We start from the raw sequence: 114,762 nt of genomic DNA, 5'->3' as shown, positions 1-114,762 counted from the left end.
TGGCGGCGCATCCTCGGCGGTTGGGAGCGAGGGTTCAGCGCGCAGCCCGCTGGAGACCTGCGTCGGTTCGAGCAGAATGCGTACCGAAGGGTCGTTTACTGGTGAGGGCGTGCGACTCGCCGACGTCGATAGCGGATGGGGAACGGCCTTCTGCCCACCCATCTGACCACTCAGGGCGGCTGAACCGTATTGGGCGGGCGAAACCCTGCGATGGGCCGTGTGGGATTCTGCGGCATGCGTGTCTTTCGCATCTTCGAGCAAGGCGTCGAGTGCGTTGAAAACAGTCCGGCACTGGCCGCAGCGCACCCTACCGGCGCGCGCTTTCAATTGTTCCGGAGTGATGCGAAAAATCGTCTGACAATTGGGACAACAGGTTTTCATGCACAATCCTTGATGCCGCTCAGACAGACCCAGCCCTCGCATTCGGCGGCAACCGTCAGGGGCAGCCAGGGCGCGTAAGCGGCGATCAGTTCATCGGTTTGTTCGGCGAGAATGCCCGAAAGCGCCAGTCTGCCGCCCGGGCGGACGTGGGCGCACAGCGCCGGGGCGAGCGCTTTGAGCGGGTTGGAAAGAATATTGGCGACGACGATGTCGAATTGTCCTTGGAGTGTGTTGGCCGAATCGGCAAAATGTGCGCGAACGCCATTGCGTTCGGCGTTGCTGCGGGCAACGGCAACTGCCTGCGCGTCGATGTCGACGCCCAGCACCTCGGCGGCGCCGAAGCGTGCCGCCGCGATGGCGAGAATGCCTGAACCGCAGCCGTAATCTAGCACGGAAACACCGGGAGAGACGGCGCGCTCCAGCCATTCCAGGCACAACCGGGTCGTCGGGTGCGAGCCGGTGCCGAAGGCCATTCCCGGATCGAGGACGAGTGCGATGGCTTCCGGGTCAGGCGGTTCGTGCCAGGAGGGGACGATCCACAGACGTTCGGAAATGCGGATCGGTTCAAATTGTGCCTGTGTGATCTGCACCCAATTTTGTTCGGCGACGGTTTCGCAGCAGTAAGGCGGCGTGCGCTCAAGCCCGGCCAGCGGCGCGCAGATGGCAAGCAGGATGTCGGGATCGGCTGTCTCATCGAGCAGGACAATAACGCGCGAACGCGCCCAGCCCGGCGTTGTGGGCGAGCCGGGTTCGCCGAACTGCGGCTGTTCGGCGGGCGTGCCGGCATCGGCATCCTCGATACTGGCGGACAGGGCGCCGTGTTCGATGAATGCGTCGGCCAGCCTGTCGGCATGCTGGCAGTCCGTTTCGATACGGAGGGAAATCCAGGGCATGATCTTCGTATTGGGCAAAAAAGTGCAAAGACACGCGCGTGCAAGGCAAGCATTCTGACCGATTCTCGCCGAAAGTGCATTTTTTGGCTACCGAACGGCGGCGCCGGCACTGCGGTGGAGCGCCAAAACGGGGCTTGGGCGATCTCTGCTATAGTCGGTGAAACGGATTTTTTTATCCGAAGCAGCGCGCCGTAAACAGGGCGGTTCGCCTGCCCGGAATACGTGAGGCTAAGCGGGTGCCGTCGGGAAAGCCGGGTGAATCGGCGGGGCTGATAAAGCGTTCGCCCTGATACTTTTGAGGAGTCCATCATGAAGTCCATGCACGCGCCTGAAACGCAGGCGACCCGCTTTCTTCGCCAGCATGGCGTCGCCTTTTCTTCGCACTGCTACGCTTATGAAGAATATGGCGGCACGCGTGTTTCCGCGCGCGAGCTGAATGTCAGCGAGCACGCCGTGATCAAGACGTTGATCATGGAGGACGAAGCCGCCCGACCGCTTATCGTGCTGATGCACGGTGACCGTCAGGTGTCGACCAAAGAGCTGGCGCGTCAGATTGGCTGCAAACGCATCGAACCGTGCAAACCGGAAGTCGCCAACCGCCATAGCGGCTATCTGGTCGGCGGCACCAGTCCCTTTGGCGTGCGTAAAAAAATGCCGGTGTATCTGGAACAGAGCATCCTTGATCTGCCGCTGATTTATATCAACGGCGGCCATCGCGGATTTTTGGTCGGCATTCACCCGCACGATCTGGTCAGCCTGCTGGCGCCGGTGCCGGTCAATGTGGCGCTGCCCGGGCGCTGAATCGGAGCCGGGGAAATTGAGACCGGAAATAGACGGGTTGAAGTGCGTAAAGCAGTGGGTACGGCGGGGGAAAGGCTGACGGACGTCACAGGCGTGTCTGCTTGTTTTCCGTGAGAGTCGCCTGTTTGGCGCTCCGGTCTGCGATTTCCTGTGTCCGGAACACTGAAGTTGCCAAACACTAAAATTTTGACGGCAGGCTCAGCATCAGCGGCAATCGAGCGTACATCATCCGAATATTGGGTGATGGCCGACTATCGGTAGGCGGGGATGCGAGGAGGCAAAGGGGCGGGGAAGCCGGAATACCTGGGGCTTCGCCGCCCGCCTTCCGTTTCCGATGTTTTGTCTGGCGCGTGCGCCGGCTGCTGTTTAGGCGGGCGTGGCGGAAGCGTCCTCTTTTTCCCCGCGCTCGATCAGAATGCCGGCGCGGCGAATGCCGGGCATGACGCCGGGCTTGGCGACAGAAACGCGCACCCAGCGCGCGTGGAAGTCTTTGCGCAGGAGTTCGGCGATGTATTCGGCGAGCGCCTCGAGCAGGCTGAAATGCCGGCTGCTCAGTTCGTGGCGTAGCCGCTCGACGACAGCGGCGTAATCGATCGTGTCGCGCAGATCGTCGCTGCGTCCCGCGTTCTGCGCAGGGAGGCCGATTTGCAGGGAAATTTCAACCGTCTGCGGCACGCTTTGTTCGCGCGGATAAACGCCGATCAGGGTGGCGATGCGAAAATCGTCGATAAAGATGATGTCCATGCGTACCGGGTGTGTTCAGTATTAGGCTCGGTGTAAGATGCGCGAATGTCTTCGGGCAGCAATCCTGTCCGGCATTCTAACTCACGATGATTCATCCTTTTGGGAAGTGCTTTATGTCTTCTTCGCTGCCCATGTATTCATCCCTGCTGTTTCCCGTGGCTATGCTGACGGCGGCCTATCTCATCGGCTCGATCCCCTTTGCCGTGGTCTCCAGCCGCCTGTTTGGCCTGGCCGATCCGCGCAGCTACGGTTCCGGGAACCCCGGCGCGACCAACGTATTGCGCAGCGGCAATAAAATGGCCGCCTTGCTGACCCTGCTCGGCGATGCCGGCAAAGGCTGGCTGGCCGTGTTTCTGGCGCAGATGCTGAGCGCACGCCTGGGGTTGGGGTCGGGCGTGATTGCGCTGGCGGCCGTGGCGGCGTTTCTCGGACACGTTTTTTCAGTCTTTCTCGGCTTTAAGGGCGGCAAAGGCGTCGCCACGGCGGCGGGCGTGCTGCTGGCGCTCGATCCGGCGCTCGGCCTGATTGCCCTCGGTACGTGGCTGGGCGTGGCTTTCGTCTTTCGCTATTCTTCCCTCGCCGCGCTGGTCGCGGCCGTCGTCGCGCCGCTGACCGCATTCATGATCTGGGGCGCTAATCTGCAAGCCGTGGGCGTTGGCGTGATCGCCATGATCCTGATCGGCAAGCACTGGCCGAACCTGCAACGTCTAATGGCGGGAACGGAACCGAAGATCGGCGGCAAGAAAAAAGCGTAAGAAACCGGCGTTAGATTAATGATGACCCATCCGGGCTGACGAGTGGCCCGATATACGGGCTGGGGTATGCGGAATGCATCGAGTGGCACCTCTGTAGCCCGCGTAGATTGGGCGTTTGCGGGCATGCCTATTAATCATTGACGAAGCCGATGTGCGCTGTGCGGCGCATCGCGGAGGCGGCGGGGCGGTCAAGGAGGCGGAGCGGTCAAGGACGGTCAGGCGCGGCGCCGAAAACGGATGGCCAATTAATGGATTGGCGGATAGGGGAATTAGGAATTTGAGAAATTGGGCTCAGCGGCGAGAAGCCGGCGGCGATGCAAGTGTGCGCTGATTCCCTGAAACGGCGGCGCTCAGATCGGCAAGCGGCCAGCGCGGGCGGACGGCAAAACCGCCGGCAGCCTTGATCGACAGGCCGGCACGAAAGCGCAGCGCCCCCGCCAGCGCGATCATGGCGCCATTGTCGGTACAGAACTCCAGTTCCGGGTAATACACCGTAATGGCGCCGCGCGCCGCGCGTGCGTCGAGCTGGCGGCGCAGTTCGCGGTTGGCGCCGACGCCGCCGGCGACGACAAGCCGGTTCAGCCCGGTATTGCGGACAGCGCGCATCGCCTTTTTAACGAGCACCTCGACGATCGCATCCTGAAAACCGCGGGCGATGTCGGCGCGCTGCCCATCGTCAGGCGCGCCGAATTCGCGCACCTTGGTCAGAACGGCCGTCTTCAGGCCACTAAAGCTGAAATTGAGGTCGCCGGAATTGAGCATTGGGCGCGGAAAGTTAATGGCACCGGGATGGCCGTGCTGCGCCAGTTCCGAAAGCGCTGCGCCGCCGGGGTAGGGCAGGCCGAGCAGTTTGGCGGTTTTGTCGAACGCTTCACCGGCAGCGTCGTCAAGCGTTTCGCCGAGCAGCGTGTAGTCGCCGATGCCCGCGACGCGCATGAGCTGCGTGTGGCCGCCGGAAACGAGCAGGGCGATGAAAGGAAAGGCTGGCGGTCGCGGCGAGAGCAGCGGCGAGAGCAGGTGGCCTTCAAGATGATGGATGGGAATGACCGGCACGCCCAAGGCGGTGGCCAGCCCTTCGGCAAAAGCGGCGCCGACGAGCAGGGCGCCCGCCAGTCCCGGCCCCTGCGTATAGGCAATGGCGGCGATTTCGCCCAGTGTCCGTTCGCTTTCACGCAGCACCTGCCGCAGCAGGGGAACCGTGCGCCGGATATGGTCGCGCGAGGCCAGTTCGGGCACGACGCCGCCATAGTCCTGATGCATGCGGATCTGGCTGTGCAGGGCGTGTGCGAGCAGGCGATCATGCGCCGCATCGTAGAGGGCGAGACCGGTTTCATCGCAGGAGGATTCGATTCCAAGAATCAGCATGGCCGGCATTGTATCGGCATTTCGGGCGTGCGGCGCGGGCGCGGGTCGAGAGATTGGCGCGCTTATTGGTGGTCTGGTTTCTGCTGCGGAGCGCGTGGGCGCGGATCGAGAGGGCGTGCGGGCGATGGGTATGTGGCGCGGGCGCTAAGCATGGCGGGAGATTCGGCGGGGTGCTGACGGAACGCTGTATGGGAACTGCTAGAATGACGGCCGCGAGATTTTTATATTTCTTCAAAATTTCTCCAAGCGATCCATCTTGCCGTCGCGGCAAGCTACTGAAAGGACAATTCCGATGAGCGAGTCAATTCACGGTCACGAAGTCATGCATTTGATGATGGAACACGGCGGCAGCTTCACCAAGCAAAGTCTGCGCGAGGCCATCGTCGCGCGTTTTGGCGCGGATGCGCGTTTTCATACGTGCAGCGCGGACGATATGACGGCCGAGCAGCTGATCGATTTTCTCGAAGCCAAAGGCAAATTCGTTGCCGACGGAACAGGCTTTAACACCTGCGCCGACAAAGTGTGCAAGCACTGAGCACCGGTTGGTTCAATTAGATTACCAGGGATGCGAGGGCGTTCATGTCACTCAAATGCGGGATCGTCGGCCTGCCCAATGTGGGTAAGTCCACCCTGTTCAATGCGCTGACCAAAGCGGGCGTCGCGGCGGAGAACTATCCTTTCTGCACCATCGATCCTTCGGTCGGCGTCGTCGAGGTTCCGGACAAGCGCCTTGCCGCGTTGGCCGCCATCGTCAAACCGCAGCGCATCGTGCCGGCTGTGACTGAATTTGTCGATATTGCCGGTCTGGTCGCCGGCGCCTCGAAGGGCGAAGGGCTGGGCAACCAGTTTCTCGCCAACATCCGCGAAACCGATGCCGTGCTGCACGTTGTGCGTTGCTTTGCCGACGACAACGTCGTGCACGTGTCCGGCACGGTTGATCCGCTCCGCGACATCGAAATCATCGACACCGAGCTGGCGCTTGCCGATCTGGCGACCGTGGAAAAGGCGCTGAACCGTTACCGCAAACCGGCGGGCGCTGGCGACAAGGAAGCCAAACTGTTGGTGAGCCTGCTCGAAAAGTGCTTTGCCCAGCTCGACCAGGGCAAGCCGCTGCGCGCGCTCGCTTTGTCAAAAGAAGAAAAGGCGAGTCTTAAGCCTTTCTGCCTGATCACCGCCAAGCCCGTGCTGTATGCCGCCAACGTGGCCGAAGACGGCTTTGCGGACAATCCGCATCTGGAGGCTGTGCGCGCCCGCGCGAAGGCGGAGAACGCCGAGGTCGTCGCCGTGTGTGCCGCCATCGAAGCGGAAATCGCCGATCTGGACGATGAAGAAAAACAACTTTTTCTTGCCGATCTCGGGCTGGAGGAACCGGGGCTGGATCGCCTGATTCATGCCGGTTATCACCTGCTTGGTTTGCAGACGTACTTCACCGCTGGCGTCAAAGAAGTGCGCGCCTGGACGATTCACAAGGGCGACACCGCGCCGCAGGCTGCCGGCGTCATCCATACGGATTTCGAACGCGGATTTATCCGTGCGCAGACCATCGCGTATGAGGATTTCATCGCCTGCGGCGGCGAACACGGCGCCCGGGAAGCCGGCAAGATGCGTGCCGAAGGCAAGGATTACGTCGTCAAAGACGGAGATGTGCTGAATTTTCTGTTTAACGTCTGACGGTCTGGGCTGGGCGACTGTAGGGGGTTGCCGCGGCATTTACAGCGTTTGCATCACGCTTCGGCCTCGTTGCGGTATTTCTGGAACGGGTAGGTCATGCCGCTGCGGCGTTTGTGACGCTGCCTGCACCTTCTCATTTAAACGTGTGTCGATTGCTGCGACCGACCGTATGGATGGCGGCGGATTTGGTCGACTGGCCCGTTGCGGGGCGGGAGCGGTCTAGGGCTGGGTAGGGGTCGGAGACTCGGCGTGGGATAGACGGCGGTTTGGCCTGACGGGGAAGACGGGCTGTCTTCAGGCCAATGGCCCTATCCATCAGATGCGCCCGTGTGAGCCATCCGGACCGCATGGCCGACAAACGGGCGCTGAGGCCCGACGAAATGCTTCGGTACACGGTGTGCGTTCGTCTACCATTCAATCCACATATTGAATATCTGTGTCGACGACCATGACTACTGTTCCCAACATTGCAAACTGCCCCGGCCATTTGCGCTATCGGGGTCGCCCGTCTCAGCCTTCGCGCCGGCTTGCCGGCATGCGTGGCTTTTCGATGATTGAGGTGCTTGTTTCCATCGTGGTGCTTTCATTCGGCTTGCTCGGTGTTGCCGGTCTGCAGGCCGCTGCACTGAAAAGCAACCAGGACGCGCGCCTGCAATCGGTGGCGATCAGCCTGGCACGCGAGATGGCCGAGATGATGCGCGCCAACGTTCAGGTGGCCGGAGATCAAAGTAGCCCCTATTACGGCGACTTCAGGGCGGATGCCAATGGGCTGCTGGCGCCATCGGCCCGTTCGAACTGCCTGGATATCGCTCAGGGCGGTTGTAACACAACGAACGATGTGGCGCGGGCAGAAATGACCGAATGGCTCTCGCGCGTCGGTACAGCGCTGCCCAATGCGCGCGTGAGTATCTGCCGCGATACCGCACCCTACGATGGTAACGGATTGCCGATGTGGGCGTGCACTGCGCCGACCAAAGCCAGCGATAACGTCGCCTATATCAAGATCGGCTGGACACGCGCCAATACCCAAGGGCAGCTGGAAAGCGCCAGTGCGGCGCGTCCCTCTGTCGTACTGTCCATTGCGCCGGGAGGACAATTGTAATGAATCGCCAGTATCTTTCACTGCATCAACAGTGCGGCATGCAGCAGCGGAAGCCGCTGAGCCGCGCCCACTATCACACTCATGGCTGCTTTTCCGGCCCGGCTGCCAGTCGTGGCTTAACCTTGATTGAATTGCTGGTGGCGATGGCCATCGGGCTGTTGATCGTTCTGGTGGCAACTACGGTGATGATTTTCAGCCAGCGCGGCGCGGTCGTGGTGGACGCTGCGGCACAACTGCGCGACGACGCGCGCTTTGCTACCGAGTTGATCCAGCGTCTGGCCGTACAGACCGGTTTTGAGGATCTGGACACCGCCACTATACCGAACAAGGGTTCCCCGGCGCACTATAGTCTTGTCAACAAAAGCGTCAATATCAACACCCTGCAGCCCAACATCTTTGGTTTCAATAATGCGTTGCCCAGCCCGAAAGATCCGCTGAACAAAGCCACAACACGATCCGGGTTAGACAAAGGTAATGGCAGCGACGTACTGATCCTGCAATACCAAACGGTCAAGGCTGATCTGGATAAGGGCGCCGGTACGACCTCCGACGGTAGTATCATCAACTGCAACGGTCTCGCCCCCGACAAATCATCCATCAGACGTGATGACCGTATCGCCAGCGTCCTGTATGTGGACGAAAGCCAGGGGGACTTGGCGTTGATGTGCATAACGCAAGGTAGTAGTGGATGGTCTAATCCGGAGCCTATTCTCAAAGGGGTTGAAAACTTCCAGGTGCTTTACGGTGTAGATAACGTTGAGCCGGGCAAGGCGATCTCGCCCTTACCGTCGAAGGTGGCGGCCGGTTCCGCAACCGAAGCCAGCCCCAAACCGGCCGATAGCGTGCCCGACCGCTATCTGCGTGCTGATCAGTTAACCGTGAGCGGCAATACGGCTGCCACTTATGCTAACTGGCGGCGGGTACGCAGCCTGCGCATCGGCATGGTGCTGCGTGGGCCGGCACGTTCGGCGCATGAAAATCTCGGTGGCACCTTCTATCCCTTGGGTAACAAGGAGTATCCATACGACAGCCGTAACGACCCGGGGAGCGAGATGGAGATTTCTAGCCAGTCTGGTGCCGATCTTACCTCACGCCTGCGTCAGACCGTAACTTTCACCGTACAACTGCGTAATTGCCAGAACCAGGGCTACCAGCCGGCCAATTCGGAGCAGCCGTGCGATGTCGTCCTGCCCGAATGATTTTTTCCGTCGCCGCGTCCTGGACGCCATGCATCGGAATTTCATGCAAGGAAATGCACTCATGACCCCTATAACCAATAGCACTTATAGTAATAGGTACGCTCATATACATCTTCATGCCCGCCAAAGTGGTGTGTCATTGATCGTTGTTCTGTTGCTGCTCGTCATTGTTTCCATGCTGGGCATTGCCAGTATGCAGATTGCGATGATGGGTGAACGCGGTGCGCGTAACGACCGTGATATGCAGATTGCTTGGCAATCAGCGGAAGCGGCGTTGGTCGACGCCGAAATCGAATTGCGGGGACCGAACCACGATCCTAAAAGCCGCACAAATAAAATTCGCAGCAATCCTCAAATTCCCCTGTCCGGTTGTGATGCTTCCGCAGAATGGCGCGGTTTCTGTTCTCCGAAAACCGATGGGAAAGATAAACCGACGTGGCTGCTGGTGGATTTCACCAAAACCGGTAGAGATGCACAGTCGGTTGCGTTAGGGACATATACAGGCCGTTCTTACAAGAATGCCGGTGCTGATTTGGGTACAGGCATTCAGCCAGCCCTGGCGCCGCGTTACATCATGGAAGACGTTTCCGTCACTGACTCCGCCAATGCGGGAGGTGGCATGGTGACGGCCAGCTATAAATCCGCCCCTAAGACGGGTGAAGAAGCGGCAGGGCGCATATACCGCGTCACGGCGATTGGCTTTGGGCCGCGCAGCGATGTACAGGTCGTAATGCAGGCCCTGATCAGAAACTAATTTGGAACATTAGACTGAAAACCTATTCCGGGAGAGTGATCATGCTCAACACTTCAAACCACCCGACGCGTAATCCGGGCGTTCAAACCGCCTTCAAAAAGCGCATCAATCGTGCCGTGCTGTGGATCGGCGCACCGCTGGTAGTCGGCGGTGCCGTATTTTCACTGGTCGCCACGGGGCAAGCCACACCGCCCAATATTCCACCGATTAATATTGCGACCGAACCGCTGCATGCCGCCACGCAGGGCGACAAACCACTGCTGGCGCTAGCGCTGTCGGTGGAATTCCCGACGGTAGGCGCGCAGTATAACTTTGAGGCAAATGGAACGACTGACGATTCTTACAAATCTTCGAAAGAATATATCGGCTACTACAACGCCGAGATGTGCTACGTCTACCAGGATGCGCCGGGTGAAACGCCCAAGGCGGGTAAAAGCAAGACGGATTACAAACGCTTTGTGATCAGCGGAAAGGCGACCGGGCGCCGCTGCACTAATGCCTTTAGCGGTAATTTCCTGAACTGGGCCAGCAATTCGGCGATTGATATGTTGCGCCTGGCGCTTTCTGGTGGCGACCGCATCGTCGACGAGCCGAAATTGACTATTCTGCAGCGCGCGGTGCTGCCCAATGGCAATCCCACCTGTATGTGGAATTCCACAAACTTTCCCGCCAAAAAACTGACAACAGGGGAAGCGCCAGGAGCCGTTCCTGGCGCCATGATTAATGCCGCAAATGGCAAACCCATCTGGGTGGCCAATACGCTCAACCGTATTTACTTTCGTGCAGGTGATAACGCGCACGGGACATGCACAGACACATCGGGTTATACGCTGATGGCCGATACTTCGTTTGCCAAAGGCTCGACAGTCGGGCGCACAGGTCAAGATCTGCCTGCCGATGCGAAGTTCTGTGCGAATGAGTGGGCAAAATGTAATGCCAGCACTAGCGTACAGGAGGTTTGGTACGGCGATGCAGGCGCTAAGCGTTGGAACGTAACGCCGGTTAGAGGTGAGTTTACCTGCGATAACAACACGTTTGGGGATCCTGCTAACAATATAGTAAAGAAATGCTATGTGCGCCCATATACCGGCGATTGGATGCCGCCCAAGTCGGCTAATAGTCTGAACTCCGACGGCTTCTTTTATTCTCGGGTGGAGGTTTGCAGTGAGGATTCTGGGGGGGGGCTGCTTGACAAGCGCGATTTCAACTTTTGCAAAAAATACCCCAGCGGACATTTCAAACCTACCGGCGTCATCCAGAAATACAGCAATAAATTGCGCCTGGCAGTCTTTGGTTATGCGCTCGACCAAAGGTTGAGCTGGAACAATAGTACTGGTAAAGAAGGTCGTTTTGGCGGTGTGCTGCGGGTGCCGGCAAAATATGTGGGTCTCAACACGTATGACAAAAACGGCAGGGAGAATACGCCGGCCGGTGGCAACCCGCGCGCTGAATGGGATGCACGGACAGGCGTATTTTTTGATAACCCGGAAGGTGTACAGTCCTCGGCCGAAACCGGCATACTGACCACCAGCGGTGTCATCAATTACCTGAACCGGTTTGGGCGTACCAATCCGACGGAAATGGGTATCTACAAGAAATATGACCCGGCCAGCGAGCTGTATTACCAAACTCTGCGTTACCTGCAGGGGTTGGGGCCGTCGCCAGCTGCAGTAGAAGGCCTGACGTCCGCCATGTACGACGGTTTCCCGATCTACACTAACTGGGCGGGGCTGGATCCCTATGGCGATGGTCGCAGCAAGGAAGAAGATTACTCCTGCCTCAAGAGCAATATTGCCCTGATCGGCGACGTCAATACGCACGATTCCAGGTATTACACAAAGAGCCGTATGCCCACGGCCAATCCGGCAGGAAATATTCCTGATATGGCCTATTGGCTGAGCGTAGTCCAACATTTTGAACGTGCGCAGACTATGAACTATGTGGATGGCAGCGGTAACACGCGCACTACCCGGAACCCCAATGGCGCTACGTCTGGTTTTGTGGGGACGCTCGATATGAATATGTCGAAAAATGGTAGTCAGGCGCGTGGTCAGAACAGCGAAATTATCGGCCTGGCCTACTGGGCGCATACGCACGACATTCGCGGAAAGGGCTGGACGACCGAGCCGGATAAGCAGCGCCCCGGCCTGCGGGTGAGATCATTCTTTTTTGATGTGAACGAATTCAACCTCGAATCCGATCCTGCAAAACGTCGCAGCAACAACCAGTATTACCTGGCGGCTAAATACGGCGGTTTCTTTACCCAGCTGGGGCAAGGAAGCGATATTTATAATGTCGAGGGCAACCCCTTCTATGACCAGAATGGTACGGCTAACAACGACGTGTGGCAAGATCAGGGCAAGAAGGAGGGCGTCTATGTTCGGCCAAATGAGCCAGAGACGTACTTCATTCAAAGTAATGCGCGCGGAGTGCTGGAAGCATTTGAAAAAATCTTCAGCAACGTTGTGACGGCCGAGCGCAGTATCGCCGGTGCGGCTGCGTCGGGCAGCAGTCTGACGAACGAGGGTTTGTACAGCTATCAGGCCTTGTACGATACGGAACATTGGACGGGTGATCTGAAGGCGTACCATATTACCTCGTCCGACATGAACCCCAGCACGGCGACATGGTCTGCCGAAGAGCGACTGGCGGCAAGAATTGCGACGCCTAACGGTTTGGCGGGACGCAAGATTGTCATCGGCCGGCGCGGTGCCAATCCCAACACGGCGGGCACCTGGTTTACCCATGAGGGGATTGCCGCGGAGGGAGAACTGATCGTCGATCTGAGCCGTGCTTCACCGATATCAGCCAGCGATGGTCAATGGAAAGAACGTTTGAATTACCTGCGTGGCGACAAGAGCAAGGAAGGCTCGCCGTTCCGCGTGCGTAAAGGTGCGCTGGCCGATATCGTGAACTCCGGTGCACGGTATGTGGGCGCCCCGGGAACTTCGGGCTATATGCGGGAAGGCCGCGCCGATTTCGCCAAGGAGCATGCTGAACGCGGAGCTACGGTCTACATTGGCGCCAACGACGGTATGCTGCATGCGTTTGACGCGGAAACGGGTGATGAGCGCTTTGCCTATATCCCCAGCTGGATGGGGCCAAAGCTGAGTGCGCTGACTGACCCCGGCTACAATAGTGAACATCAGGCTTATGTGGATGCCACGCCGGTCATCGGTGACGCCAAAACAGGCAGCGGAACCGGTGCCAGCGACTGGAAGACCGTGCTGGTCGGTGGGACGGGCGGCGGCGGACGCGGCGTATTCGCCTTGGACGTGACCGATCCGACAAACTTCGACCCGTCGAAAGTGATGTGGGAGTTCACACACCTGAACGATGCGGACATGGGCTTTGTGATCGGCAAGCCGCGCATTGTGCGCCTGCGCGTCAGCGGCAGCGTAGAGAAGGGTGATGCGGTTTACCGCTGGTTCGCCATGGTGCCCTCTGGCGTAAATAACTACGTTGAGGATAAGGTGTACAAAAACCTCGCCGATTACGAAAATAACAATGCCGATCCACGTACCTATGACCGCATTTTCAGCAGCACCGGCAGGCCGGCCATTTTCCTGTTGGCGCTTGATAAGCCAGCCCGTGAGGCATGGGTTGAGGGAAATAATTACTACAAGATTTCCCTGCCTTTCGATACCGCGCTGTCGACCACCAAGGGTACGGGCATCATCAATCTGGAAGCGATGACTGACCGGAAAGGAATGGGCATCACGGAATACGTGTTTGCCGGTGACCTGCACGGTAATCTGTGGGCGCTGGATTTCACCAAGTATGGCGCAGAAAAATGGACGGCAGGTAACTTGTCGAAGTTTACCACTGGGAGTAGTGGTGCGTATCCGATGTACATTGCCAAGGACGCCTCGGGCAATATCCAGCCGATTACGGCAGCGCCCACCATCCTGCGTGTCAGCGGTGCCGACGGGGAGCATGTCGTTGGTTTCGGTACGGGCAAATATATCGAGCCGTCCGATGCCACGTCTGCACGCCAGAACACCTACTATGCGCTGTATGACCACGGTAAAGGCGGCGATCGCCCCGGTACCGTCGGCATTGACGGGCGCAACTACTTGCAAAAAGTGGTTTCTGATGAGGAGGGCAAACTCAAGCCGGAAAGTCCTTTCGTTTGGGCGCGACCTAAATCGGCGAACAGTAAGGAGCGTGCGGGCTGGTATTATGATCTGCCGAAACAGGGCGAGCGTGTCGTCTATGATTCTACCTATATCCCGCTGACTACTAAGGTGCAGTTCAGCAGTCTGCTGCCCAATGCGGCGGGTGCTTCCGGCGTTTGCGGCACCAAGGGCGGGAACGGAAATCTCTACACCATGGATCTGTTTGGTGGCATTGGTCAGCGCCGCCTCGTCACCGTGGGTATACCGGGACAGCCTATCGTGCTGTTCAATAAGGAAACCACCAAGAGAGGCAAGGCTGACAGTACTGGGCGTGGCCTGGATAAGCGTGGTGTTGTTACCTTGCAGCCAGGTTCCGAAAAATTAAGTGCCGAGGAGACATCTGATGACGATGATCTTCTCGCCGCCAGACGGTTAAGCTGGCGTCAGATCAATAACTATCGGGAGCTGAGAAACAATGAAAATTAGTGAAACCATGAGGGCGTATATATCCAGGCTGCCGGCCAGACGTAGGGTCAGTGCAGGCTTTACTCTGCTGGAGTTAATGGTCGTCATGCTAATTATCGCTATTCTGGCGGCGATCGCTTATCCCTCCTACCAGGAGTCGGTACGCAAGGGCCGGCGCGCCGAAGCGCGCGCGGCGCTCGCCGAGCTGATACAGCAGCAGGAACGCTATATGACGCAGAACAATACCTATCTGGCGTTTTCTGGGGGCGCTACGGGAGTGCCGTTCAAAACCTTTGTCGGCAACAGCTTGGGCGAGGCGACTTACACACTGAGTGTAGAAGCCTGCACAGGGCGTACCATCCGGGAGTGTGTACTGGCAACCGCCACCCCCACGTCAAGATTCAAGGATCCGCGTGTGGGCAGCCTGAGCCTGACCAGTACCGGCGTCAAGACGTGTACAGATTCTGGTGGCGCTGACATAGCCAGTGGCAGCGCGGATTTTAAGGTGTGCTGGCCATGAAAACACAACACCTTTTTACAGCTTCGCACGTGCATCTGTGTGCGGCGCGCGGGTTCACGCTGATCGAACTGATGGTGACCATTTTGATCGCCGCCATACTGATGACGATTGCAGCACCTAGTTTCAGGGAATATCAACGTAACAGCGAATTGACTTCCCTTACCAACACGCTTCTGGCTGCTGTCAATTCCGCTCGTGGCGAAGCCATGAAGTACAGTGCCTATGCGATGGTAGTACCCAGCGAGGGCACCGACTGGAATACGGGCTGGCGGGTATTCGTGGATAAGAATATGAATAAAACCTACGACGTGAATCAGGACGTGCTGTTACTGGAACAGGCAGCGCCGCCTGTCTATATCAGCATTGCTGGTACCGGCTCGGCAACCGGCAGCTCGCCCAGTATCATATTCAACGCCTCGGGCTATGCTGGCGTGGGGAGTACCTTTTCCAACGTAACTATCAATATTCAGCGCAACGATGTAACAGGCCCCCGCTACACGCGCCGTCTGAAAATCTCAAAATCGGGCCGTGCGCGCGTCTGTCGGCCTGTAGATGATTCAGACACTAACTGCTCTGCTGGTAGTGACTAAGCAATACTGATCGAACGACTAAGTGGACGAGCGCCGTGTTACACGGCGCTCGTTGCTTTTGTGAGTCTATGGTTTAGCTGCTGGACGGACTGTCGAGGAGAAAAGAGCAAAATGCTAATCAAGGATGCTGACTAAGCCATCTTGATATTACGTACGGGGTGTTGATTATTTGCTTGCTGCTGATTATTTCCTAGGCCGTTTTAGTACGGGTTTTGGCTTTCAGGTGTATTTCTTGATCTATTGCAGTAGACCAGACTGCGCCGTGCGGCGGCACTGTATGAAATTTCTTCAAATGGGCGACGTGGAAAATTAAATACTTCCGGTATATAAGGCATTTCGTTGGAACTGCAATCATTTTCTATCCCGTCAAGGACTTGAGAGCGGAGTGAATTTTGTCCACCCTATCAGCGGTCATTTTTTGAAAGAATTACTTATTTAGCCATTCCGGTGGCTTGGCAATGCCAGCAGTTCGTGTATTTTTAACCATTTCTGCACGATGAGATCGTCCCGATTCTTTACAAAGCCGCCTTTCTCCCTTTGTTGAATGTTTGAAAATGTCCGCAGCGATATTGGCTGCCCTGATGATGTCTGAAACCTCTTTATGCTGTCCCCGAGTTTATTGCGGCCGTTTTGCGCCGTCGCCGACCGGATTGCTGCACTTTGGGTCACTGGTGGCGGCCGTAGGAAGTTATCTCGATGCGTGCGTGCATGGCGGCCGGTGGTTGGTGCGTATCGAGGATGTCGATACACCGCGCGCTGTACCCGGCGCGGGGGATGCAATTTTGCGCACCCTGGAAGGGTTTGGTTTCGTGTGGGACGGCGAGGTGTGGCGGCAAAGCCGCCGCAGCGAGGCCTATCGTGATGCGCTCGCCCGTTTGCAGGCAGCAGGTCATGTTTACCCTTGTGGCTGTTCGCGTAGTGAGATCGCCGCTGTTGCCGGCCGGAAGTCTATCGATGGCGGTTTACTCTATCCGGGCACATGCCGCGCCGGTCTGGCCGCTAGGCGGACGGCGCGTGCATGGCGCTTGCGCGTTCCCGATCGGGAATGGAGGTTCAGCGATCGGGTTCAGGGCGAAGTTCGGCAAAATCTGGCACGGGATACGGGCGATTTCGTCGTGTTGCGTGCGGACGGGTTGTTCGCTTATCAGTTGGCCGTGGTCGTCGATGACGCCGCACAGGGCGTCAATGCCGTCGTGCGCGGCGCAGATCTGATTGATTCGGTGGTGCGCCAAATTTGGCTGCAGCAGTGCCTGGGCTTGCCTGCGCCGTCTTATGCGCATTTGCCAGTTGCCGTCAATGCGGCGGGAGAGAAGCTCTCGAAACAGACGCGTGCACCGGAAGTGGATGTTGCGCAGGGCAGCCGCTTGTTGTGTGAGGTATGCGCCTTTCTTGGGCATCCGCCGCCGATCAATCTGTACGGCGCGCCGTTGGCGGATTTCTGGCGTTGGGCGATTTCAGCCTGGTCGATCAATCGGGTGCCGAAGAGGTTAAAGATGCCTCATCATTCCTGCGTTGGTCGGGATGGCCTAAAATAGCGCACATTACTGGCGCGTTTTTAAAGGGACGCGCCATCATTGTTTTACGTTTTTGTTTTCGCCGCCGTGTTTGTGTCGAGGCGATCGAAGTATCCGGTCATTGTTTATTTTTGTCGCCATCGTAGTTGCAGGTGGCTGTTGAGGAGATTTTGATCATGGCAGGTCCGCAAGATGTCATTAAGATGATCGAAGAGAATGACGCCAAATTTGTCGATTTGCGTTTTACCGATACCATCGGCAAGGGGCAGCATGTGACCGTGCCTGTATCGCATTTCGATGAGGATAAATTTGAAAGCGGCCATGCGTTCGATGGTTCTTCGTTCGCCGGCTGGAAGGGCGTTCAGGCGTCCGACATGCTGCTCATGCCGGACGCTGACACTGCGTATCTCGATCCTTTCTACGACGCGACGACCGTGGTGCTGACCTGCGATGTCGTCGATCCGGCCGATGGCCGTGGCTATGACCGAGACCCGCGTTCGATCGGCAAGCGCGCCGAGGCGTATCTGAAATCCTCCGGCATCGGCGATATTGCCTACTTTGGCCCGGAACCGGAGTTCTTCGTTTTCGACGGTGTTGAATGGTCGGCCGACATGTCGGGATGTAGCCTGAAAATCCATTCATCCGAAGCCGCCTGGAATCCGGGGGAGCGCAATGGCGGCGATGGCTTTTCCGGCCATCGTCCGGGTATCAAGGGCGGATATTTTCCGGTACCGCCGGTTGACAGCCTGCATGACATCCGCTCGGCAATGGTGCTGACGCTCGAATCCTTAGGTATCCCTGTTGAAGTGCACCACCACGAAGTCGCCAATGCCGGGCAATGCGAGATCGGCAGCGTTTTCAGCACGCTGGTACGTCGTGCCGACTGGACGCAAACGCTCAAGTACGTTGTTCATAATACGGCGCATCAGTACGGCAAAACGGCAACGTTTATGCCTAAGCCCATCGTCGGCGACAACGGTTCGGGCATGCATGTGCATCAGTCGATCTGGAAGGATGGCAAAAACCTGTTTGCGGGTAACGGCTACGCGGGGCTATCGGAAGCCGCGCTGTTCTATATCGGCGGCATTATCAAGCACGCCAGGGCGCTGAATGCGATTACCAATCCTGGCACCAATTCGTACAAACGTCTCGTGCCGCACTTTGAGGCGCCCGTCAAGCTGGCTTATTCGGCGAAGAACCGCTCGGCCTCCATCCGTGTGCCTTATGCCGTGTCGGATAAGGCACGTCGTGTCGAAGCCCGTTTTCCGGATCCGATCGCCAATCCGTATTTGTGCTTTGCGGCGTTGCTGATGGCAGGGCTGGATGGCATTCAGAACAAGATTCATCCGGGCGACCCGGCGGATAAGAATCTCTACGACCTGCCGCCAGAAGAAGAAAAGCGCATTCCGACCGTGTGCGCCAGCCTGGAGGAAGCATTGGGTCATCTCGATCAGGATCGCACATTCCTGACCAGAGGCGGTGTTTTTTCCAACGACTGGATCGACGCTTATCTTGCACTGAAAATGGATGAAGTGAACAAGGTGCGGATGACGACGCATCCGGTGGAGTTTGACCTGTATTACAGTTGCTGAACGCTTGCTTCTTTGGGACGGTTGCGCAAAGAAAAACTGGGGGAGGCCCGGATACCGGTAAAGGGTTGGGGTGGCGGCCGAAATTATCAAGGCCGTTGTGCACGCACGGTGTGATGTGTGTCTATTCCTGAATAGGGATAGGGTGGGGATGTCCTGAGCAAAATCGGATAAGCGCGGACGATGTTTCTTTCTTCTGCGGGCAGTGTGCTGCCGGTTTTACGTGCCGTGTGAGAACGGGGTGTAGAAGGTTCCAGTGGTGTTGCCTGTGCCTCGCTCCAGGACGGGATGGATATTATCGGTGCGGAGTGGACAGTGTTTGGACAATCCCCCTTGTTTTTCATTGTATTTCCGGAAATCATCCAATACACTGTCAGCTATGGGTAAGAGCGTGCATTGTGCGCGCTGGCTGTATGATGGAGTAACAATGCAAACTAGAATTTTGTTGATTGCGGGTAGCTTGCTGTGGCTGGCGGCTTCCCCGGTATATGCCGATATTTATAAGTGTATTGGCGAGGGGGGACGTATCACGTATTCCAACGTGACCAAGCGTGGTTGTACGCGGCTCCACCTGGATCCGCTGCCGACGGTTTCTTCGACGCCTTCCTCATCGCCAAAAACAACGGCGAGTACCTCGACGCCTTCATCCTTCCCCAGAGTCGAGAATGATGCGCAAAAGGCGCGGGATAATGACCGACGGCGTATTCTCGAAGGCGAACTGGCCGCCGAGCAGCAAAGTCTTGATGAAGCCAAACAGGCATTGGCCGCCCAGGAAGCGATTCGTAACGGCAATGAGCGCAACTATCAGAAAGTGCTGGATCGTATCCAGCCGTTCAAGGATAAGGTTTCGCTACACGAGCGTAATATAGAATCGATCGAATCTGAGCTTAAGCGCGTGCGCTAGGGGCGTCGTACCAGTTTTGCGGTGTGCGAATCCGCCGGGCCGTTACCGACGCAGAATACGATGCTGGTGTCCGTAAAACATCACGCCGGGCGGGATGATGATCCAGCCACAGCACCAGCGTTCTGCGAATTTTCTACGCGTGCTTAGCGGGCGGCCGATGGTGGCTGCATCGTCTATCAGGTGGCATTGAATGCACCGGTCGATCTGATCGGCATCATCACTTTTTCGTTCTGATTGCGCCTGTTGCCTTTGTTGCGCCCGTCGTTTTATTGCTCCCGTTTATTGTCCATGTCATCCTCCAAATCCATCGCTGCTACTGCTTTGACGGTTTCATCTGTTGCCCAGACACAGGCCCCTTCCGTTCTGATTGACAATGCACGCCTGAATGCCTGCCTGGGCGAGGCGCGCCACCGTTTTTCCATCACTGCCCTGGCCGAATGTCCGTCGACCAGCACCCTTCTGCTTGCCTGTAGCGCCCAAGGGGCGCCGTCTGGCAGCGTCATCGTATGCGACCGGCAGACGGCGGGGCGCGGCAGCCGTGGCCGCCGCTGGTCGGCTTCACCACAGGCCAGTCTGACGTTTTCGCTACTCTGGCATTTCACGTGCGAGCAGGCGCAGCTTTCCGGTCTCTCGCTGGGCGTCGGGCTGGCTGTCGTGCGCGCACTGGATGATTGCGGTGTGCGAGGCGCGATGCTCAAGTGGCCGAATGACGTGCTTTACCATGATGCCAAGCTGGCCGGCATCCTGATCGAACTGTGTGGTGATCCGGCGCAGGCTCAGGCAGTGATCGGCATCGGACTGAACCTGCTGCCGCCGGATGCCGATAAAACGGGAAAACCGGATAGCGGCGCAGAAGCATTCATGATGCCGGCGACTTCGGTCGATGCCATGGTCTCGCCTGTGCCCGAGCGCAACCTTCTTCTGGCGGCGATACTCAAAGCGCTGGCGGCGATGCTCGACCGCTTTGCCCAAACGGGATTTGCCGGGCTGCGCGACGAATGGCTGGCGCGCCATGCTTGGCAGACACGTCCGGTGCGCGTGTTGCGTGATGGCCGTGTTGTGGCGGAAGGGCTATGTTGCGGCGTTGACGTTGATGGCACGCTGCTCGTGCAGACGCCGGCAGGCGTTATCCGCTGCTTGTCCGGCGATGTTAGCCTGCGGGCAGCGTCATGATCGTTGCGATCGACGTTGGTAACAGCCGACTCAAATGGGGGGTGCATGATGGTCGCGGATGGCGTGTGCGCGGTACGCTGCCGACGGCAGAAGCGGCCGCGCTCGCCGATGTGGCGACAGGCTGGCCGGTTCAGGCTCGGGCCGTTGCCTGCAATGTCGCCGGCCAAACGGCGGAGGATGCCGTCACAGCGGCCCTGCAAGGCCGATATGCCGTGTGCTGGCTGCGTGCGAGCAAGGCTGCGTGTGGCGTTCGCAATGCCTATGAGCGACCGGAAACGCTGGGTGCTGACCGCTGGGCCGCATTGATCGGCGCGCGTAGCCGCAACCAGAGCGACTGTCTCGTTGTCTGCGCCGGCACGGCGACGACCATCGATCATCTCGATGCCGAAGGGGTCTTTCGTGGGGGGCTGATCCTGCCTGGCCTGCACCTGATGCGCGCTTCGCTGGCGCGCAATACCGCAAATCTGCCGCTGGCTGAAGGCCGCTTTTGCGCCGAGCCGCGTTCAACTGCCGACGCAATTACCAGCGGCTGCCTGTTTGCCCAGTGTGCGGCCATCACCAGCCGTTTTATTTCTCTGCCGGCGGGGGCTGGCTGTTTGCTGACCGGCGGCGCGGCGGCGGTGATTGCGCCGTACTTGAATATTCCACATGTACTGGAGGAAAATCTCATCCTCGACGGGCTAGCGCATTTTGCCAATGCGCAAATAGCCTGACGCAGCCGTTTCACCCATCTCTCAGATGTTTATCAGATACGGAGGACCTCGATGCTGCCCAAATTGGTATCGACGCTGCCATCTTTCATCGCCTATTTTGCGGTTGCCGTTGCACTATTGGCCGCGTTTCTGCTGATCTATGTCAATGTGACGCCGTACAACGAACTGGTGCTGATCGAGCAGGGGAACACCGCGGCGGCGATCAGCCTTTCTGGGGCGTTGATCGGCTTCGCCATGCCGATCGCTAATGTCATTGCCCACAGCGATTCGCTGGCCGATCTCGCCGCCTGGGGCGCAATTGCCGGTCTCATTCAGCTGCTCACCTATCTGGTTGTACGTTTGACGCTGCCGCGCCTAGCCGTGGATATTCCTTCCGGCAAGATTTCCGAAGCGACATTGCTGGCCGCACTATCGGTCGTCATCGGCTTGATCAATGCGGCCTGTATGACCTACTGATTTCTCACTGATTTTTCTGTATCGGGAGACTCTCATGGACGGTTTTGATTTTAAACGGGGCCTGATGGGCTTTGCCAAGAAGCAGTTTATCGACGTTATTCACTGGACCGAGGAAAACGACGGCATCCTAGCCTATCGCTACCCGATGCAGGATTTTGAAATCCAGAACGGGGCGAAGCTGACTGTGCGCGACTCGCAGATCGCCGTTTTCGTCGACAAAGGGCAGCTTGCCGATGTGTTCGGACCTGGTTTGTATACCTTGAAAACGGATACTTTGCCGCTGCTGACCAACCTCAAGAATTGGGACAAGCTGTTCGAATCGCCCTTCAAGTCGGACGTTTATTTTTTCTCGACGCGCTTGCAGCTTGACCGCAAATGGGGGACGCCAAATCCGGTGACGATTCGCGACAAGGATTTTGGCATGGTGCGCATGCGTGCATTCGGCATCTACTCGTACCGGCTTGCCGACCCGAAGAAGTTCTACAAGGAAGTCATGGGGACGCGGGAAAGCTATACCGCCGACGACCTCGATGGCCAGCTACGCAATCTCGTCATTGCGGGTATCAGCGGCCTGTTCGGCGAATCCGGGGTGCCTTTCATCGATATGGCGGCGAACCAGACGGCGCTGGCCGAAAAGCTCCAGGAAAGGCTGGTGCCTGCCTTCGAGCGCTACGGGCTGTTGCTTGACTCATTTGTCGTTCAGAATGTGTCTCTGCCTGAGGAATTGCAGCAGCTGCTCGATAAGCGCATTGGCATCAACATGATCGGCGGCATGCAGGCCTATACGCAGATGCAGGCCGCGGATGCAATTCCGCTGGCGGCGCAGAACGAAGGCGGACTGGCCGGCCTGGGCGCGGGACTTGGCGTGGGGCTGGGAACCGGGCAGCTGGTCGGTCAGGCAATGGCGCAGGCCCTGCAAACCGGTGGAACTGCGCCAGCGGCTACGCCGGCAGCGCCGGCGTCCCCGGCCACTCCAGCGAATGCCGCTGCGGCGGGGGGCGCAGCGGCGGCGATTTCGGCCGACGAAGTGGCTGCGACGCTGGAAAAACTGCACGGACTGATGACCAAAGGCATCCTGACGCAGGATGAGTTCAACGCCAAAAAAGCGGAGCTGCTGGGTCGGCTTGCCTGATCCGGAACCATCGATTTACGCGCTCCCGCCGATTCAGGATTCCCCGTGAAAACCGCCCATTGCCCATCCTGCGGCGCGCCCGTCGTATTTAAATCGGCGGCGTCGGTCTATGCCGTCTGCGAGTTCTGCCGCAGCACCTTGCTGCGCGATGGCGAATCGCTCGAGAACCTCGGCCGCATGGCCGATCTGATGGACGATCCCTCACTGATCCGGATCGGTACTGAGGGGAAATACCAGGGCGTGCACTTTGGCGTCATCGGGCGCATCCAGCTTAGCTATGACGCGGGTTTGTGGAACGAATGGCACATCCTGTTCGACGACGGCCGTACCGCATGGCTATCGGAAGCTGGCGGCGAGTACGTGCTCAGTAGGCAGCTATCGTCCGAGGGGGAACTGCCGTCCTTCAAGTCGCTCAGCCCGGAAGCGCATGTAGCAATCGATGGCCAGCGCTTTACGGTCACCAATCTGACCACGGCGCGCTGCATTGCCGGGCAAGGCGAGCTGCCCTTCAAGGTTGCCAGCGGCTACGACGTCAATACCGCCGACCTGCGCGATGGCCAGAAGTTCGCCACCATCGACTACAGCGAATCGCCGCCATTGTTGTTCCTCGGTGAACCGGTGAAATTCGACGCGCTGGCGCTGAGCAATCTGAACGAATCGCCTGCCGAATCGTTTTCTACGGCCGACGCGGGTCGGCGCCTTAAGGTCGAAGCGTTCAGCTGCCCGAACTGCGCGGCGCCACTGACCATTCATTCGATAGCGATCAAAAGTATCGGCTGCCCTGGATGCGGAACTTTGCTTGGCGTCGAGAACGACAAGGTGCAGCAGCTTTCCAAGGCGGCGCAGAAGCTGCGTATCCAGCCGTGGCTGCCGCTGGGCAGCAAGGGGCGGCTGGCGGGTGTTGATTGGGAGGCGATCGGTTTCATGCAGCGCTTCTCCCGGGCGGGGGGTGAAAAATATTTCTGGCGAGAATACCTGCTATTCAATGCCAAGGAGGGTTTTGCCTGGCTGACGGAATATGACGGGCACTGGAATTTCGTCCGCACGCTGTCCAGTCCGCCGACGGTGCCGCAGCAGAGCAGACGCCTGATCCGCTACGCCCAGACGAGGTTTGAGCATTTCAGCCTGGCGCAGGCCGAGGTCGATTATGTGCTGGGTGAATTCTACTGGCGTGTCCGTGTGGGCGAAACGTGCAGTGTCGATGACTTCATTTGCCCGCCCAGAATGCTTTCGCGCGAAGTTACGAAAAATGAGGTTACCTGGTCGGAAGGCGTGTATACCGAGGCGAATCTGATTCGCCAGGCGTTCGGCGTTACTGCTGATTCGCCCAAGCAGAGTGGTGTCTATGCTAACCAGCCCAATCCGTGGAATGCGGCATTCCGGAAGAGCCTGTGGCTAAATGGTGTATTGATGCTGGTGGCGACGCTGATACAGATTGCTTTTCTTCTGTTCTCCCCCAGCGGCAGCGTTCTTAAGCAAGATTTCATCCTGTCCGCAGATAACGCGGAGCCATTGCTGACTTCGCAGGAATTCGTACTGAAGGAACCGGTGCGGGCGTTGCGTCTACAGCATCAGACGGATATTGATAACAACTGGGTGGGGCTGTCCAGTGTGCTGGTCGAAAAACAAACCGGGGCGGCGTATCGTGCGGACCAGGAGATCGGGTATTACTACGGTGTCGATGACGGCGAACGCTGGTCGGAGGGTTCACGCTCGGACGCTACCATTTTCAGGAACCTTCCCGCCGGCACTTACTATCTCAACATCGAGTACGAATTGGGGAGTGACGTCAAGAGGGCGGACTATCGCGTTGCCGACAGGGTGTCGCTGACGTTCAATCCGGTGGGCTGGTCGAGCTATTTTCTGCTCATCCTGGTCCTGGCGGCTTTCCCGCTTCAGGCGTGTTTGCGGCGTTCCAATTTCGAGACGGCGCGCTGGGCTGAAAGCGATTATGCCGAAGAAGAAGAGGAGGATGACGACGAATGATCCGGCGGATAAACCATCAATCCGGTGGTGGCCCAAGCGCTGCCGTATGTATCCGGCGGGGAAACAAAATATGCGGCAAGGCGCTGCAACGCTGTATGGAAAAATCGGGCGTCTAGTCGAAGCGGCGGGAGTCATTGCAGATGTTCAAGACCAATATCATGATCGGGCTGCTGATGCTGGCGCTTTTTTCCCATGCCCAGTACCAGGGCTGGAATTTATTTGAATCGACGGCCTCGCCTGTCCCGAGGCATGCGGGCGGCCTGGGCCGGACGTACCACAAGTAATGGCGGTGCGTGGCGGCTTGGGCGGCAACAGCAATCATGCAGCGGCGCTGATGTGGCCGGCGCGCTGCTGTTGTGGGCGCCAGTCATCGCAAAACCCCTGGCGCTGTAGCCGACGGGATGCCCGATGCCACACGGTGATCGTTGAGGGATGAGGCCGCCGTGAATCAGGCGCTGCTGTTTTCCGTCTTCATCGTCGCTTCCTGCGGACTGGCTTACGAGCTGATCGCCGGCGCGCTGTCGAGCTACCTGCTCGGCGATTCGGTCATGCAATTCTCGACGGTGATCGGCGCCTACCTGTTCGCCATGGGGATCGGTTCCTGGCTGTCCCGCTTCATTGACCGCAAGCTGCCGGCGCGCTTTGTGCAGATCGAACTCATGGTCGGCGTCCTGGGTGGGTTCTCGGCCGCCGCACTGTTCTTTATCTTTGTCTGGTTTTCCGGGCCGTTCAAGCTGGCGCTGTATCTGATGGTGCTGCTCATCGGCATCCTCGTCGGTATCGAGATCCCCCTGATCATGCGCATTCTCAAAAACGACCTCAGTTTCAAGGACGTTGTTTCACAGGTGCTGACTTTCGATTATCTCGGTGCGCTGGTTGTCTCCATTCTCTTTCCCGTGCTGCTGGTGCCGTATCTCGGACTGGTGCGTAGCGGGCTGTTGTTCGGGCTGCTCAATGTGCTGGTTGCCATATGGGCGTTCTGGCTGTTTCGTGCGCAGCTGCATGGTGCGTTCGGCCTCAAGGCGCAGGCGGGCGTGTCGCTGGTGGCATTAGCGGCCGGCTTTGTCGGCGCCGGGTGGTTTACGGATTTTGCCGAGGCGCAGCTTTATGCCGATGAGATCATTCATGCCGAAAGCTCGCCCTACCAGCGCATCGTCATCACGCGCTGGCGCGACGACCTGCGTTTGTTCCTCAACAACAATCTGCAATTTTCCTCGCGCGACGAGTACCGTTACCATGAGGCGCTGGTGCATCCTGGCCTGGCAAGCCTGCCGCAGGCGCAGCGTGTGCTGATTCTCGGCGGCGGTGACGGCATGGCGGCGCGCGAGGTGCTCAAGTATCCGCAGATCGAATCGATCACGCTGGTCGATCTCGACCCGGCCATGACCCGGCTGTTTTCAACCGCGCCGGCGCTACGCCGGCTGAACGCCGACGCGCTCAATTCGCCGAAACTGCGCCTCATCAATAGCGATGCGCTCAAATGGCTGGAGGAGAACGACGAACGCTTCGACTTCATCATCATCGATTTTCCCGACCCGTCCAATTTCGCCATCGGCAAGCTTTACAGCGCGGCGTTTTACCGTTTGCTGGCAAAACACATGCATGCTGATTCGCTGGCCGTCATCCAGTCCACCTCGCCGTTTTATGCCCGGCAATCGTTCTGGTGCATTGTGACGACGCTGGAGAGCGTCGGCCTGACGGCAACGCCTTACCACGCGCTGGTACCTTCCTTCGGCGAATGGGGTTACGTGCTGGCCGGCCGGCGCACCTACCGGCCGCCGGAGAAATACGATGTGGCGACGCGCTTTCTGACGCCGGAAACGACGCCGGCGCTGTTCGATTTTCCCAAGGACATGGCGCGCGTCGAGGCCGAGGTGAACCGCCTCAACAATCAGGCGCTGGTCCGCTACTTTGAACGCGAATGGGAGCAAGCGATCCGATGAGACGGTGCGATGCGCAACTTTATGAGGCGCCCATCATGTGCTGCGTGTATTGCTGCCTTACGCCTATACGCCGATGTGCGGCCTTGACCGGGGCGTAAGGCTATGGATCGCCGGGCTTTCCTGACCTCGCTGGCGGCAGCCGGACTGTCGCCGCTGGCAGGCTGTTCGCGCCCGGCACAACAGCATTTGCCGCCGGGGAGGCTGTCCGGCGCCTCGGCAGATTGGGGGCATGCGCTGCGCGAGCCGGATAAACTGCCGCCGCCGTCGGAAACCCTGCGTATCCCCGTAGCGATCGTTGGCGGCGGCATCGGCGGCCTCTCGGCGGCGTGGAAGCTGGCAAAGTCGGGGTGCAAGGATTTTCTGCTGTTTGAACTGGAGGCTGAGCCGGGCGGCAACGCGCGCGCCGGTCGCAATGCGGTGAGCGAATACCCGCTGTCGGCGCACTATTTGCCCCTGCCTGCGCCCGAAGCCCGTGCCGTGCGCGAACTGCTGGCCGAACTGGGCGTGCTGGCAGGCGATCCGTTTGCACGGCGGCCGCGCTATGACGAGCGCTATCTGTGCGCCGTGCCGCAGGAGCGGCTGTATCGCAATGGCTGGTGGGAAGACGGCCTGCTGCCGCATATCGGCGTTGCAGCGGCCGAGCGGGCGCAATATCGGCGTTTTTATGCACTGATGGCCGCCTTTCGGCAGCGCAGAGACGACGGCCGCCCAGCGTTCGCCCTGCCCATGGAAAATTCCAGCCGCGCCAGCGATCTGCTTGCGCTTGACCGACTGACAATGCGCGACTGGCTGTGGGCGCAGGGGTTCGATTCGCCGCATCTGCACTGGTACGTCGATTACGCCTGCCGCGACGACTATGGCACGGGCAGCGGCGAAACCTCGGCCTGGGCGGGCATTCATTACTTTGCCTGCCGCAGCGGCGAAGCGCAGGATGCGGCGGGCGATACGGTGCTCACCTCGCCCGGCGGCAATGCCTGGCTGGCGCGCGGGCTGGCCGATTCGGTTCGGACGCATGCCGGCGAGCGGGTGATGACGGGCACGCTGGCCTGGCGCGTACAGGAAGCGGGCGAGCACGTTGCGATCGACCTGTGGCAGCCGACGGCGCAGCGCAGCGTGCGCGTGCTGGCCGGACACTTGATCTGGGCGGCGCCGCTGTTCATCGTGCCCTACGTCTTTTCCGGCCGTGAACGGTTGGCGAACGCTGCCCGGCGTTTTGCCGCCGTGCCCTGGCTGATCGCCAACCTGACGCTTTCACATGCTCCGGAAGACCGGGCCGGCGTCCCGCTGGCCTGGGACAACGTGCTCTATGACAGTCCCGGTCTCGGCTATGTCGTCGCCACGCATCAGATGATCCGCCAGTGGCCGCAGCGCACCGTGTGGACGTATTACCGCGCATTGTCCGGCCTGGCGCCGTCGGCTGGCCGCGCCCAGCTCGAAGCCATGTCTTACGCGCACTGGGCGGAACAGATCTTGTCCGATCTGGAGCGCGCGCATCCGGATATCCGGCAGGCGACGGAATACATCGATATTTACCGCAACGCCCATGCGATGGTGCGTCCTGCGCCCGGCCTGATCTGGGGGCCTGAACGGCGGCTGTTTGCCGACAGCGGCAGGCGGGCGGGAGAACGTTTACACTTTGCCCATGCCGATGTCAGCGGTTTTTCGCTGTTCGAGGAAGCGCAATATCGCGGCGTGCTGGCGGCAGAGCGGGTGATGCGGCAGCTGGGCAGAAATTTTGTTTCATCCCTTGTCCCCGGCGCACGCGCAGATTCGCCGGCATCGACATAAAAAACCAGCAGCGTTATATCGGGGCAAAGAAGGTCAAAAAGACGCCAGAAACACGGGAAGAGAACGAGAAAAAACGATATGCACGGATTGCACCTCATCGCCGAACTTCATGAATGCACCTGCGCTCGCGATCTGCTCGATCGCGTCGAAACGCTGCGTGAAGTGTGCCTGGCGGTTTGCGCCAGCCCCGGGCTGACGCCGGTGGCGCAGGCTTTCCATCAGTTCATGGACGGCAGCCGTCTGGCGGGTGCGACCGGCGCGGTGGTGCTCGCCGAATCGCATCTGGCCGTGCATACCTGGCCTGAATTGCGGGCGGTGACGCTCGATCTTTACGTTTGCAACTTTAGCCGCGACAACAGTGCGGCGGCGCGCGCCGCGTTTGCGCAGCTCATCGCCCGCTTCTGCCCGCACCGCTGCGTACAGCGCGAGATCGTGCGTGGACAGATCGGCACGCCGCCCGTATAAGCGGGCGCACGCGCGATATCTCCGCCAGTAGGGATAGCCGGCAGATAGGGTCGGCGGATAGTGGCGGCCGATAAGGCAGGCAGATAGGCGGTGTGCAAGGCGGCGGACAAGGCTATACTTACGTTCTTGGCATTTTTGAATCTTATTGACTGCATTTGCACTGACTGTCTTTGGAGTTTTCATGGAATCGTTGCGCTTTGTTCTGCCCCAGTCCGAAATCCCCACTCATTGGTACAACGTTGCCGCCGACCTACCGACGCCGCCCCTCCCGCCGCTGGGCGCCGACGGGCAGCCGGCCAAGCCGGAGCAGATGGCGGCGATTTTCCCGACCGCGATCCTGGAACAGGAGATGTCGTCGGAGCGCTGGATTCCTATTCCGCAGCCGGTGCGCGAAATCTATCGTCTGTGGCGGCCCTCGCCCCTGGTGCGCGCGGCGCGGCTGGAACAGATGCTGGGCACGCCGGCGCGCATCTACTATAAGAACGAAGGCGTTTCGCCGGCCGGTTCGCACAAGCCGAACACGGCGGTGGCGCAGGCGTATTACAACCAGCAGGCCGGCATCCGGCGCATCACGACGGAAACGGGGGCCGGACAGTGGGGCAGTTCAATGGCCTTGGCCGGGCAAATGTTCGGTCTCGACGTGCGCGTCTACATGGTCAAGGTCAGCTACGAGCAAAAACCATATCGCCGTTCGATGATGCAAACCTGGGGCGCGGAAGTGTTCGCCAGCCCGTCGGAAATGACCCAGACCGGCCGCGATGCGCTGGCGCGCGATCCCAATAACCAGGGTTCCTTGGGGCTGGCGATTTCGGAAGCCGTGGAAGAAGCGGCTGCGCGCGCCGATACCAATTACGCGCTCGGCTCGGTGCTCAATCACGTGGCGCTGCATCAAACAATCATCGGTCTGGAGGCGAAAAAGCAGTTCGAACTGGCCGAAGACTGGCCCGATGTCGTTTTTGCGCCGTGCGGCGGCGGCTCATCGTTCGCGGGGATGGCCTTTCCGTTTTTTGCCGATAACGCCGCCGGCGGCCATCATGGCAAACAGGTGCGGCTGGTGGCCGTCGAACCGGCCTCGTGCCCGTCATTGACGCGCGGCAAGTATGCCTACGATTTTGGCGATGCCTCCGGCTTTACGCCGATCATGAAAATGTATACGCTCGGCCACGACTTTATGCCGCCGGGCATCCATGCCGGCGGCTTGCGTTACCACGGCGCTTCGCCGCTGGTTTCACAGCTGTATCACGAAAAGCTGATTGAAGCGGTGGCCGTGCCGCAACTGGCAACGTTTGAAGCCGGCGTCATGTTCGCCCATTCCGAAGGGATCATTCCTGCGCCGGAATCCTGCCATGCCATTCGCGCCGCCATCGACGAGGCGCTGCGCTGCAAGGAAAGCGGCGAACCGAAAACGATTCTGTTCAACCTGACCGGGCACGGGCATTTCGACATGGGGTCTTACGACCGCTATTTCTCCGGCGAGCTGGAGGACTTCTCCTATCCGGAAGCGGCCATTGAAAAATCCCTGAAATGCTTGCCGCAGGTCGGCTAAGCGGCTGACGCCGCGTCCTGAAAGACCACGTCAGACGGTCAGGGAGAGCGGGTCAAGGCGTCGGCGGAAAAGATCGGGAGGGTCGACAAATGCGTGCGCTGGTGTTTTTTCTAGGGGTGGCCAACCTGCTGTTTCTGGCTTGGACACGGGGGTATTTCGGCGATGAGGCGTCGATGAGCGCCGGGCAGATGCAGCGGCGGCAGCTTATGGCGGAACGGGTGAATATCATCGCGCGTGACGAATCCTCGGCCGCGCCGACGGCGAAAGCGCCGGAAAAACAAAACGAGCCGGTTGCGCCGGAAAAACAAAACGAAGCGGTTGCGCCGCAAATGCCGGCGGACCGCGCAAGCCCCGTGCAGGGCGATCAGCCGGCTCGGGAAACGCCGCAAAGCACGGACAGACGGGCGGAAGAAAACGCCCCCGCAAAGCCGGCACCGGAAAAAACCGAACCGGGCAAGACGGAAAAACCCGTCAGCATGGTTTGCCTGACGCTGAATGATCTGAACGCCGACGAGCTGGCGCGCGTTACGGAGATCACCGGCGGCCGTTTCCGCGATTTTCGTGTCGATCGCCGTTCCTCTGCCGGCAGCCGGAGCTATTGGGTATTCATTCCGCCGCTGGGCAGCCGGCAGGCGGCCGATCGTCAGAGCGAGGCGCTCAAGCGGGCCGGGGCGCCGGAATTCTTTATCGTGCAGGAACCGCCAGCCATGCGCTTTGCCATTTCGCTGGGCGTGTTCTCGACCCGCGAAGCGGCCGAGGAACGGCGAACCGATCTGCGCCTCAAAGGCATCGATGCTGCGCGTGTGGGCGAGCGCGAGACGCGCTCGGCAACCTACCAGCTTGAACTGCGCGGGCCGGAACCGCGGGCCGGCGCTTTGCGGCAGGCCATTGCCGGCGCGCTGCCCAAAGCGCGGCTGGCGTCCTGCAAGGCAAAATAGACGCCGGCATGGGCGGGTAAATCATGGGCTTTATCGTTGGCCTGACCGGCGGCATCGGCAGCGGCAAAAGCGCAGTCGCCGCCCGCTTTGCCGATCTGGGCATTGCCGTCGTCGATACCGATGCCATTGCCCATGAACTGACCGGCGCTGGTGGCGCAGCCATGCCCGCGATCGCCGCGGCGTTTGGCTCGGCGGTCGTGTCGGCCGCCGGCGCGCTCGACCGCGCCGCCATGCGTCGCCTGGCCTTTGCCGACGCCGGCGTCCGGCAGCGGCTGGAAGACATCCTGCATCCCATGATCCGGCACGAAGCGCTGGCGCGCTGCGAACAGGCGCTTTCGCAGCATTCCCCCTACGTCATTCTGGCGGTGCCTTTGCTCGTCGAATCCGGCGCCTACCGCGCGCACATCCGGCGCGTGCTGGTGGTCGACTGCGACGAGGCAGTGCAAGAGCAGCGCGTCATGGCGCGCAGCGGTCTGGCGGCCGATGAAGTGCGCCGCATCATGTCCACCCAGGCCGCCCGCGCCGAGCGGCGTGCGGCGGCGGACGACATCATCGACAACAACGGCGATCTGGCGGCACTCATCCCGCAGGTCGAAGCGCTGCATGATCGCTATTTAGCAGCGTCAGAAAAGCGGCCCTGAGCCCCGAAGAAACGAAGCAGAAAACATAAAATGCCCGGATGTCCCCGTAAATAAAGGGATTCAGATCATCAAAAAATATAAACCGGAAAAATAGCGGATTCCTTTGTCAAAATACTGCCTTGCTGTGTTGGCCTGGCCTTGCCGTACTATTTGTGCTGCCTGCGGCTTTACCGCCTTGTCTTTTGGCAAAGTCGAGCCGCTATATTTTGGGTGTCTCAAATATAAGTGCCCTGAAACCCGCGTGGATAGGACGTTTCCAGGCAGGAACGTCTGAAACCCTTATAAATAGGGCGTTTGCGGACAGTGTGCCCGGAGATGCCCGAAATACGGGGGCTGGCGTGCATCCTTTTGGGAAGGGTCTGGCTGGCGCGGGCGCTTCGGGTTTTGCGGCGATCCCCCTTCAGTTGAGATTTTGCGCTAAATGCCGCAGAATGATGCCCGTGATACCGAGCCAGTAAGCGCATGATTATTTACGAATATCCTTTCAGCGAACGGATTCGCACGCTGTTGCGGCTGGAGGATCTGTTCGCCAAGGCTGACTATTTCCTTGCGCAGAGTGGCGCGTATGAAGATCATGCGGCGCTGCTGGCGCTCTTTGAGATCATTGACGTTTCCGGGCGCGTCGATCTGAAGCTGGACCTGATTCAGGAGCTGGAACGCCAGCGCCAGGCTTTGCTCGGTTTTCGCAATAATCCGGCTATTTCTGAAGATGCGCTGTCCAGCGTGCTTGCTGAACTGGAGCAGGCATCGACCGCCCTGCTCGCCATGCCCGGCAAACTGGGGCAGCATCTGCGCGATAACGATTGGCTGATGGCGATCAAGAGCCGCTCGTCGATCCCCGGCGGCATGTGTGAGTTCGATCTGCCGTCCTATCATTACTGGCTGCACCTGCCGCCGGAAGTGCGGAGCGAGGAGCTGCTGGGCTGGTTCTACCCCTTCCAGCCCTTGCGGCAGGGCGTGGAGGTCGTCCTCCGTCTGCTGCGCGGCAGCAGCGGTAAGCCGGAGCATCACCTGGCGCCAGGCGGGGCGTTCCAGCGCATGATGAGCGGCATCGTCTCCCAGCAGATGGTGCGTGTCATGCTCGACCCGCAGACCCCGTTTATCCCCGAAATCAGCGCCAACCGCTACGCGCTTAATATCCGCTTCACGCAGCTGGGGCTCAGCGGGCAGCGTTCCCGCCAGTGCGGGAGCGATGTCGAGGTGCCGTTCGATCTCGTGTTCTGCATTCTATGAAACGCTCTGAAAATTCCGAAAACACCTCGCCTGCCGAACGCATCGTGCGCTGCCCGCAGTGTGGCGGCGATTCGCGCTGGAGTCCGGAAAATCCCTACCGGCCGTTTTGCAGCCAGCGCTGCAAGCTGATCGATTTGGGCGCCTGGGCCTCGGAGTCCTACCGCATCCCGGCGCAGGCGCCGGCTGACGATCCCGATGCTGGGAATGCAGGCGATGGCGGAAATGGCATCTCGCCGGCGGGCGGCTCACCAGCCGCGTAGCATGGCGATGCCGTGCGCGCCGTGGGTACAGGCCTCATCGAGCCGCGCCGGCGTCATGCCGCCGAGCGCAAAGACGGGCAGCGGCGCATTTTCGACACGGCGGGCAAACGGCCGCCAGCCCATGCCCGTCGAGCCGGGGTGGGAGGGCGTTGGCAGCACGGGGCTGAGCAGCGCAAAGTCAAGATCGAGCGCCGCGGCGCGGGTCAGTTCCTCGTCCGTATGGCATGAGGCCGCCAGCCAGGAGAAACTGGCGCGCAGGTTGTGGCAGGCATCGAGCGCCATCAGGCGCGCGGCAGAAAGATGCAGGCCCTGCGCGCCGATTTGGCGTGCCAGCGCCTCGTCATCATTGACCAGCACAATGGCGTCTGCGTAGTTCCGGGTTTTCTGCATGACGGCTTGTGCAAAGCGCAGCCGCGATGCTGGCGGCAGCCCCTTGTCGCGGATCTGAATCAGGCGCAGGCCGTTGTGCAGCGCGTCTTCCAGACGGGCAAGCTCGGCGTCGATTCCGTTTTCTTCCGCATTCGTCAGCGCGTAAACCGGCGGCAGGCCGAGCGCGCGCAGAATCGGCCCGTTGGCGGGCAGGACAGGCGAAACGGCCGGGGAATCGCCGATGCGCGTCCAGGTGATGCCGCTGTGTTCGAGCGGCACAATATCGCCGCGCCAGGCCGTGACGCGGAAGAATTTCAGGCGGACGCGCGCGTGCGGATAGACGAATTCCCGCATCAGCCACGGCCAGGCGTGCGTGACGCTGATACCCAACTCTTCGCGCAATTCGCGCGTCAGCGCGTCGTGGTAGGTTTCACCCGATTCGACCTTGCCGCCCGGAAATTCCCAGTAGCCCGCATAGACCTTGCCTGACGGGCGCTGGGCGAGCAGATATTCGCTGTTTTTGTTTTCGTCTCGATCATTTTTTCCGCTGCGCAGAATGATTCCCGCCGAAACCTGGGTAATGCCGCTGAGCGATGCGTTCATGGCGCTTTTTTCGCCGTTTTCCCCGCAGATTGGACAGCCTGTGCGCCGGCCCAGTCCTTGGCGAACTGCCAGGCAACACGGCCGCTGCGGGAACCGCGCATCAATGCCCAGTTGAGCGCATCGCGCTCGGCGCGGGCAATGGCATTCTTGTCGCAGCCAAAATGCTTGAGCCAGTGGGCGACGATATTGAGATAGGCATCCTGGTCGAAAGGATAGAACGAGAGCCAGAGGCCAAAACGTTCGGAGAGCGAGATTTTTTCTTCGATCGCTTCGCCAGGGTGGATTTCTTCGCCGACGCGGCTGGTTTCAAGGTTCTCCTCAAAATATTCCGGCATCAGGTGGCGGCGGTTCGACGTGGCGTAGATCAGGACGTTCTCCGGCGCCGAAGCCAGCGAGCCGTCGAGCGCGACTTTGAGCGCCTTGTAGGTGGCATCGCCGGCATCAAAAGAAAGGTCGTCGCAAAAGACGATGAAGCGTTCGGGGCGTTCCTCGATAAGTTCGACGATCAGCGGCAGATCGACGAGATCGTTCTTGTCAACCTCGATGACGCGCAGGCTTTTTTTCGCATATTCATTGAGCAGTGCCTTGATCAGCGAGGACTTTCCGGAACCGCGCGTGCCGGTGAGCAGGACGTTGTTGGCCGGCTGGCCGGCGACGAACTGGCGCGTATTGGCGTTGATGCGTGCTTTCTGCTCGTCGATGTCCTTCAGGTCGCTGAGGCGGATTCGGGAAAGCTTGCGCACCGGCGCCAGGAAGCCGGCCGCGCCCTGCTTGCGCCAGCGGAAGGCCACGGCATCGCGCCAGTCGGGAGCGGCGGAAGCGGGCGGCAGCAAAGGGTCGAGGCGATCAAACAGCGTTTCGGCGCGTTGCAGAAAATGCAAAAAAGGGGCGAAGGTCTGATCGGGTCTCTGGTCGGTTTTGCGGGTGGTGTCGGTCATGGCGCGAATTGCCTTTTCAAATTGTCTTTTCGGTGTAGGGTCCTGTTCGTCTTTCCGCGATGGATAGGCGGTAGGCGCGTCGGCCAGTGGTTTTTTCTGGACGCTGTGTGGCCTGATCAATCGCGGGTTCGGCGACAAGAAATAAAGCCAAACAGGCGGGTGGCAGAGGGCGCTGCAAAAAGCGGCAATGCCGTAGGAAAACAGCGTGTTTGGCTATACTTCGTGCTTTCAGAAGAATCTTTACTCTATCAAATGATGCAAGAAAGACCCAAGCAGGCGATGCGTTTTTATGCCGCCGCGCTGGCGGCGCTGTGGCTTTCGGCGTGTTCGACGGCGCCGGAATGCCCGGTTTGCCCGACGACACCGGCAACCTCTTCGCCGCCGGCAAAAACGGCTTCTGATACGGTGGCTGATCTGCCGGCAGACAGGTCGGTGAGACCGATGCAGCCGGCCAGCTGGCGCGATCTGCCCGGCTGGGAAAACGAAGATCTGTCCGCCGCCTGGCCGGCCTTCCTGCAATCTTGCCTGGCGCTGTCAAAGCGCCCGCAATGGCCGCAATGGCGGGCGGCGTGTGAGGCGGCGAAACCGCTCGTGGTGACGGATCAGGCCACGCTGCGCCGCTTTTTCGAGGCGCATTTTCGTCCCTATCGCCTAACCAACCCGGATGGCTCGACGAGCGGCCTCATCACCGGCTATTACGAGCCACTACTGCAAGGCGCCCGCCAGCGCACGGCAAAATTCGCCTATCCGGCGCTGGGTGTGCCGGACGACCTGCTGACCATCGAACTGTCCGCGGTTCTGCCTGACCTCAAGCACCAGCGTCTGCGCGGCCGTTTACAGGGCAATAAGGTGGTGCCGTACTACTCGCGCGCCGAAATCACCAGTCAGATGCAGAAATACGCCGATCATGCGCTGCTCTGGGTGGATGATGCGGTCGACCTGTTCTTTTTGCAGGTGCAAGGCTCCGGGCGTGTGCGCCTGACCGATGGCCGCATGGTGCGGCTCAGTTACGCCAACCAGAACGGGCACCCCTACCGCAGCATTGGCCGCGAACTGGTCGAGCGCGGTGAATTGACGGTCGAACAGGCGTCGATGCAAGGCATCCGCACCTGGGTGCGCGCCAATCCGGGCCGGGCGGGCGCTTTGTTCAACAGCAATCCGAGCTACGTGTTTTTCCGCGAATCCGCCGTCAATGGCGACGAAGGGCCGAACGGCGCGCTGGGCGTGCCATTGACCGCCGGGCGCAGCATTGCTGTCGATCCGCGCCATGTACCGCTGGGGGCGCCCGTTTTTCTGGCGACAACGCAGCCGGACTCGGCAGCACCGCTGCATCGTCTGATGCTGGCGCAGGATACGGGCGGCGCCATTCGCGGCGTCGTGCGCGCCGATTATTTTTGGGGCTTCGGCGCGGAAGCCGGCGACCGGGCAGGCAAAATGCGCCAGCAGGGGCAGATGTGGGTGATTCTGCCGCCGGGTGCCGCGCCGCGTACAGATTAAATTAACTTGTTGCGACTCGAATCTATTCTGTTTTGTGCCGATCTAAAATGAGCGGCGCAATGTAGCTAAACATGGCCATGATTAATGCCCCAAGGGCCAGCGCAGCCAGCATGCCGACATAGTTGAACCTGTCCAGTATAAAGCCGGCGATAGGCGGTATGGTTAGTCGCCCCAATGTAAAAAGACTGGCTTGCAGCCCATAATCGACCGCCTGGTGGCGCACTCGGGCAAATTCCATCATCAAACTGAATGCGAGTGACGCTGTGGTTCCCATGCTTGCCGCTAATAACAGACTGGTAACAATCATTACCCTATGATCTGCATGGTGCCAGATGGCTGCTGCTAGGAAAACAAGCGTAGCAAATCCGGCGAATGCACATAAGGGTACGGAGCGCCCCAAGGTGCCGTGATTTACCAGACGAGCAGTTGCAAGGCTAGCTAAAGCGGCACATCCGCCACCACCGACTCCGGCAATCCATGCGACTTCTTTTGCTGCGAATCCATAATCAAGTAAAAGCGGTTTGAGATAGACCCAGCCCGTAGCGACAAAAGGAAAATATCCCAATAACAGGAGTGTCCAGCGCCATGCACCGGGCTGGCGAAAAAAGTCTCGCCATGTAGCTAGCCATGCCGTTTCAGGAACCAATGCAAGGTGTTCTGTCTTCGCTGTTTTCCCCGTCTTCCTTAGAGTCGACAGTAACCATAGTGCGGCAAATAACAGTGAAGCCATGAAAATAAATGGCGCATGCCACCCCCAGTTTTGTTGTGCCAGTAACATTAGACCGCCGCCGAGAATGGCAGCTAGGCATAATGCAGCGGAACGGATGCCGCCGGCGCGTATGCGTTCTTCTGGGGGCAATAGATAAATCGCCAGTGCATTGACTGGAATATCTGCCCATGCCGATAGTCCGCTAGCGAGCAAACCCAGGGTGAACAATTGCCATCTATTGGCATCGATACCACTCATGGCAAGCGCCAGTAAAACAAGAAGATATGCGCTGCCAAGCAGAGTTGCCCAGCGGACATAATGTTTTGTCACTGCAATGTCATGCTGGTTTTCAACAGGCCAGGCCATAATGATTTTGAACAGTGCAGGAAATCCCATGAGCTGGAAGACGCCGATTTCAGTTCCTGACCAGCCGTGTTGGCGCGTAATGAGGGGAAGTCCTATAGCCAGATAGATGGCAGGGGTCGCTAGAGCAAGATTGAGTGTGCCGAAACTGAACTGATACCAGCACCAGCAGATATTTTGACTATCTGCGGTTTTCATCCTGCTTCCTCTTTACGAGCGATAATGACTTGCATTGGTGCAAGCGGAAAGCGCATGCAAGGGAAAGACGCCAGTATGGTGAATCCGGACTTACATAAAATTCGGGCGAATTCCCCCTGGCGCCAGACCTGGCATCCGCGCAATTGCAAAGGCAGACAATAGGCTAAGATCCGCTCAGCTTCACTGCGTGTATTGGGAAGTTCTGCATGAACGGCAACGAGCGTACCGCCGGGCGCAAGCGCTGCCAGCAGCTTGTGTGCCGACATTTCCAGATCATGAGTGAAATACAGTAGCGATGAGCACCAAATCAGATCATAGTTTGCGCCGATGTCTGCTGTAGTGAAGTCGCCACCTAGTGTCTCCAGACGTTGTTGCAGCCCAGTTAATGCGATGTTCTGACGTGCCACATGAACTGTTTCCGGAAGGTCGAAGATGACACCATTCCAGTCAGCGTACTGTTTTGCTAAGGCAATGGCGACGCAGCCAGGGCCACCGCCCAAGTCAAGGAATCGGCATGATGCTTTAGAAATTTCTGCGTACGCTACACAAGTCAAAGCCGTATCGGCGGTTACGGCACATTGCTCTTGTCCAATTTGCTTTTGTGCGGCTGCTGCCCATCCAGCATCATTTGCACTTTTTGGCAGGACGTTGCAATCTTCGCGTAGCCAGCCGGAGAGATTTTTTCCGAATTGATGCATGGCTCGTAGTCGAAAAGCCAGTGCCTCGTGGCAGCATTGAGTGCCGTTGAATAAATAATTAGTTAAGCTGGGTGGTACGTAGTAGCACCATGTGCTGTTTTCATTTTCCTGGGTTTTTTCTGCACGATCTAAGATGCCCATTCCCCAAAGTAGTTCTAGCCAGTGCTCTGTCCGGGTAATATTTAACCCCAAACGCCGGGCCAGTATCGGTGCTGATATTGGTGCATTTTCCGCAAGTTCTAAAAATAGTCCATGCTCGAAAGCAGCCAGTAACGCACCGGTATGTATTGAAGCCAATGCCTGATCCCAAAAAATCTGTAGAGGGTGAGGCGTGTCAGCACTCATGTGGTTCCTCCATTAGAAGCGATAGGATAGGCGCAGACCGTACTCACGCGGAGCGCTGTAGGCAGTTGCCATGCCGTTGAGATAGCCAATGGCGTCGTAACGCTTGCCAGTTGCATTGTTGATATAAGCAACCAATTCCGCGTTGGCTAACAAATATCCTGCTGATAGATCAAGAAGAGTATAGTTTGGACGCTGGTAATGGTTAGCGGCATCAAGGTAAATTTTTCCCATTCCATGTAGTCGGGCTTGTGCCCACCAGCCTTGTGGGGCTTCATAGCGTAGACTCAAATTTCCCTGCAAATCCGGGGCAAAAGGATTTCGATAGCCTTCGTAATTATTGACGCCATCATGATATTCATTGAAACGTGTGCGATTGAGTGCAACCCCAGCTTGTACCTGCCAGTTATTGCTGATGCGGTAGCGTAGTTCGGCTTCCGCTCCTGTCGAATGTGCGCGTGCAGCATTACTGATGAAAACCTGTCCAGGTGCCGGCATTTGCTGAACCTGCATATCATGCACGTTCATGCGATAAATTGCTGCGCTATAAAAAAGCCGATGCGCAAGGGCATAACCTTTGATGCCTATTTCCCAAGCGTCTAATTTTTCCGGTTGATAGGCACGCTGGCTGGCGAGAGAAGAAAAAGCATTAAAACCACCGGCGCGGAAGCCATTGGAATAGCCTGCATATACCTGTATCGGGCCATTCTGATATTGCAGCGCAAGCTTGGGTGAGGTGTGCCGCCAGATGTGCTGTTGTTCAGCTTCGTTTTTGCCATATAACTTGAGACGCACATTGTTTTCTTCCAGGCGGACACCAGCCAACAAATTCCAGTGTGTTGCCAAAGGGATTGTCCAGTGGGTGAAAAGCGCTGTTGTGTGTGCTTTCTGCTTGGCTTGTGTGCGAGTCAAGGCCCTTGGTGTTTTTTGTGTGAAGCGCCAGTCGTTATCGTCACGGTCAGCATAAACGCCCGCTATCCAGCGGATACCGTTCAGACGGTCGTCTGTATAGCCTTCTAGCCGAAGCTCTTGGGATATCGTGTCAAAATGATAATCACGTCCGATGAACATGCGTTCAGTCGGTAAAAAATCGGTGTCTTGCTGCATGTGGTCACGGAAAAGGTTGCGCGCGGTAATCGAACGCAACTGCAGATAAGGTGAGATTTCATGATTGATATCCAACGATACGGTTTGCCCCGAAGCGCGCAACCAGCTTTCCGTTCCTGAATGTACGGTGTAACGCGGTGCGGTGACAGCTCCCCAGGTTGCACCGCCGTCGTCGTAGCGTTGTGCTGATGCGCGTAAAACGACATCGGTTGCAGTGCTAGGCGTCCAACGTAATGCAAGGCGCCCGCTGTGCAAGGCGCGGTCGTCTGTTTTCCCTCCGGTGAAAACATTATCGATAAACCCGTCCTGACGCGTCGTTTCGCCCGCAAAACTGGCATAGAGCCGATTCTCAACCAGCATTCGGCTGATATCGGCACGTAATACCTTTTTGCCGTGGCTGCCCAGATCGGCGCTGACGAAAGTATGCGGATGCATATCAGGCAAACGTGTAACCACATTGACTACGCCGGCTTCAGCGTTGCGTCCGTAAAGCGTTGACTGAGGCCCACGTAAAACCTCCACGCGTTCGACACCAAATAGTCTGTCGCCAAATCCCCAGGCGTGCAGAGTCGGTACGCCATCGACAAGCAATACTGCTGAAGAAGAAAAAGAAATAATATTGGCGGTCATGCCACGTATGACCGGAGGTGATAATGTGCTCTGCCCCGTTTCCTGAAAACTGAAACTAGGCGTCATTGTTGCTACGTCTGCCAGACTGCGTGCCCCAATATTCTCCAGATCGTTGCCGTCAAATGCTGTGATGCTTCCTGTAACCGTTGCTAGCGTTTCACTCTGTTTGTTGGCAGTGACCGTTATAGTTGGCAGTTCGCTGATATCTTCTGCCTCTGTGTTTTGGGCGTTTATTGCGCCTGTAAATAAAATGGATAACGCCCCCAGAAAAAACTGTATTGTTATTTTCCTGGTGTATAAGTCATAAGCCTGATATTTCATTTGCCTTGATATGAAAAATATCCGGCATCGTTTTTTCGATAGCATGATCAATTCCTTGAGGTGGTACGTTGTGCCGTCGCAGTGCCGAAGTGGCAACGTTAGAAGCATTAAAATTCTCTTATAAAATGAGAAACGCTTACTTTTATTTATCTATGAAAATGCACTGATTCCTTATGCCTTCTGTCATTCTTGGCCCCTCTCGTAAAAGTAGCGATGTCTCTCAGCGTGTCGGGTCTGATGTTGAACGTCTGATACGTAAGCAGGCTGGTGGTTGGCAGCACCAGTATTTGCCAGCCCGGTTCGGCAATTGTTATACTGATAGTCTTGCCTTAGCTGATGACTTCCATCTTCTTCATAGCGTTTACCGGCCTCGTGTACCGCTGGTTGAGGAAAGCTTGCGGCATGATGAAGCGCCTTTACTAGCCATTACGCTGTCGTTGTTCGGAGAATCAGTTTTCTGCGCGGAAACAGAAGGCGCTTTACGCTTTCGTGCCGGTAGCATCGTGGTTGCCAGTTTTCTTGATGTTCGAGGCGAGCGACGCTACTGCACTGGCGAAACGCGCCAATTGCGCTTGGTGCTGGGAGAGTCCAGCTTGCAGCGTTACATTGTTGGCGAAGGACGGTACATGCTTGTCAGGCGTCCGTCTTTACGGCAGTTGGCTTGTCTCGATATGACGCCGTCCGTTGCGTTCTGCGTCCAGGCTTTGTTGCGACAGGTATGCGAAGTACCCGAAGATGTCGTACAAACACATATTTACGCCTTGTCCTTGCTATCTGAAATCTTGCGCGCCCTTGGTGTGGTTTCAGGATGCTTGCGTCAACGAGAAAAACAACAACAGCAAGCGGAGGCGGCACAACGCTATCTAGAAGCAAATGCCGATCGCCATGTTGGCCTGAATGAACTGGCGTGCGCAATTGGTGTCAGTGAAAACAAGTTGCGTCGCCTGTTTGCAGAACGTTATCGACAAAGTCCTGCGCGATGGTTGCTGGCAGCGCGGATGCACAAAGCGCGGCAGCTCCTGGAGCGCGGCTGTCAGGTAGCTGAAGCAGCCTATGCCGTCGGTTATGAGCACCCGGGAAATTTCAGCGTTGCTTTTTCCCGTTTTTTTGGTCAAACGCCCAAATCCGTATTTCAAGGACGCCTTGGCGAAGCATTTATACCTTCTGTCAGTAGTGCTGTCCGGATGCCCGACACGACTTTGCCATGATTTTCATTAGGCACCACATTCTGTGCAATTGCTAAAAACATCGAGTGGCGCATAAATATTTTTTGGAAGATTGTCTATGAAAAAAATCTTGCCCGTCATTCTTGGCATCATCGTACTTGCCGTACTGGTGGTGGGCGGCTGGCTTATTCACCGGCAGGAACAGCTTGGCGCGCCGCCCGCCGGTCTGGCCCGATCTAACGGCCGGCTGGAACTGGAGCGTATCGATGTGGCGACGCTGTATCCGGGGCGGGTGAAGGCCGTGCTCGCCGAAGAGGGCGATGAAGTGCGCGCAGGCGATGTGCTGGCCGAGCTGTCATCCGATACGGCATCCAGCCGTGTCGAAGCGGCCAAGGCGCAGAAACAGCGGGTGCAAGAAACGGCTGCCCGCGCCAATGCCGAAATCAAAGCTTACGAACAGCGGTTGCACGTGGCGCAACTGGAGCTGGATAACGCACACGCTATGCGCCGTAGCGAACTGATTTCCGACAGCGAGCTGCGCAAGCGCCGCGCCGAACGCGACAGCGCCGCCGCGTCGGTGGCCGCCGCCAAGGCCGCGCACGCCGAAGCGCAGGCGGCCATCAGCGCCGCGCAGGCGCAGATGAGCGAAGCGGCTTCGGCCAACGACGACATGCTCATCCGCAGCCCGATTGACGGGCGCGTGGAATATAAAATCGCCGATGTTGGCAACGTGCTGGCGGCGGGCGGCAAGGTCGTCAGCTTGCTTGACCCGGCCGATGCCAGCATGAATATCTTCCTGCCCGCGCCGCAGGTCGCGCAGTTGAAGCTGGGCGACGAAGCGCGCATTGTGCTCGACAGCATTGATGCCGTGTTCCCCGCCAGAATCAGCTACGTTGCCAGCGATGCCCAGTTCACGCCGAAAAATGTGGAAACCGTCAACGAACGGGCGAAGCTGATGTTCAAGGTCAAACTGAAAGTGCCGTCGGCAACCGCCCTGCAATATAAGGGCCTGCTCAAAGGCGGCATGACGGGCAACGGCTACGTGCGCCTGAACGAGCAGGCGCAATGGCCTGCCGATTTGGCGGTGAAGCTGCCGCAGTGACGGCACGGTGCTTTTCTTTTCACTCAGCCGTTCATCCGTATTTGGAACTTGGGAAAAGTTGGGAAAGCGTGATCCATAACAGAAAGGACAACGATGAACTCCGAACCGACGCTTGCCGAAGCACAAACGCGCATCGATGAAATCCAGCAGCTTTACCGCGAATGGATGCAGTGGCAGCCCAAACTGCAAGCCGCGCAGAGCGATTGGCAGCACGCTGCCGCCATCATGCAAAAGCTGGCGCAGTTTTACTTTGGCGGTGAATACAACCGCTATTACAACGCGCTGGCGAACGGGTTGGACGTGGACTTGCGCACCCAAGGCGAATACAGCGTGATGAGCGAAGACGCGCTGTGGAACGCCTTTGGCGAACAGCAGACATTGGCTTGGCAGTGGCTGCGCGCGGCCGTCGCCGCCTTGGATCCGGAAGCCCAGCCGGCGCCGGAGGCAAGAAATCAGGAGTAAAGCACCGTGACGCTGAACGACATCCTCAACCGGCGCCGCTCCGTGCGTCATTACGATGAAGCCGCGCCCCTCGACGCCGATGTTGTGCGCCACTGCCTGCGCACTGCACAGCTTGCTCCCAGCAGCTCGAACATGCAGCTTTACGAGTTCTACCACGTGACCGACCCCGCCGTATTGCAAGGGCTTGCCGTCGCCTGCCTCGGCCAGCAGGCCGCCACTACCGCGCAGCAGATGGTCGTGTTCGTCACCCGCCAGGATCTGCACCGCCGCCGCGCCCAGGCTGTATTGGAATTTGAGCGTGGCAACATCGCACGCAGCAGCCCACCAGAAAAGCAGGCAGGACGGATCAAGACAAGTGAGGTGTATTACGGCAAACTCATGCCTTTTCTCTATGCCCGCTGCTGCGGCCTGCTCGGCGCATTCCGCAAAGTGCTGGCCTGGAGTATCGGCCTGTTCCGCCCGATGACACGCGACGTATCCGAAGCCGATATGCGCGTGGTGGTGCACAAAAGCTGCGGGCTGGCCGCGCAAACTTTTATGCTGGCGATGGCGGAAGCGGGCTACGACACCTGCCCGATGGAGGGGCTGGACAGCCGTCGCGTCAAACGCATTCTTAAGCTGCCGCGTGGCGCCGAAATCAACATGATTGTCGCCTGCGGCATCCGCAAAGCAGGCCACGGCATCTGGGGCGAGCGCTTCAGGCTGCCGTTTGGCGAAATTTATCGGGAGATCTGAAACGTATTTGCCTAAGCTGCCTGAACGCAACGCCTCGTTGCACTGCCGCGTGGACGTGCGGCGGGAAATCCATCATGAGGCAGGCATGAACGGTGACGCAGATCAGAAGCAAAGATGACGGGCAAGATGAAAACCGCAACGCCTCTCGCCGTTTCCTTGCAAGGGGTTTCGCATCGTTACGGTAAAACGCAGGCGCTCCATGATGTGTCATTGTCCATTCCGCAAGGCGTAACGGTAGGGTTAATCGGCCCTGACGGGGTGGGCAAATCGACCTTGCTATCGCTGGTGGCGGGTGTGCGCGCTATTCAAACGGGCAGCGTGCAGGTGCTGGGCGGCGATATGGCCAATAAAAAAGCGCGCGAGGGCTTGTCGCTGCGTATTGCGTATATGCCACAGGGCTTGGGTAAAAACCTGTATCCCACGCTGAGCGTGCAGGAAAACATCGATTTTCACGCGCGGCTGTTTGGTTTGAACGCAGCCGAACGCAAGGCGCGCATCCAGCGGTTGCTCAATGCAACAGGACTGGCGCCGTTTCCGGATCGTGCGGCGGGAAAGCTTTCTGGCGGGATGAAGCAGAAACTCAGCCTGTGCTGCGCGCTGGTGCATTCGCCCGATTTGCTGATTCTGGATGAACCGACGACGGGCGTTGACCCGCTCTCGCGCCGCCAGTTTTGGGCGCTTGTCAACGAATTGCGCCAGGAAACCAGGAATATGACGGTTATCGTCGCCACTGCTTACATCGAAGAAGCCGAGCAGTTTGAATACCTGCTGGCCATGGATGCCGGCAAGTTGCTGGTCAACAAACACACCCGCGAAGTGCTGGCGCAATACGGTACGGCCACGCTGGAAGAAGCATATATCGCCATGCTGCCCCCCGAGAAACAGCAAGGCGCGGGCGGGTTGACGCTCACCCCTTTTGTTCCCGAAGCGAACGCTCCGCCGGTGATTGAGGCGCATGGACTGACCAAGCGTTTCGGCGATTTCACCGCCGTGGATCATGTCAGCTTCAAAATTGAAAAAGGGGAAATTTTCGGCTTTCTCGGTGCCAATGGTTGCGGCAAGTCCACCACCATGAAGATGCTCACCGGCCTTCTCGATGCGACTGAAGGCACGGCCGAACTCCTCGGTCAGCCGGTCGATGCAGGCAACATCGCCACGCGGATGCGCGTGGGTTATATGTCGCAGGCGTTTTCGCTGTATGAAGAGTTGACCGTGCGCCAGAATCTGGAGCTGCACGCCCGGCTCTACCAGATGGGCGACAAGGGCGCAGCGGCGGTAGAAGAAGCCTTGCGGCAATTCGACCTGGCCGATGTGGCCGACACCGCGCCCGCCGCCCTGCCGCTCGGCATTCGCCAGCGGTTGCAACTCGCCGCTGCCTGCCTGCACCACCCTGAAGTGCTGATTCTCGATGAGCCTACATCGGGCGTCGATCCGGCTGCGCGCGATATGTTCTGGCGGCATTTGTTGAAGCTGTCGCGCCAGGACAAAATCACTATTTTTGTTTCTACCCATTTCATGAATGAGGTAGAGCGCTGCGACCGCACGTCGCTGATGAACAGGGGGCGCGTGCTGGCGGTGGGCACGCCGGCGCAACTGCTGGAACAAAGCGGGCAGGCGAATACAGAAGAGGCGTTCATTTATTATCTGGAAAAAGATGCCGAGCAGGCGCATGCAATGGGGGCAATAGACGTTTGATTCCCAGTGCTTTGCCTTTTCGGCTTTTTCTGGGCGAACAGGAATTTCGATGAATACGCCGCGCTTTATCAGTCGCCGCGCCTTGCTCAAAGCGGGCGTTGCCGCCGCCGTTGTCTCGGGCGTCGGCGCCCGCCGTGCCTGCGCTCAGCCACCGGCCGTGCAGGCCCAACCCATGATTTATTCAGAGAGGAGTGCCACCATGTTATCCCAGACGCTTGAATACCAGGGCGCACGCCTGCATTACCAAACCGGCGGACAGGTGCAAGCGCCCATACTCGTGCTGCTGCACGGTGGTTTGGGATCGATAGACGATTTTTCTCCGCTGCTGCCGCGCTTGCAGGAAAGGTTTCGCGTGATTGCTGTGGATACCCGCGGACACGGGCGTTCCACCTTTGGCGACGTCGCGCTGACCTATGCCCAGGCGGCCGATGACGTGCGTTGCATCCTGCGTCGGCTCGGCGTTGGTGCATACAGCCTGTTTGGCTTCAGCGACGGCGGGACAACCGCCTACCGTCTCGGCGCAGAAGATGAAAATGTGCAAAAGATCATTACCGTGGGTGCCGATTGGCACAAAGACCATCTGGCCGGAAATCGCCCGATGTTCGAAGCGATAGACGCAAAATTTCTCAAAGAAAATTTGCCCGATCAGCTGGCGGCCTACCAGGCATGCAATCCTGCGCCCGACGTGGACAAAATGGCGGCCAGCCTGAAAGCCATGTGGCTGGACGAACGCGCAAGCGGGTATCCGAATGAAGCCATGCGCAAAATCAAAGCGCCCGTGCTGGCGATCCGCGGCGAAGCGGATTTTCTCTACGCCTTTGCCGATTGGGCGGCGCTTGCCGGCGAACTGCCGGATGTGCATCTGATGAATGTGCCTTTTGCCGCGCACGAAGCGATGAAAGAACAGCCCGAAATGGTGTGGGCCGCAGTTAAGGCGTTTTTTCCGGTTGCCTGAAATGTCCAGGCCCGGCAATCCACGATCCCGTTATCCTGTAGCTGAGCGCCCGTGCCCCGGCCGTTTCGCAAAACCGGGCAGCGCTGGGCGAGATGTCGGCCGGCCCGATGGAAATACCGGCCCGGCGCTTTTATTTCACTTCATTCGAGGAGATTGCCATGCCTAAAACCCTGATCATTCTTGCCCATCCCAATCTTGCTCAATCCACCGTTAATAAACACTGGGTGGCCGCGCTCAAGCAGCACGCCGATCGCTTCACGGTTCACGAACTCTACGCCGTCTACCCCCAGGGCAAGATTGACGTGGCCGCCGAACAGACATTGGTAGAAACCCACGATGCGCTGGTGTGGCAGTTTCCCGTGTACTGGTTTAACTGCCCGCCGTTGCTGAAGCAGTGGATCGATGAAGTGCTGACCTATGGCTGGGCATACGGCTCGACAGGCAAAGCGCTAACAGGCAGAAAAATCGCGCTCGCCGTTTCGCTCGGCGCGCCTGCCGGAGACTACCGCGCAGACGGTGCCGTTGGCTGCACCGTTGCCGAAGCGCTGCGCCCGTTTGAACTCACGGCGAAATACTGCAACGCGGATTACCGCCCGCCGTTTACCTTCCATACGATAGACAGCAACGCAGGGTACAGCGAAGCCGCGCAGCAGGCGGTAGCGCGGAGCGCGGCGGACTATCTGGCCTGGCTGGCGGCGCTGTAATAGGCGTGATGCCGTCGGCAAACGGATTGGGCCGTCAGGCCGCCGGAAACCAGCCCTGCCGTTCGCCTGGTTTCAGCGATGCCCTGTCTGAAATGCGCAATTGACGCGGGTTTTAGCAATGCCCCCTCTGAAACGCCCAAAGGACGCGGGCTTCCCGGCAGCTACTGCGGATGGGTATTCGATGCGGATGTTCGGACGCCACAGACGTTCAGCGCACCGTGCGCAGACGCTGCCGCGCTTAACGCGCAATGCAGGCAGACGCCGGTAGCGATGGGGCGGGCCCAAACCCCGCGTGGAATAAGGGTTTCAGCGATGCCTTCCCGCAAATGCCCAATTGACGCGGGTTCCAGCGCTGCCCCCTCTGAAACGCCCAAAGGACGCGGGCTTCCGGGCAGCTACTGCTGATGGGTATTCGCCGCGGATGTTCCGACGCCACAGACGTCCAGCCCGCCGCACACAGACGCTGCCGCGCTTAACGCGCAATGCAGGCAGACGCCGGTAGCGATGGGGCAGGCCCGAACCCCGCGTGGAATAAGGGTTTCAGCGATGCCTTCCCGCAAATGCCCAAGGGACGCGGGTTCCAGCGATGCCCCCTCTGAAACGCCAAAAGGACGCGGGCTTCCGGGCAGCTACTGCGGATGGGTATTCGCCGCGGATGTTCCGACGCGACAGACGTTCAGCGCACCGAGCGCAGACGCTGCCTGCTTAACGCGCAATGCAGGCAGACGCCGGTAGCGATGGAGCAGGCCCGAACCCCACGTGGGATAAGGGTTTCAGCGATGCCTTTCCGCAAATGCTCAATTGACGCGGGTTCCAGCGATGCCCCCTCTGAAACGCCCAAAGGACGCGGGCTTCCGGGCAGCCGTCGTAGACGTTCAATCCGCCGCCGCAGACAGTACAGGGCGTACGACAAGGCCGCGCAACACTATGACGATTTTTAGATATGCGCGGCAAGGCCAGCAAGCCGCCTGCCTGTTCAGGCAGCCTGAAAAAATCCTGCTGACCCACGGGCGCTGCAATCTGGAAAACGGCACGGCAGAACTGGCAGGCATTCCTCTGGTTGCAATGAAGCCCGTGGGTACGGTCGGCGCCAGCCCTCGAGCGGTCTGACCGTACGCAATGCCGCAATTTAAAAGTTAAGTGGGTGCGCAGGCGGGGCGCTATCAGGCGAGCGTGCCGTTCATTTTCCGCCGTTTGGCGGGTGGCTCTGCCGGCGTCCAGTTCGGGAGGTGCAAGCGGGCTGACGCTGTAAATTAAAATATTGACTTCGATCAATCGGACTTTTTCTCAGGACATTGTTTGCTATGCACCCCATAGTCAAGTTTCTTCTCTTTCTGATGACCGCCGGCGTCCTTGCCTTTGTCGGCTTTTGGGGGATGGTGATGATCGTGTTTACCGGCCATCCCGAAGTCGCCGTGCCCTGCCTGGTCATTTTTCTGCTGGCGCTGCTGCTGTGCCTGTTTACGCGCTATAAAAAGCAGACGGGCATCGTCATGTTGCTTTCGGCCGTGATAGGCGGTGGGCATTACGGCTACCATATGTGGCAATACGAGCAGGCGCGCAAAGTGCCGCAAATGACGGCCGGTAACATCGACTTGCGCGTGTATGAACCGTTTTCCCAGAACAACCAACTGGCGAGGCTGGATGCGCCCAGTACCCTGCAAATCCCTGCCGGAGAGCGTCCGCGGCTGGATGGGGCGGTGGCGCTGTATCCGCTTTACGCCGCTTTTGTTCAAGCGGTTTATCCGCCGCCCGGCGCTGGAGATACGCGGGAATACGACCACTGGTCGTCCGACTTCGTGCGCATGACCAATACGCCACAGGCGTATGAGCGTCTAATCGCGGGGGAGACGGACATGATTTTTGTCGCCGCGCCGTCCGACGAACAGGTCAAGGCCGCCAAGGCCGCGGGCAAAACCTTCAAGCTCACGCCGATCGGCAAGGAAGCATTTGTCTTCTTCGTGAATGGGCAGAACCCGGTGAGCAATTTGACGACGGGGCAGGTGGTCGACATTTATTCGGGCCGCCTGAAAAACTGGCGCGAAGTGGGCGGGCCGGATCAGGCCATTCGCGCTTTCCAGCGTAATGAAAATTCCGGCAGCCAGTCCACCATGCAGAAGATTATGGGCAATACGCCCCTGATGACACCGCCGCGCGAAGACCGCCTCGGCAGCATGGGCGGCATCGTCAATGACGTGGCGGATTACCGCAATTACAGCAACGCGCTGGGTTATTCATTCCTGTATTACACGCAAACCATGCTGAAAAACAATCAGATCAAGTTGTTGAACATCAACGGCGTTGCGCCCACGCGCGACAACATCATCAATGGCACGTATCCTTACGCGAAAGCGTTTTACGTAGTGACTACAGGCAACGAGAGTCCGGCCGTGCAGCAGTTCATCGCATGGATAAAATCGCCGCAGGGCAAGATATTGATTAATAGAACGGGTTATGTGGCAATTGAGGAATAACCGTGTTTCAGGCCAATAAAAGCTGCGCATCCGGCTGCGCTCCATGCCCCGTGCCGCCGCGCGGGAAAGGCGCCGGCTGGCATAAGGTTTGGGTGGTTTGGGCGGTTTGGCGGGTTTGGGTGGTTTCGGCAGGTTTCCGGTGTGGGCGCGCCGGCTGGTCTGTCCGCTTCGCAAAGGAAGCGCCATGAAATACTGGTTTGCGACCATCCTCACCTTTGCCGCGCGCGAAGCGAAGGAATTGCTGCGCGACCGCGTGCGTACATTTTTTGCCGTGTTCGGCCCCGTGGTTCTGATGGCCGCCGTCTCGTGGGGCGTGTCATTTGATGTGAACGGACTGAGTTTCGCCGTACTCGATCGTGACCAAAGTGTGGAAAGCCGCCGTCTGCTGGAGCAGTTTCGCGGTTCGGCCTATTTTACCGAACGCCCGCCGCTGGCCGCCGATACCGATGCCGATCACGCGCTGGAGAGCACCGACGCCAAACTGGTGATTGATATTCCGCCCCATTTCGGGCGCGACCTGCTGCGCGGCGGTGCGCCTGAAATCGGCCTGTTCATCGACGGCGCCGAGACTTTCAACGCCAGTAACATTATCGCCTATGCCAACGGCGCCGTAACGGCTTATCTGAAGGAATTTGCCCGTAAAAATGGCTTGCCCCCACTACAGTCGGCCGCCGGTATCGAGCCGCGTTTTATTTACAACCAGGATTTCAAAAGCGTTTTTTCCATTGCGCCTGGCATTTTGATGATGGCGCTGACGCTGTTCCCCGCCATGATGGCGGCGGTGGGCGTGGTGCGCGAGCGTGAACTCGGTTCGATTTCCAATTTCTACGGTTCGCCGGCAGGGAAATTGCAGTTTCTGTTTGGCAAGCAGTTGCCGTATGTGGTGGCCAGCATGGCCAGCTTTGTTGCGCTGTATCTGATGATCGTGCTGTGGTTCGGCGTGTCGCTGAAAGGCTCGGCGGCAGCGCTGGTGCTGGGAACGTTGCTGTTCGTCTGCACGACCACTGCGATGGGGCTACTGGTGTCGTGCTTTATGCGTTCGCAGGTGGCAGCGATTTTTCTGACCGCCATCGTCACGTCCGCGCCGGCCATAAGTTTTTCGGGCTTTATAACTCCGGTGACGTCTTTGCAGGGCAGCGCTTATGTGGCGGGCAGAATTCTGCCTTATTCGTGGTACAACACTATCACCGTCGGCACCTTCACCAAGGGGTTGAGGTTTGCCGAACTTGCGCAGGAACTGGTTGTGTTGGCGGGGTTTTACGTACTGTTTTTCACACTGGCGTGCATCTGTCTGAAAAAACAGGAGGCATAGCTTTCAGGCGAAGCGGATGTACGGTTTGCAATCTGCATGCAGGCGGTCATGCAATCGACGGTCACGAAAATTTCTCAGGACATCACCATGGCAATAGCCTCAAAACCGATTGATTCAGGGGGTGCGTATGCGTTGGAAACGCAGCCTTCGCGATTGGACAGGGAAGGTCACCCAGCCGGCAAAAATTGCGCGTGGATGCAGATGAAATCCGGCATTGGCAAGGTTGCGCCCGGGGACGTGTCATTGCCCGCCATCTTTGCCATCTGAACCGAGCCAGGAAGCACCCGAAAAGCAGCCAAAATCCAGCCAAGACAGAGCCTATGAAAACCTTTCTGACGAATCTGCACGCATTGATTCGCAAAGAATATCGCAGCCTGTTTGCCGACCTGACCATGGTTATCCTGATTGCCTATATGTTTACCGGCATGGTGGCGTCGCAGACGAAAGCCAGCTCGGAGCTGCGGAATGTCGCCGTGGCCGTGGTGGATTACGACCGTTCCATACTGTCCTACCGTATCCGCGATGCCATCGGCGCACCGTATTTCCTGATGCCTGAAGAGACGACGCCACAGCAGGCGGAAATTGGCATGGATAAGGGCAACTATGTGTTTACGCTGGAATTTCCCCCCAATTTCCAGCGCGATGTCCAGCTGGGGCGACGGCCGAAAGTGCTGCTGCAGGTGGATGCGACGCGGATGTCGCAGGCAGGCATCGGCACAGGCTACATCAGCCAGATGTTCGAGCGTGAAATCCGCAATTTCATCGGCGTGCAGCCGCCATTACCCGTTACCCCCGTCGTGCGGATGCGCTACAACGCCAATGCCGATAACGCCTACCAGATTCCTACCGGCGCGATCAACGGCGCGATTATGCTGCTCCTGATGTTGTTGGTCGGCTCGGCGGTTATCCGCGAACGCGAACGCGGGACAATGGAACATCTGCTGGTGATGCCCGTATCGGCGGCCGAAATCATGCTGGCCAAAATCATCTCCAACGGCGTGGTGATCTTGCTTGCATCGACCCTGTCGCTGTATTTCATCGCGCATCTGGCTCTTGGAATGCCGATCAACGGCTCAATCGCCCTGTTTGTGGCGGGGACGGTGGTGTATCTTTTTTCCGTAGCGTCAATGGCGATCATGCTTGCCACGTTTACGCCGACCATGCCGCAGTTCAGCCTGCTGGTATTGCCGCTGTATCTGACGATGATCATGTTCTCCGGCATGCACACTTCGCGCAACAATATGCCGCAGACGGCGCAGTGGATCAGTGAGTACTGGCCGAGCACGCAGTTTTATCAGTTCAGTCAAAGTGTCGTCGCCCGTGGCGGCGGCGTGGAGATCGTGTGGCACAATCTGGTGATCATGGCAATTACCGGCGCGCTGTTTCTTGGACTGGCTTTGGTGCGGTTCCGAAAGATGCTGGAGAAACAGGGCTAAAGGCATGCCAGAGCGCCGAAAGCCCAGATTAGCCGCGAAGAAATTGCCATTGATTCCCCATGCGGCGATGTTTTGCCTGCCCTTTTCTTGATTCAGCGGCAGGCGAGGCGCTGGGTGGTGAGTTGAGTCATATCGCCCACTCCGTCAGTCGCCTTGCCGTACCGGTACGGCCATTGTCCGGCAACTGTGGATAGGGCTGCGGATGCAACAAACGGCTGGCCGGATGTGCCGGAAACTTTTCAGGAAAACAGAAAAAGGCAGGATGACCTGAAGGACTTCATGAGATTCCACGCTTTTGGGGCTTTTGAGATATTTGGCGCCAGATGGTGCAAGCCGTCTGCGGGTGAATAGGAAAGGCGGACGATGAATTTTGATGCCTTGCTGACGATGTTGGCCTGTACTGCCGACCCGGCGCGCGCCGCGCCCATGCGGGCTTACATGAAAAACCGCTTCGACTTTCTCGGCATTGCCAAGCCGCAATTGATGCGGGTGTGCAAGCCGTTTTTCAAAGGCGCGGCCCAGGCCGATGTGGATTGGCGCTTTGTGCAGCAATGCTGGGCAGACCCGCACCGCGAGCTGCAATACTGCGCGCTTGAATACCTGCGCGCCGTGCAATCCAAGCTGACGCCGCAAGACATTCCCCGGCTGCAACAACTGATCACCACCAAATCGTGGTGGGACACGGCGGATTTTCTCGACCGCATCGTCGGCGGCATCGCCTTGCGCCATCCCGAAGTGAATGCGGTGTTGCTGGTCTGGAGCCAGAGCGAAAACATCTGGCTGCGGCGCGTCGCCATCGACCACCAGCTGTTGCGTAAAGAAAAGACCGATACCGCGCTGCTGGAGCAAATTCTGCGCAACAACCTGGGGCAGAGCGAATTTTTCATCAACAAGGCTATCGGCTGGGCGCTGCGCGATTACAGCAAAACCCACCCCGACTGGGTGCGCCGCTTCATCGCAGACTACCGGCAAGGCATGAGCCGGCTGAGTCTCCGCGAGGCGCAAAAATACCTGTGATGGGAGCCTATCAATGCGGTTGCTGTTGTGCCTTGTACCGGTTTTCGTACGAAAATCCGCACATATCCGCAAATGCAAGTGCGCTGCGCGATCAACGTTGACCTGAATATATTGTCTCGGAAAAAACCATGAACCTGCATCCCTACCGTTTATTGCCGCTTGCCCTTGCATTACTTGCTGCCTGCCAGAATACGGTGATTTCGAGACCAAGTAGCGTTGCTTTGCCGGCGGCGTTTGACCATGCCCAAAACGCCCGGAACAGTGCCGACATCGCGCAGTGGTGGCAGCAGTGGCGCGATCCGGTGCTGGATGCGCTGATCGAACGTGGCTTGCAGCAGAACTACGACATTGCCATTGCCCGCAGTCGTCTGGAAGAAGCGCGCGCTGTGGCCCGTCTTGCACAGGCCGATCTGGGGCCGAAAGTGGGTGCGTCGGCAACATTCATGCGTATGGATGCGCGCATCGACAATCCGCTGAACGATCGTGCACGTGATGGGCTGGGGCGCTATCCACAAGCGGCGGCACTCAATCGAGATCACTTCACCCTGGAGGGTTCCAGTCTCAGCGGTGGTTTGAACGCCGCGTGGGAGCCTGACATCTTTGGTCAAAAGCGCAGTGATGCCGATGCCGCCCGCTACGCTGCGCTCGGTGCGCAGGAACAGGCCTATGGCGCGCAGCTTCTCGTCGCCGGCGATATTGCGACGCACTACCTGCAGGCGCGTGCCGCCCAATCTCGCCAACGTGCCGCCGAGCGCAGTATTGCCGTCCTGAAGCGCCTGACCGACTATGTGCAGAGCCGCTTTCAGGCGGGGCATCTGAGTGCCTACGAGATTGAACAGGCGCGCGCCCAGCTCTCTGCCGCACAGGCGCGCGAAAGTACACTGACGGCGGAATACGCCGCCCATGTTCGCGCCATTGCCGTTTTGACGGGGCACGTTCCGCAGACATTCCGGCTGGCCGAAAGTCATAGCGACCTGCTGGATAAGCTTCCGGAGGCGCCGGGCGGACACACGCCGCAGGGCATGGTCGAGCGCCGCCCCGATATTCGCGCCGCCGCCGCGCAGGTTCAGGCATATGCGGCCAGGCTGGCCAGCGCCCGGGCCGATTTGTTACCGCGCTTCTCCATTAATTTTTTGGGGCAGGGCATGATCGGCATCGACGGCGAGCGCAGCCTGAGTGGCTGGAGTAGTCTGCTTTCGGTCGGTCTCCAGGTCCCGCTGCTGACCAATGGCCGTATCCAGGCCAACATTGACGCCGCCGATGCACGGCTGAAAACGGCGTTGCTGCAATATGACCGAACGTTGCTGCAAGCCCTGGCCGAGGTCGATACGGCCTATCACAACCAGAATGCCCTGGTGCGGCAGAATGCGTTGCTGGTGCAGGCGCATCGTCAGACGGACAAGCAGGCGGCGGACGCGGAAAAACTTTTCCGATACGGCGGCAAAACGCTGGACAATGTTTTGACTGCGCGCCTTCACGAAATTCAGGCGCAAGAAAACCTGATTGCCGCACAATTGGCGCGCGCTCAGACACTGGTTGGACTTTACAAAGCACTTGGCGGCGGCTGGCAAGGCGTTGTAGGTGAATAGGCGGATGCAAGCGTAAGGAGTGAGGGCAAGGAAGCCGGTGAAGACGGCGGTTCGACATGCCTCGGTGGTATCTTTCGGCCGGGAGCAGGAGGCGTTGATAAATATCAACATGCCTTCTACGGAGGGCCTGCCTTGCCGCATTCGGCGTACTTTCCGTACTTTCCGTTCGCCCGCTCTGCCGCTCCATCCTGCCATCTTTTTATGAACACCTGATTTTCAGGACGGATGCCGGTATCGGCCAATGCCGTAGCCGTTTTTTTAATTTGACAATGCTTTTCATGAAATGAAGTCACGCCGGAATGGCGGGTTAGGCCGCTTGAAAAAACAATGCCTCGCGCTTTGGATTTTTCTCCTTTCGGCGTGTTCCGTCGTGCAGTTCCGCCCGGTGGAAACGATCGATCAGGTGTGCGTCGGCGAGGGCTATCGCTTGCAGCAGGCGATGGATCTCGCCAGGGAAAAGGAAAATTTCATCGTGATGATGATTTCCGGCGGCGGTACGCGGGCAGCGGCTTTTGGCTATGGGATTCTGGAAGCGCTGGATAGCCAGCCGATTTACCTGCACGGGCGGCGCAGCACGTGGCTGGATCATATCGATGTGGTGTACGGCGTCTCAGGAGGGGCAGTGCTGGCGGCGTATCTTGCCCTGCACGGCAGGGATACGATCCCCGACTTCGAGAATCGCTTCCTGAAACAGAACTTCCAGCGCCAAATCAGCCGGCAGATACTTTCGTTCGCCAATATGCCGCGCCTCCGTTCGCCGGAATTCGGGCGCGGCGATTTATTGCAGGAACAGTTCGAAAACACCCTGTTTGGCAAGGCGACGTTCGGTGATCTGGCGCAACGCCGCCGCGGTCCGTTTGCCGTCATTAGCGCGACGGATATGACGGCGGGGCGACGCATCGATTTTACGCAGGAGTATTTCGATGTTCTGTGCCTGAACCTGTCCACTTTCGGGATCGCCCGTGCGGTCGCCGCTTCCAGTGCCGTTCCTCTCGTTTTTGCGCCGGTGACGCTCAACAACAATGGTGGCAATTGCGGCTATACGCTGCCGGAGCCGATGCGCGATGCGCTGATCGGCCAGGAAGCGCATGCGCTGCAACGGCAAACCCGTCGGGAATACCTGGCGTATATCGGGCACTACGCAAAGAGCAGCGAGCGCCCGTATCTGCACCTGCTCGATGGCGGGCTGACTGATAATCTCGGTTTACGGCATTTGCTTGAACTGAATGAAATTTACGCGCCTTCCACGCTCAACAACCGGCTGCTCGGCGGGAAGATTCGGCGCATCATCGTGATCGCCATCAACGCACAGAATCAGATCAATAGTGACATTGACCAGAGCGCGGTCGTGCCGGGGTTTGCCGATGTACTCAATGCCGCCATCAATATTCCCATCGACCAGAATTCCCAGGAGTCGCTGCGGCGTTTTCGCCGCATAATCGACGAAATCAATGCGTCGGCGTACAACAGGAATGGCGACAAGGTGAACGCGTACTTCGTCAGCCTGAATCTGCATGATTTACCCGATTCGCCGTTGCGCCGCGAATTGCTGAACATCCCTACCAGCTTCTATCTGCCGCATGAAGACATCAATTTGTTGAAGTCCGCCGCCCCCATACTGCTCAGGCAATCGGCCGAGTATCAACGCCTGCTGGCCGATCTGATGTCAGCCCCCGATGCAGCGCAGGAATAACGGGCGGCGGTGAGTCGCATCGTTGACGGACGTGAACTTGTGCCTTGCCGCAGATTGTCTATTTCGCCCGTTTTCAGGGCTGTCTGTGTCGGTACGCGGGTATGGTTTTTCGGTGACCGGATGCGCTGGGCCGCGTGGCGGTTACAATCGGTAGCCGGAATTTACGCGGGCAGGCGCGCGCGCCTGTTCACGATCCAAATGGCGTGCCGGGTGACTCGCCGAGAACGGCATGCCGGATGATCGACAGTGCGGTGCGCAGATCTTCAATAGCGATTTGACCCGGCGCCGAGCAGCCCTGACCGATGGCAAAGGTGGCTGACGAACCGTAGATCCAGCCCGCAATACGCGAAAGTGCGCCGAGGCCGCCCATGGCGATGCTGATCAACGGCAGATCGTGCTTCTCACGAGCGCGGCGAGTGGCCGCCAATAGTTCGAGCACGTCACGGTCGTTGTGCGGCATGACCGCTACCTTGGCTACGTCGGCGCCCAGGCGTACGGCAGCGGCAAATTTCTCGTCGAGCGTTGATGCATCGGGCGTCATCTGAAAGTTGTGGTACGACAAGATCATGCCGATGCCGTTGGCGCGCGAGACCTTGCGCAGCGCTTCGATGTCGGCGGGGGCGCTGGAGAGTTCATAGTCGATCAGCTCAATGCATTTGGCCTGGCAGGCGGCGGTGTACATGGCCATGACGGCTGCCTCGTCGATCGCTAGCGATTGGCCGCCTTCGGCGACGCTGCGGCGAGTCAGCAGTACGGGAATGGATGCGGCCTGACGAATCGCCAGAGCCGTGTCGATGACGGCCTGGTGATCGCCGATCGCTTCAAAAAAGTCGATCCGCCATTCGAGCAGATTGGGTTTTTTGGGGGCGATTGCGGCGACTTCTTCGAAAATCATGGCGCGCGTCCTGCCGACCAGCGGCGTGATGATGGCGGGCATGGCGTCCCCGCCCAATGGGCGTCCGCCGATCAAAATCGGTATGCTGGCTTTCATGGCAACGCTTCCTTAAGTGTTTGGCGGAATGATAAGCGATGAAAGATGGCGGTGTCGCCGGGCCGTCAAGCATGCACTGTACGCCTCACGCAATTAGGGCCCCTGATGTTGCCCTGATCCGCCTGCCAGAGACGCCTGGAGAGTGATTCCATGCGCCTGTTCCGGAGGACTCCGGTTTTGTGCACGGATTTCCTCCGAATGATGGCGACGATGGCATGATGATTACGGCTATGCGAGAATCCACGGAACTTTTGTGTCATTGCACTCTCTGTCGTAATCATTGAGCGCTTATCTTGAGTCAGAGAGTTTTCAGCGTATGTGTATGTATTTCCATGAGTGATCTGTTCGGTTACTGGATCGTTCGCCACAAGAATGAGGTGCTGGCGGTCGGCGGCAAGGGCGCTGCCGGTATTTTTCCGGCAGCAGCAGCGGCGGACTGGGGGTGTCCGGCGGGGGTGCTGCGTATTGGTCAATGGCAGGGGGAACCGTGCTATGCCGTCGATCTGGACGTGCTGCCATCTGATGCGCCCGGTAGTTTGACGCCAGTGCGTGCGCTATATGGTCTGGGCGGTATGGAAGCTTTTGCCCTGGCCGGTCGTGCGACGCAGTTGCTGGACTGGCGGCACAACCATCATTTTTGCGGTCGTTGTGCCACGCCGACACGCATGAAAACCACCGAATTTGCGATGGAATGTCCGGCCTGCGGGCTGCTCGCGTATCCACGTATTTCTCCGGCCATCATGGTGCTGATATCGCGCGGCGACGAATTGCTGCTGGCGCGCAGCCCGCATTTCAAACCGGGCGTTTTCAGTGCGCTGGCCGGTTTCGTCGAAGCAGGCGAGACGCTGGAAGCCTGCGCCGTCCGCGAGGTGCGCGAGGAAGTCAATATTGAAATTACCAATTTACGGTACTTCAGCAGCCAGCCCTGGCCGTTCCCGGATTCGCTGATGCTGGCATTCTTCGCCGATTACGCGGGCGGCACGATTTCGCCCGATCCGGCGGAAATCGAAGCCGCCGGCTGGTTTCGTCGGGACGCTCTGCCGCCGCTGCCCGATCCAGTCAGTATTGCCCGCCGGCTGATCGACGCAGCGTGCCTTCAGGGGTGAAGCCCTGGGTGCGCACAGAGCGTGTACCGTTTCGTACTAAAGGTTTCGTAATGAAAGAAAAGGATGAAAATTGAAAATGAAGACTTTATACAGGCAGTTGGCGCTGGCAGTAGCGCTGGGCGTATCAGCCATGACGGCGCAGGCTGAAGTTGTCGAAATCGACGCCGCCGAACTGGCGCGTCTGACGGCCAAAGGCATCCCGCTGATTGATATTCGTACCGAAAGCGAATGGAAAAGCAGCGGCGTGATTGCCGGTAGCCGGCTGCTGACTTTCTTCGATGAGCATGGTCGGGCGGATCCGGCGCAATGGCTGGCCGCAGCACGCCCAATTGCCGGGCCGGAACAGCCGCTGATTCTGATCTGCCGCAGCGGTAAACGTACACGTGTGGCTGCGCAGTTTCTGTCCGAGCAGGCCGGTTACAAAAAGGTCTATCATGTCAGCGGTGGTATCGGCGGCTGGGTGGGCGCAGGTCGACCTCTGACGCCTTATCGTCGGTGAGATTGACTTCGTCGAAGATATACGGCAAATGGCGGGGAACATTGCGGCGAAGAAGGGGAACGAAAAAAGGAATACGGCTGGGTAGATAGAAACGCTGAATGTTTTCAGAAAATGAGCGTATGAATGTGTTAGATTACGCAGCATCCGTATTACATTGAATTTACGGGATTTTTAAATTTAATTTTGCCAATGATGAATGAACTTGATGCGCTTGAAGACAAAGTAGCCCAGATCGTGGACTTGTGTCATAGCCTGCGCGCTAAAAATGCCGAATTGCAGCAACGACTTGCCGCAGCCGAGGCGATGCGTGCGGCGCTGATCAGCCGCATGGATGCGGCGCGCATGCAGATCGAACAGCTTGCCGCACAGCTGCCCGATCTTTCCGATAATGAAGAATCTGTCTGATTTCCGACCATGACCAACGAAGCCAATTATCTCGATATCGTCCTGCTCGGCAAGGAATACCGCGTGGCCTGTCCACCCGAAGAGCGCGATGCTTTGAGCGCTGCGGCCGCCCATGTGAGCGCGACAATGGATGAAATTACCGAGCAAACGCGCAGCAACAGTCCGGAACGCGTCGCCGTCATGGCCGCGCTCAATATTGCGCACGAGCTGTTGATGCAGCGCTCGGCAACATCGACGCCAGATGATTTTTCGCAAACAATGCTGGACTTTGCGCAGGCAAAGCGTAGAATCCAAGCCATGGAGGCGCAGATTGACACGGTGCTGCCGCCGCAGGAAGACCTGTTCTAATCTGCCTGTCTCCTCAGGGTGTTCCCTGCGGTGTTCGTCAAGGCCATATATTCCTTGAACCAATGCTGATAGGCATTGGCTGCTGACTTTAGAAACCGCTGTTGTGCCCGCCCCTTGCCGGGTGAGCCTGATGCGGAAAGGAGGCAGCCTCCTCTGAACCTCGGTTCAGGATGCCGGCCTAACGGCACTCGCGGGGAACCATGTATAGGGTGGTCGGTGTAGCGCGGAGCTTGTCTCCGCGCTGTTTTTTTGTCGAAATTGTTGTTCGATTGCTGTTCGTCTTCCTCGTATTTCCTGTGTTATGGAAGCTTTTTTCGTTTCACTACTGGCGGTTGGTTTGGCCGAAGTCGGCGATAAGACGCAAGGGCTGACTGCCCTGTTGGCGGCCAGATATCGCAGGCCCGCCGTCCTGTGCCTGGCGCTTGCCGCAGCTACGCTGATCAATAATGCGCTCGCTGGCGCGCTCTCTGAACTGCTGCGCTTGCTCGTGCGTGCCGACGCCTTGCCCTGGACATTGTGCATCGGTCTGATCGGCCTGGCGGCCTGGTCACTGAACGCCGAACATTGCAAGGAAAAATCGGGAGAGCAGGGTGTCGCAAATATTTTTTCCGCAGCCTTTACCGACTTTTTTCTGAGCGGATTATGGGGGAAGGCACAAATTGCGGCGTGCGTGCTGGCGCTGAACAGTCAGGCGCCGGTCATGAGCGTGGCCGGCGCGACGCTGGGCGTGCTGCTGGCCTGTCTGCCCGCTGCACTGGCTGACGATCGCCTGCTCAAGCGCCTGCCGGTCAATACGGCACACTGGGGCGCAGCGGTGATTTATGCCGTGCTGGCCTATATTGCCGTCACCAAGGGCGGGATCGCCCTCTGGTTCCTGTCCGGGAAACACGTGAGCTGAAGGCGCCCTGATCGCGGCTTCCTTTACCAAAATACGGCGTTGCTGTGTTGGCTTCGCCTGACCGTACTCAATGTTACTGTCTGCGGCTCACCGCCTTGTCTTTGGCAAAGTCGAGGCATAGCGATTCCCTTTGCCAAAATACGGCGTTGCTGTGTTGACTGGGCCTTGCCGTACTGAATGGTCTGCCTGCGGCTTACCGCCTTGTCTTTTGGCAACGTCGCGCCGCTATATCTTGGGCGTCTCAAATATGGGTGCCCTGAACCCCGCGTAGATAGGGCGTTTCCGGGCAGGCGCCTCTGGAACCCTTATAAATAAAGGGCTGGCGGGCAGGGTGCCCGGAGACGCCCTGTTTACAAGGGCTTCAGAGCATCTGCTTTGGAAAATACCCTAAATACGCGGGTCTCAGGGCGTCCCGGCCTTGCCGGCAGGCTGCAGAATTATTGCGCCAGCGGAGTGAGCGTCGTGATGAATTCTTCCGCTTTCTGGAAGCCGATGATGCGCGGCGTGGTGATTTCCCGCCCATTTCTGTCGAAAAAAATGATGCCCGGCGGGCCGTAGAGATTAAAGCGTTTTAGCAGCGCCTTATCGTCGGCGGTATTGGCGCTGACATCGGCGCGCAGCAGCAGCCAACCCGCCAGTGCCTGCTGAACCTGCGGTTGAGCGAAGGTCTTGCGTTCCATTTCCTTGCAGGCGGTGCACCAGTCGGCGTAAAAATCGAGGAGAACGGGTTTGCCGGATCCACGTGCGTACGCTTCGACTTCGGCAACGGTGCGCGCGGGCGTAAAGGGCAGGTCCGCCGTCTCGTAAGTGGGCCTGCCGGAGAGCACGGCGAACAGTTCAGCGGCGCTCTTGCCGCCGGAGAGCGCGCTGACCAGCAACAGGGTGCCCGCCAGCAACAGCATGAGGCCGATAAATTTGCCGGCGCGCTGCGCGCCGCGGGCGCCTGTCTGCGGCAAACGCCGGTGTATGCCGAAGAGTAACGCGGGCGCAATGAGCAGAAGCCCCCAGCCGGCGGTCGCCAGCTGGGGCGGGAGAAAAGGGGAAATCAGCCAGTGGGCGGTGCCGAGCAGAATGAAGCCAAAGATTTTTTTGACCGTTTCCATCCACGGCCCCGCCTTGGGCAACAGCGCGCCGGCGGAGGCGCCGATGAGCAGCAGCGGTACGCCCATCCCCAGCCCCATGGCGAACAGCGCCGCGCCGCCGAGCGGGGCATTGCCGGTTTGGCCGATATAGAGCAACGCGCCCGCCAGCGCCGGGCCGACACAGGGACTGGCCAGCAATGCCGACAGCGCTCCCATGAGCGCCAGGCTGGGTAAGGAACCGCCGCGGATGCGCGCGCTGCCCGCCGCCAGCCGGTCGCGCAGACCCGCAGGAAGCTGGAGTTCGTAAAACCCGAACATCGACAGCGAAAGCGCCACGAAAATCAGTGCAAATGCTCCGATCGCCCACGGATTCTGGAAAGCCGTCGACAGCAGCGTTCCCGTTAAACCCGCGGCAACGCCGGCGGCTGCGTAGGCCGCCGCCATGCCGAAGATGTAGGCAGTTGCCAGCGCCAGACCGCGGCGCTGCGAAACGGGCGCGGTCTGGCTGCCCGAGCGGACGATCATCGAGGAAAGAATCGGGAACATGGGCCAGACGCAGGGCGTCAGCGATAAGGCCAGGCCGAAGCCGAAAAAGCTGGCGATGATCAGCCAGAGGCTGGCCTCGCTGAACAGACGCCCGATGCGGGAAGTTTCATCGTCCCCCGTGTTTTCCTGCACGGCGCCATTGGCCAGGGGGCTGTCGGCGGCGACATCCATGGCCGGCGGGAGCTTTGTCGCTTGCGCGATCTGTGCAATGGCCGGGGGGGGATTTGATGCGGTCGTTGCGGCCATGTCGGAGTCCGGCAGACTGACGGACAAACGGTGCGCCTGTGGCGGATAGCAAATGCCGCCTTCTGCGCAGCCCTGCGAGGTCATGAGAAGCGTCAGGGGCAGTGTGCCGGAACGGTTACGGTTGATCGGCAGGCGGAGGCTGAGCTGTTCGTAATACACCTCGACGTCACCAAAATTCTCGTCATGTTTCTGTTTGCCTCTGGGCAGCGCGGGTGCGCCGGCGGGCAGCAACAGCGCGGGCTCGGCGGAAAAGCGGAATTTGTCGCGGTAAAGGTAATAGCCGGGCGCGATGTCGAAATTGACTTCGACCGTCTGGCTGTCGAGCGCGCGGACGCTGGCGCGGAAGGCCTCTTCCGGCGGCAAAAACTCTTCTGCGGCCGCCGGCAAAGAAAAAGACACGAGCAAAAAAGCCAATAGCGGGGCCAAAGCGGTGAGTCGCGGTGGGGTAAAACGAAAAATGTGGCGGATGAATCGGTCAATCATGGGTGGAACGGTGGTTTAACGGGGTGGTTTTTAGGAGGGGGATGAGGTTTCGGCCGCCAGCCAGGCCAGATAATCCGGCAGTCCGTGCGTGATCGGCAGGGCGATGATTTCCGGCGTTTCGTAAGGGTGCCGGGTGCGGATAGCCGCTTCCAGCGCCGGGTAGCGCGCGCTGTCGGTCTTGATGAGCAGCGGTATCTCCGTGGCGCGTTCGATGTTTCCCTGCCAGCGGTATACCGAATGGCACGGCGCGAGCCGGTTGACACAGGCGGCCAGCCGCGCTTCGACCAGCGCTGTGGCCAATGCTTCGGCACTGGCCTCGTCGGGCAGGTTGGTGAGTACGAGCAGGGCGCGCGGGGTGTGTTCAGTGGTTTGCATGGCGCAATTTTATAGGCAAGTCAGCGCAAACTCTGGCGGCCGGTTGACGTGTTGCTGTAACAAAACGGTTCAACCGTAGATCGCCGTAACAAAAATTAACGCATACAGCATCCGAAAACGGTCAGCACGGCCAGTTGCGCCGGACGATGTCGCGGATCGTTTGCAGGCGGCCATGAAAAAAATGGTCGGCGCCGGGAATGACGACCACGGGCAGGTTCTGCGGCTCTGCCCAGGCAAGCACGTTGGCCAGCGGCACAGTGTCATCGAGCGCGCCATGGATGATGAGGCTGTGACTGCCGACAGGGCTGGCTGTGTATTCGCGGTCGCCGGCAATGTGGCCGGTCGCCGGCGCAACGAGGACGATGCGTTCAACCGTCTGCCCGGTTTCCGCCAGCGCCGCCGCGACGCGGGTGATGACATAGCCGCCGAAAGAAAAGCCGGCCAGAACAAGAGGTGGGTGGGGGATTTTTTCGGGTAGCGCTGCGCCGAGCAGGGTATCGCCGAATTGCGCTTGAGCCTGGGCGATCAGCGCCAGCATGTCGTCGGTTTCTCCTTGCCCGTGCGTGTGCGTGCCCGCGCTGGCGCCGACGCCGCGGAAGTTCGGGCGCAGGGTGAGGTAGCCGAGCGCAGTCAGCGTTTTTGCCAGCGTATGAACGACCTTGTTGGTATTGGCGCCGCCGAATAGCGGGTGCGGATGGCAAACGAGCGCCAGCCCGCGGGGATAAAGCGGTGTGTCAACCCGCGTTTCGATGGCGCCGGCTGGGCCGGAAAAAATCAAGGCGTCTTCATGTATCGTCATGGTCGTTCGCGCGTGGCGTGGGTATTGAAAGCGTTGGTTCAGACAGCGCCACGATAAATTAATTCGGCGTCATCGACAAAAAAGTGCTGCCAGGCGTCATGGTTAACATGGCCGCAGCCGGGATGAAGGATTTCCTGCCGCGCGCCTTTCGCTACCAGGCAGGGCTGAAGCCCGTGTAAACAGGGCATCTCCGGGCAAGTGTCCGGAAACCCTTTATCCACGCGGGGCTCAGGGTATCTGTCCGAAGGTTTTTTATCTACGGTTTATGTTTTTTGATGCCCTGAGGCCCTTGTATTTAAGGGGCTTCAGGGCGTTTTATGTTTTCTGCCCTGTTTGCGCAGGGGCAGGCAATCTTTTTTGCGGCTAATTCAAATGCCGCGGTCGCCGGAGGAAAGTCAGGCAAGGCAGGGCGAGAAATGGCCAAAGACTGGCGATCAGCCGCGTCAGCCCATTGAAGTTGAGAAAGTGCCCTTGTTGCCAGGCGGCCATCGCGGCCTGTGAATACGGGTTCGGCGGCGCCAGATTGATCAGAACCGCGCCGGTCATGAGAAACAGTGCGGCCAGCGCTTGCTGCCAGCGCGGCGGGAGCAGCGGCAGAAGCGAGAGCAGTGCGCCGCCAATCATTGTACCGAGCGCCGCGCCGGGCGTAAGCCAGACGATGGCCTGTGCCGGTTCGACGAGGATGGCGGTGGCCAGCGCACGGACGATCATGGCCAGCGCAAAAAATGCGATAAGCGGCCCAAGGACGCGGTGTTGCGGCGCGAGCAGGAAACGGACGATCAGGCCGATAGCCGTCATATTGCAGGCGATGATGGCGGTTTCAATGGCAAAAAAGGCGGAAGGGCCGTAATCGACGGGGCTGGGAATATCGAGCAGGCCGCGCAGGTTGCCAGCGCCGAAGAGCAGGGTTTCCGGTGAAAGCTGGGCAAACAGCCAGAACCCGATGAGTACCAGAATGATGTCCGCGTCGTGAATTGGCGCCAGCCATCGCTGGCAGCGCCGGATAAAGGTCAATAACCGCGCGCCGCCAACGACGGCGAGCAACGCGCCGAGCGCCGCACCCGCCGAGTTGCAGAGCAGGTCGAGGCTGGAAGGAACGCGCGTGGGCAGCCAGGTCTGCACCGATTCCATACAAAAGCTAAGCGCCGTGCCGATACAGGCGGCAAGCAGGGCGGCCGGCAATGGTGGCATGCGCTTTTCACTGCCGGAACGGAGCGCCAGTGCCAGCAGCAGACCGAGCGGCAGATAAGCAAGCAGGTTGGCGGCGATATCGAAGAGCGTCCAGTAGCGCGGCCAGCAGGCTTCGAGGAACGAAAACGGCGTCAGGTTGCCGTCGCGCCAGCCGGAAAATGGATGCAGACTGGCATAGACGATGAGTGCCGCGTACGCGAGCGCCAGATAGCGAATCAGGCGCAGGGGCGAGACGCTGCGCCTGTCGGCGTCTGCCGGAGCCGACATGTCAGGGCGCCGCCAGCGGGGCGACCCGGCCGAACTTCTGGGGGAGCAGCGAACCGGCCAGCATGCCGAGAATGGACAGGGCAAAGCCGATCAGTTGCGGCGGCACGGGAAAAGCCTCGCCGAACGCGAGTTCAAGACTGATCCAGCTGGCAACGCCGCCAAAAATGGCAAACAGGGCGCCCTGCGCTGTGGCGCGTTGCCAGTAGGCGCCGAAGAAAAGGGGTACGAAGGCGCCGGCAAGCGTAATTTTGTAGGCGCTTTCGACCATTTCAAAGATCGAGGCGTCACTGACCAGGGCGAAGCCGAGGACGAGGCATGTGAAGCCGACGATGGTGATGCGCATCAGGCGCAGGAAAGCCCGGTCGCTGATGCCGGGAAAAAAGCCGCGAATGACGTTTTCGGAAAAAGCAACCGAAGGGGCCAGCAGGGTGGCCGAGGAGCAGCTCATGATTGCCGCCAGCACGGCGCCAAAAAAAATCGCCTGGGCAAAAACCGGCGTGTGTTGCAGAACCAGCGTCGGCAGTACACGCTGCGGATCGTTTTCCAGCAATGCGTTGAAAAATGCCGGGTCGATCAGCGTGGCGGAATAGGCAATGAACATCGGAACGAAGGTAAAGGCAAAATAAGCGATGCCGCCGAGCAGCGAGCCGTAAATGGCGATTTTGGCGCTTTTCGCCGAGGTGACTCGCTGAAAGACATCCTGCTGGGGAATCGAGCCGAGCATCATGGTGATCCAGACCCCCAGGAAGTTGAGCCATGGCATAAGGCCGCCCTTCGGAAAGAAATCAAGTTTACCGGCCGCTGCCGCGTGGCTGACAACCGCTTCGACGCCACCGGTCATGCCGGAAATGGTATGCGCAATGAATAGCATCCCGCCCATGACGACGCCCATCTGCACAAAATCAAGAATGGCAACGGAGAACATGCCGCCGAAGGTGGTGTAGGTCAGCACGATGGCCGCGCCCAGAATCATGCCGCCTGTCTGCGAAATGGCGTCGTTGGTGACGACACTGAATACGAGGCCAAGCGCCTTGATCTGCGCCGAAACCCAGCCCAGGTAAGAAACAACGATACACAGCGTTGTCAGAACCTCGACGGTGCGGTTATAGCGTATGCGGAAAAAATCGCCAAGCGTGAGGACATTGATTTTGTATAAGCGCGAACCGTAGAACAGGCCGGCGATGATGAGGCACAGGCTGGCGCCGAACGGATCAGCCACGACACCACCCAGGCCTTCTTTAACAAAAGTGGCGGAAACACCGAAGACGGCTTCTGCACCGAACCAGGTGGCAAACACGGTCGCCATGACAACCGGCAGCGGCAGGCTACGGCCGGCGACAGCAAAATCCTTGGTGCTATGGACCCGTGTTGCGGCAAACAGGCCGATGCCGACGGACACGATGAGGTAAGCGACGACAAACCAGATCAGCATGGGCGTTCGTTGAGCGGTGTTGATTCAATGTGTTGAGAAGAAACAAGGGAACGGCAGGCCGGTGAGAAGCAGCGCATTATATGATTGTTGGCAGCGTTGTTGACAACCATTCTGTGCTGCGACTCCCGGTGTTGATGGTTACATCAGATGATGCTGAAAGGCGTTGGCCGTGGCTTTGGCAGATTCCCGCCACGGCGCGGCAGTGAGCGAAGCGCAAAGCATTTGGCGGGGCGAACAGGCACGAAAAAAAGCGTGCTGCCAGATGACGGGCGACGGCGGGTGGTTTATTTGACAAGGCGGGATACAACCAGTAGCATCCGCCCATCTTTAAATCAGCCCGAGCGTTTCGGGCGTGTGTATTTGTTGTAGTCTGGCGCTCTTCCCAATATTTCTCCGCCTCTGGAGTGTCTCGGCAGTTCTTCGCGGAAGAGTCGTTCCCAAGCGATCTACGATCGTATCCCCGGGTTTTAACAGTCTGTTATTCCACCCGCCTGTAACCGATTGTCGCGCGGCTTGTTGTCTTGTGCGATGACAATAGTGAAGGAGAGTGAGTATGTCAGCTTTGGCTTCTCCCAAGCAAATGATGTCGCGATGTACCAGTACGCATGTAGTACTGCATACGGCGCAATACTGCCTGCTGATCGCCGGCTTTATCTTTTTCATGAGTTTCATTCCGTCAATTTCGGGCCGTAGTACGCCCGCGTCTGAAATCGATCCGCATACCCTCGCAGCGATGGAAACGGTGGATGCGGAAACGGACAGCGTGGCAAGCTCCGGCACCGCTGAATCTTTCGCCAACGCCTCGGCCGGCGAGGCCAAGGCGGCAGAAGCGTTCCCGTCGTACATGAATGGCGCGCTGCGTTATGTTTCCCAGCGTTATAAAGTGTCGGCGGAGGCGTTGCGTCCGATCTTCGAGACGGCGCATCAGGTCGGACGGGAGAAGCATATCGATCCGTTGCTGATTGTTGCCATTATTGGTATCGAGTCGAGCTTCAATCCTTTGGCTGAAAGCTCCTTCGGCGCGCAGGGGCTGATGCAGGTGGTGCCGCGTTTTCATCAAGACAAGGTGCCGGAAGGCGCTGGCGGCCAAGTCTTTTTTGATCCTGTCGCCAATATCCGGATTGGCACCCTCGTACTGCAGGAGGCGATCGAGCGGCGCGGCGGCTTGATGGCGGGGCTACAGCATTATGCTGGATCGACTGACGGGTCGAGTTGGTACGCTGACAGGGTTTTGGCTGAGAAGGCGCGTCTGGAACAGGCGATCAAACGCCGCAGCGGCAAGCAGCAGAGCGCCTGAACTGCTCCTCTTTTATAGCGGCCCTCTTTGCCAAAATACGGCGTTGGCTCGCCTTGCCTTTTGGCAAAGTTAAGCCGCTATATATTGGGCGTCTCAAATATCGATGCCCTGAATCCCGCGTATTTAGGGCGTTTTAGAGGAGGTGCCCGCTAGCCCTTGTAAACAGAGCATCTCCGGGTACCCTGTCCGCAAACGCCCTATTTATAAGGGTTATAGAGGTGCCTGTCCTGAAGTCCTTTATCCGCGCGGGTTTCGGGACATCTCCCCGACAGGGAGAGAATTGGAAAAACGCTGGGGCGGAAGCGCAGGTGCATCTCCAAAAAGAGCTAGCCTGAAGCCCACGTATTTATTAGGGCATCTCCGAGCACCCTGCCCGCAAACACCCTATTTATAAGGGCTTCAGAGGTACCTATCCTGAAGCCCTTTATTTATACGGGGTTGCGGACATATCCCTTTGCGTATTCGATCACTACGAAGCGCCCAAAACTCCCTTAGGCGCAGCCGCAGGCGCGGGGAACTTGGCGAAAGCAAGGGCTTGATTGCCTGAGCGCAGCGAGTTAATCAAGCCCGCCGCACAAGTACCACTCCAACCCGCGACAAGGAGTCTTCTGCGCCTGGAGTCGCCTCTTTCTTTGCTGACTTTCTTTGGCGAGATAAAGAAAGAAGGTAGGAAAGTCAGCGGGGCGCGCTGCCGCTCAGCGCAACGGCATCAAAAGAAGTTTCGTGGGTGGAGCCAGCACAGCATTGCCTGTCCTCGCGCGCAGAAACTGCCCAAAGAAGCCTCGCAAGCGGAGCTAGCGCCTACAAGTCAAACAATCCTTTCAATCCTTATTTTCAGGTTCTGCCGAAAGACTGCCCGCTAACCCGCGTATTTAGGGCATCTCCGAGAGGGGCGCTCTGAAACCCTTATAAATAGGGCTTTTCAGATGTACCTACCCGCAAACGCCCTATCCACACGGGTTTCAGGGTGCCTGCCATGAAGTCCTTTATCCGCGCGGGTTTCGGGGCATCTCCCCGACAGAGGGAGAATTGGAAAAACGCGGGGGCGGAAGCGCAGGCGCATCTCCAAAAAGAGGTGGCCTGAAGCCCGTGTATTTAGGGCATTTCAGAGGGGACGCCCTGAACCCCACGTAAACAGGGCTTCTCCGGTATCCATGCCCTGAAGCCCTTTATTTATAAGGGTTACAGAGGTGTTTGCCCGGAAACAACCTATCCATAAGGGCTTCAGAGGGTGCCGGGAAATGCCCTATCCACGCGGGGTTCGGCGCATCCCCAAAGCCCCTTGTCCTTTGGGAGAGGGTTGAGCGGGGCGGGTTTCAGCGGGTTAGTCGGGTGCTATTTTCCAATTTATGTTTTTTGATGCTCTAAGCCCCGTGTATTTAGGGACTTTCCGGGCATTTTATGTTTTCTAAACTGTTTACCCCGTCGTTTGCTTGATTATTTTTCGGCATCGATACCCCCCAAAAAGCGATGCCGCGAAACCCTGATGGATAGGGCGTCTCCGGGCATGCCCTTCTGAAATGCCCGTGAATAAAGCATCTCCGGGCATCTGATATTTCCGTTACATGTAAAAAGGCAGCGACGTTTCTGTCGCTGCCTTTTTTGTTTCTGCGTCATGCGTGCGCGTCAGGCTGGCGCGCACGCTGATGCGCGCATTTACTCATCGTCCAGGCCGACGATCTTATGTTTGGCGGCAAGCTGCTGCTGTGTAGTGGCCGGTACGGCAGCATAGTGCGAGAAACGGATGCTGTAAGACCCCTGACCGCCGGTCAGTGACTTGAGGCGTCCCTGATAGTCGTCGAGTTCAGCGAGTGGTACTTTGCCGCTGAGTGAAACCGTACCTGCGCTGCGTGACTGCGTGCCGGTAATCTGGCCGCGTTTTCCGGAAAGGTCGCCGGAAAGGTCGCCAACGGCCGTTTCTGGCGCATCGATGTCGATATTGACGATGGGTTCAAGAATGATCGGGCTGGCGGCACGAATGGCTTCGATGACGGCTTTGCGGCCAGCGGTGAAAAAGGCGATGTCCTTGCTATCCACCGGGTGCGATTTGCCATCGTAGACAATGACGCGAATATCGGACACCGGGAAGCCGGCGACAACGCCGTCGGCAAGCGCCTGACGCACGCCTTTTTCAACCGATGCCATGAAGACGCCGGGAATGGCGCCGCCCTTGACCTCGTCGACGAATTCAAAGCCTTCGCCGCGCGGCAACGGTTCAACGCGCAGCATGACTTCGCCGAATTGCCCAGCGCCGCCCGTTTGTTTTTTGTGGCGGCAGTGTCCTGGCGCCTTGCCGGTAATCGTTTCACGGTAGTCGATTTGTGGCGGCTTGGTTGCCAGCTCAAGCTTGTATTGTTGCGCCATGCGGGCAAGCTTGGCGCGCAGGTGCATTTCACCCAGGCCACGGATGACGGTTTCGTTGGTCGTTACGTGGCGTTCAACCGTAAAACAGGGGTCTTCGATCTCGAGTTTGTGCAGCACGTCAAACAGACGCTGTTCGTCAGATTTCTTCTTGGTTTCCACCGCAAGGCCCTGCATCGGCTGAGGAAATGTCAACGGCTTCAAGCGGATGTTATCCTCATCGTGGGAGTCGTGCAGGACGCTGTCGAATTCGATTTCCTCGACCTTGGAAATGGCGCCGATATCGCCCGGTTGCAATTGGTCGGTTTCGATGTGCTCTTTACCGAGCAGGCGGTACAGGTGGCTGATCTTAAAGGCACGCTTGGCGTTGCCAGCAAAGAGTTGGGTGTCTTTTTTGAGCGTGCCCTGATGAACCCGGAAGACGCTGAGCTTGCCAACGAACGGGTCGCTGACGACTTTGAAAACGTGCGCCAGTATGTGTTTGCCGGCTTCTGGAGAGACTTCAAACGGGGTGGCGTTTTCATCGTCGGCCGCCCCTTTATAGAAGGGTGGCGGGTTAGCTTCGGCTGGCGCCGGCGCCAGTTTGGCGAGTGTGTCGAGCAATTGCGGAACGCCGGCGCCCGTCTTGGCGGAAACAAACAGAATGGGAATCAGATGGCCTTCCCGCAAGGCTTTCTCAAAGGGTGCGCGCAGGGTTTCTGGCGCCGGTTCGGCGCCGTCTTCAAGGTATTTGGCGAGCAAATCCTCGTCTTCTTCGACGATTTGGTCGATGAGTGCACGATGCGCATCGGCGACCGATTCGAAGTCGCTTTCGCCGCTGGCGTTGGAGAGCACGTCGATGACTGCTTGCCCATGTTCGGTCGGCAGGTTGAGAACCATGCATTCGTGACCGAAGCGTTCCCGGATGTCACCGAGCAACTTGGGCAGATCGACATTGTCGGCGTCGATTTTGTTGATGACGATCATGCGGCAGAGTTTGCGCGCGGCGGCCAGCTTCATCATGCGTTCGGTCATCAGTTCAATGCCGGATTGGGCGTTGATGACGATCAATGCGGTATCGACGGCGGCCAGGGCGCCAATCGCCTGCCCGGCGAAGTCCGGATATCCCGGCGTGTCGATCAGATGGATCGGTGTCTCAAGCCACTGGGTGCTGGCGATTGCGGAGTTGATCGAATACCCCAGTTCTTTTTCTTGTGGATCAAAGTCGCAGACGGTGTTGCCCTTTTCAATGGAACCGCGTGTGGTGATGGCTCCGCTTGTGGCGAGCAGCGTTTCGACGAGCGTTGTTTTGCCTGATGCGCCGTGGCCGACTAAAGCTACAGTACGAGGGGTCATTTGTCCCATGTTGTCTCCCAATGATGTATGTCGAATACGCTTTATCGCCGGCAAACCCGATGCCAAACGAAGAAAGCCCCTGACTACTCCGGATAAAGTACAACGCGAGGCATTCTACACTTTGTCGCTATAGACGGAAGCCTCGGATGAACCCATCATCGGGGCCGATCCGATAGGAAAAGCGCGCCAATGTTGACGAATTGTCATCAAACCACGTTCCATGCAGGGATTTATCACATCGAACGTTGACCACGGTGAGGTTTGGGAACGATAATCCAAACCCATTGTTTTATGCGCCGGCGCAGTATGCGGCGAAAAGCAATTAAAGGGAGCCATTTTTTAACATCGCATGAGGTAGATTCATGGAACATCTAGACTGGGGTCTTGAGATGACCGTTCTCGGCATGGGGCTGGTCTTTGCCATGCTGGCGTTGTTGTGGTTGATACTGACGATTGTGCTTAAGTTCGACAAAGAAGAAGTCGAAGAAGAAGCATCTGCGGCGAGCGACGATGCGGCGGACGATGATGCCGCTGCGGAAGTCGAAGCAGCGCCCGTGGCTGTGATTGGCACGCCGCCACCGTCAGGATCAGAAGACATCGTCGCGGTCATTGCCTTGGCCGTGGCGAAGCACAGAGCGCAAGGCGTGCCGGCGAGTCTGGCGGCAGTGATCACTATTGCTGCTATCGAGCACCGTAAGGCAGTGGGGCGTGGTGGTCCTGTTGCCCGCAGTTTCTGGCCCGGAACGCAGCCGACCCGGTGGTCGGCAGAAGCGCGTGCGCGGGCACGGCAGACCAATTACTGGAATTAATCCCCTCAACTCACTCATCAATAAAGGATAAACACCATGCGACGCTATACACTGAACATAAGTGGGAAAGACTACGTAGTAGACGTACAAGAGACGGATTTTGACCAATTTGAAGTGCAAGTAGGCGGGCAGAGCTACAGTGTCAGTCTGACGGAAGACCAATCGGTTGGTGGGGTATCCGCGGCTCCGGCGGCGGCTCCCGTAGCGGCGGCGCCGGCCCCGGCAGCATCTGCGCTGAAGGCGGCAGCGCCCGCGCCGGCAGCGGCGGCTCCGAAAGCGGCGGCGCCGAAGAAACCTGCGGGCGGTGGTGGCAAAGGAGCGCTCAAAGCCCCGATGCCGGGAGTCATTCTTGAAGTTAACGTCAAAGCGGGCGACAAAGTCACGCGAGGGCAACAAGTTGCGGTACTTGACGCCATGAAGATGCACAACGTAATTGGAGCGCCGCACGACGGCACGATTGCAGAAGTGTGCGTTGCGGCCGGCCAAAACGTCGGTCACGGCGACGTTATCGTCACCTTTGCGGAGTAATCACCATGCGACGCTATACACTGAACATAAGTGGGAAAGACTACGTAGTAGACGTACAAGAGACGGATTTTGATCAATTTGAAGTCCAAGTAGGCGGGCAGAGTTACAGTGTCAGTCTGACGGAAGACCAATCGGTTGGTGGGGTATCCGCGGCTCCGGCGGCGGCTCCCGTAGCGGCGGCGCCGGCCCCGGCAGCATCTGCGCCGAAGGCGGCAGCGCCCGCGCCGGCAGCGGCGGCTCCGAAAGCGGCGGCGCCGAAGAAACCTGCGGGCGGTGGTGGCAAAGGAGCGCTCAAAGCCCCGATGCCGGGAGTCATTCTTGAAGTTAACGTCAAAGCGGGCGACAAAGTCACGCGAGGGCAACAAGTTGCGGTACTTGACGCCATGAAGATGCACAACGTAATTGGAGCGCCGCACGACGGCACGATTGCAGAAGTGTGCGTTGCGGCCGGCCAAAACGTCGGTCACGGCGACGTTATCGTCACCTTTGCGGAGGGCTAAACAATGATCGATCAACAAACGATCGAACTGCTGATGAAAGGGCTCACCCACATCACCTGGCAGTCGATGGTCATGATCGGCGTCTCGTTCGTCCTGTTCTACCTAGCAATCGTCAAGGACTACGAACCGCTGCTTCTTCTCCCTATTGGCGCAGGCTGCATGCTCGCCAACCTTCCCCTATCGCCGCTCATGGACGAGCACGGCATGCTCAAGATCCTCTACCAAGTTGGGGTCGAAAACGAGCTCTACCCGCTGCTCATCTTTGTCGGCATTGGCGCCATGACCGACTTCGGGCCACTACTAGAAAACCCGAAATTCGTTCTTCTCGGTGCGGCGGGCCAGTTCGGCATCTTCATGACCCTGATCCTGGCCCTAGTGCTCGGCTTTAACCAAAAAGAAGCCGCCTCCATCGGCATCATTGGCGCCATTGACGGCCCCACCTCGATCTACGTCTCCGGCCTGCTGGCCCCGCATTTGCTCGGACCCATCACCGTGGCTGCCTACAGCTACATGTCGCTGGTACCGATCATCATGCCGCCGGTCATCTACGCCCTGACGACCAAGCACGAGCGCGGCATTGAAATGGCCTACAGCTCGCGCAAGATCAGCCGTCGCACCCGCATTATCTTCCCGATCATCATCACCGTCATGGTGGGCAGCCTGGTACCTTTTGCCACCCCCCTGATCGGCATGCTCATGCTCGGCAACCTCATGCGCGAATCGGGCGCCGTCGAACGGCTCACCCAAGCCTCGTCGAATGAAATCGCTAATATGGTTACCCTCTTCCTGGGACTGGCCATTGGCTCCACCATGGGGGGCGAAGCCTTCCTCAAATCGGAAACCCTGTTCATTCTCGGGCTCGGGCTACTCGCCTTTGGTGTTGACTGTGCGGCAGGCGTTCTTTTCGCCAAACTGCTCAACTTCCTCAGCGGCGGCAAGGTCAACCCCATCATTGGAGCGGCTGGTATCAGCGCCTTCCCGATGGCGGCGCGGGTTTGCCAACAGCTGGCACAGAAAGAAAACTTCCAGAACTTCCTGCTGATGCACGCGATGGGCGCCAACGCGGCGGGTCAGGTTGCTTCGGTGGTTGCTGGGGGTGTCGTACTTGCACTCATGGGTGCGGGCGGCTAGAACCTTTTCTGTCTCCTTGGGGCGCTGCCTCACAAAAAGCCCGCAATTGCGGGCTTTTTTATTGCTGCTCGTCAATAATCAAAACGTGCGGTAAAAATGTATTGTTATATAAAACAGCAAAACTCCTCTCACGCAATCAATGGACTTATATAGAAGATAGTCAATTGACTGGGCATGTAAAACGAATCCGCTGACTTTGCCTGGCCTGAAGGTTGCGCTGGTATTGTGGCGAACTTGATTTAGAGGAAGCTTTTTTGCGTATCGGTGACGAACATATTGTCTATTCCACTAAATAGATGTTAGATGTGATGCAGTCGTGCTGATCCGTTGGCCGTTCGATTTATCCGCCCCGGCTTTTACGTGTCGATACCGTTTACTTTTCTTTCTGTTGAGCTGTTTGCCAGGCAAATCCCACAGAAAACATTTCCTAAATCCATACATATCGACATTTTCCCGCAGCGTATTTTGTCGTGTGGGTTGGGGGTTAGGGTTAGAGGGTAGGTGTGGAATTGATCGATACTGCAATACAACGCGATCTGTCAGGCTGAAAAATCTATTGTCGGCGCGTTATTTTCTTGCTATCCATGTTTGGACAGATATGCCGAACCAGGTAGCGTTTGTGACTATAATCGGTTCCCTCAACCTCTAGATATTCGGCAGAAGCACAAAATGCGTGGTATATGACACCTTAGGTGAGGTGCGCGAGCTGTGAATTTGCACGAATCTGTCGGGTGCTTTTCCGAAACGGCGTTACTGCAATCGATATTAAGCGCCGGTTTCTGCAAGAGTGGGCAGCATTTCTCGGATTTTTGATACTTGCTTATATAAACAGGAGTCGTGTGACTGTCTCTGCCGATTTTCCCGAAAAAAAAACCAGAAGACTGCTGGCTGTTCCGTCACTTAAATGGCAAAACTGGTTGTTGCTGGGCATCAAGCTGGCGATGGGGTTGCTGCTGATATTGTTGATAATGTTGTATTTCGTGCTCCGCCGTGATGAAGCAGATGAGCAGCGTTCGACGATGATTGCCGACGTGTTATGGCTGGAACAGAGCGCCAGCCAGTACATCAAACGTAGCACCGAACAATTGGAATTGCTGGCGAGCGATCTGGCGCAGGAGCGACGGAAAAGATCTTTTTTTCGGCAGCGGATGGCCTATCTGCTGCGCAACAATGCGGATATTCTTTATATCGCCTGGCTGGATGTGAACGGTCATACGTTGATTTCCGACCAGAGAACGACGACAAATCCACCGGTGATTCAGCACATATCCGGTTCAGGCACACAAGGCCTGATGCTGGATATGGCCGAAAAAATGGCCAGGACGGTATATTCCAACGCTTACAAGACTCCGCAAGGGGCGCTGTTCAATGTGTATACGCCGGTATTCGAGGAAGGAGTCTATCAGGGATCATTGATGAGCGTTTATTCATTTGATGTCCTGTTAAAAAATCTTGTGCCCTGGTGGTTTGCCGAAAAATACCGGGTCAGGATTCTCGATAACGATGGTGAGACGCTGGCAAGCAAGGCGAAGACCGATGAAGTGGAAACCTCGGAAAGTTATTCGATCTCTCTTGAATATCCAGGGTATGGCATCGTCCTTCGTGCGGACGCTTATCCGGTCAAAGGAGATTATGCGCAACGGCTGCTGATTACGCTGGTGTTCCTGCTGTTGGTCGCCGTCATCATCAGTCTCTGGGTCATGCGTAAGCATGTACGGCAGCGCCTGAACGCCGAACATGCCTTGCGCGCCGAGCACGCCTTCCGCAAGGCGATGGAGGATTCGCTGATGGTTGGCATGCGCGCACAGGATCTCGACGGACGTATTACCTACGTTAATCCAGCCTTTTGCCAGATGGTCGGATTTTCCGAAGTGGAGCTGCTCGATACCTCACCGCCCCTGCCTTTCTGGCCGCCGGAAGAAATGGAGCGGATCGGTAGATTGCAGGCGGAACAAGGGCAAAAAGGCATCCAGCCGGATGGTGTCGAAACGCCATTCATGCATAAAAATGGTACGCGCTTCGACGTGCTGATCTACAAGGCGCCTCTGATCGATGCGGATGGGCGGCATACCGGCTGGATGTCGTCCGTGGTCGATGTGACGGCGCGCAAGCGCGCCGAAGAGCTTACGCGCCAACAGCAGGAAAAATTACAGCAAACCTCGCGTCTGGTGACGATGGGCGAGCTGGCCTCCTCGCTGGCACATGAACTAAATCAACCCTTGGCGGCGATTAACAGCTACAACACAGGGTGTTTAAACAAGCTGTCAGCCAGCGAATTTTCGCGCGAAGAACTGAGATCCGCCATGGAGAAACTGGGTGTTCAAGCGCGTCGTGCGGGCCATATCATCCGCCATATCCATGATTTTGTGCGCAAGAGCGAGCCTAAACTGGCCGCCTGCAACCTCGTTGAGGTCATTCAGTCAAGTATTGGCTTTATTTCTGCCGATGCCCGGGCGCGCAGCGTCCGTATTGTCGGCAAGATTGCCGATACGTCGGTCAACCTGTATGCCGATCGCGTCATGCTTGAGCAGGTGCTGCTCAACCTGATGCGCAATGCCATCGAAGCAATGATGGCGCCGGATATTCTGCCGGAGCGCCGGCGATTGACCATTAGTTTGACAGTTGAAGGTGATCAGGCAAGAATCCGTGTCGCGGATCGGGGCGCCGGCATTCCGGCGGCGATCCGTGAAAATCTGTTTACCCCGTTCTTTTCGACAAAAAAAGAAGGCATGGGCATGGGGCTGAACATTTGCCGCTCGATCATCGAATTTCATCGCGGCCGCCTGTGGGTTGAAGACAGTCCGGACGGTGGCGCTATTTTCAATATTTCCCTTCCTCTGGCATCGCAATGACCTCTCATGTCTATATCGTCGATGATGATGACGCCATCCGTGATTCACTGTCCTGGATGCTTCAATCACGTGGGATTTCCTGCCGTGATTTCCCCTCCGCCGAGGCTTTTCTTGATAGTCTGACGCCCAGCCTGTCTGGCTGCATCCTGCTCGATGTGCGGATGAGTGGGATGAGCGGCAACGAGCTGTTCGAAATCCTGCGTGAGCGCGGCTGTCATATGCCGGTGATTTTCCTGACGGGGCATGGCGACGTACCGCTTGCCGTTTCTGCCCTAAAAGGCGGGGCTTTCGATTTTTTTGAGAAGCCGTGCGATGACAACCAGTTGGTCGATCGTATCGTCGAAGCGCTGAAGTTCGACGAAGAACAGCGCGCCGCCGCGGCGACGGCGGAATCGATCGGCGCGCGTTTGAACCGTCTATCCACGCGCGAACGGCAGGTCATGGAGCGGGTGCTGGCAGGGAAGCTGAACAAGGTGATCGCCGACGAATTGCATGTCAGTATGCGGACGGTGGAAGTGCATCGGTCGAGCCTGTTTGAAAAAATGGGCGTCAAGACCGCAGTTGAACTGGCGCAGATTCTGGCCAAGAATCCCGTCAAGATGCCTTAATCCATCCCGCCCGGACGCTGAATTCAAATCCTCACCCTCATGTTGTGTCCGCCAGCCGCTTTATATAAAAAATGGATTTTTCTACCTGGTACGCCGTGCCTGAGTCGTGTCACGGCTGACATGACGCCCCTATCACGTTCAAATCACGTTTATTTTGTGTGCCCACATCGATATGGAATATCTGACGGCTTTCATTGACATTATCCTGCACCTCGACAAGCACCTGGAATTTCTTGTGGAACAGTATGGTCATTGGATCTATGTCATTCTCTTCGCCATTATTTTTAGCGAGACAGGCTTTGTCGTAACCGCCTTCTTGCCGGGAGATTCTCTGCTGTTCGTCGCAGGCGGCCTGGCGGCGCTTGGCGGCATGGATATTTATTTGCTGCTTGCCATCCTGGTTGCGGCGGCAGTGTTCGGCAACGCGCTCAACTACCAGATCGGGCGTTTTCTCGGCCCCAAAGTATTTCAGTGGGAAAACTCGCATTTTTTTAATAAAGCGGCGCTGGTCAAAACGCAGGCTTTCTATGAGAAACATGGCGGCAAAACGCTGGTGATTTCCCGTTTTCTGCCGCTGTTCCGGACATTTGCGCCTTTTGTCGCCGGTATCGGAGCAATGGCTTGGGCGCGCTTCATATTCTTTACCCTGCTGGGGGCGCTGGCCTGGGTGCTTTGCTTGACGCTGGCCGGTTATTTCTTCGGGAATCTGCCGTGGGTCAGGCAAAATCTGAATGTGGTGATCCTTGGCATCATCGTCGTTTCTCTCCTCCCTGTCTTGATCGGCTGGTACCAGCATTGGCGGACATCGGCATGATCCGGCGCATCTGCCTGCTGATGGCTTGTTCCCTGCCATTGTTGTGCGCATGTGCAACGCGCGCCGAAATTTTCTCTAGCCTGAAGCGGATTGCAGAAAAACTCTATCGACGCAATCCGCGGGAATGGAAGAAAGCAGCGCAGGCCAGTCGGGAGTCCGTTCTGCAAGATATTCACGCCACGCTAAAAATTCATTCGCAGCGCCCTATCTATTTTTTCATTTTTAAAAATTTTTGCGTCAAACTTTACTCTCACGAAAGCACATTTTCGTTAAATTTTGGGAGCGGTAGCGAATTTTATAACGTTGAAATTTCATGTAACCCAATCTTAAGTTTAGTTTTAAATTTTAAAACTCATTTGATCAAATAAAAAAGGAAGCAAAAGAGTATGAGATTTCATGAGATTTGGAAAAAAGTATCAAATTTAGGACTAAATTTAAGTAGAGGTTTAAAGCCGGTAAACGCGTTAAAGAAGCTCCTGTTTTTATTTCCACTTTTGGCGCTCCATGCTCAGGCGCTAGAGCCAAAAATTGAAATCCAACCAAACCCCGTTATCAGAAATGGCCTGTACTATGTGGGCGGCAAGCCCTATAACGGCACGCTAAAAATGCTGCATTACAGCGCCGAGGATCTCTACGACGTAAATTTTATGGGTATGATTTATCCGAGACTCAAGCCGCTGCCGCCCACGCTCATTCGTGAGATCGATGTGGAGGACGGCGTAGCGATGCGGTATAGGGATTTTTTTGACGGCAAGGACAAGCCCTCAAACGAATACCCGCTAAAAAACGGCCTACGCGAGGGCACAGCGAAGCTATATCACGCCGACAGCGGCGCTCTGATGGGCGAGGTCGAGTACAAAGCTGGCATCCGCGACGGGCGCTACCGTCTCTACTACTTTAACGAGGGCGGCGCGCTAAAACAGGAGGGCGTCTACAAGGCGGACAGGCGCGAAGGCGTTTTTACCGACTACTACGAAAGCGGCGAGGTGAGCGCGCGCCACCCGTATAAGGGCGGGCTGCGAAACGGCAAAGACACGGATTATTATAAAAGCGGCGCGGTTTACGGCATGCGAAACTATAAAGACGACAAGCGGCAAGGCGTGGAGAAATGGTACTACGAAAGCGGCGCACTAAAAGAGACGGGCATTTACAAAGACGACCGCAAGCAGGATGTTTGGAAGTGGTTTTACGAGGATGGCAAAACGCGCGTAATTGAAAATTTCAAAGACGGCGAGAAAGATGGCGCCGTGCGAGAATACTACCCAAGCGGAAACCTCAAAGGCGAATACGAGTTTAAGCGTGGCAGGCAAACGGACGCAGGCAAGCAGTACTACGAGAGCGGCGCGCTCGCGGCGAAGGTGATGTTTAAGGATGGACTCAAACACGGGCCTTATGAGACTTATCATGAAAATGGAGCGCTCAAGGCTAGTGTCACGTTTAAGGAGGGTCTCGAGATGGGCACGGCGAAGCACTACTACGCGAACGGCAAGCTCAAAGCCGAGGGCGAGTTTGAGCGCGGGCGATTAATCCGTGCCAAAAAATACAACGAAGTAGGCAAGCTAATCAGCGATAAATTTGATAAAAATGGGCTTCCGCGGGAGTGAAGTTTGACACAAGAAATTTTAAAAATGAAAAAGATAATAAAAATAACTCAAGAAGATCAGTACAAAATTTGTCGGTGAAATTTATGATCAGCAAAGATGAAAAAATAGAAATACTTTCTGCCAATTAAAGAGAGTTTTGAGTGGGTTTAGTAAAATACACTAGGGAGCATATGGGCGCGAGATTTGTCGATGTAAACAAACAGAGTTCATAGGCGACTGCATTTCGTGAAGAAGAGGAGTTTAAGATATTTATATTTAATAGAAGCGAGTCAGATGACTTAGACGCGCTATATCCGGTAATCAGTCTGGTGATATTTGCTGCTCGGTAAAATTTTATGTATCAATTTGTCCATAGGCTTAAATTTGTGTCATTTAAATCTTATTTCTATATTTAGTGTCTTATTTTTAATAATTTTCTGCGAGTTCGTAGATGGCGTATTACACCAAGATAAACTGCAAGGTAAGCGCGCGGACGGTCGGGCTAAATAGCATGAGGATTTTTTAGTAGCGTAATTTCTGGGGATATCGAAGTCTGCTAGTGTGAAAACAGATGGGATGCAGTGAATGAATTTTTAGCGTGGCGCGAGTATCTTGCAGGGCGGCGGCGATGTATGCATTCAGCCCTGACTATCGGGGGATCGTGTTCTGGCGCTGATGGCGGGTCTGATCGGGATGGTCGATGCCGCCTTTGAACACACGCAGGATTTCTATGTGCTTGATGATTTACATGAACAGAAGCTCTACAACTGCGCGCGCAATGTCGAAATCGCCATCTGGAAAATCGCCTCGTCACGCGATGCCCGCGGCGAATCGCTGCTGCTGGCCAATGCATTGACCCAAGATGCCGTTAACCTGAGTTTTGAACGGGAATTCGGGCGCATTATCGGGTTGCTTGATATGCTTTCGCAGGTGATGGCGGACAAACATGGCCGCTCGGTGACGCGGCTGACGCAGATGGTAGCAACGACGCTGTTTTTACCCATTAGTGCGCTGGGAATGTAATGAAACGAATCGTGATTCTGATCTCTGGCCGAGGCAGCAATATGTGCTCGATTCTCGACGCCATCGCGGCGGGGGAATTGCCGGCCAACGTTGCCGCCGTCATTGCCAACCGTCCCGAGGCGGCAGGGCTTGAAACGGCGCGTGCCCGCGGTATTCCGGTGCGCCTCGTCGATCACCGGCATTATGCCGATCGCGCTGCCTTTGATGCAGCGCTGGCCGAAACGATCGATGCCTTTGCGCCCGATCTGGTTGTGCTAGCAGGTTTCATGCGAATCCTGACGTCGGATTTCGTTCAGCGCTATCGTGGGCGAATGCTGAATATCCATCCCTCGCTGCTCCCCTTATTTACTGGCCTGCATACGCATCGCCGGGCGCTGGAGGCGGGGGTTCGCGTCCATGGCTGTACGGTGCATTTCGTTACGCCTGAACTGGATCATGGACCGATCGTGATTCAGGCCGCCGTGCCGGTGCTTGATGGCGATGACGAACCTGCGCTGGCATCACGTGTGCTGGCGCAGGAGCACGTGATTTATCCGCTGGCGATCCGCTGGTTCGTCGAAGGGCGCCTGCATCTGCTCGACGGAAAGGTTAAGCTCGATCTGCCTCAGGATGAGCGCGCTGCACTGATTTCTCCCTGGACGGTATAACGACTGCGCGGTGTGGTAGCGCGGGCATTGCATGTGTCGTGCGGGTGTATGAAATTATTCGGAGATGAAACTTCGCGGCGTGCCGTATTGATATGGGCTTTTCTGGTGTCACTGGCGGTTCACGCAATTGTCCTGCTGGGAGTGACGCTTGATTTGCCGACATATCCGCAGTCCGCGCCATTGCTGGTGGAGATGAAACCGATACCGAAGGGACCGGTGATGGACGCCGCGCAAACCCCAGCTAAGCCGCAGAGAGCTAAAAAACCACGTCGGGAAACCGTCAAGCTCCCCCTTCAGCGCAGCCGGCGGGACATTGCTGCAGGCGACATGACTTCGCGAAAGGTTCCGCGCGCAAAGCGTCCTGCTACTGGCGTTGCCGCATCTACGGCTGCTTCCGCCGTGCCTGGCGCGGCGTCTGTCACGCCGTCGATGGAGGAAATACGTGACGCGGCAACCGAAACGGTGAGTGGGGCGGTCGTGAATGATGTCGTGGCAGAGGGGGGCGATGCCGTGATGCCGGATGTGGAGGCAGAGGCGGGGGCAGAGGTGAAGCAGGATGACGTGGCGATGCGCGGGCTCCCGGCGAACGGGCGCATTCTCTATCGGGTCGATCGTGGCGATCGGGAATTTGAAATCGGCCGTGCCGTCAGTGAATGGGAGATCAGCGATGATCGTTACGTGCTGCGTCTCCAGATGGAGACAACAGGGCTGGTCTGGCTGTTCAAAAGCTATCGGATCGAGATGGAAAGCCGGGGTTGGTTGACGGCAGCAGGGCTGCGGCCGGAGTATTTTTCGATTCGTCGTAATGACCAGGCTGCCAAGGAGCGTGCAACGTTTGACTGGGCGCAAATGCAGGTTTCCGTTGCCGACAAGCCGGCGCAAGCGCTCGATCCGGGTGCGCAGGATTTACTCTCGTTCAACTTCCATCTCGGCTTCATGCCCGATTCCAGGGTGGCAACCCGTCTGCCGATTGTTACCGGCAAGAAATACGCGATCTACCCGCTTGCCGTTGTCGGCGATGAAGAGATTGAATTGCCGATGGGGCGCGTGCGGACTTTACATGTGCGTTCTGCCGGCGAACATACGACGGAGTTGTGGCTGGCCTACGATTATTTTCTGCTGCCGGTTAAAATCCGCCATGTCGACCGCGAAGGCGGCAGCTTTGTGCAGGTGGCTACCGGCATCCGCGTCGATGCCGATACGCCGTGAGTCATGGATCACGCCATTCAGCGTGTCCTGAACGCCTTGACCCACGCATACTTTATCCGTGGCCGGGCAGGCGATCGGCGCACCGTGCAGAACCGTCAGGAAAAAATCATGCGTTTAGTCCCCCCATTGCTGCAACATGCCGAGGCCCTGCTGGTCGAAATACTGCCCTGCCGCTTGCCGGCGGATTCGGTGGTTTCCCGTTATTTCCGCCGGCATGAACGCCTGGGACAGGCCGATCGCGGATTCATTGCCGAGGCCGTCTATGCCGTGCTGCGCCGGCGCCGTTCTCTGGAGGCGTACTGTCTGGGAGAAATATCGCCGCGCCGTTTGCTGTTGGCCTGGCTGGGGTGCGTGCAGAAGCTGAACCGGCGTGAATTCGGCGATGTCCTCAATGCGGCCGAGAACCAGTGGCTGGCGCAGGCTAAAGCCTTGCGGCTGGAAGACTTTCCCCCGGCGCTGCAGCTGGATTTGCCAGACTGGCTGTATGCGCGGCTGCTTGTGCAGTTGGGGGCGGAAGACACGGAACATCTGGCCTTGCAGCTCAACCAGGCGGCGCCGCTTGACTTGCGTGTCAATCCGCTCAAAGCGGAACGCGATGCGTTATTGGCGCGCTTGCGCGCCGATGGTATCCGTGCGGTGCCGGGCGATTATTCGCCGTTGGCGATGCGCCTGGCGGATAAACCTGCCTTGGCGCGCCACCCTGCTTTTCTCGACGGGAGCTTCGAGGTGCAGGATGAAGGCAGCCAGTTGCTCGGCTATCTGGTACAGCCTCGACGTGGCGAAATGGTCGCCGATTTTTGCGCCGGAGCCGGCGGCAAGACTTTGCTGCTGGGTGCGCTGATGCGCTCGCAGGGGCGGCTGTACGCTTTTGACATCGCCGAAAAACGCTTGGCGAAGCTCAAGCCGCGCCTGGCGCGCTCAGGTTTGTCGAATGTGCACCCGGTGCGTATCGAGTCCGAGCATGATGCGCGGCTCAAGCGCCTTGCCGGAAAGTTTGATCGCGTGCTGGTTGACGCCCCCTGTTCCGGGCTGGGGACGCTGCGCCGCAACCCGGATCTGAAATGGCGGCAGCATGAAAGCGATGTGGCGGAATTGGCCGTCAAGCAGGCGTCGATTCTAGCGGCGGCGGCAAAACTTGTGTGCCCCGGCGGTCGTCTGGTTTATGCCACTTGTAGCCTGCTGAGTGAAGAAAATGAAGCGGTCGTTGAGGCCTTTTTGGTGGCGCATCCTGAGTTTTCCCGCCTTTCGGCAAGCGAAATCTTACGCAGCCAGTCAATTCCCATTCGGGGCGATGATGAAAAGGGCGGTGACCTGCGTCTGTGGCCGCACCGTCATGGGACGGACGGGTTTTTTGCCGCGGTCATGGCGCGGCAGTAAGGCTTGAAGTAAAACGGGCGTGATGGGGCAAAGAGGATGAACATGCAATTTTTCCCTTTATTCGAAGCGTTGCGGGCGGATGTGCATCACGCCGAGTTTCCTTGGAGTGTGGCGCTGCTGGTGCTGATTTTGGCGATGTCATGGGGGGTGTCACGTCGTGTACGCAGCCCGCGTTTTCTGCAATCGGCCGCGAAATGGCGGCCGGTGCGGGATTTCGGCGAAGGTGAGGCCCGGCGGATTGCCTTCCCGCTGATTGCGTTGCTCATGCTTTCATGTGTGCGTGAGATTCTGCACTTTTCGGGGTGGCAGGTAATGAGCGCATTCGACCTGGTTTCGCCTTTCCTGCTGGCCTGGTTGCTGGCCAATGCGTTGGTTTATGTGCTGCACTGCATTTTTCCCCAAGGCAGCCTGCTGCGTGACTTCGAGCGTTTTATCATCATTGCCGTTTGGGGCGTCATGGCGCTCGATATGACGGGGCTGGGCACGCCGGTCATCGGTGTGCTGGAAAAATTTCATGTAACCGTGGGCAAACAGCGTCTCGATTTATGGATGGCGTTGCGCGGTGCGATGACCGTGGTGATCACGGTCCTGTTTGCATTGTGGATCGCCAGCCTGATCGAGCGCAGATTGATGGCGGCCAGCAGTCTGAATGCCAATCTGCGCGAGGTGTTGGCGCGTGCGGCGAAGGCGCTGCTCACGTTGCTGGCATTGCTGATCAGCCTGTCATTGATGGGGATCGATATCACGGCGCTGTCGGTGTTCAGCGGTGCGCTGGCTGTTGGGCTGGGCTTCGGGTTGCAGAAAATCGCCAGCAACTATGTCAGCGGCTTCATTCTGCTGCTGGATCGATCGGTGCAGCTGGGGAATCTAATTGCGCTTGATGATGGTACGTCCGGCACGATTTCCTGCATTACCACGCGCTATTCCGTGCTGAAAACACTGGGAGGAACCGAAGTCATTATTCCCAACGAGTATCTGGTCAGCAATATCATCCGCAATTTGTCTTACACCGACAAACGTGTGCGCATCGCCGTGCAGATACAGGTAGGCTACGAAACGGATATTGAGAAGCTGATTCCGGATCTGGTTCAGCTTGCCTTGCAGAATCCGCGAATTCTGCCCAGCCCGCCGCCTGGCGCGATCGTGACCGAGCTGGCCGATAATGGCGTGCAGCTGGAACTGGGCGCCTGGGTTGCCGATCCTGAGCAGGGGACGGGCGGGGTGCGTTCAGCGCTTTATCTGGCGCTCCTGAACTATTGCCGCGAACACGACATCGAAATTCCTTTCCCGCAGCGCGAAGTCCGTATGCGCCAGAATACAACAACGGACGCGCAGAACGTTTTGCCTACCCAATGAGAAAACAGGCAGTGCAACAGGCCGTGCTAATCCCGTGCTCATCCTAAAAGGATTGAGAAAATTGATGGCTCTGTGGGCACGGGGAGGGCTACGCGGGAAGACCCACTATCTTCGCTGAAATCACTTTTTCAGGACTTTGGGTCGAATCGCAACAGTACGTGTGTTTCTGACAAATGCAGCGGAAAATATGCAGCGAGAAATAAAGCAGTGCCAGAGCAGTGCCGCGGGGAAAATAAATTGATTGATATAGGCGCCGTATCGGGGCGCTTTTTTGTATTTGCCGGTATTTCCGCTTAAACCGGATGATGATCAATGATCGCCGCCCAGCGCCTCGTGACTGTGGTTTGTGGCTTCCGCCTCGTTAGGGCGATTCTGTATCCGATATCGCCAACAGCGGATGGCAAACCAGATCAGCGTGCAGGGAACGGCAATCAGAAAGGCTTTATCGATATTGACGTAACCGTCATTGAGTAAGTCCCAGGCCATGACGCCGATGAGGATGCCGACTCCTTCGATCAGGGGAAAGGGGGGCTTTTTATGGCGCGGCGGGTGTCTTAAGATGGGTTCGTCAGATTGCTGCATGAGGGAATGATTCAAGGAAACGGGCGAAGGCAAACGGCAGGCAATGGATACAGGGTAACAAGACAGAGGAACATGGGGGTTCAGAACCGGTACAAGACAGGCTGAGCGGCACAGCCGACAGACGAATCTTAATAGGTGAGCAGGTTGGTGTGCTTGGCGGCTTCGTCATGTCTGGGTGACGTCATGTAACAATGGCCAGGATAGAGTAAAACGCGCACCGCCCAGCGGTGATGCCTCGGCAACAGCTGTGCCGCCGTGTTGTTCGAGGATGAGACGGACAATGGCTAATCCAAGTCCGTGGCCGCCCGTGGCGCGATCGCGTGAGCGGTCGAGTCGGGCGAACGCCTTGAATACGCGCTGGCGGTCGGCTTTGGCGATACCCAGGCCGTCGTCATCGACATGAACGAAAATGTGATTACCCTTGACTTCGGCGCTGACAACGATACGCGACTTGGTGTATTTGATGGCGTTGCGCAGCAGGTTGGTCAGTGCGTATGGCATGCTTTTCTGGTCGAGTTCAACCAATTGCCCGGGCGGCAGGGCGGCGCAGTCGACATGCAGTTCGAGCGAGCGGCCAAGAATCCGGATGGCGTCGACCTTTTCGTTCAGCCAGGCCTCAAAATCAACGCGTGTTAGATGTGGCTCCGGCAGCTCGCGCTCGAAACGTGAATAAACCAGGCTGGAATCTACCAGGCTGTCCAGTTCTTCGAGATCGTCGTTCATCATCGTTTGAAGCCGCCGCCGTTCGTCCGGGCTGTCGGCGTCGGTGAGCATCTCCGTGACAAAACGCATGCGAGCAATCGGTGTGCGCAGTTCGTGTGAGATGGCGCTGGAAAGCTCTTTCTGAACGGCAATTAGGCGCTGGATGCGCTCGGCCATGCCATTCATCGTCTCGGTGAGCAGCTTGAAGGCCGGGCTTTTAGCTTCTGGCGCCCGCGCTTCCAGGTGTCCTTCGCCCAGATCGCGAGCGGTTTGCCGCAAGGTTTCAAGATCGCGCCAGATCGGCCGCACCCAGAACCAGACGGCAATGGCCAGAATCAGCCCAATCAGGCTCCAGGTCAGCAATCGCAAGCGCACCTCCCAGGGCAATGCGCGCGGATGCTGGTCGCTGGCGTTGGGCGAGATTGGACCGACGACGAGTACCTGTGAGGTATGTTTCAAACGGTGGTAAAGAATATCGCCGTCCTTGTCGATCGCCAGCTCTCCGGCATCCAGTTTTTCTGCCTGCTTGGGATTGAGTTTGAGCGACCAGCGTTCGACGATATCGAGCCGGTAGGAAAAAATCTGCCCGATGCCCTTGATCGCTTGCGGCCAGTCTTTGCGCGGCTGGCGAAACAGCTCCTCCTCGATGAGCATGACGGTGCCCTGCATGAAGCGCCGTGTATAGTCGTCGGTGATGCCCTTGACCGAAGTCGAGATCACAAGGTCGGCGACATAGGCGATGCCGACGAATGACCCCATGATCAGCAAGTAAAAACTCAGGAACAGGCGTGACAGACTATAGCTGCCGCGCCAGGGCGGTGGCTTGTAGCGCAGGAGAATGTCAAACAGGCGATGTTCGCGGCCGGTCGCGCTATTGCCAGTCGTGTTTGCTGAAGAGGTAGCCTTTGCCACGGACCGTCTTGATACGGGTAGGATTGTCAGGATCGTCGCCCAGTTTGCGGCGCAGGCGCGAAATGCGGGCGTCGATCGAACGGTCGAGTCCGTCGAAGCCAATGCCGCGCAACTCCTGGAGCAGATCGTCGCGCGAGAGGATGCTGCCGGCGTGGCTGGCCAACAGCCAAAGCAGGTCGAACTCCGCCGTTGTCAGGTCGATCGGTTCATCACCGAGATGCGCACTGCGGGTCGCCTGGCTGATACCAAAATTACCAAAGGCGAGCTCTTCGGTTTCGCTCGCGGCACCCTGTTCATTGGCAACCAGCGGCGCACGGCGTAGCAGAGCCTTGATGCGCGCCAGCAGCAGGCGCGGCTGAACTGGCTTGGCGATGTAGTCATCGGCGCCCAGTTCGAGGCCAAGAATCTGATCGAGATCTTCGTCGCGCGCCGTCAGCATCAAGATCACGCCTGCGTATTGGGCGCGTACGCTGCGGCAAACCTCAAAACCATCCTTACCCGGCAGCATCACGTCGAGAATGACCAGATCGGGATTGTCCTTGAGAATGCGTGCTTCAGCCGTGTCGCCGCGGGATTCGATATGGACTTCAAATTCGTTCTTGCGCAGATACTCGGCAGTCAGGTCGGCCAGGCGCTTGTCGTCTTCAATGAGCAGGATACGGGTCTTCATAATGAAAGTCCGAGGAAATGACCTGAACGCGAATATACACGATACGCGCTGATGCGGCGAATCGCCCATTTCGCCGGTAATCAGTGAAAACGGGGCGCGTGAAATTACACGGTTGTCGGTGTTCAGGCGGGTACTATGACTGAAGTCAGGAGCGTCTCTGATAAAATCGCCGGTAACTCTTCAGAGGTCCCTGAATCATTATGCCTGTTTCACCTGTTGTGCCTATCCATACACGTTTTGCCTTCGCGATATTGGCGGCGGTATCGTTTGCCCTGGCAACCAGCGCGGTGCTGTTGGCCGATTTGATGCATCTGCCGGCACCATGCACGTTGTGTATCCTGCAACGCTTCATTTTTCTGGTCTTCTGCTTCTGGGCGGTGTGCGGCGTGGTTATCCCCGGTGCGCGCCATTTCTGGTGCGTCCTGCTGGCGCTGACAGCGGCCTGTGGCCTGGCTGCGGCCGGGTGGCAGAGCTGGATGGAATATGCCCCGGATCAGGTGACGGAATGTGGTTTTGGTGAGCCGGCGCTCTACGAGCAACTGGTGAACTGGCTGGGCGCGCAATGGCCCTCGCTATTCATGGTGACCGGGTTCTGCACCCAGCAGGACTGGTATTTTCTCGGATTATCGCTGGCCAACTGGTCGATCCTGTTTTTCCTGGGGTTACTGCTGGCGGCGCTGCTCGTATTCTTCATGCGCAAGTAAAGCGAGGGACTTTCACTCCCCTTCTGGAACCCACGTGGATAGGGCGTTTGCGGGTAGGGGCTTTGGAACCCTTATAAATAAAGGGCTGGCGGGTAGGGTGCCCGGAGAAGCCCTAAATACGTGGGCTAGCGGGCAGGTGTCCTGAAACTAAAAATAAGAATCGCCACAGCCTGCGCGCTGACTTCCCCCCACGAGACTTCTCTTAATGCCGTTGCGCTGAGCGGCAGCGCACCCCGCTGACTTTCCTACCTTCTTTCTTTGCCTCGCCAAAGAAAGTCAGCAAAGAAAGGCGACCCCGAGGCGCAGAAAACCCCTTGTCGCGGGTTGCTTGTCGGCGGGCTTAATTAACTCGCTGCGCTCAAACAATCAAGCCCTTGATTCCGCCAAGCTGCCCCGCGCCTGCGGCTGCGCCTAAGGGGTTTTAGGGTGCTTCGTCGCGATCGAATACGTGAAAGGGCATGCCGCTGAAACCCGCGTGGATAGGGAATCTCCGGGTACCCCTTCGGAGATGCCCTGTTTACAAGGGCTTCAGGGCACCCCTCTGAAGATCGCGTCTCCCTTTGCCAAAATACGGCGTTGCTGTGTTGATCTGGCCTTGCTGTACTAAATGGTCTGACTGCGGCTTAACGCCTTGTCTTTTGGCAAAGTCGAGCCGCTATGTTTTGGATGTCCTAAATATGGGTGCGCTGAACCCCGCGTAGATAGGGCGTTTCCGGGCAGGCGCCTCTGGAACCCTTATAAATAAAGGGCTTCAGGGTAGTGGTGCCGGAGACGCCCTGCTTACAAGGGCTACAAAGCATACCCCTCGGAGATGCCCTAAATACGCGGGCTTCAGGGCATCCCTTGAAAAAATTGAAATACAAGGATTGTTTGACTATAGGTGCTAGCTCCGCCCGTAAGGCTTTTTTGGGCGGTGGCTGCGCGCGAGGACAGGCAATGCTGTGCTGGCTTCACCCAGGAAACGTCTTTTAATGCCGTTGCGCTGAGCGGCGGCGCGCTTCGCGTTGATTTTTTCCTTCAGGCGCGTATTCATCCAATACTCACTTGATGGGTTAAAAGCCTATTTCTTCACGTGATCGGTATTGCTCAATGGATGATGTGGGCTTTCTTCGGGGTTTAATAGCGTCTTATATCTATCGTTTATAAGAACGTATGCGAGTATCCCTAAAGGAAGGCCCATGCTGAGTCCGAATATAAGAAATAAAGCAGGGTCTTGATATGCTCCTGATAGCAAAGGTATGATCAATACCCAAGCGCCCAGGAATAGCCAGCCTCTGGGAGTGATCTTTATTATAGTATTGCTTTCAACTTCTTGGTGGCTGAATTCTTTTTTTCCGTATGGACTGGTATTGTTTATATAAAACAAAATTCCCTACAATTAGTTCGATAAATGTGAAGAGGGAATATGCGCCAACAAGCAGCATAAATATATTGATAACTATATACCCGATAAAAAGGATTTTTTTCGCTCTTTTATCCCTTTCGATTAGCCCGCATTTCTCACAGATAGAAGGTGCATCGCGGCCGGAGATATGAGAAAGTTTTTTTGCGAGAACGACTTAACCATATCTCTGAGGAAGCCGCGATGCCGACACAGTGTACCGTAGTCAGCCCATGCGCGAAGCGTATTGATGGCCGCCAGGTGGCGGTGGATTTCGACGGAGGGCAGATCAGTTCGGATGCGGGCGCGCTGTTGCTGCGCGAGGTCGATCGCACCTTGCGGCTGACCGAACGGGTGGCGGCCTGCTTCGAGGATGGGCGCGATCCGGAGCTGATCGAACACACGGTGCACACGTTGGTGATGCAACGGATCGTGGGGATCGCGCTGGGCTACGAGGACCTGAACGATCACGATCAATTGCGCCGTGACCCGGTACTGGCCACGCTGGCCGGTAAGCTCAGCGCTCGGCGCAAGGGCTGCGAGCCGCTGGCGGGCAAGTCGACCTTGAACCGGCTCGAACATGCCCCCGACACCAAGGACGGTTCGCGCTATCACAAGATCGCTCACGATCCGGCGGCCTTCGAGTCGCTGTTCGTCGCGTGCTTCATTGAGGCGCACGAGCAGGCACCTGACGAGATCATCCTCGATCTGGACGCCACCGACGACCCGCTGCACGGCCAGCAGGAAGGGCGTTTCTTCCATGGTTACTACGGCGGCTACTGCTACCTGCCGCTGTACATCTTCTGCGGCCGACATCTGCTCGCCGCCAAGCTGCGCCGGGCCAACACGGATGCCTCGGCGGGCAGCATCGATGAACTCGAACGCATCGTCACCCAGATCCGCCGCCACTGGCCGGAGGTGCGCATCGTGCTGCGTGCCGACTCGGGCTTTGCGCGCGATGCCTTGATGAGTTGGTGCGAGCAGACGCACATCGACTTCGTCTTCGGGCTGGCCAAGAACGACCGGCTCAAGGCCCAGATCGAAACCGAGATGAGCCAGGCGCAGGCCGAATGCACCCAGACCGGCAAGCCCGCACGGCGGTTTCGCGACTTCACCTACCGCACCCTTGACAGCTGGTCGTGCGCCCGGCGGGTCGTCGGCAAGGCCGAGCAGCTGCCGGGCAAGGCCAATCCGCGCTTCATCGTCACCAGCCTGGACGCTCAGCGCTGGCCGGCACGCGAACTGTACGAGGCGCTGTACTGCGCCCGAGGCGAAATGGAGAACCGCATCAAGGAGTGCCAGCTACACCTGTTCGCCGATCGCACCTCAACGGCGACGATGCGGGCCAATCAGCTGCGGCTGTGGTTCGCCTCCTTCGCCTACGTCATGCTCGAAGCGCTGCGCCGCATCGGGCTGGCTGGCACCGAACTGGCCGAGGCCACCTGCGAGAGCCTGCGCCTGAAACTGCTCAAGATCGGCGCACGGGTCAAGATCAGCGTGCGCCGCATCCATGTCAGCATGGCCAGCAGTCATCCGTTCCAGACCACCTGGCGCCTGGCCCAGGCCAGACTCGCCCCCGGCTGATCCGCCACGCCACCGTGGCCCTGCTGATCCGATCGCGCTCCCGTTCGCGCGAGGCGGTCTCATGCCCAAACAGCGCCGCTTGCCCCCTCAACGCACCTGACCGCTCGCAGAACCTCACCCGCCTGCACTCCATTGGCCGCTCGCGGGCCTGAATCCTCGCGGTCACGGCGACGCGTGAAGGAAAAAACCGCGCCAACGGGGGCCGAACCGTGAGAGTGTGAGAAATGCGGGTTAGCTGGTTCAGCTTTTCATCATTGTTAGAACTCATCGACGCCTCCTTTTTAGGTGAGTATTGCAGGAATAGGAGTATGTCTTGTTTTATCTGAAAACTATAAAAGCGGCCAGGGCTGAGATAAAGCAGAAAAAGAAAACTGCAAACAGGCAACTAATAGATATTTCAATGAATAGGATATAGCCTTCGGCTTTTGTAAGATCCTGGATAAAACCCGGCTCGTTAAGCCTTGCTATGAAGCCCTTGGGTTTTGAAATGATGGAAAATCTGGGATAAAGAAAAAGAAATGCGATCAATATGATTCGACAGATAAATGCTGCAATAATAAATACCAGTATTTCATCCCGCATGAAGTTCTCAATGGACAATTCAGTATTATGCGCACCAGATAAAAAATGATAGGTAAAATAAATTCCCCATGCGATTCCGGCAATAGGTGCGGTTTTGAGTAAGGTCGTTGCGTTCGTATAGATTTTCCGCCTTTTTTCCAGCGCCATTTCCGTAGGCCCTGTACCTGTACCTGTGCCGCCGGGAATCTCCTCCGGGGGCATTTCTGGATGCGTTTGTTTGTTTTTCATGTGCATTTGCTCCTGGTTGACGTGAGACTGTGTCCAAGATGCGTGTACCGTGCAAGGCGCCGGCGGGAGATGCAGCCTCCGGAGAGACGCTGCATCGGCTGGCCCCGTTGTATCACTTTGTGCCAGATCGGCCGATGCGTGTCTGTAAGCGTCATGGCGCGCTGAGACCGACGGGCGCTTCAACCGTCCGTTTTCTCCAACCGAGCGAATTGGGGCCGTAGTTTTTCCAGCGTTGTCGCAAAGTCGGCCAAGCGCTTTTTCTCCTGTTCGACGATGTGCGCTGGTGCGCGCGCGATGAAGCTCTGGTTGGCGAGTTTGGCTTGCGCTTTGGCGACTTCGCCTTCCAGGCGGGTGATTTCCTTGGACAGGCGCTCGCGCTCGGCGGCCAGGTCGATTTCAACCTTGAGCGTCAGGCGCGTCGCGCCGGTGACGGCAACCGGCGTATTGCCCTGATCGACAACGGTATCGAAGGCGTTTGCATCGACAGTTTCAACTTCGGAAAGCTTGGCGAGTGCCTTCAGGTAAGGGGCATAGCCCATTATTTCGGCGCATGCGGCCGCATCGCCGCTCGCCGTGAGCGGAACTTTCTGCGCAGGGGAAATGCCCATTTCTCCGCGCAGGTTGCGACAGGCGTAGACCGTTTCTTTCAGACGTTGGACGCGTGCTTCACTGTCGGCGTCGATGTGCGTCGGGTCGGCTTCCGGATAGGCGGCCAGCATGATCGAGTCCTGCGTTTTTTTGCCGGCCAGCGGTGCGACGGCCTGCCAGAGTTCCTCGGTAATGAAAGGAATCAGCGGGTGCGCAAGCCGCAGGATGGCTTCCAGCACATCCACCAGCGTCCGGCGTGTGGCTTGTTGCTGCGCAACTGTTCCCTGCTGGAGCTGCACCTTGGCCAGTTCGAGATACCAGTCACAGAACTCGTCCCAGACGAACTCATAGATGGCGCGCGCCAGCAGGTCGAAGCGGTAATCGGCGAAATGTTGAGTGATTTCGGCCTCGGTGCGTTGCAGACGGCTGATGATCCAGCGGTCGGCGAAAGAAAGGTCGGTGTTGCCGCCGGGCGCAAGCTCATGCCCTTCGACATTCATCAGCACGAAACGCGCGGCATTCCATAGCTTGTTGCAGAAATTGCGGTATCCCTCGCAGCGGGATAAATCGAACTTGATGTCGCGGCCCGGGCTGGCGAGCGAAAGGAAAGTAAAGCGCAGGGCGTCCGTGCCGAATGCGGCAATGCCGTCAGGGTACTCTTTGCGCGTTTTCTTTTCGATTCCACTGGCTTGTTTCGGGTTCATCAGGCCGGTCGTGCGCTTGGCCACCAGGTCTTCCAGGCGGATGCCGTCAATCAGGTCGATCGGGTCGAGCACATTGCCTTTTGATTTGCTCATTTTCTGGCCTTCCGCGTCGCGGATGAGGCCGTGCACATAAACGTGCCGGAAGGGGATTTTGCCGGTGATGTGCTTGGTCATCATCACCATGCGGGCAACCCAGAAGAAAATGATGTCGAAGCCGGTGACGAGCACTGAAGAGGGCAGGTAGAGGTCAAGCGCCGGATTGGATTTCGCGGGGTATTCCGGCGTCCAGTCGAGTGTTGAGAACGGCCAGAGCGCCGATGAGTACCAGGTGTCGAGCACGTCCGGATCGCGCGTCAGCTCACCGTGGTAGCCTTGGGCGGCAGCCTGCGCGCGTGCTTCCGCTTCATCATGCGCGACATAGCAGCGGCCGGCATCGTCGTACCAGGCAGGAATTTGGTGCCCCCACCACAATTGCCGCGAAATGCACCAGTCCTGGATATTGTTCAGCCACTGATTGTAGGTATTGACCCAGTTTTCCGGCACGAAACGGATTTCTCCGGAAGCAACGGCTTCCAGCGCCTTGCTGACGATACTGGTGCCGTCCGGACCGGGCTTGCTCATGGCGACGAACCATTGATCGGTCAGCATCGGTTCGATGATGACGCCGGTCCGGTCGCCGCGCGGCACCTTGAGCTTATGCTTGTCGGTCTTGACCAGCAGGCCGAGCGCCGTCAGGTCAGCCACGACGGCGGCACGCGCGTCGAAGCGATCCATACCGCGATATTTTTCCGGCGCATTGTCGTTGATTTTTGCGTCAAGCGTCAGCACCGAAATCATCGGCAGATGGTGGCGCAAACCGACGGCGTAGTCGTTGAAATCGTGCGCCGGCGTGACCTTGACGCAGCCGGTGCCGAATTCGCGGTCGACGTACTCGTCGGCAATGATCGGAATTTCGCGTCCGGTCAACGGCAATTTGGCCAGTTTACCGATCAGGTCGCGGTAACGCTCATCTTCCGGATGCACCATGATGGCGGTGTCGCCGAGCATGGTTTCGGGACGTGTGGTGGCGACCGTCAGGTCGCCGGAGCCGTCGGCCAGCGGGTAGCGGATATGCCACATAAAACCGTCCTCTTCCTCGTTGATGACTTCGAGGTCGGAGACGGCGGTATGGAGGACGGGATCCCAATTGACGAGGCGTTTGCCGCGATAAATCAGGCCTTCGTTATACAGACGGACAAAGGTCTCGGTGACGGTTTTCGATAAACCGGCATCCATCGTAAAGCGTTCGCGCGACCAGTCTGGCGAGGTGCCGAGCCGACGCATCTGGCGTGTGATCGTGCCGCCCGAATAGTTTTTCCATTCCCAGACTTTTTCAAGAAATTTTTCGCGCCCCAGATCGTGGCGCGAGATTCCTTGCGCATCCAGCTGGCGTTCGACGACGATTTGCGTGGCAATGCCGGCATGATCGGTGCCCGGTTGCCAGAGCGTGTTATCGCCGCGCATACGGTGGTAGCGCGTTAGCGCATCCATGATTGACTGGTTAAAACCGTGCCCCATGTGCAGCGTGCCGGTGACATTGGGCGGCGGCAGCAGAATGCAGAAAGCGTCCTTTTTATTGGGGTCGAAGCCGGCCTTGAAATAGCCGTTTTCTTCCCATTCAGGGTAACGGCGGCGTTCAATATCGGCGGGGTCAAAGCTTTTGGCAAGTTCCATGGTGCACAAGAATCAGTGGGGTGGAGGGAAAAATGATGGGCAAGACCAGCCTCGCCCAAGTAGGCGCGCCATTATAGCGAATACGCCTTGGCGCCCGTATCCGTCGCGCATGTCCAGCCGGGCGTTGTGCGGTACCGGCAGCGTTTGTCTGGCGCGCAGTGCCCGTGGATAGGCGCGGCCGGTGATCGGACTAGTCGGGGCGTCCATAATGCGCACGCCGAAATCAGCGGGTCGGCAAGCCTTGCGTTGTCCGCCTGAGACATCACAACTCAAAAAATTCGCCGCGTCTGGGCGAGTGTATGGCATTCCAGCCCAGTTTTTCCTTGATGGCTTCGACGAAGGCCTCCTGTGCCGAGGCTTCGCCGTGAACCGTGAATATTTGTTTCGGCGGCAGCCGGAAGCCGCTTAACCAATGGAGCAGAGTCGGTTGGTCGGCATGGGCGGAAAGACCGCCGACGGTGTAGATCTTGGCTCTGACAGGTACGGTCTGGCCGAAAATGGTCACTTTTCTGGCTCCGTCGACCAGGCGGCGTCCCAGTGTTCCGAATGCCTGGAAGCCGGTGATCATCACAGTGCATTCACTGCGCGGCAGGTTTTCGCGCAGGTGGTATTTGATCCGGCCGGCTTCGCACATGCCGCTGGCCGAGATGATGACCGCGCCGCTTTTGACGTCGTTGAGCGCACGTGACTGGTTGGCGTCACCGACGAACTCAACCGTGAATTGGTCCGGATGTGCGCGTACCCAATCGAGCAGATCCCGCGTTTGCGTATCGAGCAGTTCGGGATGCGACAGCGTGATGTGCGTGGCGGTGTTGGCCATCGGCGAGTCGACATAGATTTTTAGCGGCTGGAGGCGCCGGCGACGGACAAGGTCGGCGAGGATGTAGATGACTTCCTGGGTGCGGCCAACGGCAAAGGCGGGAATGATGAGGTTGCCACCCTGTGCGCGGGTGCGCTCAAAGGCGGTGACGATTTCTTCTTCGGTGCTTTCCAGCGAACGGTGTTCGCGGTTGCCGTAGGTTGATTCGATGAGCAGCGCGTCGGCTTCGCCTGTTGGCATTTCCGGGTCGCGCAGCACCGGCCGATCGAAAACGCCAAGGTCGCCCGAAAAAATGATCCGGCGCTGCCTGCCGCCGTGATTGATGATTGCTTCGATCCATGCTGAGCCGAGAATATGCCCCGCCTCGTGGAAGCGGATACGGATTCCTTCGGCCGGTTGCAACCATTCACCCAACGGGATGCCTTTAAGGAGTTCCAGCGCGCTGCCGGCCTGTGCAACCGTATACAGCGGCGGTGTGACGCGCATTCGCACGCCCCTGTCCTTGCGGTGCTGGTGGCGGAGCTGCCATTCGCTCTCTTTTTCCTGAATGTGCGCGCTGTCGGGCAACAGAATTTGCAGCAGATCGACGCAGGCCGGCGTGGCATAGACCGGACCGCGGTAGCCGAGTACGGTGAGGCGCGGCAGCAGTCCGGAATGGTCGATGTGTGCATGGGTGATCAAAACAAAATCGATCTGGCGAACATCGAAGCCGAAGTCCAGCGCGGCAATGTTCTTCGCATGCGCCTGCGCGCCTCCCTGAAACATGCCGCAATCGACGAGAAAGCGTATTTTTCCTGTGTCGACGAGATAGCTGGAGCCGGTTACTTCTCCGGCCGCGCCGAAAAATCCGATACGCATGGTGTTTTCCTCCTTGAAGGGCAGAGAGAATGAACGTTTGCGGGAAAAGATGCAAGATGCAAGTCATGAAAGCGCCCGGTTATTCTCCGCAACGGGCGGATGTCGACCAGAGATTCCGGTAATTGATCTGGTCGGCAAACAGCGCTTCCGGCACATCGAGAAAGTTTCCGTAAACAACCGTCAGATAACAGCGCAGCGCGGCGATATTCACCGTCGTTCCATAGTGCAGGCAGGTCGGCGATTCGATGCGGGCGCTGGCAATGCGGCATTCTGTATCTTCGTGCGTTTGCAGCCGGTGATGCGTTCGTAACGTCTCGATCAGTGGGGATGCCTGCGCCGGAGTGCCGGTGTAATCGGTCATGGCATAAATGGCCATGTCGGCAGGAATGCCCTGGCTGCGTGCAAGAAAGTAGTTCATGACGCGTGGAGCGGCTTCGCTGATCTGGATGCGCATTGCTCAGTCCGTCAAATTGACAGCCCCCTATTTTGTACGGCGTGCAGTATCTGCGGCAGACGCAAAATGGTGTCGCGGTCTTTCTGCTTTTCGCCGTCGCTCAAGGTTTCCCAGGCGCTCAGTGAGGGGTGACGTTTATGTATATCGTCGCGCTTTTCGCCATATTGCCAGCCGTTGAGGTAGCGGTGGGCGGCCCAACGTTCGTGCTCGACCATCGCCAGCATCTCGATTTCCTGGGGATTGAATTGCAGATCGGCGGGAGACTGGATGGCTTCCGGCCTGCCGGTTAGCAACAGTTTGTAGATGATGTGATCGGCCTGCGCGCGATTGGCATCCTTGGCCTCTTCCGAGAGTTCATCCCAGGCCGTCTGGTAAACGCTGCTTTCCGAAGCGCCCCCGCGGATTTGCCGAAGATAATCATTGTGGATGGCGCGCGCCAGATCGTCCTGTCGGGCGCCGGTAATCAGCTCATATTTGCAAAAATCGTCGTCATCCCCAAAGAAATGCAGGCGCGTATTGGCCTGTTGGCTGAGCAGGCGCGACATGGCCTGGCTACTGGCATTGCGCAGGAAAATTGGAAAGTCTTGCGTGGCAGAGGCGCTGAGCAGCTCCGCCGCCGCCAGCAAATTGGCACGCTCATCTTCGCCGGCGCAGATGACGACAGTTTGCGCATCGTCTGGCTGATGCGCGGTGGCCTGGAGCAGCAGTTGTGCGTAGCAGCCGGTGTCTTCACTGAATTGCAGCGAGGTGATCTGCCCAATTTGCGGGTAGTGATCATGAAAACGTGCGCGCTCGGCCGCAATGTTTGCGGCAAAGATATGCCAGTGGCTGCTTTGCCCCGGCAGCAGGTGAAAGACGCGCATCGCCTGAATCAGTAACGCCTGCGCAGACGGGCCGAAGCCGAACAGCAGGAAACCTATGTTCGCGTCCGGGCGATGCAGGGTATCTGCCAGCAGGCCGGGCAGGTGATGAAAAAATTGGCGCGCAATCATTTTGTGCAGATTGAAAAAGCGTATATCGAGCGAGCGGGCGCCCTGCCGTTGCGCGTGATGACGAAAAATTTCGACCAGGCGCGGATTGTTCAGATGGACGAAGCATTGCAGCGGGTACGGTGCGCGTCTGTTTGCCGCGAGCGTCGCCAGTATTCCAGCGGCCTGGATGCTGGTGTGTTCGTTTTCGTCAAAACAGATCACGGTTTTGGCTTTCAGCGCGCCGGCTGTTTTGAGGGTTTCCGCATCCGAAGCATTGCCGATCACGATGGCATGGCCGTCGCGGCGCAAGGCAGGCAGATTTTCATGGTCGTTTTTGGGTTCGACGGCAACGGCGGTCTGGTGGGTTTGGGCCTGGTAGTCTTTGAGGATGCGGCTGCCTCTGTTGCCGATGCCAAGCACGATGAGATGCCCGGTCTTGCAAGCGATCCGCAGCTGTGTGTACTGCTCGTGAAATACGCTTTCTACGATTTTAAGCAAGGCGCGCAACAGGAAAATGGTGATCAGAATCTTGACGATAATCAGCGCCACGGGAACGTTTTCCGGTTCGACCGCAGACCCAATCGGGTCGCTGCCCGTCAGAATCTTGACTATCCGGAAAATACGGTCGGGCAGATAGCGCAGCGTGTTGGTTTCGGGATAAAACTGCGCCAGGCCGATCCAGGACAGCGCCAAAACGCAGACGACCAGCGCGATCCAGAACAGGCTTCTGGTTTTCTGGGAGATTTTCATAAAGAGGCTTTCCGTTATTGGCCGGCGTTTTCAGAGTTGGCGGGGGGCGGCGTTTGTGCAAGGTGGCTCAGGATGGCTTCAGTCTGCGCTTTCAGCTGGGCATTTTCCAGACCCGCCAATTGCAGGCGGGTCAGACGGGCAAGTTCGGCGCTCAGCGCGCCGGCCTGAGGCTGGCGGTTGAAGTATTCGGCGAGTCCCGCGCGCGCCAACGGATGGTAGAAGTAAGCGGACGCCAGCAATTGCAGACTGTCCGTATTTTCTATGGGCAACATGCGCTCGATGACCTGTATGACGGTGGTGCGTGCATCGGGTGCGACGGGACGCGTATAAATATCCTGGGAATACCAGGTGTTGAACGGCTTTTTACCTTTGTAATCATTGATTGTGCCGGTTTGTGGGTCGTATTGGCGTCCGTAGAAGGCTTCCAGATCTTCGGCAATCTGTTCGGGCGCGATCCGCTGTTGGCCGGGCGTTTGCCAGATTTGTACCTGATAGCCTTCCGGGAGCTTCTGTACGGTCGCAATGCGATTGTCCGCGTCCAGCAGCTGGATGCTGTCATACATTCCTGCGGCAAAGGGCAGGGAAATCAGGTTGCCGCTGCTGGTATCGATGATTTTGATTGCGGGCGCCAGCGCCTCGTCGGTATTGTCTTGCAGAAAAAGCTTACGATTGTCTGCGGAAAAATCCAGCAGTTTCGTGTACGGAGAAACGGGCACCGTTTGCCCATAAGCGCGCCTATCGCGGGTATGCCAGAAATGAAGTCGGCGGGTATTTTCCGACGCCAGAAGCGTTTTTCCATCGTGACTGAAAAGCAGGATTGGGGAAGCAATGGTAGGTAGGCTGAAATGCTTCTTGAAATGTTCAAGATCGTAAACATCGGCGCGCCCTTCGCTGTACCCCAGCGCCAGCCAGCGGCCGTCCGGGCTGAATGCGGCGTTGCTCAGGCTGCCTTTGCCTTCCAGAAGAATTTTCTTGCCAGTCAGGTCGGAAAGCGTCCAGCCTTCTTTGCTGGCAACGAGCAGCCGTTCAAAATTGCTGTCGGCGATAAAGTTTTCTAACGGTTTGGGCTGGCTGTAACGCATGATTTCGGCGCCGTCACGGACATTCCAGATGGCAAAGCCATTGTCGCCCGTACGGGCGAGGAACTGCGAGTGATCGCGTTTGAGCAGAATTCTGCGCGCCTGTGTCGGGGTGGCTTTGCCAACGGCCTGCGCGGTATCGGCATCAAAAAAACGTACGGTTTTTTGTCGAGAGACCGCCATTAACAGATTGTTTTCCAAAATGCGCAAATAGGCTGTTTCTTCAGGAAGAAGAATAAATTCTGGCTGACGGGCACCGCTTTCGAGGTCGATTCTGGAGAGTGTCTTCCCATCGGCCTGAAGGATCAGCCAATGGGCGCCTTTTGCATCCGCAAGCACCTGCCGGGCATCGGGGGCAATATGCTGCTCATTGATCAGCAGGTTTCTGCCGCCGATATTTTGCAGATACGTTTGCTTATTGAGCGTCACGATCCGCTGGGTCTGGTCGGGCGAAAGGTCGGCGTCGTTTTTCCAGAGCACGCGACGTAAATCCGCCAACGGCAAGGCGTGAGAGGCTTGCCGCTCGCCTGTTCGGCTGTCGTAAAGGTCGTAGCCTTGGTCGCTGATGGCGACGATGCTTGCGCTATCGGGGTTAAAAGTCACCCGGTCATACAATCTGTCTTGCGTTTGTAGCGGCCGGCTGCGTCCATTCTGCCTGTCCAGTATGGTGTAGTGGTTCGCGTTGGCCGTGTTTGCCGAGAAGAGGATGTATTTCCCATCGGGAGAGAAATCAGCGCCGGATATTTTTTTCGGCAACTCGAAAGGAATCCGTGTTTCTGGCCGATCGTCTTCCAAATAAAAAATTTGCCCGTCGCTTCTATCAGCGTGGGAGAACAGCATGAGAGCAGTCGTGCTGTCTGGTGAAAACAGGATATGTATGATTGCGTCGTGCGGTGCGGGCAAGTTCAGCCTGGCCTGATCTTTGCCATTGGCGACTAGGGTGAGGGTTTCCGGGTTGAACTGACGCACGGCAAGCCATCGCCCGTTCGGGCTGACGCCCATCAACGTGAAGTCTCCTGACCCGGCTTGCCGATAAACGACATTGGTTTTCCGCGTGCCGATCTGGTAGCGAATGATTTCGTTCTGGTCGTTCATCGCATATAGATCGTTGTTGCCGTCAAATACGGGTTTGTAGGCGCGATGGGCGGTGATTTTTTCGATGTCCGCCAGCCTGTGCCGGGTGCGCGCATCCCACAATTGCAGTTCAAAATGATGGGCGCCCGTACCGGCGAGACCGGCAACATAGCGGCCATCCGGACTGAAAACCGCATTGGCCGCAAGTATGTTGGGCAGCAGCACCATATCGTTTTTGATGGCCAGCATGGATTCGGCAAACAGGATAGCGTTGTCGCTGCCATTGCGCACGGCGGCGGCAATATAGGCGGCTGGGTCGCCATATTCGTTCTGCGCCAGCTTGTTGATTCCTGACGCATAGAGTGACTGCGCCAGATTTTTCTGCGCTTCGTTCTTTTGATTCCAGGCATAGATGCCGGAAATGCCCGCCAGAATGGCTAGTGCGGAGATCGCGCTGGTGACCCATTTGATTATGCGGTTTTTACGCTTGACGCGCTCCAGCTCATAAGCCTGGTCGCGCTGGGTCAGCTCATTGAGCGGCACGCCCAGAATGCCGGCGATAATTTTCAGCTTGGCCAGATTGAGGCGTTCTTGGTATTCCTCGATATTTTGCTTGATCTGTTTGGCAGGAAGCTTCTGTTCCTGCAAATAATGGCGATAGGCTGCTGCGGACGTGAAGCCTTCTTCCGTACTGTGCGGCAGGCGGACATCAGCGGCCAACGCTTCTTCCCGCTGCTGATAGAGAATATTGCCTTCGGCATCGACGCCAAAGCGCAGCACATCGGGAAAACATTGCCGTTCCGTCTGTGTTTCGCCATATTCAGGTTCGCCACGCAGAATCAAGGCAATGATGCGTTGGCTTTTGCCTGTTTTCTTGAAATGCCGGATTTCTTCCTGGACGTAAAGCGAACGGGCTGAATGCGGTGAGCTGAGATAAACCAAAAACTCGGCGCGATCGAGTGCGCTTTGTAATGAAGCGCTTAGATTGGCGTTGGCGGAGAGTTCTTTTTCATCCTGAAAGACCGGATAAATTTGCGCCGGAATTTTTTGCCCGTACTGATTGGTCTTGCCGATAAGTTCGGCAGAAATCGGGTACGTTTCCAGCGTGTGGTGCAGCCAGTCCGCCCATTTGCGCCCTTGCGCCTGGTTATCGGCGTGGCTGTAGCTGATAAAAGCTTTGTAGCGTTTTTCAAGCGTATGGGCGCTGGTTTCCATGAGTATGGCCTGTATCAAAGGGGGATTGGGAATTGGGGCAAACCATCCGGGCGGTGCGGCGACGTATGGCTGTAAGTCGGTGTGTTTCGTGAGCCGTATAATGCCGACGGATTCATAGAAAGCAGCCCATGAAATGCAATATCACAACCATTGGCGGCGGTACGGGTACCTTCCATGTGCTGTCCGGCCTTGGCAAAAATCCGGAGCTCAATCTGGCGGCGATTGTCAGCATGGCCGATTCCGGCGGATCGTCGGGCGAACTGCGTGACGAGTTCGGCATCCTGCCGCCCGGCGATATCCGGCGCGCCATTGTCGCTTTGTCCGGTGATACCGAGATCGTGCGTCGGCTTTTTGAATATCGCTTCAAGGAGGGCAGTGGCATTGCTGGGCATACCGTCGGCAATCTGTTGCTGACGGCGCTCTCGGACATTATGGGGAATTTTGAACGCGGCATTGAGGAACTGTCTGTCATGTTTGATGTGCGCGGTAAAGTCATTCCCGTCACGCTCGACGATGTCAGTTTGGGCGTGACGCTGGAAAATGGCGAGCAGATCATCGGTGAGACGCATATCGATATGCCAATGCGCGATGTCGGCATTCCGATTCAGGAGGCTTTTCTGCTCGGGGGCGGGCGGCTGAATCCGCGCGCCCGCGAGGCGATTGAGAATTCCGACTACATCATTATTGGCCCGGGCGACCTTTATACCAGCATCGTTCCCAACCTGCTGTGCGCCGGTATGGGCGAGGCTCTGGGGGCGGCGCATGCCAAGATCGTCTATGTCTGCAATATCATGACCAAGCGCGGCGAGACCGATGGTTTTGCCGTCGAAGATTTCGTGCGCGTGGTCGAACGCTATTTGGGGCCGGGGCGCTTGAATTACCTGCTGGTCAATAGCGGTGCGCTGCGTCCCGATCTGGTTGAAAAATATCGGGCGGAAGGCAAAACGCCCGTTGTGCTGCGCGACCGCGCGGCGCTTATGGCGAGCGGGATCAAGGTCATCGAACGCGATTTCACCAGCGCAACTGATTATATTCGCCACGATCCGCATAAACTGGCGCGGACGGTGGAGGATTTTGCCAGCGGCTGGATCAAGTAACGTCAATGGCTGTCTTTCAGTCCTTGCTGGGCGGTGCGTTTTCGGCGGGGATTTCCGCGTCGCTATCGCCGCGGAACATGCTGGGGGTCAGCTCATGCTTGCGTAGCAGGCGGTAAAACTCGGTCCGGTTGCGATCGGCGATGCGGGCGGCATCGGCAACATTACCGTCAGTGAGTTTTAACAGCTGCACCAGATAGTTGCGCTCAAAGCGCTGCTTGGCGTCGGCGTAGGAAAGCGCATCCATGGCGGGTGAGCGCAGGGCGCGCTGAACCAGCGGCAGGGTGATCAGCGTCGTTGTCGCCAATGCGCAGCATTGCTCAACGACGTTGAACAACTGACGAATGTTGCCCGGCCAGCTTGCGCCGGCGAGCGCAGCCATAGCGTCGGGGGCGATCCCGCTGATATTTTTGTCGTATTTTTCGGCAATCTGCCGGATGAAGTGGGCAACCAATGCGGGAATATCTTCCCGTCGTTCTTCAAGGCTTGGCAGGGTTAGCGTGACGACGTCGATGCGGTAATAGAGGTCTTCGCGGAACTGGCCTTCGGCCAGTGCATTTTCCAGGTCGCGATGGGTGGCGGTGAGCAGGCGGACATCAACGGGTTCGCTGTGCGTTGCACCGACCGGGCGGACGGCGCGCTCTTCGAGCACGCGCAGCAGCTTGACCTGCAGTGGCAGCGGCATATCGCCGATTTCATCGAGAAACAGCGTGCCGCCGTCCGCGGCGCGGAACAGGCCATCGTGCTCACTGACCGCTCCCGTGAATGCGCCGCGTACATGGCCGAACAGTTCGGATTCAAGCAGCTGTTCGGGAATGGCGCCGCAATTGATGGCGACGAAAGGTGCATTGGCGCGCCGGCTGGCGCGGTGAATGGCGCGTGCCAGAAGCTCCTTGCCGGTGCCGCTGGCGCCGCGGATCAGTACGCTGGCGTCGGAGGCAGCGACGACGCGTGCTTCTTCAAGCAGGGCGGCCATGCTGTGGCTGCGATAGACGATGTCTTCTTGCCAGATTTCACCATCTGCGGCGGTCGCTTCGTTGCCGTTGGGAGATAGTTTCAGCGCCTGCTCGATTTTTTCGTGCAGCGCCTGGCTGTCGAAGGGTTTAGTCAGGTAGCCGAACACGCCGCGTGACATGGCTTCGACGGCATCGGGAATGGTGCCGTGTGCCGTCATCAGAATGACGGGCAGCATGGGGCGCGTTTTGCGGATTTCCTCGAAAAGCTCAGCGCCGTCCTTGCCGGGTAGGCGAACGTCGCTGAGCAGGAGCTGCGGCGGGTCGATGGCAATGCGCGCCAACGCTTCCTCAGCGGTGGCGGCGGTGGATACGCGGCATCCCCAGGAGCGCAGACGCATAGTCAGCAGGCGCAGGATACCGGGATCATCGTCGACGACCAGGATATGGGGGGGCGTAGTGTTCTGCGTATTCATCTTGTACGTCGTGATGTTGATCTGCTGTTGCGTGGGCGCGATTGCAGTGTGTTCTCGATATCCGCAATGGCGCTGAGTTTTTCTTGCAGTTTCTCGTTCTGCTGCTGGCTTTCTTTGAGCTGCTGGGCCAGTTTCTCATTTTGCGCTTCGGTTTTTGCACGTTCATGGTATTGCGCCGAGAGCAGTTGAATCAGTGGGTGCAGTCTGACGGCCTCTGGTGCGTTTGATTTCATCAGCGCGCCTAAAAGGCCGTTGGCCCGGCTTAAGTCATTCGGAGCATGCGTCTGACCGAGCAGCATGGCTAGACGAACTTGCGCGGCGGGTGACTGGGGTGTCGGCGTCAGGCGGCTGCGTTCGCGGGCGAGCGCCTGCGGTGTCATGCGCTGAAGTTGCTGGAAATAGCTCATCAGGCCGTACTGTGAATCGGCAGCGGTGCTGTTCTCACCCAATTCAGCCAGCGCGGTGCACGCGGTAAGCAAGGTTGCCGCCAGTACCGGTAACAGGCGGCGTAAGTGGTGGCGATGGCGGCGACTGAGAGAGGCAGGGCGACTGAGAGAGGCAGGCCAACAGTGTGCGATGGCTTCCGGTCTGGCATTACCCATTCTGTACAGGAGGATTGGCAGTTTTCTCGGCAGAAAGCCGCGTATCGTGTTTGCGTAAAAATTATTCATTTGTGTTTTATTTGCCGTAGTGTCTATGTGTCTATGCGTCTGCTCAATGGCGGTTGATGTTTATTTGGGCAGGCTGATTTCAAATGCAGCACCAGGCGTGTGCCCGTCATTCGGTAGTAAACGAATCTGGCCGTCCATCGCCGTTATCAGTTCGCGCGCGATCGACAGACCGACGCCGCTGCCTCGCCTGGCCGCGGGTGCAGCGCGTTTTCCCTGGACAAAGGGCTCGAAAATCCGTTCGTAGTCTTCGAGGGCAACGCCTGGCCCCTGGTCAGCGCAGACGATGCGCAGAATACCGCCCTCAATTTTGGCGTCAAGATTGATGTTGCCGCCGCTTGGGCTGAAATCGATCGCGTTGGACAGGAGATTGTCAAGTACGACGCGCAGCTTTTCCGCATCGAGCAGGCAGCTAGACTCAGGCGCCTGGCAGACGATGTTTACCTGGCGGGACTGCGCGTGCAGTTCGCGGTCGGCGGCAACGGATGACAGAAGTTCTGTCAGCACAACCGGCTGGCGGTTTAGATGGCGGGTTTCGAGGGCGAGCGCATTGAGACGGAGCAGGTTTTCAATATGCCTTTGCAGGATCAGGATATTGTGTTGGAGGATATCGACGACTTCTTTTTGCGAATCATCAAGGCTGCCGACGACTTCTTCTTCCAGCAGGGCAATGCCCTCACGCAAAGCGGTCAGCGGTGTTTTGAGTTCGTGGGAAACGTGCCGCAGCGTCTGCTCACGGCCTGTTTCCAGCTCGTCGAGACGTTGACGCAGCCAGTCGAGGCGGTGACCGATGCGGCGCAGGTCGGCAGGGCCGCGAACTTCGATGGGATCGTGGAAACAGCCTTCGCCTAGGCGAGCGATCGACGCCTCCAGTTTTTCGACAGGGCGCGTCAGCCAGCGGCTCATGAGCAGTGCGACGATAAAAGCGCCAATGAAACTGGTGATGATTGATCCGGCCATCTGAACGCGGTTTTGCTGGAGTTTTGTGCGAATCGACGCGTATTGTTCATCAATCCATTGGCGATTCTTCCGGTCGATCGTACCGTTGATCTCGTTAAGGCGATCCAGCGTCGCTTGCAGTGCTTCGGGCGATTCGGCGTTGCGGAGCTGGCCGCTAAGGTCGCTCAATGCGGTCGTCCAGTCGTTGATGGGAGCCTCCGACGCCAGTCGGGGAATTTGACGCAGGCGCGAAACGGCAGCAAGGCAACGATTGGCGTTGGCGTCGAAGCGTACCAGCAGCGCGGCATCCTTGAGTACGATGAACTGGCGTACTGTTCGTTCGAGGTCAATGGTGCTCTGCGAGAGTTCCTGCATCGTATCGTTGAGTTGCAGGGCGTAATCGCTGGTTAGCTGGCTTTGCGCAATGGAATATTCGAGTAGCAGCCAACTACGCAGCGTCGCCCAACCAAGCAGGGCGGCGATCAGCAGAAGACCGGCCAGCATGCTTTGGCGAAAGGAAATGCGGATTATGGAGCGCACAAAACAAGGTTCGCTTATTTACATAGACGGTGAAGTGTAAAAGCAGGCATGGAAGATATGCCCAAACCGCAGAGAAACGTGTCATCGGGCAGGCGTGCATTGTTGCATCGTCATGCGACGCTTCACTATAAAAGATAATTGAAGGAATTTGATGCCGAATGAGTAGATATATTTTTATCCGTCAGTTTGTCGTGCTTTGGCGACACGGTAGCCGATTGAAAAATAAATATTTTTTATTAACGCATGAATTTTTGTCGTTTTATGGTGACGTTTTTTCTAGAGCCCGACGAAGAAATTTTATTTATTATTTCAATAATTTATTATTAATCAAGGGGAAGTCTCTTTTTGGCACGAAACATGCAGTCAAAACTTTTCCAAGTCCAGGCATTATTTTTGTTGGTTGTTTTCGAAAGGAAGGAAGCGCATGTTCAGCAAATCGAATCTCTTTGGCCGTGATACGGACGGTCAGCGTTCTACGCTCAATCCCTTGGCAAGCCCGCCCGCTGGCGGTGCCGGTAAATCTGCTGGCGTTACCGACAGCAATACAGGCCGGCCGGCGTTTGTGTCAGGCCGGGCGACGACGAATTTTCATAAGCCTGCGGTGAGAGCCGGAACGGGCGTGACGGACGCGGATCCGGATCAGGGTAATGCGGCATCGGATACGGCGCCGAGTGTGGCGGATGATGAGGAAGGTGCAATTGGTGCACGTCTGATCGTGGGTCCGGAAGTCAAACTGTGTGGCGCCGAAATCCTCAATTGCGACATGCTGGTGGTCGAAGGGCGCGTTGAGGCAACGATGGACAGTCGTGTCCTTCGTATTACGGAACACGGTTCGTTCGCCGGTAAAGTCAGCATTGATGTCGCGGAAATTTTTGGCGATTTCGAAGGCGAGCTGACCGCACGCTCACAACTGATCATTCATTCGACCGGGCGCGTGCGCGGTAAGATTTGTTACGGGAAACTGGTAGCGGAAGAAGGCTGCGAATTGTGCGGCGATATCAGTATTCTCGGCACGAAGACTGGAAACGGCACCAGCACGTCGTCTGGCAGCGCTTCGGGCACATCTTCCCCGTCAAAAAATAGTGAGACTTCGGGCAATGCGGTATCTGGCAAGGATAAGACTGCTGGCAAAGGCGGGGCGTCGGCATTGAATGCGGTTTGATGGTGCTGCCGAGCGTACCCATCTGTTTTCATCCAGCGCGCATCTTTTTATTTCTTTTCATTTCCTGACTTTTGCTTTTCGCCCACTTCCCATGCCGCCCAGGTGGCATGGGAAGTAGTGGATAACCGTACTGAGTAAGCGTACGCGCCTCGTTGCCTGACTCCGGCTTATTTTCCGGAGGACGGGGATTCGGGACGCGTTGCCTTCCTTGCTTGGGACGGGCTTGTTTCTTTTCTTGGCTGTGCCGGGAAGGCTGCTAAGGCGTTGTATTTATTGTGGTCGAATGTGCAATGTAATGAATTTCTAAGGTTAATCAGTTCGTTCGTGAGCATGTTTATCACTCAGATTGTTGGATGATCTGAAAATCAGCCGATGCATTTTTCGGTAAATTTGCCGGCAAGGCGGACCGCGTGCCCGGAAGGAAACACAAACCAGCGGGCAATCATTAGGATACACGCGCCAGTCTTGCCAGATTGTCGGTATCAGGTCGATAATGCCTTGATGAGTGAAGAAACGATATCAATAGAAAAAAAACCTGGACGAAAAAGAACAGGGCGAAACAAGGCAGCGCAAAATGCGGCTTTACATGAGGCGCCGCATGATGGTGAGCGGCGGCTGTTCGATGGTGTGGAGCGCGTGTTTTATGATGGTTACTGGATCAAGACCTATCCGGCGCCTGCCGATTCACTGGAAGCTAAAAAACGTTTGATCGAAGCGTTGGCGCGTCGCCTGTTCAATCATACTGAGCATGGACTTAATATCCCTGGTAGCCGTTTAAATGAGGCGCGCCAGAGCTATGACTCGGAAACTGATCCAGCGCGGCGGCGCGTTAAGGCGGCGATGCTCGCAGGCGCGCTGTTTAATCGTGCGACGGATATTTTCCGCAAGCTTGTTGAGTTGCAAGCCGACGGGGTCGAGATTCAGGGGAACCCGCTGACGCGCGAGTGTGGAAAATGTCTGATCGAAGCGATGAATCTCGGCCATTCGGTACTGCATCGTAGCGGTGAGGAGGGGATCGATGAGCTGTGGGGGGAACCGTTCCGGGCATTTTCGGTGTCCATTGAGGATTTCTACGAGAGTCGCTACATTAAAATCGGTCAGTGTCTGCGCGATATCGATCGAATTGGAGAGGCGATGATTGACTGCTTTGCTCCGATTGATGCCTTTGAAGGCATTGGTACGATCATCCGGGAATTCGTCGAAACCGCCAAGACCAAGGTGCAGACCTTGCGGACGGATCCGGATATCTTCGAAGTCTGGACGAGTCTGGTGACGGCATCCGAGCGTCTGGCAAACTTTACGCCCCGGACGCAGCCTCTTGTGGATGAAGCGCCGCCAATGCACGATATTTCCGACGGGTTGCGTCTGATTCGCCGTGGCCGTGATCTGATTTTTTATATTACGCGAGCGCGCACGACGATGCCGAAGAGCATTGGTGGCTACCTGATGCGCTGCGAAGCCTATCTTAAAACTGGGAAAATGCCGCTTGTAGCGGATGCGGCGGCTGCCGACAGCTCGCACGCAAGGTTTGCCGCCGTGACAGAAACAGGCGCAGGCATTTCAGATTGCGGCAGTTGCCGTACAAAGTGACGATACTCGCGCCAGGCGAGGATGGGTACGAGACGGCATTCAGCGCATGTGCTGTTCTTTGATCAGTCCTTCGCGGTACGCGTGAAGGAGCGCAGTCAGCGCCGCAATTTTCTCTTGAATGGCATGGCCGCGATCGGTATCTTTGATGCGCAGGCGGAATGGGTGTGTATGGATAATCTCCGTTTCGCTGTGGATGTCCAACTCCTCAGAGACAGCTCTCTGTTTTGATTCAAACGGCTGGTGTGCCGAGAGCAGCATGCCGCGTGAGTTGGAAATCAGGGTATAGCCGGCGATGCCTGTCTGTTTTTGGTAAGCGCGCGAAAAGCCGCCGTCGATGACCATAAGCCGCCCGTTTGCCTTGATCGGGCGCTCTCCCTTGGCTACTTTGACCGGCACATGACCGTTGATGATGATGCCGGTTTCCGGATCAAGGCCGAATTCCCTGAGAATGGTTCTGGCTGTTTCTTCAGTATTGCGCAGCGTGTAATAAGCGTTGCGTTTTTCCGTATGCGTTGTTTTGTCGGCAATGAAATAGCGCTCAAAGGTCGTCATGCGCTCCTTGCCGAACAGCGGTGACATTGGCGCACACCACATGAACCACATGGCGTCCATCCCGTAGCGTTTCTTCGCTGGATGCTCAGTGTCGAAATATCCCTGACGCGCGAGGCGGTCAACACGATCAAGGAAGGCTTTGCCGCTGAATGACTTTCCGTCGACATTGAAAGCACGAAAGGAACCATCATCGTTCATGGCAATACAGCCGTGGTATAGCAGATTGCCGTCGTGAATACGGTACAGACTGCCGGTCGAGAAGAGGAAGCGTGTATGCTGATGGAGTTTTTTACTGGTCACGAAGGACAGTGCCAGTCGGCTGACTACGGCTTGTTCTTCCGGCGTGAGCGCTTCCGGATTCTTGGGGTCGATCGTTGGAAAAAAGGTATCAAGCAAAGAATATTCGGTGCCGTTGAGCGTAATGACGCCACGGGCGTAGTCAATTTTGGGCAGGAGCAGGCGATCGTCCATCTGGTATTGCGGACGCCGGCGGATAACGGCACTTTCCAGCTTGAATTGGATAACGGCAATGGCTTTTTGCATCTGCGCCATCAGCCGGATCTCTTGGGCACTGAAATTACTGTCGGCGTCGACCTTGGGGATGAAGCGGGTGCACGGATCATCCTTGTAAGTTGCGAGCGCAAAGGAGGCTAACGGCAGGATGCTGATACCGTACCCGTTTTCCAGCGTTTCCATGTTGCCATAGCGCAGGCTGATGCGGATGACGTTGGCGATGCAGGCTTCGCTGCCGGCGGCAGCACCCATCCAGAGCATATCGTGGTTGCCCCACTGAATATCGACCTGATGGTGTTCCATCAACTGGTCGAGAATGATGTGTGCGCCTGGGCCGCGATCGTAGATATCTCCGATGATGTGCAGGCGTTCAACGGCTAGCCGCTGGATAAGTTGCGCCAGTGCAATGATGAATATCTGAGAGCTGCCGGTAGAGACGATGGTTTCGATCTGACTTTGGTTGTACGCCAGTTTATGTTCGACACCTTCCTGATCGTAAAGCAGTTCCTCGATCGTTTCTGAAACATCTGCCGGCAATAGCTTGCGTACGGCTTCCCGGCGATATTTGGCGCTCAGCGTACGACAGAATTTGATGAGCCGGACTAGCGTCAGGCGGAGCCATTCCTCTTTGTCGGCGACGCTTTGCAGCGTCAGTGGTATTTTTTCTTCAGGGTAGTAAATAAGCGTCGCTAAGCTGCGCCGTTCCGGACGTGACATCGAATTGGCAAACATTTCCTCGATCTTGCGCCAGATCGAGCCGGCACCGTTGCGGACAATGTGCTCAAAAGCTTCATGCTCGCCGTGAACGTCGGAAAGAAAATGCTCAGTGCCCTTGGGCAGTTGTAACTCCGA

100 protein-coding genes and 1 other RNA gene (2 of these 101 only partly in view) are annotated in these 114,762 nt (G+C 57.6%); 71 read left to right on the top strand and 30 right to left on the bottom strand.

The annotated features are described in order from the left end of the window. Together ABCS64_RS09065 and prmA are read right to left on the bottom strand one after the other, a co-directional pair. On the bottom strand, positions 1-381 hold the 5' end (the start) of the coding sequence (locus ABCS64_RS09065; protein ID WP_418891524.1) for a DUF3426 domain-containing protein. Its footprint begins 618 nt before the window's first position; 381 of the gene's 999 nt are visible here — the first part of the coding sequence; the start codon lies at positions 379-381; its stop codon lies off the left edge, out of view. Next, positions 378-1,274, bottom strand: a complete 897-nt coding sequence (gene prmA, locus ABCS64_RS09060; protein WP_418891523.1) for a 50S ribosomal protein L11 methyltransferase — start codon at positions 1,272-1,274, stop codon at positions 378-380. The genes ABCS64_RS09065 and prmA overlap by 4 nt, the downstream gene beginning before the upstream one ends. A 309-nt stretch (positions 1,275-1,583) precedes the next feature. Between prmA and ybaK the strand changes: the two genes are divergently transcribed. Then, positions 1,584-2,075, top strand: a complete 492-nt coding sequence (gene ybaK / locus ABCS64_RS09055) for a Cys-tRNA(Pro) deacylase (protein WP_418891522.1) — start codon at positions 1,584-1,586, stop codon at positions 2,073-2,075. A gap of 366 nt (positions 2,076-2,441) precedes the next feature. Here ybaK and ABCS64_RS09050 read toward each other — a convergent pair whose 3' ends face one another. Next, positions 2,442-2,819 (bottom strand): dihydroneopterin aldolase, encoded by a 378-nt coding sequence (locus tag ABCS64_RS09050; protein WP_418891521.1) that lies wholly within the window; start codon positions 2,817-2,819, stop codon positions 2,442-2,444. A gap of 113 nt (positions 2,820-2,932) precedes the next feature. Between ABCS64_RS09050 and plsY the strand changes: the two genes are divergently transcribed. Then, positions 2,933-3,574, top strand: a complete 642-nt coding sequence (gene plsY / locus ABCS64_RS09045) for a glycerol-3-phosphate 1-O-acyltransferase PlsY (protein WP_418891520.1) — start codon at positions 2,933-2,935, stop codon at positions 3,572-3,574. 291 nt (positions 3,575-3,865) lie between these two features. Here plsY and tsaD read toward each other — a convergent pair whose 3' ends face one another. Then, the gene (gene tsaD / locus ABCS64_RS09040) at positions 3,866-4,939 is read right to left on the bottom strand and encodes a tRNA (adenosine(37)-N6)-threonylcarbamoyltransferase complex transferase subunit TsaD (protein ID WP_418891519.1); all 1,074 of its coding nucleotides are present in this window, start codon (positions 4,937-4,939) and stop codon (positions 3,866-3,868) included. Between tsaD and ABCS64_RS09035 the strand changes: the two genes are divergently transcribed. The 26 genes from ABCS64_RS09035 to ABCS64_RS08910 all read left to right on the top strand — a co-directional run bounded on the left by ABCS64_RS09035 (position 4,938) and on the right by ABCS64_RS08910 (position 33,639). Then, positions 4,938-5,087: a hypothetical protein gene (locus ABCS64_RS09035; protein ID WP_418891518.1), complete on the top strand. Its 150-nt coding sequence runs from the start codon at positions 4,938-4,940 to the stop codon at positions 5,085-5,087. The two genes, tsaD and ABCS64_RS09035, sit on opposite strands and share 2 nt — an antisense overlap. A gap of 144 nt (positions 5,088-5,231) precedes the next feature. Further along, positions 5,232-5,474: a YecH family metal-binding protein gene (locus ABCS64_RS09030; protein WP_418891517.1), complete on the top strand. Its 243-nt coding sequence runs from the start codon at positions 5,232-5,234 to the stop codon at positions 5,472-5,474. A gap of 44 nt (positions 5,475-5,518) precedes the next feature. Beyond that, positions 5,519-6,610, top strand: a complete 1,092-nt coding sequence (gene ychF / locus ABCS64_RS09025; RefSeq protein ID WP_418891516.1) for a redox-regulated ATPase YchF — start codon at positions 5,519-5,521, stop codon at positions 6,608-6,610. Between the two features lie 535 nt (positions 6,611-7,145). Further along, positions 7,146-7,712: a type IV pilus modification protein PilV gene (gene pilV / locus ABCS64_RS09020; protein ID WP_418891515.1), complete on the top strand. Its 567-nt coding sequence runs from the start codon at positions 7,146-7,148 to the stop codon at positions 7,710-7,712. Continuing rightward, positions 7,712-8,911: a PilW family protein gene (locus ABCS64_RS09015; RefSeq protein WP_418891514.1), complete on the top strand. Its 1,200-nt coding sequence runs from the start codon at positions 7,712-7,714 to the stop codon at positions 8,909-8,911. The genes pilV and ABCS64_RS09015 overlap by 1 nt, the downstream gene beginning before the upstream one ends. A 61-nt stretch (positions 8,912-8,972) precedes the next feature. Further along, positions 8,973-9,665, top strand: a complete 693-nt coding sequence (locus tag ABCS64_RS09010) for a pilus assembly PilX family protein (RefSeq protein WP_418891513.1) — start codon at positions 8,973-8,975, stop codon at positions 9,663-9,665. Positions 9,666-9,706: 41 nt separating this feature from the next. After that, positions 9,707-14,269, top strand: a complete 4,563-nt coding sequence (locus tag ABCS64_RS09005; protein WP_418891512.1) for a pilus assembly protein — start codon at positions 9,707-9,709, stop codon at positions 14,267-14,269. Beyond that, a complete protein-coding gene (locus ABCS64_RS09000) occupies positions 14,259-14,768 on the top strand; it encodes a type IV pilin protein (protein WP_418891511.1) in 510 nt (169 codons plus the stop codon). Before ABCS64_RS09005 ends, ABCS64_RS09000 begins: the two co-directional genes overlap by 11 nt. Further along, entirely contained in the window at positions 14,765-15,358 is a 594-nt protein-coding gene (locus ABCS64_RS08995) for a GspH/FimT family pseudopilin (protein ID WP_418891510.1), read from the top strand. The genes ABCS64_RS09000 and ABCS64_RS08995 overlap by 4 nt, the downstream gene beginning before the upstream one ends. 584 nt (positions 15,359-15,942) lie before the next feature. Beyond that, a complete protein-coding gene (gene gluQRS, locus ABCS64_RS08990) occupies positions 15,943-16,893 on the top strand; it encodes a tRNA glutamyl-Q(34) synthetase GluQRS (protein ID WP_418891924.1) in 951 nt (316 codons plus the stop codon). Positions 16,894-17,048: 155 nt separating this feature from the next. Further along, positions 17,049-18,464: a type I glutamate--ammonia ligase gene (gene glnA / locus ABCS64_RS08985; RefSeq protein ID WP_418891509.1), complete on the top strand. Its 1,416-nt coding sequence runs from the start codon at positions 17,049-17,051 to the stop codon at positions 18,462-18,464. Positions 18,465-18,888: 424 nt separating this feature from the next. Continuing rightward, entirely contained in the window at positions 18,889-19,365 is a 477-nt protein-coding gene (locus ABCS64_RS08980) for a DUF4124 domain-containing protein (RefSeq protein ID WP_418891508.1), read from the top strand. A gap of 288 nt (positions 19,366-19,653) precedes the next feature. After that, positions 19,654-20,538, top strand: coding sequence for a biotin--[acetyl-CoA-carboxylase] ligase (locus ABCS64_RS08975; RefSeq protein WP_418891507.1), 885 nt, complete (start codon positions 19,654-19,656; stop codon positions 20,536-20,538). Beyond that, positions 20,535-21,251 (top strand): type III pantothenate kinase, encoded by a 717-nt coding sequence (locus ABCS64_RS08970; RefSeq protein WP_418891506.1) that lies wholly within the window; start codon positions 20,535-20,537, stop codon positions 21,249-21,251. Before ABCS64_RS08975 ends, ABCS64_RS08970 begins: the two co-directional genes overlap by 4 nt. 51 nt (positions 21,252-21,302) lie before the next feature. Then, the gene (locus tag ABCS64_RS08965) at positions 21,303-21,707 is read left to right on the top strand and encodes a DUF350 domain-containing protein (RefSeq protein ID WP_418891505.1); all 405 of its coding nucleotides are present in this window, start codon (positions 21,303-21,305) and stop codon (positions 21,705-21,707) included. A 34-nt stretch (positions 21,708-21,741) separates the two neighbouring features. Further along, positions 21,742-22,839, top strand: a complete 1,098-nt coding sequence (locus ABCS64_RS08960) for an SPFH domain-containing protein (RefSeq protein WP_418891504.1) — start codon at positions 21,742-21,744, stop codon at positions 22,837-22,839. A 45-nt stretch (positions 22,840-22,884) separates the two neighbouring features. Then, a complete protein-coding gene (locus ABCS64_RS08955; protein ID WP_418891503.1) occupies positions 22,885-24,825 on the top strand; it encodes a DUF4178 domain-containing protein in 1,941 nt (646 codons plus the stop codon). Between the two features lie 140 nt (positions 24,826-24,965). Next, entirely contained in the window at positions 24,966-25,109 is a 144-nt protein-coding gene (locus ABCS64_RS08950) for a hypothetical protein (RefSeq protein WP_418891502.1), read from the top strand. Positions 25,110-25,268: 159 nt separating this feature from the next. Beyond that, positions 25,269-26,768, top strand: a complete 1,500-nt coding sequence (locus ABCS64_RS08945) for a polyamine aminopropyltransferase (protein ID WP_418891501.1) — start codon at positions 25,269-25,271, stop codon at positions 26,766-26,768. Positions 26,769-26,870: 102 nt separating this feature from the next. After that, complete coding sequence (locus ABCS64_RS08940; protein WP_418891500.1) at positions 26,871-28,556, top strand: NAD(P)-binding protein; 1,686 nt, start codon at positions 26,871-26,873, stop codon at positions 28,554-28,556. A gap of 78 nt (positions 28,557-28,634) precedes the next feature. Further along, positions 28,635-29,021, top strand: a complete 387-nt coding sequence (locus ABCS64_RS08935; RefSeq protein ID WP_418891499.1) for an S-adenosylmethionine decarboxylase family protein — start codon at positions 28,635-28,637, stop codon at positions 29,019-29,021. 181 nt (positions 29,022-29,202) lie between these two features. After that, the gene (locus tag ABCS64_RS08930) at positions 29,203-30,567 is read left to right on the top strand and encodes a TrpB-like pyridoxal phosphate-dependent enzyme (RefSeq protein WP_418891498.1); all 1,365 of its coding nucleotides are present in this window, start codon (positions 29,203-29,205) and stop codon (positions 30,565-30,567) included. 89 nt (positions 30,568-30,656) lie between these two features. Then, positions 30,657-31,505: a hypothetical protein gene (locus ABCS64_RS08925; RefSeq protein WP_418891497.1), complete on the top strand. Its 849-nt coding sequence runs from the start codon at positions 30,657-30,659 to the stop codon at positions 31,503-31,505. Between the two features lie 23 nt (positions 31,506-31,528). Next, a complete protein-coding gene (gene coaE / locus ABCS64_RS08920) occupies positions 31,529-32,146 on the top strand; it encodes a dephospho-CoA kinase (protein WP_418891496.1) in 618 nt (205 codons plus the stop codon). Positions 32,147-32,608: 462 nt separating this feature from the next. Further along, a complete protein-coding gene (zapD, locus tag ABCS64_RS08915; RefSeq protein WP_418891495.1) occupies positions 32,609-33,379 on the top strand; it encodes a cell division protein ZapD in 771 nt (256 codons plus the stop codon). Continuing rightward, positions 33,376-33,639, top strand: a complete 264-nt coding sequence (locus ABCS64_RS08910) for a DNA gyrase inhibitor YacG (RefSeq protein WP_418891494.1) — start codon at positions 33,376-33,378, stop codon at positions 33,637-33,639. The genes zapD and ABCS64_RS08910 overlap by 4 nt, the downstream gene beginning before the upstream one ends. Here the strand turns inward: ABCS64_RS08910 and ABCS64_RS08905 are convergent. Further along, positions 33,625-34,611: a Nudix family hydrolase gene (locus ABCS64_RS08905; protein WP_418891493.1), complete on the bottom strand. Its 987-nt coding sequence runs from the start codon at positions 34,609-34,611 to the stop codon at positions 33,625-33,627. The two genes, ABCS64_RS08910 and ABCS64_RS08905, sit on opposite strands and share 15 nt — an antisense overlap. Then, positions 34,608-35,549, bottom strand: a complete 942-nt coding sequence (locus ABCS64_RS08900; protein ID WP_418891492.1) for an ATP-binding protein — start codon at positions 35,547-35,549, stop codon at positions 34,608-34,610. Before ABCS64_RS08900 ends, ABCS64_RS08905 begins: the two co-directional genes overlap by 4 nt. Before the next feature lie 252 nt (positions 35,550-35,801). On the opposite strand from ABCS64_RS08900, the gene mltA reads away from it, so the two are divergent. Then, positions 35,802-37,046: a murein transglycosylase A gene (gene mltA / locus ABCS64_RS08895; RefSeq protein ID WP_418891491.1), complete on the top strand. Its 1,245-nt coding sequence runs from the start codon at positions 35,802-35,804 to the stop codon at positions 37,044-37,046. Between the two features lie 22 nt (positions 37,047-37,068). Here the strand turns inward: mltA and ABCS64_RS08890 are convergent, their stop codons facing one another. The 3 genes from ABCS64_RS08890 to ABCS64_RS08880 are packed head-to-tail and all read right to left on the bottom strand — an operon-like array spanning position 37,069 to position 41,459. Further along, positions 37,069-38,316, bottom strand: a complete 1,248-nt coding sequence (locus tag ABCS64_RS08890; protein ID WP_418891490.1) for an MFS transporter — start codon at positions 38,314-38,316, stop codon at positions 37,069-37,071. After that, complete coding sequence (locus ABCS64_RS08885) at positions 38,313-39,359, bottom strand: class I SAM-dependent methyltransferase (protein WP_418891489.1); 1,047 nt, start codon at positions 39,357-39,359, stop codon at positions 38,313-38,315. Before ABCS64_RS08885 ends, ABCS64_RS08890 begins: the two co-directional genes overlap by 4 nt. 12 nt (positions 39,360-39,371) lie before the next feature. Next, a complete protein-coding gene (locus tag ABCS64_RS08880) occupies positions 39,372-41,459 on the bottom strand; it encodes a TonB-dependent receptor (protein ID WP_418891488.1) in 2,088 nt (695 codons plus the stop codon). A gap of 128 nt (positions 41,460-41,587) precedes the next feature. On the opposite strand from ABCS64_RS08880, the gene ABCS64_RS08875 reads away from it, so the two are divergent. The 15 genes from ABCS64_RS08875 to ABCS64_RS08805 all read left to right on the top strand — a co-directional run bounded on the left by ABCS64_RS08875 (position 41,588) and on the right by ABCS64_RS08805 (position 57,754). Beyond that, the gene (locus ABCS64_RS08875; protein ID WP_418891487.1) at positions 41,588-42,622 is read left to right on the top strand and encodes a helix-turn-helix transcriptional regulator; all 1,035 of its coding nucleotides are present in this window, start codon (positions 41,588-41,590) and stop codon (positions 42,620-42,622) included. 76 nt (positions 42,623-42,698) lie between these two features. Then, complete coding sequence (locus tag ABCS64_RS08870) at positions 42,699-43,682, top strand: HlyD family secretion protein (protein WP_418891486.1); 984 nt, start codon at positions 42,699-42,701, stop codon at positions 43,680-43,682. Between the two features lie 93 nt (positions 43,683-43,775). Then, positions 43,776-44,144 carry a DUF4298 domain-containing protein gene (locus ABCS64_RS08865; RefSeq protein WP_418891485.1) on the top strand — a complete coding sequence of 123 codons (369 nt, stop codon included), beginning with the start codon at positions 43,776-43,778 and terminating at the stop codon, positions 44,142-44,144. A 6-nt stretch (positions 44,145-44,150) separates the two neighbouring features. Then, on the top strand, positions 44,151-44,879 hold the full coding sequence (locus ABCS64_RS08860; RefSeq protein WP_418891484.1) for a nitroreductase family protein: 729 nt from the start codon (positions 44,151-44,153) through the stop codon (positions 44,877-44,879). A 126-nt stretch (positions 44,880-45,005) separates the two neighbouring features. Next, on the top strand, positions 45,006-46,574 hold the full coding sequence (locus ABCS64_RS08855) for an ATP-binding cassette domain-containing protein (protein ID WP_418891483.1): 1,569 nt from the start codon (positions 45,006-45,008) through the stop codon (positions 46,572-46,574). 49 nt (positions 46,575-46,623) lie between these two features. After that, the gene (locus tag ABCS64_RS08850) at positions 46,624-47,529 is read left to right on the top strand and encodes an alpha/beta fold hydrolase (RefSeq protein ID WP_418891482.1); all 906 of its coding nucleotides are present in this window, start codon (positions 46,624-46,626) and stop codon (positions 47,527-47,529) included. Between the two features lie 158 nt (positions 47,530-47,687). Continuing rightward, positions 47,688-48,233 carry an NAD(P)H-dependent oxidoreductase gene (locus tag ABCS64_RS08845; RefSeq protein ID WP_418891481.1) on the top strand — a complete coding sequence of 182 codons (546 nt, stop codon included), beginning with the start codon at positions 47,688-47,690 and terminating at the stop codon, positions 48,231-48,233. A 927-nt stretch (positions 48,234-49,160) separates the two neighbouring features. Next, the gene (locus tag ABCS64_RS08840; RefSeq protein ID WP_418891480.1) at positions 49,161-49,343 is read left to right on the top strand and encodes a hypothetical protein; all 183 of its coding nucleotides are present in this window, start codon (positions 49,161-49,163) and stop codon (positions 49,341-49,343) included. Positions 49,344-49,537: 194 nt separating this feature from the next. Further along, positions 49,538-50,707 carry a PstS family phosphate ABC transporter substrate-binding protein gene (locus ABCS64_RS08835; RefSeq protein WP_418891479.1) on the top strand — a complete coding sequence of 390 codons (1,170 nt, stop codon included), beginning with the start codon at positions 49,538-49,540 and terminating at the stop codon, positions 50,705-50,707. Between the two features lie 184 nt (positions 50,708-50,891). Further along, on the top strand, positions 50,892-52,019 hold the full coding sequence (locus tag ABCS64_RS08830) for an ABC transporter permease (protein ID WP_418891478.1): 1,128 nt from the start codon (positions 50,892-50,894) through the stop codon (positions 52,017-52,019). Between the two features lie 48 nt (positions 52,020-52,067). Further along, positions 52,068-52,286 carry a hypothetical protein gene (locus ABCS64_RS08825; protein ID WP_418891477.1) on the top strand — a complete coding sequence of 73 codons (219 nt, stop codon included), beginning with the start codon at positions 52,068-52,070 and terminating at the stop codon, positions 52,284-52,286. A gap of 53 nt (positions 52,287-52,339) precedes the next feature. Next, positions 52,340-53,455, top strand: a complete 1,116-nt coding sequence (locus ABCS64_RS08820) for an ABC transporter permease (RefSeq protein ID WP_418891476.1) — start codon at positions 52,340-52,342, stop codon at positions 53,453-53,455. A gap of 363 nt (positions 53,456-53,818) precedes the next feature. Next, positions 53,819-54,472 (top strand): DNA alkylation repair protein, encoded by a 654-nt coding sequence (locus ABCS64_RS08815; RefSeq protein WP_418891475.1) that lies wholly within the window; start codon positions 53,819-53,821, stop codon positions 54,470-54,472. Between the two features lie 128 nt (positions 54,473-54,600). After that, on the top strand, positions 54,601-56,061 hold the full coding sequence (locus ABCS64_RS08810; RefSeq protein ID WP_418891474.1) for an efflux transporter outer membrane subunit: 1,461 nt from the start codon (positions 54,601-54,603) through the stop codon (positions 56,059-56,061). Positions 56,062-56,377: 316 nt separating this feature from the next. Next, positions 56,378-57,754: a patatin-like phospholipase family protein gene (locus ABCS64_RS08805; protein WP_418891473.1), complete on the top strand. Its 1,377-nt coding sequence runs from the start codon at positions 56,378-56,380 to the stop codon at positions 57,752-57,754. Positions 57,755-57,941: 187 nt separating this feature from the next. Here the strand turns inward: ABCS64_RS08805 and aroD are convergent, their stop codons facing one another. Beyond that, a complete protein-coding gene (gene aroD / locus ABCS64_RS08800) occupies positions 57,942-58,745 on the bottom strand; it encodes a type I 3-dehydroquinate dehydratase (RefSeq protein ID WP_418891472.1) in 804 nt (267 codons plus the stop codon). Between the two features lie 332 nt (positions 58,746-59,077). Between aroD and nudC the strand changes: the two genes are divergently transcribed. From nudC to ABCS64_RS08770, 6 genes are all read left to right on the top strand, one after another. After that, on the top strand, positions 59,078-59,851 hold the full coding sequence (gene nudC / locus ABCS64_RS08795) for an NAD(+) diphosphatase (RefSeq protein ID WP_418891471.1): 774 nt from the start codon (positions 59,078-59,080) through the stop codon (positions 59,849-59,851). A 76-nt stretch (positions 59,852-59,927) separates the two neighbouring features. Beyond that, positions 59,928-60,350 carry a rhodanese-like domain-containing protein gene (locus ABCS64_RS08790; protein WP_418891470.1) on the top strand — a complete coding sequence of 141 codons (423 nt, stop codon included), beginning with the start codon at positions 59,928-59,930 and terminating at the stop codon, positions 60,348-60,350. Between the two features lie 189 nt (positions 60,351-60,539). Continuing rightward, positions 60,540-60,755, top strand: coding sequence for a hypothetical protein (locus ABCS64_RS08785; protein ID WP_418891469.1), 216 nt, complete (start codon positions 60,540-60,542; stop codon positions 60,753-60,755). A gap of 9 nt (positions 60,756-60,764) precedes the next feature. Beyond that, on the top strand, positions 60,765-61,103 hold the full coding sequence (locus ABCS64_RS08780) for a cell division protein ZapA (RefSeq protein ID WP_418891468.1): 339 nt from the start codon (positions 60,765-60,767) through the stop codon (positions 61,101-61,103). A 19-nt stretch (positions 61,104-61,122) separates the two neighbouring features. Then, a non-coding RNA gene (gene ssrS, locus ABCS64_RS08775) (6S RNA) lies at positions 61,123-61,304 on the top strand. Between the two features lie 100 nt (positions 61,305-61,404). Next, positions 61,405-62,001 carry a TMEM165/GDT1 family protein gene (locus tag ABCS64_RS08770; protein ID WP_418891467.1) on the top strand — a complete coding sequence of 199 codons (597 nt, stop codon included), beginning with the start codon at positions 61,405-61,407 and terminating at the stop codon, positions 61,999-62,001. 437 nt (positions 62,002-62,438) lie between these two features. Here ABCS64_RS08770 and dsbD read toward each other — a convergent pair whose 3' ends face one another. From dsbD to ABCS64_RS08745, 5 genes are all read right to left on the bottom strand, one after another. Continuing rightward, on the bottom strand, positions 62,439-64,358 hold the full coding sequence (gene dsbD / locus ABCS64_RS08765; protein ID WP_418891466.1) for a protein-disulfide reductase DsbD: 1,920 nt from the start codon (positions 64,356-64,358) through the stop codon (positions 62,439-62,441). Positions 64,359-64,388: 30 nt separating this feature from the next. After that, the gene (gene cutA, locus ABCS64_RS08760; RefSeq protein WP_418891465.1) at positions 64,389-64,733 is read right to left on the bottom strand and encodes a divalent-cation tolerance protein CutA; all 345 of its coding nucleotides are present in this window, start codon (positions 64,731-64,733) and stop codon (positions 64,389-64,391) included. A gap of 121 nt (positions 64,734-64,854) precedes the next feature. Beyond that, a complete protein-coding gene (locus tag ABCS64_RS08755) occupies positions 64,855-65,532 on the bottom strand; it encodes an alpha/beta hydrolase (RefSeq protein ID WP_418891464.1) in 678 nt (225 codons plus the stop codon). 363 nt (positions 65,533-65,895) lie between these two features. Then, positions 65,896-66,990, bottom strand: a complete 1,095-nt coding sequence (locus ABCS64_RS08750; protein ID WP_418891463.1) for a VanZ family protein — start codon at positions 66,988-66,990, stop codon at positions 65,896-65,898. 1 nt (position 66,991) lies between these two features. After that, positions 66,992-68,422, bottom strand: coding sequence for a high affinity choline transporter 1 (locus tag ABCS64_RS08745; RefSeq protein ID WP_418891462.1), 1,431 nt, complete (start codon positions 68,420-68,422; stop codon positions 66,992-66,994). Positions 68,423-69,155: 733 nt separating this feature from the next. Between ABCS64_RS08745 and ABCS64_RS08740 the strand changes: the two genes are divergently transcribed. Continuing rightward, positions 69,156-69,719: a transglycosylase SLT domain-containing protein gene (locus ABCS64_RS08740; protein WP_418891461.1), complete on the top strand. Its 564-nt coding sequence runs from the start codon at positions 69,156-69,158 to the stop codon at positions 69,717-69,719. A 1,656-nt stretch (positions 69,720-71,375) separates the two neighbouring features. Here the strand turns inward: ABCS64_RS08740 and fusA are convergent. Beyond that, complete coding sequence (gene fusA / locus ABCS64_RS08735) at positions 71,376-73,424, bottom strand: elongation factor G (protein WP_418891460.1); 2,049 nt, start codon at positions 73,422-73,424, stop codon at positions 71,376-71,378. Between the two features lie 353 nt (positions 73,425-73,777). Between fusA and ABCS64_RS08730 the strand changes: the two genes are divergently transcribed. The 14 genes from ABCS64_RS08730 to ABCS64_RS08660 all read left to right on the top strand — a co-directional run bounded on the left by ABCS64_RS08730 (position 73,778) and on the right by ABCS64_RS08660 (position 87,852). Next, positions 73,778-74,224 carry an OadG family protein gene (locus tag ABCS64_RS08730; protein WP_418891459.1) on the top strand — a complete coding sequence of 149 codons (447 nt, stop codon included), beginning with the start codon at positions 73,778-73,780 and terminating at the stop codon, positions 74,222-74,224. A gap of 36 nt (positions 74,225-74,260) precedes the next feature. Further along, on the top strand, positions 74,261-74,752 hold the full coding sequence (locus ABCS64_RS08725) for an acyl-CoA carboxylase biotin carboxyl carrier protein subunit (RefSeq protein WP_418891458.1): 492 nt from the start codon (positions 74,261-74,263) through the stop codon (positions 74,750-74,752). 5 nt (positions 74,753-74,757) lie between these two features. Continuing rightward, positions 74,758-75,252, top strand: a complete 495-nt coding sequence (locus ABCS64_RS08720; RefSeq protein ID WP_418891457.1) for an acyl-CoA carboxylase biotin carboxyl carrier protein subunit — start codon at positions 74,758-74,760, stop codon at positions 75,250-75,252. Between the two features lie 3 nt (positions 75,253-75,255). After that, complete coding sequence (locus ABCS64_RS08715; protein ID WP_418891456.1) at positions 75,256-76,383, top strand: sodium ion-translocating decarboxylase subunit beta; 1,128 nt, start codon at positions 75,256-75,258, stop codon at positions 76,381-76,383. A gap of 839 nt (positions 76,384-77,222) precedes the next feature. Then, positions 77,223-79,235: a sensor histidine kinase gene (locus ABCS64_RS08710; RefSeq protein WP_418891455.1), complete on the top strand. Its 2,013-nt coding sequence runs from the start codon at positions 77,223-77,225 to the stop codon at positions 79,233-79,235. Next, a complete protein-coding gene (locus ABCS64_RS08705) occupies positions 79,232-79,843 on the top strand; it encodes a response regulator transcription factor (RefSeq protein ID WP_418891454.1) in 612 nt (203 codons plus the stop codon). Before ABCS64_RS08710 ends, ABCS64_RS08705 begins: the two co-directional genes overlap by 4 nt. Before the next feature lie 172 nt (positions 79,844-80,015). After that, entirely contained in the window at positions 80,016-80,657 is a 642-nt protein-coding gene (locus tag ABCS64_RS08700) for a DedA family protein (RefSeq protein ID WP_418891453.1), read from the top strand. Further along, on the top strand, positions 80,654-81,025 hold the full coding sequence (locus ABCS64_RS08695; RefSeq protein WP_418891452.1) for a hypothetical protein: 372 nt from the start codon (positions 80,654-80,656) through the stop codon (positions 81,023-81,025). Before ABCS64_RS08700 ends, ABCS64_RS08695 begins: the two co-directional genes overlap by 4 nt. An 18-nt stretch (positions 81,026-81,043) precedes the next feature. Further along, positions 81,044-82,261 carry a toxin-antitoxin system YwqK family antitoxin gene (locus tag ABCS64_RS08690; protein WP_418891451.1) on the top strand — a complete coding sequence of 406 codons (1,218 nt, stop codon included), beginning with the start codon at positions 81,044-81,046 and terminating at the stop codon, positions 82,259-82,261. A gap of 654 nt (positions 82,262-82,915) precedes the next feature. Further along, a complete protein-coding gene (locus ABCS64_RS08685; protein WP_418891450.1) occupies positions 82,916-83,263 on the top strand; it encodes a hypothetical protein in 348 nt (115 codons plus the stop codon). Further along, positions 83,263-83,910 (top strand): phosphoribosylglycinamide formyltransferase, encoded by a 648-nt coding sequence (purN, locus tag ABCS64_RS08680; protein ID WP_418891449.1) that lies wholly within the window; start codon positions 83,263-83,265, stop codon positions 83,908-83,910. The genes ABCS64_RS08685 and purN overlap by 1 nt, the downstream gene beginning before the upstream one ends. A gap of 48 nt (positions 83,911-83,958) precedes the next feature. Further along, positions 83,959-85,119 carry a DUF3108 domain-containing protein gene (locus ABCS64_RS08670; RefSeq protein ID WP_422653348.1) on the top strand — a complete coding sequence of 387 codons (1,161 nt, stop codon included), beginning with the start codon at positions 83,959-83,961 and terminating at the stop codon, positions 85,117-85,119. Between the two features lie 108 nt (positions 85,120-85,227). Continuing rightward, positions 85,228-86,496 carry an RsmB/NOP family class I SAM-dependent RNA methyltransferase gene (locus ABCS64_RS08665; protein WP_418891446.1) on the top strand — a complete coding sequence of 423 codons (1,269 nt, stop codon included), beginning with the start codon at positions 85,228-85,230 and terminating at the stop codon, positions 86,494-86,496. A 42-nt stretch (positions 86,497-86,538) separates the two neighbouring features. Next, complete coding sequence (locus ABCS64_RS08660) at positions 86,539-87,852, top strand: mechanosensitive ion channel family protein (RefSeq protein WP_418891445.1); 1,314 nt, start codon at positions 86,539-86,541, stop codon at positions 87,850-87,852. 309 nt (positions 87,853-88,161) lie between these two features. Here the strand turns inward: ABCS64_RS08660 and ABCS64_RS08655 are convergent, their stop codons facing one another. The 3 genes from ABCS64_RS08655 to ABCS64_RS08645 all read right to left on the bottom strand — a co-directional run bounded on the left by ABCS64_RS08655 (position 88,162) and on the right by ABCS64_RS08645 (position 90,718). Beyond that, on the bottom strand, positions 88,162-88,434 hold the full coding sequence (locus tag ABCS64_RS08655) for a hypothetical protein (protein ID WP_418891444.1): 273 nt from the start codon (positions 88,432-88,434) through the stop codon (positions 88,162-88,164). A 165-nt stretch (positions 88,435-88,599) separates the two neighbouring features. After that, positions 88,600-90,048, bottom strand: coding sequence for an ATP-binding protein (locus tag ABCS64_RS08650; protein ID WP_418891443.1), 1,449 nt, complete (start codon positions 90,046-90,048; stop codon positions 88,600-88,602). Further along, positions 90,008-90,718 (bottom strand): winged helix-turn-helix domain-containing protein, encoded by a 711-nt coding sequence (locus ABCS64_RS08645; RefSeq protein WP_418891442.1) that lies wholly within the window; start codon positions 90,716-90,718, stop codon positions 90,008-90,010. Before ABCS64_RS08645 ends, ABCS64_RS08650 begins: the two co-directional genes overlap by 41 nt. A 200-nt stretch (positions 90,719-90,918) precedes the next feature. Between ABCS64_RS08645 and ABCS64_RS08640 the strand changes: the two genes are divergently transcribed. Beyond that, positions 90,919-91,422, top strand: a complete 504-nt coding sequence (locus tag ABCS64_RS08640) for a disulfide bond formation protein B (protein ID WP_418891441.1) — start codon at positions 90,919-90,921, stop codon at positions 91,420-91,422. Between the two features lie 883 nt (positions 91,423-92,305). Here the strand turns inward: ABCS64_RS08640 and ABCS64_RS08635 are convergent. Continuing rightward, a complete protein-coding gene (locus tag ABCS64_RS08635; RefSeq protein WP_418891440.1) occupies positions 92,306-92,455 on the bottom strand; it encodes a hypothetical protein in 150 nt (49 codons plus the stop codon). A 552-nt stretch (positions 92,456-93,007) separates the two neighbouring features. On the opposite strand from ABCS64_RS08635, the gene ABCS64_RS08630 reads away from it, so the two are divergent. Further along, a complete protein-coding gene (locus ABCS64_RS08630; protein ID WP_418889980.1) occupies positions 93,008-94,387 on the top strand; it encodes an IS1380 family transposase in 1,380 nt (459 codons plus the stop codon). A gap of 318 nt (positions 94,388-94,705) precedes the next feature. On the opposite strand, the gene ABCS64_RS08625 is transcribed toward ABCS64_RS08630, so the two are convergent. From ABCS64_RS08625 to ABCS64_RS08600, 6 genes are all read right to left on the bottom strand, one after another. Then, positions 94,706-95,197: a hypothetical protein gene (locus ABCS64_RS08625; protein WP_418891439.1), complete on the bottom strand. Its 492-nt coding sequence runs from the start codon at positions 95,195-95,197 to the stop codon at positions 94,706-94,708. Between the two features lie 179 nt (positions 95,198-95,376). Beyond that, positions 95,377-98,202, bottom strand: coding sequence for a valine--tRNA ligase (locus tag ABCS64_RS08620; RefSeq protein WP_418891438.1), 2,826 nt, complete (start codon positions 98,200-98,202; stop codon positions 95,377-95,379). A gap of 262 nt (positions 98,203-98,464) precedes the next feature. Beyond that, the gene (locus ABCS64_RS08615) at positions 98,465-99,880 is read right to left on the bottom strand and encodes an MBL fold metallo-hydrolase RNA specificity domain-containing protein (protein WP_418891437.1); all 1,416 of its coding nucleotides are present in this window, start codon (positions 99,878-99,880) and stop codon (positions 98,465-98,467) included. A 79-nt stretch (positions 99,881-99,959) separates the two neighbouring features. Further along, complete coding sequence (locus tag ABCS64_RS08610; protein ID WP_418891436.1) at positions 99,960-100,334, bottom strand: hypothetical protein; 375 nt, start codon at positions 100,332-100,334, stop codon at positions 99,960-99,962. A gap of 11 nt (positions 100,335-100,345) precedes the next feature. After that, positions 100,346-102,055 (bottom strand): RyR domain-containing protein, encoded by a 1,710-nt coding sequence (locus tag ABCS64_RS08605; protein ID WP_418891435.1) that lies wholly within the window; start codon positions 102,053-102,055, stop codon positions 100,346-100,348. A gap of 14 nt (positions 102,056-102,069) precedes the next feature. Then, a complete protein-coding gene (locus tag ABCS64_RS08600; RefSeq protein WP_418891434.1) occupies positions 102,070-105,423 on the bottom strand; it encodes a toll/interleukin-1 receptor domain-containing protein in 3,354 nt (1,117 codons plus the stop codon). A 128-nt stretch (positions 105,424-105,551) separates the two neighbouring features. Between ABCS64_RS08600 and ABCS64_RS08595 the strand changes: the two genes are divergently transcribed. Beyond that, positions 105,552-106,520 carry a gluconeogenesis factor YvcK family protein gene (locus ABCS64_RS08595; protein WP_418891433.1) on the top strand — a complete coding sequence of 323 codons (969 nt, stop codon included), beginning with the start codon at positions 105,552-105,554 and terminating at the stop codon, positions 106,518-106,520. Between the two features lie 16 nt (positions 106,521-106,536). Here the strand turns inward: ABCS64_RS08595 and ABCS64_RS08590 are convergent, their stop codons facing one another. The 3 genes from ABCS64_RS08590 to ABCS64_RS08580 form a co-directional block, all read right to left on the bottom strand. Beyond that, positions 106,537-107,946, bottom strand: coding sequence for a sigma 54-interacting transcriptional regulator (locus tag ABCS64_RS08590; RefSeq protein WP_418891432.1), 1,410 nt, complete (start codon positions 107,944-107,946; stop codon positions 106,537-106,539). Next, complete coding sequence (locus ABCS64_RS08585; RefSeq protein ID WP_418891431.1) at positions 107,943-108,425, bottom strand: permease; 483 nt, start codon at positions 108,423-108,425, stop codon at positions 107,943-107,945. The genes ABCS64_RS08590 and ABCS64_RS08585 overlap by 4 nt, the downstream gene beginning before the upstream one ends. A gap of 252 nt (positions 108,426-108,677) precedes the next feature. Continuing rightward, a complete protein-coding gene (locus ABCS64_RS08580; RefSeq protein WP_418891430.1) occupies positions 108,678-110,093 on the bottom strand; it encodes a sensor histidine kinase in 1,416 nt (471 codons plus the stop codon). A 158-nt stretch (positions 110,094-110,251) separates the two neighbouring features. Here ABCS64_RS08580 and ABCS64_RS08575 point away from each other — a divergent pair, with 158 nt between their 5' ends. The 3 genes from ABCS64_RS08575 (at position 110,252) to ABCS64_RS08565 (ending at position 112,845) form a co-directional block, all read left to right on the top strand. Continuing rightward, the gene (locus ABCS64_RS08575; RefSeq protein ID WP_418891943.1) at positions 110,252-110,698 is read left to right on the top strand and encodes a hypothetical protein; all 447 of its coding nucleotides are present in this window, start codon (positions 110,252-110,254) and stop codon (positions 110,696-110,698) included. After that, the gene (locus ABCS64_RS08570) at positions 110,656-111,255 is read left to right on the top strand and encodes a bactofilin family protein (RefSeq protein WP_418891923.1); all 600 of its coding nucleotides are present in this window, start codon (positions 110,656-110,658) and stop codon (positions 111,253-111,255) included. Before ABCS64_RS08575 ends, ABCS64_RS08570 begins: the two co-directional genes overlap by 43 nt. Positions 111,256-111,627: 372 nt before the next feature. Continuing rightward, on the top strand, positions 111,628-112,845 hold the full coding sequence (locus tag ABCS64_RS08565) for a hypothetical protein (protein WP_418891429.1): 1,218 nt from the start codon (positions 111,628-111,630) through the stop codon (positions 112,843-112,845). Positions 112,846-112,884: 39 nt separating this feature from the next. On the opposite strand, the gene ABCS64_RS08560 is transcribed toward ABCS64_RS08565, so the two are convergent. Next, positions 112,885-114,762, bottom strand: the 3' portion of a protein-coding gene (locus ABCS64_RS08560) for a fructose-1,6-bisphosphatase (RefSeq protein ID WP_418891428.1). It continues 90 nt past the right edge of the window; only the last 1,878 of its 1,968 coding nucleotides appear in the window; its start codon lies beyond the right edge, outside the window; the stop codon is at positions 112,885-112,887.

Source organism: Dentiradicibacter hellwigii, assembly GCF_041770905.1.
Lineage (GTDB): Bacteria > Pseudomonadota > Gammaproteobacteria > Burkholderiales > Rhodocyclaceae > Propionivibrio > Propionivibrio hellwigii.
The sequence above is the reverse complement of the archived record's forward strand: the minus strand, read 5'-3'. Positions and strand labels throughout refer to the sequence as shown.

What these genes read in the sequence shown, in the direction of transcription:
- prmA (WP_418891523.1), bottom strand. Translation starts at nt 1,274, where the DNA reads ATGCCCTGGATTTCCCTCCGTATCGAAACGGACTGCCAGCATGCCGAC.
- ybaK (WP_418891522.1), top strand. Translation starts at nt 1,584, where the DNA reads ATGAAGTCCATGCACGCGCCTGAAACGCAGGCGACCCGCTTTCTTCGC.
- ABCS64_RS09050 (WP_418891521.1), bottom strand. Translation starts at nt 2,819, where the DNA reads ATGGACATCATCTTTATCGACGATTTTCGCATCGCCACCCTGATCGGC.
- plsY (WP_418891520.1), top strand. Translation starts at nt 2,933, where the DNA reads ATGTCTTCTTCGCTGCCCATGTATTCATCCCTGCTGTTTCCCGTGGCT.
- ABCS64_RS09035 (WP_418891518.1), top strand. Translation starts at nt 4,938, where the DNA reads ATGGCCGGCATTGTATCGGCATTTCGGGCGTGCGGCGCGGGCGCGGGT.
- tsaD (WP_418891519.1), bottom strand. Translation starts at nt 4,939, where the DNA reads ATGCTGATTCTTGGAATCGAATCCTCCTGCGATGAAACCGGTCTCGCC.
- ABCS64_RS09030 (WP_418891517.1), top strand. Translation starts at nt 5,232, where the DNA reads ATGAGCGAGTCAATTCACGGTCACGAAGTCATGCATTTGATGATGGAA.
- ychF (WP_418891516.1), top strand. Translation starts at nt 5,519, where the DNA reads ATGTCACTCAAATGCGGGATCGTCGGCCTGCCCAATGTGGGTAAGTCC.
- pilV (WP_418891515.1), top strand. Translation starts at nt 7,146, where the DNA reads ATGCGTGGCTTTTCGATGATTGAGGTGCTTGTTTCCATCGTGGTGCTT.
- ABCS64_RS09015 (WP_418891514.1), top strand. Translation starts at nt 7,712, where the DNA reads ATGAATCGCCAGTATCTTTCACTGCATCAACAGTGCGGCATGCAGCAG.
- ABCS64_RS09010 (WP_418891513.1), top strand. Translation starts at nt 8,973, where the DNA reads ATGACCCCTATAACCAATAGCACTTATAGTAATAGGTACGCTCATATA.
- ABCS64_RS09005 (WP_418891512.1), top strand. Translation starts at nt 9,707, where the DNA reads ATGCTCAACACTTCAAACCACCCGACGCGTAATCCGGGCGTTCAAACC.
- ABCS64_RS09000 (WP_418891511.1), top strand. Translation starts at nt 14,259, where the DNA reads ATGAAAATTAGTGAAACCATGAGGGCGTATATATCCAGGCTGCCGGCC.
- ABCS64_RS08995 (WP_418891510.1), top strand. Translation starts at nt 14,765, where the DNA reads ATGAAAACACAACACCTTTTTACAGCTTCGCACGTGCATCTGTGTGCG.
- gluQRS (WP_418891924.1), top strand. Translation starts at nt 15,943, where the DNA reads ATGTCTGAAACCTCTTTATGCTGTCCCCGAGTTTATTGCGGCCGTTTT.
- glnA (WP_418891509.1), top strand. Translation starts at nt 17,049, where the DNA reads ATGGCAGGTCCGCAAGATGTCATTAAGATGATCGAAGAGAATGACGCC.
- ABCS64_RS08980 (WP_418891508.1), top strand. Translation starts at nt 18,889, where the DNA reads ATGCAAACTAGAATTTTGTTGATTGCGGGTAGCTTGCTGTGGCTGGCG.
- ABCS64_RS08975 (WP_418891507.1), top strand. Translation starts at nt 19,654, where the DNA reads ATGTCATCCTCCAAATCCATCGCTGCTACTGCTTTGACGGTTTCATCT.
- ABCS64_RS08970 (WP_418891506.1), top strand. Translation starts at nt 20,535, where the DNA reads ATGATCGTTGCGATCGACGTTGGTAACAGCCGACTCAAATGGGGGGTG.
- ABCS64_RS08965 (WP_418891505.1), top strand. Translation starts at nt 21,303, where the DNA reads ATGCTGCCCAAATTGGTATCGACGCTGCCATCTTTCATCGCCTATTTT.
- ABCS64_RS08960 (WP_418891504.1), top strand. Translation starts at nt 21,742, where the DNA reads ATGGACGGTTTTGATTTTAAACGGGGCCTGATGGGCTTTGCCAAGAAG.
- ABCS64_RS08950 (WP_418891502.1), top strand. Translation starts at nt 24,966, where the DNA reads ATGTTCAAGACCAATATCATGATCGGGCTGCTGATGCTGGCGCTTTTT.
- ABCS64_RS08940 (WP_418891500.1), top strand. Translation starts at nt 26,871, where the DNA reads ATGGATCGCCGGGCTTTCCTGACCTCGCTGGCGGCAGCCGGACTGTCG.
- ABCS64_RS08935 (WP_418891499.1), top strand. Translation starts at nt 28,635, where the DNA reads ATGCACGGATTGCACCTCATCGCCGAACTTCATGAATGCACCTGCGCT.
- ABCS64_RS08930 (WP_418891498.1), top strand. Translation starts at nt 29,203, where the DNA reads ATGGAATCGTTGCGCTTTGTTCTGCCCCAGTCCGAAATCCCCACTCAT.
- ABCS64_RS08925 (WP_418891497.1), top strand. Translation starts at nt 30,657, where the DNA reads ATGCGTGCGCTGGTGTTTTTTCTAGGGGTGGCCAACCTGCTGTTTCTG.
- coaE (WP_418891496.1), top strand. Translation starts at nt 31,529, where the DNA reads ATGGGCTTTATCGTTGGCCTGACCGGCGGCATCGGCAGCGGCAAAAGC.
- zapD (WP_418891495.1), top strand. Translation starts at nt 32,609, where the DNA reads ATGATTATTTACGAATATCCTTTCAGCGAACGGATTCGCACGCTGTTG.
- ABCS64_RS08910 (WP_418891494.1), top strand. Translation starts at nt 33,376, where the DNA reads ATGAAACGCTCTGAAAATTCCGAAAACACCTCGCCTGCCGAACGCATC.
- ABCS64_RS08905 (WP_418891493.1), bottom strand. Translation starts at nt 34,611, where the DNA reads ATGAACGCATCGCTCAGCGGCATTACCCAGGTTTCGGCGGGAATCATT.
- ABCS64_RS08900 (WP_418891492.1), bottom strand. Translation starts at nt 35,549, where the DNA reads ATGACCGACACCACCCGCAAAACCGACCAGAGACCCGATCAGACCTTC.
- mltA (WP_418891491.1), top strand. Translation starts at nt 35,802, where the DNA reads ATGATGCAAGAAAGACCCAAGCAGGCGATGCGTTTTTATGCCGCCGCG.
- ABCS64_RS08890 (WP_418891490.1), bottom strand. Translation starts at nt 38,316, where the DNA reads ATGAAAACCGCAGATAGTCAAAATATCTGCTGGTGCTGGTATCAGTTC.
- ABCS64_RS08885 (WP_418891489.1), bottom strand. Translation starts at nt 39,359, where the DNA reads ATGAGTGCTGACACGCCTCACCCTCTACAGATTTTTTGGGATCAGGCA.
- ABCS64_RS08880 (WP_418891488.1), bottom strand. Translation starts at nt 41,459, where the DNA reads ATGCTATCGAAAAAACGATGCCGGATATTTTTCATATCAAGGCAAATG.
- ABCS64_RS08875 (WP_418891487.1), top strand. Translation starts at nt 41,588, where the DNA reads ATGCCTTCTGTCATTCTTGGCCCCTCTCGTAAAAGTAGCGATGTCTCT.
- ABCS64_RS08870 (WP_418891486.1), top strand. Translation starts at nt 42,699, where the DNA reads ATGAAAAAAATCTTGCCCGTCATTCTTGGCATCATCGTACTTGCCGTA.
- ABCS64_RS08865 (WP_418891485.1), top strand. Translation starts at nt 43,776, where the DNA reads ATGAACTCCGAACCGACGCTTGCCGAAGCACAAACGCGCATCGATGAA.
- ABCS64_RS08855 (WP_418891483.1), top strand. Translation starts at nt 45,006, where the DNA reads ATGAAAACCGCAACGCCTCTCGCCGTTTCCTTGCAAGGGGTTTCGCAT.
- ABCS64_RS08850 (WP_418891482.1), top strand. Translation starts at nt 46,624, where the DNA reads ATGAATACGCCGCGCTTTATCAGTCGCCGCGCCTTGCTCAAAGCGGGC.
- ABCS64_RS08845 (WP_418891481.1), top strand. Translation starts at nt 47,688, where the DNA reads ATGCCTAAAACCCTGATCATTCTTGCCCATCCCAATCTTGCTCAATCC.
- ABCS64_RS08840 (WP_418891480.1), top strand. Translation starts at nt 49,161, where the DNA reads ATGACGATTTTTAGATATGCGCGGCAAGGCCAGCAAGCCGCCTGCCTG.
- ABCS64_RS08835 (WP_418891479.1), top strand. Translation starts at nt 49,538, where the DNA reads ATGCACCCCATAGTCAAGTTTCTTCTCTTTCTGATGACCGCCGGCGTC.
- ABCS64_RS08830 (WP_418891478.1), top strand. Translation starts at nt 50,892, where the DNA reads ATGAAATACTGGTTTGCGACCATCCTCACCTTTGCCGCGCGCGAAGCG.
- ABCS64_RS08825 (WP_418891477.1), top strand. Translation starts at nt 52,068, where the DNA reads ATGCAATCGACGGTCACGAAAATTTCTCAGGACATCACCATGGCAATA.
- ABCS64_RS08820 (WP_418891476.1), top strand. Translation starts at nt 52,340, where the DNA reads ATGAAAACCTTTCTGACGAATCTGCACGCATTGATTCGCAAAGAATAT.
- ABCS64_RS08815 (WP_418891475.1), top strand. Translation starts at nt 53,819, where the DNA reads ATGAATTTTGATGCCTTGCTGACGATGTTGGCCTGTACTGCCGACCCG.
- ABCS64_RS08810 (WP_418891474.1), top strand. Translation starts at nt 54,601, where the DNA reads ATGAACCTGCATCCCTACCGTTTATTGCCGCTTGCCCTTGCATTACTT.
- aroD (WP_418891472.1), bottom strand. Translation starts at nt 58,745, where the DNA reads ATGAAAGCCAGCATACCGATTTTGATCGGCGGACGCCCATTGGGCGGG.
- nudC (WP_418891471.1), top strand. Translation starts at nt 59,078, where the DNA reads ATGAGTGATCTGTTCGGTTACTGGATCGTTCGCCACAAGAATGAGGTG.
- ABCS64_RS08790 (WP_418891470.1), top strand. Translation starts at nt 59,928, where the DNA reads ATGAAGACTTTATACAGGCAGTTGGCGCTGGCAGTAGCGCTGGGCGTA.
- ABCS64_RS08785 (WP_418891469.1), top strand. Translation starts at nt 60,540, where the DNA reads ATGATGAATGAACTTGATGCGCTTGAAGACAAAGTAGCCCAGATCGTG.
- ABCS64_RS08780 (WP_418891468.1), top strand. Translation starts at nt 60,765, where the DNA reads ATGACCAACGAAGCCAATTATCTCGATATCGTCCTGCTCGGCAAGGAA.
- ABCS64_RS08770 (WP_418891467.1), top strand. Translation starts at nt 61,405, where the DNA reads ATGGAAGCTTTTTTCGTTTCACTACTGGCGGTTGGTTTGGCCGAAGTC.
- dsbD (WP_418891466.1), bottom strand. Translation starts at nt 64,358, where the DNA reads ATGATTGACCGATTCATCCGCCACATTTTTCGTTTTACCCCACCGCGA.
- cutA (WP_418891465.1), bottom strand. Translation starts at nt 64,733, where the DNA reads ATGCAAACCACTGAACACACCCCGCGCGCCCTGCTCGTACTCACCAAC.
- ABCS64_RS08755 (WP_418891464.1), bottom strand. Translation starts at nt 65,532, where the DNA reads ATGACGATACATGAAGACGCCTTGATTTTTTCCGGCCCAGCCGGCGCC.
- ABCS64_RS08750 (WP_418891463.1), bottom strand. Translation starts at nt 66,990, where the DNA reads ATGTCGGCTCCGGCAGACGCCGACAGGCGCAGCGTCTCGCCCCTGCGC.
- ABCS64_RS08745 (WP_418891462.1), bottom strand. Translation starts at nt 68,422, where the DNA reads ATGCTGATCTGGTTTGTCGTCGCTTACCTCATCGTGTCCGTCGGCATC.
- ABCS64_RS08740 (WP_418891461.1), top strand. Translation starts at nt 69,156, where the DNA reads ATGGAAACGGTGGATGCGGAAACGGACAGCGTGGCAAGCTCCGGCACC.
- fusA (WP_418891460.1), bottom strand. Translation starts at nt 73,424, where the DNA reads ATGGGACAAATGACCCCTCGTACTGTAGCTTTAGTCGGCCACGGCGCA.
- ABCS64_RS08730 (WP_418891459.1), top strand. Translation starts at nt 73,778, where the DNA reads ATGGAACATCTAGACTGGGGTCTTGAGATGACCGTTCTCGGCATGGGG.
- ABCS64_RS08725 (WP_418891458.1), top strand. Translation starts at nt 74,261, where the DNA reads ATGCGACGCTATACACTGAACATAAGTGGGAAAGACTACGTAGTAGAC.
- ABCS64_RS08720 (WP_418891457.1), top strand. Translation starts at nt 74,758, where the DNA reads ATGCGACGCTATACACTGAACATAAGTGGGAAAGACTACGTAGTAGAC.
- ABCS64_RS08715 (WP_418891456.1), top strand. Translation starts at nt 75,256, where the DNA reads ATGATCGATCAACAAACGATCGAACTGCTGATGAAAGGGCTCACCCAC.
- ABCS64_RS08705 (WP_418891454.1), top strand. Translation starts at nt 79,232, where the DNA reads ATGACCTCTCATGTCTATATCGTCGATGATGATGACGCCATCCGTGAT.
- ABCS64_RS08700 (WP_418891453.1), top strand. Translation starts at nt 80,016, where the DNA reads ATGGAATATCTGACGGCTTTCATTGACATTATCCTGCACCTCGACAAG.
- ABCS64_RS08695 (WP_418891452.1), top strand. Translation starts at nt 80,654, where the DNA reads ATGATCCGGCGCATCTGCCTGCTGATGGCTTGTTCCCTGCCATTGTTG.
- ABCS64_RS08690 (WP_418891451.1), top strand. Translation starts at nt 81,044, where the DNA reads ATGAGATTTCATGAGATTTGGAAAAAAGTATCAAATTTAGGACTAAAT.
- ABCS64_RS08685 (WP_418891450.1), top strand. Translation starts at nt 82,916, where the DNA reads ATGGCGGGTCTGATCGGGATGGTCGATGCCGCCTTTGAACACACGCAG.
- purN (WP_418891449.1), top strand. Translation starts at nt 83,263, where the DNA reads ATGAAACGAATCGTGATTCTGATCTCTGGCCGAGGCAGCAATATGTGC.
- ABCS64_RS08670 (WP_422653348.1), top strand. Translation starts at nt 83,959, where the DNA reads ATGAAATTATTCGGAGATGAAACTTCGCGGCGTGCCGTATTGATATGG.
- ABCS64_RS08665 (WP_418891446.1), top strand. Translation starts at nt 85,228, where the DNA reads ATGCGTTTAGTCCCCCCATTGCTGCAACATGCCGAGGCCCTGCTGGTC.
- ABCS64_RS08660 (WP_418891445.1), top strand. Translation starts at nt 86,539, where the DNA reads ATGCAATTTTTCCCTTTATTCGAAGCGTTGCGGGCGGATGTGCATCAC.
- ABCS64_RS08655 (WP_418891444.1), bottom strand. Translation starts at nt 88,434, where the DNA reads ATGCAGCAATCTGACGAACCCATCTTAAGACACCCGCCGCGCCATAAA.
- ABCS64_RS08645 (WP_418891442.1), bottom strand. Translation starts at nt 90,718, where the DNA reads ATGAAGACCCGTATCCTGCTCATTGAAGACGACAAGCGCCTGGCCGAC.
- ABCS64_RS08640 (WP_418891441.1), top strand. Translation starts at nt 90,919, where the DNA reads ATGCCTGTTTCACCTGTTGTGCCTATCCATACACGTTTTGCCTTCGCG.
- ABCS64_RS08635 (WP_418891440.1), bottom strand. Translation starts at nt 92,455, where the DNA reads ATGAATACGCGCCTGAAGGAAAAAATCAACGCGAAGCGCGCCGCCGCT.
- ABCS64_RS08630 (WP_418889980.1), top strand. Translation starts at nt 93,008, where the DNA reads ATGCCGACACAGTGTACCGTAGTCAGCCCATGCGCGAAGCGTATTGAT.
- ABCS64_RS08625 (WP_418891439.1), bottom strand. Translation starts at nt 95,197, where the DNA reads ATGAAAAACAAACAAACGCATCCAGAAATGCCCCCGGAGGAGATTCCC.
- ABCS64_RS08620 (WP_418891438.1), bottom strand. Translation starts at nt 98,202, where the DNA reads ATGGAACTTGCCAAAAGCTTTGACCCCGCCGATATTGAACGCCGCCGT.
- ABCS64_RS08615 (WP_418891437.1), bottom strand. Translation starts at nt 99,880, where the DNA reads ATGCGTATCGGATTTTTCGGCGCGGCCGGAGAAGTAACCGGCTCCAGC.
- ABCS64_RS08610 (WP_418891436.1), bottom strand. Translation starts at nt 100,334, where the DNA reads ATGCGCATCCAGATCAGCGAAGCCGCTCCACGCGTCATGAACTACTTT.
- ABCS64_RS08605 (WP_418891435.1), bottom strand. Translation starts at nt 102,055, where the DNA reads ATGAAAATCTCCCAGAAAACCAGAAGCCTGTTCTGGATCGCGCTGGTC.
- ABCS64_RS08600 (WP_418891434.1), bottom strand. Translation starts at nt 105,423, where the DNA reads ATGGAAACCAGCGCCCATACGCTTGAAAAACGCTACAAAGCTTTTATC.
- ABCS64_RS08595 (WP_418891433.1), top strand. Translation starts at nt 105,552, where the DNA reads ATGAAATGCAATATCACAACCATTGGCGGCGGTACGGGTACCTTCCAT.
- ABCS64_RS08590 (WP_418891432.1), bottom strand. Translation starts at nt 107,946, where the DNA reads ATGAATACGCAGAACACTACGCCCCCCCATATCCTGGTCGTCGACGAT.
- ABCS64_RS08575 (WP_418891943.1), top strand. Translation starts at nt 110,252, where the DNA reads ATGAGTAGATATATTTTTATCCGTCAGTTTGTCGTGCTTTGGCGACAC.
- ABCS64_RS08565 (WP_418891429.1), top strand. Translation starts at nt 111,628, where the DNA reads ATGCATTTTTCGGTAAATTTGCCGGCAAGGCGGACCGCGTGCCCGGAA.